Source organism: Paraglaciecola hydrolytica (assembly GCF_001565895.1).
Taxonomy (GTDB): Bacteria; Pseudomonadota; Gammaproteobacteria; order Enterobacterales; family Alteromonadaceae; genus Paraglaciecola; species Paraglaciecola hydrolytica.
On sequence record NZ_LSNE01000002.1, the window covers coordinates 95,823 to 210,363 of the forward strand.

The following is a 114,541-nucleotide window of genomic DNA, read 5'->3' on the forward strand; positions in this document are numbered from 1 at the left end:
TCCCTTTTGGCATTATTGGACGTGTGGTACCGCCGCGACGATCTTGAAAAAGAAATACAAAGACAAAATATAGCCGGTCACTTTGATACTATTTCGTGGCATTGTTTACTTGCCGGTTATGGCGCATTCCCACCTTTGGCCGCTAAACAACCAGGACAAGGTGACTTGTATGCAGAACAAAATATTCAGTCATTTTTGGCTGGTTGTGCCCTCAATTTTTCATCCCACCAAGACAATTTAGATCAGCTTAAATTCTAAAAAAATAGCTTAGTTAAATGACAGTAAATTGCTCATTTGGTGGCTATTTTCCCCTCGAGAATACCCTTCATAGTTAAACCTCACCAAGCACATTTAGCGTCATTTAGTCTTAATAGGGTACTTTATTTAACAAATAGACGGTAATTCGTTAATTAGTTGTTACTGAGTATGACTGAATACGTATGCATCATGTTGTGGTGCTTGTTAACTAAGCGTTAACATTCTGTTCGATAATAGGGCGAATTGCAGTTATCTAAAATAATTGACAATTCACTGACACAAACGGGAACGGGACACGTAAATGAGAACATTCAGACCCAGTTTAATTACAGCAGCCTTGGTTGCTAGTGGTATGGCAATGTGCAGCTTGCCACTCTATGCTCAGGACAGCGAGCTTGAAATACAAAATACGACAGCAGAAACAGCTGGTAACGATATTGAAAAAATCGAAGTCAGAGGTTTTGCCGTCAGCCTAATTAAGTCCCTCAACCAAAAACGTTTTGGCGATACCGTATCAGAGCAAATTTCAGCTGATGATTTAGGTGGTTTGCCAGATGTTTCTATGGCTGATGCATTGACACGTTTGCCTGGTATTTCGGCGGTGCGTACCGGTGGTCAGGCTGCTGAGATCAACATTCGTGGTTTGTCGGGGGATTTTGTATTTTCAACCTTAAACGGTCGTGAACAGGTTTCTACCAGTGGTTCGCGTTCGATTGAATTTGATCAATATCCTTCTGAATTAATTTCATCTGCCGCGGTGTATAAGTCTCCAAAAGCTTCTTTAATTGAAGGCGGTGTAGCCGGTACAGTGGAGTTGGAAACTGCGAGTCCCTTAAGCATAGATGGTGATTATAAATTTAGTGTTAATGCCCGTGGCATGTTTAACGACCGCGCTAAAGAAGTATCCGACGCCGAACAATTTGGTCATCGTTTGAGTGTGTCTTATCAAACCAAGTTTTTAGATGACACAGTGGGTATTGCCTTAGGTTATGCTCGCCTATTTCAGCCTAGTGTTTCAACGCAGTTTATTGGGATGGCCTATAACGCCGAAGCTGACGTTGACGGCGTGGTGGGTGACATAGATAACGTCAGTGCTACATGTTTAGCTACCGATCCTTGTGCTGGTTTTGAAAAAATCAGTGAAGGTCTTGAAATGCAGCATCAGGGTGGTAAAGAAACCCGTGATGGTTATATGGCGGCAATTGAATGGGCGCCTACTGATAACTTTACCCTTAAAACCGATTTGTTTTTATCTAAGTTTGATTCTGAAGAATTTGCCCGTGGTTTCAGAGTTAAATTTGGAGGCAATCAGGTTTCTATAACCAATCCTACTATTGTTAATAACCATGTTATTGGCGGCACTTTTAATCGAACTTCAGGCAGTACTACGCGGGTTGAGTTGGTCAACGACGATAATCAGGACTTTGACCAAGTATTTAGTGCTGGTATTAAAGCCGCGTGGCAAGCCACTGATGCACTGAGTATGACTTTTGACGTTAGTTTGTCGAAAGCGGAAAGTGATTTCCGTAATGGTTTATTGTGGAGTTTAGTTGGTGAAGATGCTAACGCCATTAATCCACAATTTGATAAAAATATTTCGATGTCTTATTTACTAAATGGCTTAGATTTACCGGATTTAGCCTTTAATCAAGCCGCTGCCTTTAGTGATATTGATCGGGTAATGGTCAGTAAATACGGTATATACCCTTTTGAAAACAAAGATGAACTTAAGGCTTACCGCTTTGATTTAAAGTATGAATTGGATAATCCCTTTCTTGCGTCTTTTGAGTTTGGACTACGTTATTCTGACCGCGAATACAGTAATGATCGTTCGGTATTCGAATATGGTAATGATTCAGCCTTTTCAGTTAGTCAACCGCCTTTACGTTTGACACCTGATATGGTCAACACCGTTGGCTGGAATGGTGAATTTGGCTATTTCCCAGATTATTTATCCATTGACCTCGATTCAGCTTTAAACGCTTGGTTCCCTGCGGGTATTCCGCAACCCGTGCAAACTTGGGGCGTTGGTCATCCCGGTGTTATAAATAGCCCCACAGGCAATGAAGGGCCTAATACGGCATGGTCGGTACAAGAAAGTGGCGACGTTTTTGAAGAGGTTACTGCAGCCTACATAATGGCTAATATTGATACCGAAATAGCGGGTTTACCGATTTCAGGTAATGTGGGTGTTCGTCGTATTGAATCTAAACAGAGTTCAACGACCCTGCAGGATGTGAGTACGACCTTCACAGTGTTTGATGAAAATGGGGAAGAGGTAGAAGTCACTGCTGGTGATCCTGCCAAAGGTGCACAATACATTACCGATGATGCTGGCTTAATTAATACATATTTCCGTCCGGCAGTTTTGGCAGATAAATATACCGATTATTTACCTTCGTTAAACCTGAATTTTAAAATTACCGAAAATCAGCAAATTCGTTTTGCTGCGGCCAAAGTCATGGGCCGAGCACCCATTAACCGCTTTGCTGCCAATACCACCACTACAGTGGAAACGGTAAGTGCCAGTCAAAACCCAGATACCGGTGAGATTACACTGTCTTCGCCAACGGCCAAAATTAACGGTAATAGCCGTAATAGTCCGTATTTACGACCTTTTTACGCCAACCAATATGATTTGTCGTATGAATACTATTTTACGGAGACTGAGGGGGCCTTTGTGGCCGCGCTGTTTTATAAAGACATTAAATCCTTTGTAGACGACATCACTTTAGAACCTTATGACTTTGCTGGTAATGGCTTTGTGGTACCTACCGAGGTTTCTGTACCGGTGTTTGTTGAGGCTGAAGCTCCTGGAGTTCCTGCCGTAAGAGCGACTGATGTTAATGGTGATCCACTATCTATAGTCGTACCTACGGAAGATGGCCGTTACGAGACAGCAGTTAACAATGCCAGCGGTGGTTACATTCGTGGTGTAGAGCTGACTTATACCCAAATCTACGACTTTTTACCCAGCCCTTTTTCAGGTTTAGGTATGAGTGCCAGTTATTCTTTTACCGAGAGTGAAATTACCCGTACTTTAACTGATTCGGTGTTTTCCATTCAATTACCTGGGTTATCAGAAAATGTCGCGCAAGCGACCGTGTTTTGGGAATACCAAGATTTTGAAACACGCTTAAGTGCCCGTTACCGCGACGCCTTTGTATCTAAACAAGTGGCAGTAAACGAGCAAACCGTTAACTTTGATTCTGAAATTGTGGTGGATTATCAAGCCTCTTACAGCATCAACGAAAATCTCGGTGTGGTGTTTCAAATCAACAACTTAACCGATGAGCCTACCCGCAGTTATTTTGGACAAGAAGACCTGACAGGCACCATTCAATTTTTTGGTACTCAGTACTTTCTTGGGGTGACGTATTCATTATGAAAACTCAACTAATCAAGTCAATCAGTACCGCCTGTGGCGGTTTAGTCAAATTAGGGCTGTCTCGCAGTAATCCCTTGCTAAACAAAAAATTAATGACATCGGAGCAACTACCTATGTTTAAGAAAACCAAAACATTAAGCTTAATAATGCTGATGTTTAGTGCCATTGTACTGGCGGGCTGCGGCGGTTCTGCCGTTGAATCTGGCTCTAATGAACTACTCACGTGTAATGTGCCTATGGTGCCCAATAGCACGGGTAGTATGTGTGTGGCTCCACCACCGTTTAATTGCGCGCCACCCACAGTGCCAAATGAAAGTAATGATGGCTGTATTGTGGGGGCTGACCCAACGGCGCCTACACCTAGTGTATCGCCGGGTGCTAATCAGGCGGTGTTGTATTACAACCGTGCGGCGGTAGGTGCAACAAACGCCTCTGGCGATCCTTCTTATGAAGGTTATCGTTTACACGCATGGAGCAACGATACCTGTAATGCCTACGCAGATCCTGATACCGATTGGGCCAATGGTAAAGTACACAATGGCGTAGATCCTAACTACGGCGCTTATTGGGTACTGAATCTAAAACCGGGTTATGCGGGTACGGCCGGAGCTTGTGGTAATTTCATTATCCATGATGGTGATGACAAAGAAATGGGCGGTGGTGATTTTCAAATGCCACTATCACAAGATGATCCTGTCTTTGCTCGCATGAATTTTGTATTTTCTGGGGTGGCTTCCATTTTTGAATTCCCTATCGTTTCTCTAGGTCCTCAACCAGTTAAAATTGATGGTCAAGCGGCTCATTGGTTAGATGCCAACACGTTATTGTGGGATGTAGATTTCAGCAAAGTAAGCTCGGTAAAACTGCATTATTCAGCGACTGCTGATTTGAAAGTAAATGTGGATACTGGCATGAACGGCACGGTACTTGAGCTAGAAGAAGTTAGCTTAAGTGAAGAGCAAATCGCGATAGCGCCACATTTAGCCAGTTTGCAGGCTTTTCAGGGCAATTGGTCGGCGGAAGATGCTAAAACCATGCTTAAATCTCAAGCGGTATTAGCCTCTTATGACAGTGATGGTGAGCTCAATGGTGCAACTGGCATTCAAATCGCCAATGCCATTGATCAACTGTACACCTTGGGTGAAGCCGATGCAGATGAAGCTCAGTTGGGGCCAATTTATGGCGAAGATGGCAGTATTACCGCCGCGTTGTGGGCACCTACGGCTAAGTCGGTTAAGTTAGTCCGTTACAACGACAATAAAACCTTGGCTTCTACCATTGATATGACACTGGATAACAATACGGGGATTTGGTCTTACAAAGGGACAAGTGAGTTAGACAGAACCTATTATCGTTTTGAAGTTACGGTATATCACCCTAAAGCCGAAGGTATGCAGGTGTTGTTGGTTACCGACCCTTATTCAGTGAGTTTGTCTACTAACAGTCGTTTTTCCCAGTTTGTTAACCTCAATGATGAAGATCTAAAACCGGAAGGTTGGGATAGTCAGACTATTCCGACTATCGCACATTTTGAAGATGCGGTGATCTATGAAGGCTCTATCCGTGACTTTAGCGTACGTGATGGTTCTACCTCAGCGGGTAACCGTGGCAAATATATGGCCTTTACTGAAATGGACAGTGCGCCGGTAATGCATTTGAAAAAGTTAGCTGAAAAAGGTTTAACGCATTTTCACATGTTGCCAGCCAATGATATAGCGTCGATTGAAGAAGACGTGAGTAAAACCGTCGATTTTTCGAGTACCTTAACAGCCTTATGTAAACTCAACACGACAGCGGCAATCTGTAAAGACGCGGCGCTAAACAAAACCATGACCTTAGGCGATTTGTTTGCCAGCTTTGATCCCATTTCTGAAGCGGGCAAAGCCCAAGATTTAGCAGAAGCCATGCGCGGTGTAGATCAGTTTAACTGGGGTTATGATCCCTTCCATTTTAATGTTCCAGAAGGCAGTTTTTCATCTAATCCAGAAGGTGTGACACGTATCAAAGAAATGCGTGCCATGAATATGGCTTTGCATGAGATGGGTCTACGTGTAGCACTTGATGTGGTGTACAACCATACCAATGCTTCAGAGCTAAACGGTAAGTCAGTACTGGACAAAGTAGTACCTGGTTATTATCACCGTTATGAAGTGGATACTGGCGCCATAGTGCGTGAAACCTGCTGTGATGATACCGAGCCACGTAATGCCATGATGGAAAAGCTGATGAAAGATTCACTTATTCAATGGGCTACTCAATATAAGTTTGATTCTTTCCGTTTTGACATTATGAGCCAGGCCACCAAAGCCACTATGGTAAGGCTGTTTGATGCGGTTAAAGCCGTAGATGAAGACATGTATTTTTACGGTGAAGGCTGGACTAAAGAAGACCGTGGTTATGAGCAAGCGAGCCAAGCCATCATGGCCGGTACTGAGATTGGTACCTATAACGATCGTATCCGTGAGGCTGTGCGTCAAGGCCATATGTTTAGCAAAGAGCCCAGTGATGCGGCGTTAGTGAATCAAGATAAAGTCAAAATGGGCTTGGCCGGTACTTTAAAAGATTACATCTTAAATACTTCCGGTGGCTCAGATACACAAACGGTAAACTTAGGCGGTTATGCGACTGATCCGGCTGACATCATTAACTACGTATCTAAACATGACAACGAAACCTTATGGGATCAATTTAATTATGTTTTGCCGCAGGATTTAACCCTTGCGCAACGAGTTAGGGCACAAAATATAGCTGCCACTGTCCCATTGATGGCACAAGGTATTCCCTTCCTACAAATTGGCGGAGACTTTTTACGCTCTAAATCTATGGACAGAAATAGCTACGACTCTGGTGACTGGTTTAGTTATGTCGATTTTACCATGGCAACAAACAACTGGAATGTGGGTTTACCTTTAAAGCAAGACAATGAAGCTCGTTGGGCTGAGATTGGTGAGTTTATGAATAGTCCAGAGCGTGCCGCGAGTATGTCTGAGATTGAGTTTGCCTCTGAAGTGTTTAATGAGTTACTTAGCATACGCAGTTCATCACCATTATTCCGTTTGACGACAGGTGCCGATGTTAAAGATCGCATTGGCTTCCATAATATTGGCAAACGTCAGACCCAGGGTTTGATTGTCATGAGCATAGATGATGGCATGTCTGCCGATGAAACTATGCCTCGTGCAGATTTAGATCCTATGGTTGACGCTCTTGTCGTAGTGGTTAACTCCAGTTATGCCGAGCAAAGTCATACCGTTGCAACTGCTGCAGCATTTACTTTGCATGCAACCCTTATGTCTTCTATCGATCCAACAGTACGTGGAGCTTATTTTACTGCGGGCGAAGGTGAGGGCACATTTACTGTACCAGCTCTAACGACAGCCGTGTTTGTAAAAGTTCAGAGCGGTGTGCAAGGCATTGGCTTATCCTCTTATGCCACCTCAGGTGCGCCTGATGTCGTACCTTTTGGTGATACTACCGTATTGGTGAGAGGCGGCATGAATGGTTGGGGTGAAGGTAACCCAATGACTTACGTTGGTAGTGGGGTTTATGAATCTGTGATTACCATTGCTGCCGGTGATTATGAATTTAAAGTTGCCTCGGCCGATTGGTCTAGCGTTGATTTTGGATCTAGCCAACAAGTTGTTACGTTAGGCGCAGAAAAAGTCTTAACTCGCAGTGGTTCAAATTTGCAGCTTACCTTAACAGCTGAGGCCACTCTTAAGTTCAGTCTGGATGCAAGTGATAACTCCGCACCTATATTGATAGTGGATTACGAAGAGCCGTTTTATCCCACGACAGTATTTATTCGTGGAGACATGAATGGTTGGGGGGAAGTTAATCCTATGAGTTACGCTGTTGGTGGCCAATACGCTGTCACTATGGATCTGGTTGCGGGCTCTTACGGCTTTAAAGTAGCCTCAGCTGATTGGTCAACAGTGGATTTCGGCTCGGCTGATGGCAATGGCGCTGTCACGGTCGGCAATGTAAAAGACCTTGCACCTAAAGGCAGTAATTTGTCTATCACCATTCCTAGTGATGGTAGTTATACCTTCTTATTTAATGTGGCTGACATTAATGCACCTACTATCTCGGTATTTAACGCCCTGATGTTTGGTGACACTACGGTATTTGTACGCGGCTCAATAAATGGTTGGGGCGAAGCGGATCCCTTGGTTTATATGGGTAACAGCACGTATTCCGCGGAGATTGACATCGATGCCGGTGATTATGAGTTTAAAATTGCCTCAGCAGATTGGTCTACAGTGGACTTTGGTAATTTGGCTGGTGAAGTTGACGTCGTACTCGGTGCTAGTAAAGCCTTGGGCAGGTCGGGAGCTAACTTTAAGTTGTCGATTACTGAGTCTGGTACTTACAAGTTTACAGTGAGTGGTCCTGATCCCAGTGCACCGAAAGTGACGGTAACTAAGGTTACTTCATAAGGGGTATTTCACTTAGATAAAAAGCCGCTCTTTCGAGCGGCTTTTTTATGCACAGTACGAGCAAAACATGTATTCTTAGGTAAATAAGGTTAAAAATTAAACAATAAAAGACAGAGCCGACTGAGCTGTCTATATGCTGTTTTTGTGGTATTAATTCTTGGAATAAAATGAAGTCTGAAATAAAAACTATTTTAGTATTATTTTGTGTAAGTGCGCTTATGTTAATTCTGCATAAAGTGGCATTGGATCGCATTTTTATTATTGAGATGGATGGCGATATACCCATACTTGCTTTAGACGACAAAAGTGCTGGTGGTTCAAGTAGTGCCATCACTTTTATGGATGGTGGTCGTCGCATCTTACAGTGTGAGTTATCTGCTTCTTATCAATATCCCTTTTGTGAACTTAATTTTCAGTTGGCTGATTTAAGCCAAGGGCAACCTGTTAAGGGGGGCGATTTTTCAAAGTATGACAGAGTTGGTTTGTGGCTTAGATATACAGCCCCTGTTGATGCCGGTATTCGTCTGCATTTACGTAATTTTAATCCTGACTATTCTGATTTAGCTGATGAAAACTCACTTAAATTTAACTCAATTGAATGGTTTGCAGTACAAGGTTCAACTCAGCCGATTTGGATCCCTTTAGATAATATGCAAGTTTCAACTTGGTGGCTAAGTGAAAATAAAGTCAGTTTAAAAAATAGCGGCCCAGAACTCACCAATATTACCACGCTTGAACTCTCTACTGGGACCATGGTTGTTGAAGGTAAATACGAACTGGAAGTCGAAAAAATCGAGTTCCGAGGCAAGTTTATTAGCAAAGAACAGCTTTATTTAATTTTGGTTAGCATGTGGATGATGTTTGCCTTTGTAAGGCTGGTTTATTCAAGTATTAAATTTAATAAAACCCTAAGGTTTTTTAAGTTTCGAGAACAAGAACTGACAACGATTAATCATTTGTTGGACAATAAAAGTCGTGAATTACAAGATCGAGTTGGCCGTGACGTATTGACCGGTGTTTTAAACCGACAAGGCTTGCAAGCCATCATATTTAATCAGGACGGCAGTATTAATCGGACTAAAGGTTTATCTATTGCATTTATTGATATTGATTATTTTAAACAAGTTAATGATAACTTTGGCCATAAAGTAGGTGATGACATCCTGATAGAATTTGCTCGTCTTATTGAAGACAATACTCGTCATTCCACAGAAATATTGGCGCGTTGGGGAGGCGAAGAATTTATATTAGCCTGTCCAAATTCTAATTTGCATGAAGTTGAGCTATTAGCTGAAAAAATCAGGGCTATCATTGCATCTCATCGATGGCCTCAAGGCATCAAGTTGACTTGTAGTATGGGCGTTGCTCAGATGAGCGAAGAGACGTTCGAAGATTTTATCCAGCGTGCCGATCTTGCTCTGTATCAAGCTAAAAAACGTGGTAGAAACAGAATAGTTAGTGCAGTCAAAAACTAATGAAAATACGACTTGTTAGGTAATCTTCAACAAATCGCCAATAATCTCATAGTTGTTAATTAGTGTATGTGACTCATCGTAGTTAATAGAGCCGTTTCTAACTTCATTAATGAACGATAGCGATAAGGCTCGATACGTTCAGATAATGCGTTTTTTAAAGACACAAAAAACGGTAGCTAGGCTACCGTTTTTGATAAAAAATTTATTTAAGCTTTAGCCCGTATAAACCGGCCCCATGCCCGCACTCCATAATATTACCGAAGCTGCCATTAAGATGGCCAATAGCACTAAACCACATGTCACTACTGAGCTGGCATAAATAAAGCCTTTTTCTTCTGGGATGTGCATCAAAATAGGCGTGCCAGAATAAAGCAAATAAATGGAATACGTTAAGCCGCCTAAGCCCACTAACATGACAAACCACAGTACGGGGTAAAAAGACGCAAATCCCACCATAAATAATGGTGTTGCAGTATAGGCTGCAAGTTCTAATGACTGAGTGTAGGTTGGAGTTGCATCAAAAGCTTTGGCCAATTCATGGATCAAAATCGCCAAGGCAACCACGCCCGTCATCAAACCAAAATACATGCCTATGCTCATGAGCATGGCACTTTGCTGAGTGAGTTTAATAATATCGCCTACGCCAATGCTCCAACCCAAATGGGCGGCGGAATAATAACTGGTGAGGGTAGGGATGAGAGAGATAATGGCTATGTGACTGAGGCTGTAAAAATAACTTTCGTGCTTTTTATCAATTAAGTGCCATTCTTCTTTAGGGTGGGCATACAGACCCCAGAGGTGATTTAATATCATTATTTTATTACTCCAACTACGACGACAATTATAAATAAACCAACAGCTTACAATTTATTTACAGTAAATTAACAATAGTTTGTTTTAGCTTGGCTAAGCAGTCAACAGTTTTGTTTAAAATACCTGCAAATAGTCGCTTAATTGACCCACTTTTCTACCGCTTAAAACTTATTTTCAAAATATGTTTTGCAATGTTGATAAAAAGCTTCGGTGAGTCTGTTCATTGGCGCATGAGCGGAGGTGATAAAAGCATACTCATGCACGATTTGAGGGGTAAAGGGGATTAAAACTAAACCTTCACTGGCGTATTGTTGAGCGAGCATTTCATTGACAATGGCAATACCAATATTGCGTTTAGCAAAGGTACAGGCAATGGCCACCGTATGGGTTTCTAAGCGCACTTGCATGGGGATTTTATCCCGTAAAAAAGCATTTTCAATCTGTAAACGAGAATTTCGGCCTTTGCCCAATAAAATGAGATCTTCATCACCTAAATCTTTACAGCTAAGGACTTTTTTAGTCGCGAGTTTGTGCGTACTTGATACGGCACAAACTGTATTGCTACTCACTAGATGGTGGCAAATTAAGCCCGGATGATTTTCTGGTAGTTGAATAAAACCACAATCTGCAGAGCGATGGACAACAATTTCACGTGCTCTGGTCGGTGAGTGAGTATCTAAACTAATTTTAACCCTTGGGTGTTTTTGCAAAAAATCAGTGACCACATCGGCCAGTGGCCCAGCGATAAAACTATTGGGGGCAACGAGCCTTAACTGGCCCAGATTGGAGTGAAAAATATTGTTGGCTAACAAGGCAATACGATCGACGCTCATTAGGGTCAACTCAACTTCTTTCACTAGTGTTAATGCTTCATCTGTAGGGATTAATCTGCCTTTTTCACGGTAAAATAGTTGAAAACCAATATATTCTTCAAGCAAAGCTAATAAGCGACTAATACCCGGTTGAGTCAATCCAAGTTGTTTTGCAGCCGCGGTCGCAGAGCCGGTTTTTATGATGGCATTAAAGGCTTCTAAACTCTTTAAACTAATGGTTTGATGGGCTGTGTTAATGGGTAATCCTATAACAAATTGTTATGTGGTAATGAGTTTTTTGCATAATATTGCATGGATAAATTTAACTTGTAAAGTAAGACTGAGATGTAAAAACACACAAAAAACAACCAACAGTGGACATAACCATGAAGACACACTCACATACATTATCAGTTATTGCTCTGGCCGTTTTAAGTTCTTGTTATGGCACTGCGGCACTTGCTCAAGAGGCTGAAACTCAAGAAGTAAAAGACAATGCAGAAGTTATCTCAATAACAGGTTCAAGAATTAAACGTCAAACTGAAACGCCGAGCCCAGTACAAGGTTTTGATTTTGATGACTTGAATCAAAACGGGTCTATTTCATTAGGTGATGTATTGCAGGAGCTACCGTCGGTGGGCTCGAGCTTAAATGGCAATGGGTCTGCCGGTACCAGCCACGGTTCAAGTAGTATTAACTTGCGTAACCTGGGTGATAACCGTTCTTTAGTGCTAGTTAATGGTCATCGCTGGGTAAACGGCGCAGGTACTCGAGGATTTCGTGATTTTGTGGATATGAACACCATTCCACAAGCCATCGTTAAACGTGTCGAAGTATTACAAGATGGCGCGACCGCCATTTATGGCGCAGACGCTATCGCTGGGGTGGTTAATATTTACACCTATTCTGATTTTGTGGGTACCAGTATTAAAGGCTATTACGGTCAGTCATCTGAAGGCGATAAAGAAACCGCTAATGTTGATGTATTGTGGGGCAGGGATGTGGGTGACAGTAACTTTATGGTGGCGGCAAGTTACTCGGACCAAAAGCCGATTTTTACTCAAGATCGTGAATTGACGGCAGTGCCTCTAAATGGTTTGTCCACTGGTTCACCAGAAGGTTTATTTCGAGAAAGCAGCTTAGCTGGTGTGGTTGATTTTACTGTACCTTCTGGCGGTATAACTCGTGATCCAGGCAGTAACGGTAGTGACATTGATAGTTGGCGCGCGGTGGACTCTGACGACAAATACAACCGTTATACCGATAACTATGTGGTTGGCCCAAGTGAGCGTTTTTCGTTGTACGCCCAAGGAGTGGTTCCGCTTGATTTTGCTACTTTAAAAATTGAAGCTTTATACAACAAACGTATCTCAGATCAGCAGTTTTCAGCCACCTTATCAGCCATCCAAGGTTCTAGAGGCTTTGTTATTCCTAACAATAGTGTGGTTAATCCCTTTGGTGTTGAATTTTCTGGTTCGGATTTTAGACATACTTCTTTTATCAATGAAAATGGTTTGCGGGTTAATGAACAAACCGTTGAAACAACGCGCCTTGGTATTGGTTTAGATGGCGATTTTGGCAACGATTGGAGTTGGGACGGCTTTTTATCTTGGGCACAAAACGAAGGTGAGTTTGTATCCACAAATCAAATGGATTTAGACAAGCTAGCTCTAGGATTAAGAGCTTGTGATGCCACGGGGGTTGCCGCAGGGGTAAGTGATCTACTGGCTGGTTGTGTGCCGGTGAATATATTTAATCCCTTAACCTCAGACATGGTGGACTACATTAATTATACCGCCCGTGACAAAAATAAAGCCCAACAATTAGATTTTACTTTTAACGTCACCGGTACCTTATTTGAACTGCCTGCGGGTGATGTGGCTGTGGCAGCCGGTATCGAATACCGTAAAGAAAAAGGTCTCGATGTTTCGGACAATTATGTTAATGCTGATCCACGAGTAAATAACTATCAAACTACCTCTTCAGCCCCTCGTTTAGGTACTAAAGGTGAATATGATTTAAGCGAAGCTTATGTTGAATTCAGCATTCCTTTATTAGCTGACCTTACGATGGTTAAAAACCTCGAATTAAGTTTAGCCAGTCGTTATTCCGACTACAGTACTTTTGGTAGTACCACTAATAGTAAGGCCGGTTTGGTATATAGCCCTATTGATGGTTTGTCATTCAGAGCAACATGGGCAGAAGGTTTTAGAGCGCCTTCCATATTAGAGTTGTTTGAAGGGCAGCGTGCTACCTTTATTGCGGTAGCGGATCCCTGTGCCACTCACTCTCAATTAGCGGGTTGTGCTGGTGTCCCAGCAGGCTATGTACAAGAAAATAGTAATATACCGATTACCACAGGTGGCAATATATTGTTGCAACCTGAAACCTCAGAAAATGTATCTTATGGTTTCGTTTATTTACCAGAGTTTTTAAATAACTTTAGTATTACGGCTGATTGGTATGATATCGAAATAAACGACACTATTAGCGTATTTGGCGCGCAAAACATTCTAGATTTATGTGCCTATAAAAACAAAAATTGTGGGGTAATTACCCGTAGTGCCTCCGGCGAGATTTTAGATCTGGTTGATGGGCCAGTAAACTTAAACAGAAGTACGGTTGCCGGTATGGACGTGGTCATGCACTACAGTATTGCGAGTGACATAGGAAAGTGGGATTTGAGTGCCAACTTTTCCAAGTTAAGAGAGTTTAGCGAAGTGTCTACCTTGTCTGACGGTTCAACTCAAGCAGTGGACAAAGTAGGTACGGCTGCCTCTCGAGAGTCTTATCCTGAATGGCGTAGTACTTTCAGTGCCCGTTGGAAACGTGATCAATGGTCTGCGGCTTACAGCGCCCGTTTTATTGGCGAAACAACTGAAACCTACAACAATGAAGCCTTACCTATTGACTCAATCACTTATCACAATGTATCGGTAGCCTATGATTTTAACAATGGCCTTAAAACCAAAGTAGGTGTAAACAACCTGACTGACAAACAACCACCCGTATCTTTAACAAATACCAATATCAATTTTGACCAAAATACCTACAACGCCATTGGTCGTTTTATGTATGTGCAGTTGAACTACGATTTTTAAAGGTAGGTCTTGCGTGTTAGTAGCTTGCTTGAGGGCAAGCTACTTTGTTTTATCTTTCGCGGAAGCTTAGAATGATTTTACCTTATACCCTTATTTCTCCATGTGACGAACAAGCTTTACCTTTGGTATTTGACTCGCCGCACAGTGGCGATGTTTTTCCTGCTGACTTTGTAAGTAAAGTCAGTAAACAGCAATTAAAAACGGGCTGGGATGCCTTTGTGGGTGAGTTATGGCGAGGTGTTGTAGACAATAATGCCTATTTACTACTCGCGACTATTTCTCGCATGTATATTGATTTAAATCGTGCTCCATATGACATCGATCCTGCTTTGCTTGATCAGACGTGGGATTTTTGCCAACCCACCAAATATAGTGACAGGGGCATGGGCTTGATCCGGCGCATGGCTTTACCAGGCGTGCCAATATATGACCAGACTTTAAGCCAGGTGCAAATACAAGCTCGCTTAGATCATTATTACCACCCTTACCATAATGTGTTGCAGCAAAAATTGGATAGCCTGCATCAAACCCATGGCGGAGTCTGGCATATTGATTGTCATTCGATGAAATCTCGTGGCAACGGCATGAATATAGATAGTGGTTTACTTAGGCCTGATATTATCTTAGGTGACAACGATGGCTGCAGTGCCAGTGCCGAATTTGTGAAGGTTGTCGAAGATGCCTTTATTGAAAGAGGTTATTACGTGGTACGCAATAAACCTTACAAAGGTGGTTATTTGGTGACGCATTACGCTGACGTAGCAAACAATCGCCATAGCTTGCAAATAGAGGTAAACCGCAGTTTATATATGAATGAAGAAAGCTTTAGGCCTAATCCGAACTATGAAAAATTTCAAACGGATTTAAATAGGGTGTCAGCTAAAATAGCAGACTACGTTGCGAGTCAAATTTAATGTCGCTTAAAAAAGATCAGTTCAGGGTGAGATAAACATGTCACAACATAGCGATAATCTTAAAGTCAGTGGTGATAAGCCGACGCCAGAGCATAAGACCATCAATCCCATCATTATTTTGTTGGGTATTTTGTTGTTTGCCATGTTACTAACCTATGTGGTTGACTCCGGAAGCTATCAACGGGACGGTAAACTAGTGGTGCCAAATAGTTACCAAACCCTCGAAAAAGACAGTTCTCCTTTAAATCTGTTTAATACTCAAATTATTGATGACAAAAATAGCGCACAACCTGTTAGCTTAATCGGCGTTTTGCTCACCATTCCAGAAGGCTTGGAACGTGGCGCAGGTTTGATTTTTATGGTGCTTATTATCGGCGGTTTGTTTGGTATTTTAACTAAGTCAGGGGCAATTGATGCGGGCTTAGAGCGTTTATTAAGTGTAGTCAACGGCAATATTTATTTGTTGGTTATTGTTTTAATGACGGTTTTCTCTGCAGGCAGTACTTTTTTGGGTTTAGCTTCTGAATATCTATTGGTGATCCCCATAATGGTGGCCATGGCTAATCGCCTCGGTATGTCGAATATGATTGGTTTTTCCATCGTGGCCGTTGCGGTTAAAGCGGGTTATTTGTCATCAGTGACTAACCCTTTACCTCTTACGATTGCTCAACCTTTGCTTGGTTTACAAATATTTAGCGGCGCCGATATTCGCTTTTATTTCTATTTGGTGTTTTTAGCCGTGGGCATCATGTTTGTCTTATTGATGGTACGCAAAAGTGGCTATGTTAAAGATGTGGCCATTCGTTTCAGTGCCCAAAAACTGTCTTTACGGCATAGCTTGATGTTGAGTATCTTAGGTTTAAGCATTGGCTTTTTAGTTTATGCCTCTAATCAGTGGCATTGGAAACATCATGCTTTGTCCGCTTATTACATCGCAACTTGTATCTTGTTGGCCATTGTCAGTGGCATGGGCGCTAATAATGCGGCTAACGCCTTCGTGAACGGCATGAAAAAAGTGTTGTTGGCGAGTTTTTTAATTGGCATAGCCTCAGCTGTTGCGGTTTGTTTAGAGCAGGGCAAAATTCTTGATTCTGTGGTCCACGGCTTGGTTTCAACTATTGGCGATAATAATCCAACTTTATCCGCAATAGGCATGTTTTTCTCGCAACTTACCTTAGACTTTTTAATCCCCTCAACGTCAGGACAGGCGGCGGTGAGTATGCCTATTATGGGGCCTATAGGGCAATTGTCTGGTGTGTCAGCACAAACAACTTTAAATGCATTTTTGTTTGGTAACGGCATCACCAATATATTAACGCCTACGTCAGGTACCTTATTAGCCTATTTAGCCACGGCCAAAATAGCCTGGTCAGATTGGGCTAAGTTTATCTTTCCTTTGTGGTTGGTTTATATCGGGATTGCGATTGCATTGTTAGCACTTTCAGTGTCTTTGGGTTATTAAACTTAAAAATGGCTAAACAATAGCGTTGCACTGAGCCCCACCTTATTGTTAAGTTTGGGAAGTGATGCATAGTGAGTAATTGGCATTATGGATTGCTATGAATTTTAATACGCGTATAAGTCACGTTAAAAAATGTTTTTTAACAGGTTAAGCTCGTTGTAGAGCTTATTTAATAGGTGATTGCTACATATTGGTAGTCACTCACATCAAGAACTTTAACCATTTTATGCAATTAAAAATCCGTCCCTGTGCCTATCCAAATCATGCCCACTTATGCAAGCGCTGCTAACTAAGCCTACTGTCACATCTAACCTTTAAATCCTTTATAAAATAACTAAAAGTGTAAGGGCTAGAAAAACACATTCTAATGAGCTACAGCTAATTATAATGTGTAAAATAGGCTGTATGTTTAAGCAGAACTATTAAAATATAAAAGGTAATATTTTTGGAAAGATTGTTAGAACCCATTAAAAAATTTTTACACTGCGCTACGCCTGATGAGTGGATATTTGAAGCAGTCAAACAAGAGAATCTAACAGTACTTCTTACCGATCATTTGATCTGTGAATTAAAGGCTGCACAAAGCGCTATGTTTTTGATCCGGCGTTATGCAGTGGATGCAGATAGTGCCAGCGCTCTGTTAGAGTGGCTTAAACCTTATGAAGATTTCACTTACCGCAAAATTGGCGATTGGCGTGAATTAGAAAAATTCAAACTTAACAAATCCATGATGGCTAAATCAGGTACACCTTATAGCCAAGAGCTTATTGATAAAATGGTGTTGTTGATCCGTGAGGAGTTACATCACTTTTATCAAGTACTTGAAATGATGCAGGATTATGGTATTGGTTATGAAAATATTAGTTCAAGTCGCTACGCTAAGGGCTTGTTGCGCCATGTTAAAACTCACGAACCTGATGCACTTATCGACAAACTTATTTGTGGCGCTTACATCGAAGCGCGCTCATGTGAACGTTTTGCCAAAATAGCGCCATTTTTAGATAAAAAATTAAGTGATTTTTATGTCTCTTTGCTACGCTCAGAAGCTCGTCATTATCAGGATTATCTAAGCTTAGCCACCGATATCGCCGGTAAAGATATTACTGCTCGTATCGCTTATTTTGGTGAAATAGAAGCCCAGTTAATATTAACGGTAGATGATGATTTTAAGTTTCATAGTGGCTTACCAATAGCCTAATCTGTTTTTTTATTATTCAGATACTTGTATTGCTGTGCCGAGGGAAATGTCATCCACGACAAGTGTGGGATTCCATTTGAGTAAATCGGCAACGCTCACAACATAACGTTTTGATAGTTGATAGAGCGTTTCGCCTTTTTTGATGAGATGGATTGTGGGTTTGGTAGACTGGTTTGAGGATATTGGTAAAGACTTAGTAACAACAGCCTCTGAGTCTTTTTTCTGGAAAGCCATCTTAGTCTTAGTAATAAGAGTGTAGTCACTAGCAGGAAATAATTGCTTAAGTTGTTGAGCTGTCTGCTCAGCTAAGTGCTTATTTTGTAAAGCCTCATAGACTATAAAAGAAGTCCACAATGTTTGTGCATCGATTTGGGTTTTGTTAGTTTCATATTTGTCGATCAACTGTTGGGCGGTTTTATACTGTTGCTGTTCAACGTTAAGTTGCGCCAAAGCGAGATAAACTGCAGGTTCAACAGGTTGAGTAAAATCAAGCTGATTCAACCAGTTATTAGCCTCTTGCCATTGTTGTGCGTGAAAAAAGCACAGCCCCAGAGTCGCTAATTGTTGATTTTTTATTAAGGTAGGCAGCGCACTATTGACCAGTCCTGAGGCGTAACCCTGAAGTATTTCCCATTTTTTTTGCTTACATAGGTAACCGAGTAACTCAGGTGTTACTTGTTGTCTGTTTAGTGTTGAATCATTCATCGCCAACATAAAAGCTTGTTGGGCTTCCAAATCATCACCTTGGGCTGCGCGCAATTCTGCCAAGGCCAACATGGCTTCAGGCATTAACTCAGGTTCACTAATAGTTTGAAAACGTTCTTCGGCTTTTGGATTATTGCCAATCATTAAATAGGCCTGAACATGTGACAGGGCGATTTTATTTAATTGAGTAGTATCAGAGCTTAATATTGGTTTTGGTTTGTCTGCTGATGCTGATGATGATGAAGTGGTACAGGCGGCTAATAGAGATAATCCACTTAAAAATAATACATATCGCAACATCGGTTTTCACCTGCTCAAAATAATGTCCTACCTTAACGATTTTATTACTATCTGGTCAATCCGTGGCTGGCAATAATATTGAACTGTTTATAAGTTGGGATTAAATGAAATTTTTAGTGTTATCAAACACTCTATATAAATAAGTGCTAATGATGGAGTGGTAATCACAATGCTTAGTTTGTATCAAAAGCTACATAGTTTGTTGGATAAAACCTTGTTTTTAGAAGGTATTGCGCCTTTGTTGTTGAGGTTATATTTAGCCCCGGTCTTACTTCAAGCGGGATACAATAAACTTTCTGCCTTTGAAAACACCGTAGATTGGTTTGCCAATGCCGAATATGGCTTGGGTTTACCTCTACCAGTATTGATGGCGTCGTTGGCCATAGCTGCTGAATTAGTGGGTGGTTTTTTGTTATTGATAGGTTTGGCTACTCGTTGGGTAACTATTCCACTAATGATTACCATGTTAGTGGCGATATTTACTGTGCATTGGCCCAATGGTTGGGCGGCAATTGCCGACGCTTCAAGTTGGTTATCCAATGGCACTTTGTGGCTCAATGAAGCCGTCATGAGTTCACCTGAAAAACTCGCTGCAGCGAAAAACTTACTGCAAGATCATGGCAATTACGATTGGCTCACTTCCAGTGGTAAGTTTGTGGTACTTAATGGTGGTATTGAATTTGCGGCGACGTATTTTATCATGCTGCTTTCGCTGTTTTTTAGTGGTGGTGGAAAATATACCAGTGCAGATTATATTCTAGCCCAGAAATTTCTCAGATAAAACAAGTCACATATTTCCCTTATCATTGGAATTACACGGCGGAGGCAAATGAACGAGGCCCCACGAGCTTAGTTTACTACGTGGCTCAAGTGAATAAGGGAATGAGTGCAGCGAATAAATGTGCAGTTTCAAGGGGGGAAGGTTATAAACGCAAGGGTTCTACTTAGCCTTCGATAAAGGATTAGGCTAGGCTCTTAAATTTTGCTATTTTTCATTTTCTCACGTTTTGTCATTGTTTTTTTCTTGGCTTGATTCAACCTCAAGCTCTGCCTCATCTTGGTACTTTCTTGGCTCTGCTTTAAGGTAATTACGCAGGGAATCACTGATCCGTTTTGAATTAAAGGGTTTAACAATAAAACCACTGGTGCCATTTTTAATGGCATCCATCACATTCGCGGATGAGTTTTCACCAGAGACCATGACGACTTTCACATGATTAAATTTTTCTTTTATCTTTTTCAGTACTTCAAGGCCACTGGTATCGGGCAGGTCTATGTCGAGATAAACCAAATCAATGTTGTTATGTTGGATATTGTTTAAAACATTTCGACCAGTGGATGTATGATAAAACTTGGGATCAAGGGGAAGCTCTAAGTCGTCAATGCAGGATCTGATCGCACTTCTGAGTAAATCACGAGTAAATTCAACATCTTCTACCATCAAAATATTAATTTTTTGAATCACAACTGCCCTCATCATTTAGAATCTTATCGATACATACTATCACTTTTGCAATCAAGGCAGGAGCTTCATCGAAGTGCTCTAACCTTAATGAAATTAGAGCATTGTTAGCAATGTCTGTTAAGTGCTTATAGCCAAAATTTCCCGCACTACCTTTAACAACATGTAAGATTTTAATAATTTGAGCATAATCACGTTGCTCAATATGTTCATTCAATTGCCCATATTGCGTGCGTAGTGTGGCTAAAAAGATAGGTTTTAATTCAGCAATTTTAGCGTTTAGTTTGGCAGATAATTCATTCTTAGCCGCGGCCTGAGGCTCAAGTGAGCTAAGATGGCGCTTGAATACCTCATTGAGCTTAGGTTGATCAAATTCAGCATCTAAAATACCTCTAAAACCTAAGTGCAAATATTCTTCTATGTTGTGTCGTGTGATAGTCGTCGTTAAGCCATAAACCGGCGTGTCAAAACCTAGTTGCAACAGCCCCTTGAGTAGCTCTTTAGCGTTCATAGTCGCCAAGTCAATATCTATCAACAGCAAGTCAAAATCCTTTGAAATAGCCAATTCAAAGGCTTGTGGAGCGTTTTCAGCTAAGGTCACACTGGCTCCCATTGTTGCTATGTACTCATTAAATGAGTGTTGATTATCGCTAGGGGCTTTAATTAATAGTACTTCTCCATTAATGCTCATCTTGTCTCCCTTTTATTAAAAACCTAATGTAGATTACAAAGTAATTAGCTCTAGTGTAGACAAAGTTTACAGAATAATTTTGTTGCTGATGCAGACAAAGGGGTTTTTTGTTTGCTCAATTTAAGCTAAGAACTCATACTTAATTATTCGTTAAGTAAGTTGGTTATTGAGTTGTTATGTTAGCTCTAGAATTATTATTAAGTCGAAGTTCTCAACCCCGTTTGCAAAAGCCTGCTCCTGCCGAGCAAGAATTGCAAAACATTATTCATGCAGCTATGCGTGTACCTGATCATGGGCATTTAACCCCTTGGAAGTTTATTGTCTGTCAGGAAAACGGTTTATCACGCTTGGGAGATATTTTTGAACAAGCGGCAATCGACGAGCAATTAACTGAAAAAGAAGTACAGCGGGCTCCCCAATTACCTCATCGTGCACCTATGGTCATTGTAGTGATTGCCAAATATCAACAAAACGACAAGGTTCCTTGGGTAGAGCAGGTGGCTTCGGCATCCTGTGCGGCCTATGCCATGCAACTCGCCGCTAAATCACAAGGTTATGATAATGTGTGGCGCACAGGCATATATACCCAAAGTAAAGTTGTCAAAGAGGCTTTTGCTTTGCAAGAACAGGATGAAATAGTAGGTTTTTTGTACATAGGTACAAGTGCCGCTGATTTTATCAGCAAGCCATCAAAAAGCAGTAATGAGTTTATTGAAATCTGGGAATAATGCTTTGCTCTGAAACAAGCAGCAAAAATCATTGATTAGCCTGGATACAGTTGGTTCAGGCTAATCAACTACCACTAATCTACTCTTCTTCGTCTTGTTCTATTTCAACAACATTCGCTCTAGGTTTACGTTTAAGTGGGATATGACCCGCATCAGTGCCTTGCATAGTATTAACCCGTTTTTTGACAGGTTTTGCTACATTATCAGTGCCTACTGATTTGGTTTTGCCGCTGGTTTGTTGATTGCCGGTGGCTGATTTAACACGTGCGGGTTTAGGACCGTTGAACTTGGCCACTAAGCCTTCTAGCTGGCTAAATTCTATGTTTTGTTGCATAAACTCTTTGATCGCCACATAACTTAACCAATCTTTGGGGCCAACAAAAGAGACTGCTTCACCTTTGTTACCGGCGCGCCCCGTACGACCAACACGGTGCACATATTCATCGGCAAGTTTAGGTAAATCAAAATTCACCACTAAAGAGACATTAAGTAAATCTAAACCCCGTGATGCCACATCTGTGGTCACCAATATATGCTGCTGGCCACGGCTAAATTCGTTCATGATATTGGAGCGCTGTGACTGACTTAAATCACCACTCAAGGCAATGCTGTGCATGCCTTGTTGATTTAATAAAGTTGACAGGCGTTCAGTATCGGCGCGGGTTGCAGTAAAGATAATAATTTGTCGATAGGTTTTTTGGGCTATCACTTTGGCCAGCATGGCTTCTTTATGAGTGACATGGTCAGCTAAATAAAAACGCTGCTCAATATCGGTATGTTCTTCACCAGAGGAGCCCACACTGACACGATGCGGTGCTTTGAGTAAGGTTTGTGTCAGGTAATGTAATTCGGCACTGTCGAGTGTGGCCGAAAACATCATAGTTTGACGTTTACGGTGATCCGCCGCTTTATCTATAAGCTTTAATTGAGGCGCAAAACCCAAGTCCAACATACGATCTGCTTCATCCATAATGAGCAATTCTAAGCCATTCAAATACAATGACTTACCCACTAAGTGGTCGGCGACACGGCCAGCCGTACCCACGATAAAATGTGGATAATGTTTCAAGGCTTTCACCTGATCATTAAAGTTTTCACCGCCTAACACTAATGCAGCACGTAATGATTGTTTACCTAATAAACCTTTAAGCTGCAAAAATACTTGTTTGGCCAATTCCCGAGTGGGAGCCAAAATCAATACGCGAGGATCACGACGACTTAATGCCGGTTTAGTTAATGCCCGATGGATAGCAGGCAATAAAAACGCCAGCGTTTTACCCGAGCCGGTTTTTGAAGAGGCAATTAAATCGCGCCCCATCAGTGCATGCGGGATAGCCAGTTTTTGGATCTCGGTAGGTTCGGTCAAGCCTTTAATGTCTAAAGCTTTAAGTAAAGTGTGATGCAGTGGTAAGTCAGTAAATTGCAAAAGCTGTGTCTCAATATCGGTTATGGGCTAATTATACTCAGCAAAGACGTTTTAGGGGGATTTAATTTTAAATTGCTGTAAGGCTTACGTTTTGTATAAGGGAAATGGCTGCCACTAGAGTGCTATTAAAGTATGTGGCAGTGAGTAGTTTATTTTTTGGCTTTAACTCCACCAGTAAGGGCAACACGCATAGCTTCTTCAACACTTATTTTGAGAGGAGTTACCTGACTACGATTAACATACAAAGTGTAGCCACCAATTTGATAGCTGAGTGGCACATAAACGCCAATTTTATCATCGCGCTCAAACAATTCTTTGCCGGTTTGCTCGCCGGTCACAAAACCGATCAAATGCATATCTGGCTGGATCTCAATGGATACCACGCCTTTGCTGTTGTTTTTATCTTTAATGCTAAACACAGTCATGATGTCATTAATGGCAGCAAAAATGGATTTAACTAAGGGTATTTTTTCAATTTGACGATTAAAAAAACTAACCAATCCGTTGATAAAATACAGATTCATCAATAAACCAGCAACCATGATAATACCACAGGCGAGTAAAATTCCTAAACCAGGGAAGTAGAGATGTTGTGGTACATAAGGTTGCAATAAGCTTTCGGTGCCTTCCATAAACCAATAAACAAAATAAAGGGTTAAGGTAAGCGGTAATACAGCCGCCAAACCCTTAAATGACAAGGTAATAATTTTATTCATGTAATACTCGTAACTATTGGTTTTTAACGTTATGGCTTGGGTTTGCTTTTTTCATTAGTGGGTGGGTGAGATGCAAGGCTGCTTGCATATTTTACACGAATTTTATTAGCGCCTAACATGCTGTCATTAAGGGATTTTACAGCTGCTTTGGCATCACCCGGTTTGGGCATTTCAACAAATCCAAAGCCCTTAGATAAACCATTGGTTTTTTCCCGTACTATGGCACAAGATTGCACCTTGCCAAAGGCGGAAAAAGCGCGATTAAGCTCGTCTTCTGTGGTTTCCCGATCTAAATTTCTGACAAGTATTTTCATTTTTATCCTTAGTTTTTGGGCGCATCACGCACTATCGTATAGCAGTCTAACAGCTTAGCCCCCATAGGATGAATGGTATTTTAAATTTGCACAAGATTAGCTGTTACTTTGGGTGAATACGTATGTAAGGCCCTATAACAGACAGGCGGCTGAGGTTATTATTTGTGACAAATATGTTAAAGCAACTTTCCCTCCGCTAATTGGTATTAGAGGGTTTATAAGAGTAAATACAATATGTGTTATAAAAATACAGAACAGTATAAAAAAGCAGAGCAGTTTAAAAAAACATGGTTTTACAAACAGATAAGCAGGCTTGGTTTTATCGGTCTTGTAACGGCTCTGACCTTAGCATGCCAGCCCAACAATCAGGACAAAGCGACTATGCCTGAAGCCACATCAGTTAATACTCAAACCATGTTACCCAACGAGCCTCAAGGTAAAGCTGTGGTATATCAGGTTTTTACTCGTTTGTTTGGTAATAAAAATCAGACCAATAAACCTTGGGGCACCCTTGAAGAAAATGGCGTGGGTAAATTCAGTGATTTTACCGATACCGCCCTAGAGGGCATTAAACAATTAGGTACTACGCATATTTGGTATACCGGTGTACCTCATCATGATGTGATAACCGACTATTCGGCTTTTGGCATTAGCAACGACGATCCCGATGTGGTCAAAGGCCGCGCTGGTTCGCCTTATGCTGTGAAAGATTATTATTCAGTGAACCCTGATTTGGCGGATGATCCCGTCCAGCGTTTAGCCGAGTTTGAAGCTTTAATCGAGCGTACGCATAAGCATGGAATGCAGGTGATTATTGATATCGTACCTAATCATGTGGCGCGTAATTATCACTCGCTTGCTAAGCCAGAGGGTATTGAAGATTTCGGTGAAAACGACAATCCCAGTGTTGAATATCAACGAGACAATAACTTTTATTATGTGGTGGGTGAAGACTTTAAAGTGCCTGAGTCGCTGCATGGTTATCGGCCTCTGGGGGGCGAACAACATCCCTTATCCGATGGGCTGTTTATTGAGTCACCCGCCAAATGGACAGGTAATGGCAGTCGTTTAGCCCAACCCCATGCTAACGATTGGTACGAAACCGTTAAGGTGAATTACGGGGTAAAACCCGATGGCTCTTATGACTTTCCGCGTTTGCCCGAGCAGTATTTAAAATTAGGTGTGGCCGATCATCAGGCTTTTTGGGCTGACAAAGAAGTGCCCAGCTCATGGATTAAATTTAGGGATATCACTTTCTATTGGCTGACCAAAGGAGTAGATGGTTTTCGTTATGACATGGCCGAAATGGTGCCAGTGGAATTTTGGAGTTATTTAAATTCGTCGATTAAAACCAAAAATCCTCAGGCTTTTTTGCTTGCAGAAGTTTATAACCCGGATTTGTACCGGGATTATATTCACATGGGCAAAATGGATTACTTGTACGATAAAGTGGATTTTTACGACAGTCTTAAAGCATTAATGCAAGGTAATGAGCAAGCCACAAAACTCCAGCATATTCAGCAGGGCATTGCCGATATCGATGAACATATGCTGCATTTTTTGGAAAACCACGATGAACAACGTATTGCCAGCGATGAATTTGCCGGTAGGGTTGGTGGTGCACAGATGGGCAAACCGGCTTTAGTGGTTTCGGCTCTCATCAGTCGTTCTCCCACTTTGATTTATTTTGGCCAAGAAGTGGGGGAGGATGGCAGTGAGGATATGGGCTTTGGTGATCCCAGTCGAACCAGTATTTTTGATTATGCTGGAGTGCCAGCCCATCAACGTTGGATGAATGACGGCAAGTTTGATGGTGGTCAACTCAGTAGGGAAGAAAAAGCGTTACGTGATTATTATGTCAAAGTACTCAATATTTCGGCTTACCATCCCGCCATGTTAGGTGAGTATCTGCCTATTTCTATTACACCAGACTATTTAAAAGTGACTGATGAAGTGAGTGGGGACAGTCAGGCTAGTTATGCAGATGCCAATAAAATTGTGGCCTTTATCCGCTATAGTGAGGCCGGACGTTTATTAGTACTTAGCCATTTTTCTACTGAGCAAACCGTGAAGCTGAGCTTACCATTGGGTAGACAGCAGTTAGAGGCCTTGACTCTTAATACCGGGCAGCACTCGGTCACAGATATGCTAAGTGGCAATACTTATGTATTGGAAGTGGCTGGGCAGCAAGCCATACTGCAGGTAAACTTAGCGCCCCTGCAGTCATTAGTTATTGCTCTATGAAACAAAATCCCTTTTTGCTGACACTGTTACTCACCGTATTGATGGGCTGCAGTGACGCCAATAAAGACGTCACCAAGGTGTCTACTGCCAGCGCCAATGTCAGCGTACTGCCTTTTGAGTTTTTAATGGAAGGATTAGACAGGCAGCGTACCGTGCGTTTGTACCTGCCACCGGATTATGAAAGTTCGGCACAATCCTATCCGGTTTTGTATATGCACGATGGGCAAAATGTATTTGACGATACTAGCTCTTACGCAGGTGAGTGGGGCGTAGATGAAAGCCTCAATCAATTGGCGGCCACTACAGGGTTAGGTCTAATTGTCGTGGCCATTGATAATGGCGCTGAGTTCCGCATGAATGAATTGTCGCCATGGGAAAATAAACGCTTTGGACCGGCGCAAGGCAAACAATATATGGATTTTATAGTGGATGTAGTAAAACCTTATATTGATAGCAATTATCGCACTAAACCTGAAGTGCAACATACCGCCATAATGGGCAGTTCAATGGGCGGTTTAATCTCTCACTATGCTATTCACGCCTATCCACAAGTGTTTGGTAAGGCAGGCATATTTTCGCCATCTTACTGGTATTCACCAGACGTTTTTGTTTTTACTCAGCAACATAAAGCCAATCTAAAGGCCAAACTTTATGTGATGTATGGCGATAAAGAGGGGGATGGTATGATAGCCGACACCGCTCGTATGCAACGCCAGCTTGAAGTACAGGGTCATCCGCGTATTAATACCTTGTTTAAACGAGTTGTGGGTGGAGAGCACAACGAAAAGTTATGGCGAGGTGAATTTACTGAGGCGATTCAATGGTTGTTTGCTGACTAAGTCGTCGGCTTAGGTTATCTTATAAGTGTATTTTTTTGATTTTTTAAAGCGCTTTTATGCAGTACATCGCCATCCGCTTGTCTCGGAGTCGTTGAGGACAATACTATGACATCTAGCTGTGCCGCGTTTTTCTCGTGTAATCCTACCATTTTAAAAGCCCCTCAAACTGCTCGCCGGTTTTTACGAGGTTTTAAGCTGGTATTACAAACAATGTTGTGGGTCTTGGTATGGTTGCCGTTAAGTCATGGCGCCGAATATCAAAGTTATCGATTGGATAACAATACCCTGCAGATCACCACCAATGAAGGTATCGTGCAAATAAGTGCCTATGGTGATTCGGCGTTTGAAACGTGGTATCAACCCACTGGTTTGCAGCAGCTGCCGTCATTTGCCATCAGCGAAACGGCCACAAACTCTGCATTAGTATTGGAAACCCATGAAGATTTTTTATCGCTTAATGCCGGTAAAATTAGCGCAGTGATCACTAAATCACCTTTTCAGATTAGCTATTATCGTGGCACTAAATTACTACTGGCAGAAGAAAGTGGTTTGGTTAATCTAGACGGTATCCGAGGGTTTCGTTTTCAATTGCAAGAGCACGAAAAGCTTATAGGTGGTGGTCAACGTATACTCGGTATGGACAGGCGAGGGCAGGCTTTTCCGCTGTATAACAAAGCTCATTATGGTTATACCACCGAGTCGTCACAAATGTATTTTGGCCTACCGGCAGTCATGTCGAGTCAGCATTACAGCTTAATCTTTGATAATAGCGCCAGTGGTTTTATGGATTTAGGTAAATCACTACCTGATGTCATGCAATTTGGTGCAGTGAGTGGGCGTACCGCTTACATCGTGGTGGCGGGTAATAATTATTCAGAACTGGTTAAAAACACCGCAGAGCTGACGGGCAAACAACCGCTACCTCCACGCTGGGCTTTGGGTAATTTTGCCTCACGTTTTGGTTATCACAGTGAGCAAGAAGTCAGGGATACTGCGCAAAAATTTATTGATGAAGGTTTTCCTTTGGATGCCATCGTGCTTGATCTTTATTGGTTTGGTAAAGACATCAAAGGTCATATGGGTAATTTGGAATGGGATAAAGAGGCGTTTCCAACACCTAAAAGTATGATTTCTGACCTACGCGACCAAGGGATTAAAACCATCTTAATCACAGAACCGTTTATTTTGTCCAACTCTAAACGTTGGAAAGAAGCTGTGCAAAATAATGTCTTGGCAAAAGATGTTGATGGCGCCCCAAAACAATTTGATTTCTATTTTGGTAATACCGGTCTCATTGATGTGTTTAACCAACAAGCCAGTCAGTGGTTTAGCGGTATTTACACTAATTTATATAAACAAGGTGTGGCTGGTTGGTGGGGAGATTTAGGCGAGCCTGAAGTGCATCCCTCCGACAGTTTTCATCAGTTTAATGATTTGGCTGTTTCAGCTGATGACATCCACAATGTTTATGGTCATATGTGGGCAAAACGAGTCTACGATAACCAGCGTATTATCGCCCCCAAACAACGCCCCTTTATCATGATGCGCAGTGGTTTTATGGGCTCCCAGCGTTATGGCATGATCCCATGGACTGGCGATGTGAGTCGTTCATGGGATGGCTTAAAACCACAGGTAGAGCTCTCGTTGCAAATGGGCTTATTAGGTTTGGGCTATACCCATTCTGACTTGGGTGGTTTTGCTGGTGGTGAGGTTTTTGATCAAGAATTGTTTTTACGATGGTTGCAATACGGGGTGTTTCAGCCGGTATTCAGACCTCATGGCCAAGAAGAAATCGCCCCAGAACCGATATTTCATGACGAACAAACCAAAGACATATTGCGTGAACACATCAAACTACGTTATGCCATGTTGCCCTATAATTATTCATTGGCTTATGAAAACAGTTTGACTGGTATGCCCTTAATGCGCCCGGTGTTTTTTGAAGACGAAGGCAAACCCCAGTTAATCGATATCAAAGACAGTTATTTTTGGGGCAAAGCCCTATTGGTTAAACCCATTACCGAGCCTGGCCTTGCGACGGTCACTGTGGATTTACCTGCGGGGCGTTGGTTTAACTTCTGGAGTGATGAAGATTTTGATGGTTTGCAAACCATCGAGCTTAAAAATGAGATAGATCGTATACCTGTGATGGTCAGAGCGGGTTCGTTTTTACCCATGGTGCAACCGGTGCAAAGCACAGATGATTATTCGACAAGACTATTGGATCTACATTATTATTCTGATGCTTCAGTAAAAAGTGCCAAAGCAGTAATGTACGAAGATGATGGGATCAACCCTGATGCAATTAAATTAGGTGAATATGAAACATTGTCGTTTAGTGCTAAACAGCAAAATAGTCAGTTGCAAATATCGCTTAATAGGCAGGGAAAATACAAAGGCATGCCGACCAAACGTGAGATGCGTTTGATAGTGCACAATTGGTTGAGAGCACCACTGCAAGCACAAAAAGAAATTAAAAAACTTAATCCTGATGCGCCCGATAACATTGCTGCCAGTGCTGCAGATCAAGCAATAAGCGAAAATGGTCAAGTGTCTGAGCAAACTGAAAGAGCGTTGGGATCTGGGCCTTTGATTGAAACGGCCACACCAGAAGAGGTTGCAGCAGCAGTTGAGTTAGCTAATACCACACAGAGCATTGAGCCAAGCGAAAATGGTGTCGCGGTTGATACACAAGAACCCACTACTAAGCGCACTTCACCAGCGCCGGTATCAGTGTCTTTGCCTGTCAATAAACCCGCGCCTATGGTGGTAGTAGGAACAGTGGAACAGTCTGAAAAACCTGCCCCTATCACTAATTCATTACCACTGTTAGCAGATTTACGTACCTTAGATCACAATAAAAATGGTATGTACTGGGAAGAAACCACTAATACTTTGTATCTTAAGTTTATTTGGCAGCACAATATCCAGTTAGTCGTCAAGCAGTCAGAGATACCACCGCCTGAACCTGAGCCAGAATCTGATACTGAGACAGAAACAGAAATTGAAGAAAAAACAGAAACTGACTAACTTAAGGCGCTAGATTAGGATGACGGTGGTTCGTCATTATTTACCCCAGAAGCGTCCTTAAGAGGGCGCTTTTTTTGTGAATAATTAACCACTCTGGCATGCACACCGCGGCTAAAGGTGCGAGTATGCTGCTCTAGTAAATCGACTCCCCACAGTATGGCTACCACTAATAAAGAAAGTTTGATGGCCGGTAATAGGTAGTCTGAAGCGATCATCACGCCAATGGCGGCGAGCACCCAAATGGTGGCGGCAGAGGTAACCCCGACCACTGCACCATTTTTTGCCAACATAACACCTGCACCTAAAAAACCTATGCCAGTAATAACCTGACCAATCACTCGGGTATGGTCAATTAAGTCACCTTGTACTAAAAATGAGGTGGCCAAAAATAAATAGGTACCTATGGTGATAATAGATGAAGTGCGGATACCAACAGGTTTACCTCGCAGTTGCCGCTCTAAACCGATTATTGCGCCACAAAACATCGCGGTACCAATGGATGCCCAAGAATAAGGTTCAACTGACAATAAGCTCGTAAAGTTCATATTTTTCTCAGATTAAGCATTAATGCTAAACAAAACAATGTGCTATCACTGCTGTGGGTAGGCCGCCATTGTTTAGGTAGGCGTACTCAGGTTAAGACATTAAATTACCTAAACCTTGCATCAACGTGTCCTTAACTTGTTTGCCTTCTTCGGTATCAAGATAAGCTTTTGCTACGTTGACATACTGCATGATCATTTCTGCATCTAGACCTAGGGCAGCAAATTGTTTTTTAACTTCATTGGCTGCTTTCAATGAGTCGTTGAAGCTAGCGGCTTTGTCCATTAACCCACCAAGACCACCTTCACTTGCCACATTGCCAGCATCTGGCACTTTGCTCAACAGCTCACTTAAGCCTGGCAATGACTCCGTTAAACCGCCAAATTGCTCACTGGACAGGTTACCTTTTGCGTAGTTAAAAATAGATGCAAGGCCACCAGCGGCCTGGGAATTGTTTACGCCTAGTTGGTCAGAAACGGCTGAAACCATGTCAGACATATTTAGCATTGCAGTGTTTGTTACTTCTGTTTCTTGTGCTTGGGCTTCAACTTCCATTCCCAAAGCACTTTTAATTGAATCAAGCCAACCAGCAGCATTGGAATTTGAGCTAAAAGCAATGGCAGCAAATATAAGGCTAAGGTGTTGTAGTTTCATCGGTATCTCCTGAATGATGAGTTGGTAGAAAATTGAGTTAAATGGTTGATGTATTACTGAACAAGTTGCACTAGATCGCCAATTTTTACTCGCCCATCGGCCAGTACGGTACAACAAACACCACCGCGCCAATTGGGCCTAAGGGCTTGTTGCAAACCTTGAAATTGACTGTCCATTTTGTGGCAAGGATCGGTTTCTCCGGTAATCAGCAAAATAAGCTGACCTATTCTAAGTTGTTTACCCACCATGTTGGCATCAAACTCAAGGCCCTCAACCAATAAGTTAGCGCGCCTGATTGTCCAGGACAGTGAGGCACTAAGCTCTTCGCAAACTAATTGCCATTGTTGCTGACTTAAGACCGTAACCTGACGTTTACCGGGTTTACCTTTTGCATCGCCATCTAGGCCAGCCACTTTGGTAACCATTACCTCTGTTATGGATTGCATCGGCGCTTTGGATTTTGGCCGCAAAGCAATGCCACATAGCGTTATCGGTGTATTCATGTTGTGCCTCAGTGTGCTGTTTCAGTATGTCGTAGTGGCTGAGACTGAATATATTTAAGGCGAAAACCCAATAATACCGCTGCACAACTCAAGCCACCAATAAAACCAATCCAAAAACCCGCTGCTGCCATTTTAGGTACTATCCAATCGGTTAGCGCGAGGATGCAACCAATCGACATACCTACTAACCAGTAGGAGATAAAACTTAAATAAAACATCCAGGCGGTATCTTTGTAACCACGCAGTGCTGTAGCGGCAATAACTTGGATCGCGTCAGAAAACTGAAACATCGCCGCGAGTAACAATAAACTTGAGGCCAGTTCGATCACTTCACTATCTATGCTGTATAAACGGGCAATGCTGGAACGTGCTAATACGGTAAATGTTGCGGTAAACAGTGCAATGCTAATACCAATAACAAAGGCGCAACGTGTGGCAAGTTTAGCTTGCTCGGGGCGGTTTTCACCTAACAAATACCCAACTCGGATGCTGGTGGCCATGCCTAAACTTAAGGGGATCATAAACATTAGCGCCGAAAAATTCAGTGCTACCTGATGTGACGCGACGATATTAGCCCCAAAAGGTGCAAGTAAAATGGCCACAGCGGCAAATAAGCTCACTTCAAATAAGATGGTCATGGCGATAGGTAAACCCAGCACTAAACACTCTTTAAGGGCCGCCACATCTGGCCAATAAACCTGTTTATACAATTGATAGGTTTGCAGTTTTTTAGCAAAGTAGCTGTAACACAAGGTAGCGATAAACATGGCAACAAATACCAGCGCTGTTGCCAAACCACAACCTGCACCACCCATTTGAGGTAAGCCAAATTTGCCGTAAATAAGAATGTAGTTAGCCGGAATATTAACTAACAAACCTATGCCCATAATCACCATGCTGGGTTTGGTGATAGATAGGCCTTCACAATAGTTACGTAATACCTGATACAAACCAAAAGCTGGCATGCTGAGCAAAATATAATGAACGTAATCTATGGTGATCAGGCGCAGAGCGTGTTCCATTTCAATAAAATAGAGTAGGGGGGTAAATACAAAACTAAAGGCCAGCGCCAAGAGTGATAAAGCCAGTGTGAGCCAGGCCATTTGCTGAGAATAATTAGCGATATTGGCGGTTTTTTTACTGCCATTTAAACGTGAAATTATCGGCGGTAAGGCTAGAGTCACACCCTGAATAAATACAATAACCGGTAAGGTAAAGCCAAAACCGATTGCAACGGCCGCCATATCGGTGGCTGAAAAACGCCCCGCCATTACGGTATCCGATACGCCCATCAAAATTTGTGTGATCTGCGCGATCAACAAGGGCCAAGCTAAATGTAAGATGGTTTTTAGCTCTTTTTTAAAGTCTGTTTTAAACGCCACGCAATTCTTCTTAGTCAGTGAAAAGGTTAGAAAAGGGTAATATTTTAATGTCTTGTGTTTGGTTTATATCGCCTTGCTCTTGGGCAAGCAACAAATAACAGTTAGCGTTAGTCAGCGAACTCATGACACCTGAGCTCTGATTACCTTGGGCTTTGACCCAAAGCTCATCATTGTCATCACGATAAAAATATCCACGCTGAAAATCCGCTCGCCCTGGGCGTTTGCGAATTAAGCTTGCGGCCTTGGCAACAAAATAAGGCTGTTGTTTGTCAGCATCATTTTGCCCACTGAGTTTACGTATCAGGGGTTTTACTAGGAGCTCAAAGGTCACAAAAGATGACACTGGATTACCGGGTAAACCACAAAACCAAGTTTTAGCTAAACGACCAAAAGCAAAGGGTTTTCCGGGTTTTATTGCCACCTTCCAAAAATTAATGTGTCCAGCTTCGGCCAGTATATCTTTGACAAAATCAGCCTCACCGACCGATACACCACCACAAGAAATGACTAGGTCACACTCGTTATCAGCCCTTGTAAACACGTTTCGTAGAGTATTGAGTTCATCTGCTACGATGCCGTAATTGATGACCTTAAGTTTTAGGTTTTCAAGCATGGCAGCAAGTGCATAACTGTTGCTTTCATAAATAGCACCGGTCTTTAGTGACTGCCCGGGAGTAGTCAGTTCATCTCCGGTAGCAATTAAACCGACGGTAAGTTGGCATGTTACTGTAACTGAGGCCTGCCCAATAGAAGCCAATAAAGCCAAATGAGCTGGACCAAGTAGAGTGCCTTTTTTAATAATAAGTTGGCCAGCAGCGATATCTTCACCCGCTTTGCGTACATTGTTACCGGCCTCATATTGCTGCATAAAACGCACTAACTTGTCGTTTGCTTGGGTGTTTTCTTGCATGACCACACAATCGGCCCCTTGGGGTATTACGCCACCAGTCATAATTCGCACACACTGGCCTGCAGCAACATTGCCGGTAAAAGGTGTTCCTGCCAGTGCGGTACCGATTAATTCAAGGCTATCGGTGGTCGCTAAATCTTGGCTGCGCAGGGCATAACCATCCATCGCTGAGTTATCGGCCGGTGGCACATTAATAGTTGAAATAATATCTATCGCCAGCACCCGTTTGTGGGCCTCATGCAAACTAATAGATTCAGTTGCATTAAGCGCCTCAATGGCATCTAAAATGGCATCAATGGCCGCTGACAGGGGCATTAAGCCCCCAAAGTCACAATGATCGACTGTGCTCAAAATTCAACCCTAATTGTTTGTTTTAGCGCAACAAAAAAATGACCTGTACTATGGCAAAAAAAGGGCTTTAACGATAGGTGGGAGTGGCATAAAACTTGGTTTTATTTGGTCGTAAAAGCAGTCGCGAGTAAATAGATGCTAGTTAAAGAATATCGCTGTACGACGGTGCATGGTTTGAGATCTTATTAACAACTGTAATTAATTCTAACTTTCACATCCACAATGATTTTTACATTCAGTATCGATACTACTTGCGGAAAACTGAATGGTGCAACACCTTAGTAACTTTTCCTTCAATAGCGACCTGCCTCGTTTTAAGCGGGATTTAACGGCTGGTAAGCTTAGGTTTTGATTTTCAGCTATGTCTTTTTGCGTAATATTTTCGATTTCACTTTCTAAAAGGATTGAGTTGAAATTAGCTGGGAGCTCTGAAATTAAAATACGGATGCAGTTTTCTATGCCTGATTTTTCTTGCTCTGGTAAATCAAGGTCAAACATGTCGAATTCGTCGATACTAACGGTAGTTATTTTTTTAGTCCGGTAATGGTCGATGATTTTATTTCTACAAATCTGGTAAAGCCATGATGACAGCTTGGTTTTATCGTCTAAACCGTCAATCTTATTGATGACCTGAATAAATACGTCTTGCAGTATGTCTTCAGCAATAGCGGTATTTCCTACTTTATTCATAATAAATGTTAGGAGTCGATGGTGGAATTCAGTCCAAATTTGTTCAATCATAATAATGCTCAAGTTGAGCTAGGGAGCAAGTTTGACCCCTAGCTCAAGTCCGTTAACAACAGAGGCGTTTATTGGTGTCACAATCGCAACATGTGCAACACTTTTGATCAGCGCAGCAGGTCGTTTCTACCGTGGCACATGTACAGCACTTTGTATCTGTGGTGCAACAAGTACAACTGCCAGTCTCACAATCACAGCATCCAGTATTGTCATTCTCGTTGGTTTTCATAACATAGTCTCCTAATTACATTGTGGGTTCATCTAGAGAGACGTAGAAACCATAAAAAGGATGCATATATTTTTGATTTGTTTAACTAAGCGACTAAAAATACATAATCTCTTTGTCACTCACTAGGTTTATACAAATATGTGTGCAAACGTTTTTGGGCAGTATTGTGTTTAAATTTACCATTGCATCGATACCCTTAATCTTTGAAACCGCTCCTTTGTTGGCTGCACTCACTCGCTTCAATCACTTAGTGAATTAAACTCATGGGGACTCAGTCATAGGTCGCCGCCGTGCAATTCCAATGATTTTAGGTATATAGTAAAAATTACGAGCAAATTGCATGGATATTGAAGGACGTTTTATGATTTTAACAGTAGAAGAAAAAAGTGCTATCAAGGAGTCTTTTGCTGTTTTACTGCGAGAAAATGCCAATGTGGCAGAATGTTTTTATAATAATTTGTTTGAGTTAGCTCCATTAATTAAACCTTTGTTTAAAAGTGGTCGTGAAAATATAGAAAATCATTTTCATGAACTGATTGGCACGGCGGTAAATAAAATTGATCACTTTAACGACTTGCGAGCTGATTTAATTGCACTTGGCAAAAGGCATAAAATCTATGGTGCACAACAGGCGCACTTTGCAGTTGTTAAAGCTGCGTTTATCTTATCTATTCAATATAAACTCAAAGGCCAATGTAGCCCATTCCTAGAAAATTCATGGGCTAAGTATATCGATAATATCTCTAGTGTAATGATAGAAGGGTTGGAAAGTTGATTGCTACGCAGACTTGCACTTCGTGCACAGTGCGTGAGCTGCGCAGTAATAATCTTGGTGGTCGCAGGCCAAGCCTGATAAGCACCGGGCATGCCCCGTCGCGCAGCGATAATCTTTCAGGCTTTTAAAATGTTCGTGGCTAAAGCCATTCCTACGAAAGCCGCTTGTATTGCGCACGCTTCTAACTTGCGCAGCAATTAACCTGCTGCGCGCAGTGTTTATCTTTTAAGCTTCTAAAAAATAATATTAAAGCTTTTCAACCTTGTACCCTTGCTCAGCAAGTTTTACGAGTACGCTATCAGGCCCTGCTAGGTGCATGGCGCCTACTAGAATATATTCCACTGGTTTGTCGTTTAACATTTTGATGATCTTTGGCATCCATAAGTTATTACGGCTGACCAACAAGTCTTGATAAATCTGCGGATAGTTGGCTTTGAATTCATCAATAGTGGCGGCTGCCAACGTTGCCATATCACCGGCTAACCAACTGCTGCGCATCACATTGATCATGTCTGGCATCTGGGCAACGTCTTTGATGGTGTAGTCAATCATTGCGCTTTCATCTTCTTTACCTAGACCGACGATAAACGCTAGTTGATCATCTGGCGTTTCAAACCACGTCTGGGGTTTACCTGCAGTAAGGGCTTTAGTGGAGTAAAACTGATCTACACCTTCGCTGGTAAATCCTAAGGCTTGCAGTTCCATTACACTTAAGGTCAAGGCGATTAAACTGGGTTTAAGTTGCAACATGGCTTCGATTGGCACATTGCGTGCGGCTAGATGCTGTTTAAGGTTGGCAAAGGTTTGTGGTTTTAATACTTTATCCAAAGTAGTGCCGTCAGCATAAACCAACTGCGACATCATTTTTTGTTGAAATTCGATGGAATTAACCGCTGCGATGTCGGTTTCAAAGACTAAGGTGTCGGCGGCTTCAAAGGCGCTGTCATATTCTTGGGGCAAGGGATAGTCATCTGGACTAAGCAAATGAATGGTGCCACCTATATACACTGTGTGTTGATCTGAACTGACTTTCCATACCGATGCGGCTTGTGTGTTTAAAGCCGTGACTACCAAGATGAGTAGACTACAGCGTTTTAATAATCTCATAGAGTAAGTATTTCCAATTCTGGGGCATAAAAGAGCGCGCAGCATAGCGTGTATTTCATCGAATTGGTATATGACTTATGGGTGCAAGCCTAAAGCAGGAGTGCTCTGCGCCAAATTGGAACGTTTGCACCATAAGATAACATCATTTGTAATTAACTTGTGGTTTTAATAACTTAACTTATTGAAAAATAACAAATAAAAAACTGGCACTGATCCTGAATAGTTGTTTGTAAGAAGCTGGAGCACAGGTTGTTATAGCTTACATTTTTAACTTATTTTGATCAGATACAGCAACAAGGTTGTGTTTGGTCCGGCAAAGACGCCCGTATCCTCTGAACTTATCAGATGCTGCGGGTTTTTTTTTGCTTTCAATTACCATAGAGGTGAAATATGTCCACGTCAGCACAAGCAACTAACTCACAACTCCGCATCGTCGTTGTCGGCAATGGTATGGTTGGTCATCATTTTGTTGATCAGCTCATTGAGCATAATACTTCTGTAGGCGCAGATAATAGTGCGCTGCATATATCGGTACTATCTGCCGAGCCGCGCCTTGCCTATGACAGAGTGCATTTGTCTGAGTTTTTTAGTGGCAAAAGTGCTGACGAGCTGGCTTTAACTACGCCTGAATATTACCAACAGCATAAAATTGATTACAAACTCAATGCGGCAGTGACTCATATTGATAAAGTCGCTAAAACCGTTACCACAGTGCAGGGTGAAGTACTGAGTTATAACAAGCTGATATTAGCCACAGGCTCCTATCCTTTTGTACCGCCTATTCCCGGTAACGATCAACCCCACTGTTTAGTGTATCGCACCATTGAAGACTTAGAAGCCATAAGTGCCTCGTCGAAAGTCAGTAAAATTGGTGTGGTCGTTGGTGGTGGTTTATTAGGATTAGAAGCCGCCAACGCATTAAAAGAAGCCGGCTTAGAAACCCACGTAGTCGAGTTTGCCCCGCAGTTAATGGCAGTGCAGGTAGATGGTGGTGGTGGTCGTTTATTACGCAGTAAAATTGAAGCGCTCGGCGTAAAAGTCCATACCCAAAAAGCCACTCAAACCATTGAAGCTGGTGATGTTTGTCGCTACAAAATGTGTTTTGCTGATGGTTCGTTTTTAGAAACCGACATGATCTTGTTCTCGGCCGGTATTCGTCCTCAAGATAAATTAGCTCGTGAGTTTGATATCGCCATAGGTGAACGTGGTGGCATAGTGGTGGATAACCACTGCCAAACCAATATCGACGATATTTATGCCATTGGTGAGTGTGCTTTATGGAATAACTTTATCTTTGGTTTAGTGGCACCGGGTTACACCATGGCGCGTGTTGCAGCAGCTCATATACTTGGCGGTGATCAGACTTTCTTAGGTGCCGACATGAGTACCAAGTTAAAACTGATGGGTGTTGAAGTAGGCTCAATCGGTGATGCCCATGCCAAAACCGCAGGTGCTTTGTGTTATACATACGAAAACCAAGCCTCTGCTGTTTACAAAAAAATGGTAGTGGATAGCAGTAAAAAGAAATTAATTGGTGCGGTATTAGTCGGTGATACCAGTGACTACGATACCTTATTGCAATACGCCCTTAACGGCATTGATTTACCCGAGCATCCTGAAGCTTTGATTTTACCTGCAAGTGGCGGAGCTAAACCGGGCTTGGGCGCTGATGCCTTACCTGCCACTGCGACCATTTGTAGCTGTCACAACGTATCTAAAGGCGACATTATTGCCGCCTTTGATGGTGGTGCTTGTAGTTTGTCTGACATTAAAAGTTGTACCAAAGCCAGCAGCGGCTGTGGTGGTTGTTCGGCTTTACTTAAGTCGGTATGTGATGCTGAGTTAAGTAAACGTGGCGTCGAAGTTAAAAAAGATATTTGTGAGCACTTTGCTTATTCCAGACAAGAGCTTTTCCACTTGGTTAAAGTGGGCAAGCTGCAAACTTTTGATGAGTTGCTGACGAAACACGGTAAAGGCTTGGGCTGTGAAGTCTGTAAACCTGCCGCCGCTAACATACTGGCCTCAGTGTGGAATGAGTTTATCTTGAAACCCGATCATGTGAGTTTGCAAGATACCAACGACACCTACTTGGGTAACATGCAAAAAGACGGTACCTATTCGATTATCCCGCGTATTGCTGGTGGCGAAATCACCCCTGACAAACTGATTGTATTGGGCCAGGTTGGCAAAAAGTACAACTTATATACCAAGATCACCGGTGGCCAACGTATCGACTTGTTTGGTGCCCGAGTTGATCAACTGCCTGAAATTTGGAAAATTCTGATTGATGCAGGTTTTGAAACTGGCCATGCCTATGCCAAATCTCTGCGTACGGTTAAGTCTTGTGTGGGTAGCACTTGGTGTCGTTACGGTGTGCAAGATTCAGTGGGGCAGGCTATCGAACTAGAAAACCGCTACAAAGGTTTACGTTCACCCCATAAATTAAAATTTGCAGTATCGGGTTGTACTCGTGAGTGTGCCGAAGCACAAAGCAAAGATATTGGCATTATCGCCACTGAAAACGGTTGGAACCTCTATGTCTGTGGTAACGGTGGTATGAAACCCCGCCACGCCGATTTGTTTGCCACAGACTTAGATACCGAGACCTTGGTTAAATATATCGACCGTGTATTGATGTTTTATGTGCGTACTGCTGACCGTTTACAACGAACCTCGGTATGGATGGAGAACCTCGAAGGCGGCCTAGAGTATCTCAAACAAGTAGTGATTGAAGACTCCCTTGGTTTAGGTGCTGAACTTGAAAGCCAGATGCAAGTGGTGGTTGATGCTTACCAATGTGAGTGGAAGACAGCTATCGAAAATGAAGAATCACGTAAACGTTTCCGTCAGTTTGTGAACAGCGACAAAGCCGATACCAATATTGTATTTGTTGAAGAAAGACAGCAAATTCGCCCGGCTACACCTGAAGAAAAAGCCAGTTTCACGCAGCAACAACAAGCCAAAAGAATAGCCGTAGAGCTGGTATAAGGAGACAAATATGACAAATTCTACAAACTGGATCACCGTATGTCAGGAAAGCGACTTAGTCGCTAACTCCGGAGTATGCGCCTTGATCAACGAACAGCAAATCGCCCTGTTTAAAGTTAAAAATGCGGGTCAAGAACAACTGTTTGCCATCAGCAACTGGGACCCAATTGGTGAGGCAAATGTACTGTATCGTGGTTTGTTATGTTCAGTGGGTGATACTGTTGCAGTGGCATCGCCTTTATACAAACAACGTTTTTGCTTAAGCAGCGGCACTTGTTTGGATTCTGATGACGTGACAATCAAGGTTTACCCCATACGCCTTGAAAACCAAGCCGTACAATTACAAGTTAGCCAGTAGAGAAACTATGCCAATAAGTGAACCCACAGTAACGAGTATTAATGGTCTCGCCAAACCACAGGCATCATTAGTTTCGACCACTTGCCCTTATTGTGGTGTGGGTTGCGGCATTGATGTGGTGGTTAAGCAAGGCGAGCAGGCCGAAAAACCAGGCAGCCTGCAACTTAGTCAATTAAGTGGCAGCAGTGATCATCCGGCTAATTTTGGACGTTTATGTGTTAAAGGCAGTAAGTTGCTTGAAACCAACAGTAATGTTGGGCGACTCGCCAACCCTAAAATCATGGGTAAAAACGCAGACTGGCCAAGCGCTATCAACAAAGTCGCCACGACTTTTAGCGATATCATTGCCAAACATGGCCCAGACGCCGTGGCGTTTTATGTCTCAGGTCAGTTGCTGACCGAAGACTATTATGTTGCCAATAAATTAATGAAGGGCTACATCGGCAGCGCCAATATTGATACCAATTCACGGCTGTGTATGTCGTCGGCGGTAGCCGCCTATAAACGCGCCTTTGGTGCTGATGCGGTACCTTGTTGTTATGAAGATCTCGAACTGTGTGATGTATTAGTGTTAGTCGGCTCAAATGCGGCTTGGACTCATCCTGTGCTCTTTCAGCGCATCGAACGAGCCAAGCAACGTAATCCAGAATTAAAAGTAATATCCATTGATCCCCGTATTACTGCCACGAGTGAATTAGCCGATTTACATCTAGCGATTAAACCCGGCACTGACGTCGCTTTGTTTAACGGTTTGTTGGCGTATTTAGCGGCTAATAATGGCTTAGACCAAAACTATATTACTCAGTTTACTCAAGGGTTTGAGCAAGCTCTCAGCCAAAGTCAGCAATGGACAATTAGTAATGTTGCAGAGCTATGTGATATTGAAACACAAGAGCTAAAGACTTTTTATCAAACCTTTTGCCAAGCAGACAAAGCAGTTACCGCGTATACCATGGGTGTTAACCAATCGACTCGTGGCGTCGACAAAGCAAATGCCATCATTAATTGCCATTTAGCCAGCGGTAAACTGGGCCGTGAAGGTTGTGGGCCCTTTTCCTTAACCGGACAGCCCAATGCGATGGGGGGCCGTGAAGTAGGCGGTTTGGCAAATATGCTGGCCAGCCACATGGATCTGGATAACCCGATTCATCGTGACATCGTACAAAACTACTGGCAGTCACCGACTATTGCCAATAAAGCCGGATTCAAAGCGGTGGATTTGTTTGATGAAATCAACAAGGGTAAGGTAAAAGCCGTGTGGATCATGGCCACCAACCCTGTAGTGAGCATGCCTAATCGTGACAAAATTATCAACGCACTCAAAAAATGTGAGTTGGTGGTGGTATCTGACTGTGTAGCCTCAAATGACACGATTGAGTTGGCCCATGTGGTTTTACCTGCCACAGGCTGGTCAGAAAAAGATGGCACAGTAACCAACTCTGAACGACGAATATCACGCCAACGTGGCATTCTTGAACCTTATGGCGAGTCAAAACACGATTGGCAAATACTCTGTGAAGTGGCTAACGCTATGGGCTTTGCCCAAGGTTTTAATTATTCGCAAGTCGATGAAATATTCCGCGAATATGCGGGGCTGAGCGGTGCCCAAAACAATGGTCAGCGCGACTTGGATTTGTCTGCTCTTGCAACATTAACAGTGCAGCAGTATCAACGTTTAAGTCCGCTACAATGGCCGGTTAATCAGCAAAATCCACAGGGCACTAAACGTTTGTTCACTGACGGACGGTTTTATACCCAAAGTGGTAAAGCCCAGTTTATCCCACTGACTTATCATGCACCTGAGCAGTTAACCACAGTGGATTATCCTTTTGTACTCAACTCTGGCCGTATTCGCGACCAGTGGCATACCATGACTCGTACCGGTAAAACTGCTGAATTAACCTCCCATATTAGTAAACCCTATGTCGCCATGCATCCACAGGATGCCACGCGTTTAAGTTTGCAAGAAGGCGCTTTGATTAAATTAAGCGCGAGTCATTCAAACGAGCAATCTGCGGTAGTGCTGATGGTGACTATCGATGATAAACAGCGTAAAGGTGAGTTGTTTGCCCCCATGCACTGGAGTGCTATGAATAGCTCCCATGGTGCGATCACTTCCTTGTTTACTGATGCTAACGATAAGATTTCAGGTCAACCAGAGCTTAAACATGCCGCGGTAGCCCTTGAACCGGTGAATTTTAATTTACAGGGTGAACTGTTTATTAAGCATCTACCGTCTATGACTGTGTTACGCCAGTGTTTTGAGTTTTTTGTTATTAGTCCCTTTGCTCAAGGGCATAAAGTGAGCTTTGCCACCAATAACAGCATTGCCGCGATTAAATATGATCTACAGCTTAATTTACCTCGTTATGATGAGTGGGTCAGTGCTTTAAACCCTCACCAAGAAAGTTTTAATGCCCGTAGTGATGGCAACTTTAGCCTCGCGCTGTTTGCAGCAAAACAGTCACCCGGAATAGACGACAGTTGGATCAGCCATTTGATGGAGCAAGTCGAACTAAAACCCGAAGAGCTTAATGCCTTGCTGGCGGGAGTACCTGATGCAGCCTTTAGTGCCGGGCCTTTAGTTTGTAGTTGTTTCAAAGTGGGTAAAAATACCATCAATGAAGCGATTGCTGGCGGTTGTAGTAGTGTGGAAGAACTCGGACTGAGCCTTAAATGTGGTACCAATTGTGGCTCGTGTAAGTCAGAGCTCAGTCAAATGATCAAACAGCATCAACTGATGCAGCCGAAAAAAAGCAAGACGTTGGTGGCAGAACAAGGCATTCCACTGGTGCAATTGGCTTAAAACCAGTGGTTAATCTTCAGAGCGTACAGTAAAAAAAACCAGCTGCTTGGGTAAAAATTAATCACTATATTGTTTGTGCTAAATAACAGGCCGTTTACCTTAAAGTAACGAGCTGCCTGTTATTGGTGCAAATGCACTATGCTGGCTCGTGAATTCCTTTTAAAACCAAAAAAAATGGATTGAGACCCTGAATTTCCTCATGGTTTGTGTTGGCTTGGGCTTTGCAACGTTGTAAGCATAAAAGCTTCGAACAGTTAGAATGAGTAATGTCAGGAAAATCTTTACCTTCGTCAACCACCACTTCCATGATTAATCGTGTCAGTGATGAATTGCGTATTCTGCTGATCGATGAAAATGTGCAACGGGCAGAATCTCTTAGCTCAGCGCTGAATAATTCACGCTACCGAATCAGTCATCTGGCAAGTCCAGGGGTGTCTTTACTTAGGCAGGTGGATGAGATCCAACCTGATATTATTGTGATGGATATTGAATCTCCCAGTCGCGACATTCTGGAAAGTTTGCAGGCTATTTCACACTTTAATCCAAAACCTGTGGTGATGTTTTCTGCCCAACAAGATACCAACACCATTAATCAATCGATCGAGTCAGGTGTGAGTGCCTATGTGGTGGGCGATATTGACCCACTGCGGGTCAAACCGATCCTCGATGCGGCGGTGGCACGTTTTCGTGAATTTCAAAAGCTCAAAAATGAATTAAGTGATACCAAACAACAGCTAGCTGCGCGCAAAACGATTGATCAAGCCAAACGTTTGTTGATGAAAAAGAAAAATATAACAGAAGATCAAGCGTTTCAAGCAATGCGCAAAACGGCCATGGATACCGGGCAAAAGCTCGATGATGTGGCAAAAACTTTAATTTCACTTTTAACCAGCTTCTGAGCTCTGGCTTACAAGCGGTACTATAGGCAACATTATGATTGAACCTGAGAAGAGCAAATTAACTCTGGGTTTTATTCCACTGACTGATTCGGCACCTTTAATTGTCGCCAAAGAATTGGGATTTTTTAGTCAGTGGGGCTTAGATGTCACCCTGCAAAAACAAAATTCTTGGGCAACGCTCAGAGACAAACTGCACGCTGGTTTGTTAGATGCTGCACAAATGTTAGCGCCCATGCCCTTAGCCAGTACGCTGGGTCTGGGTTGTGTGCCTACACCTGTGATTACCCCGCTAGTACTGAGTTTAAACGGTAATGCGATTACCTTGTCAGAAAAGTTGCATCAGGAAGTGGTACGCGAAAATAAAATTAATCACTTAACCTTGCCTATGGCCGCGTATTTATTGCAACAAGTGATCGAACGGCGCAAAGAACAGCTACGACCCAAATTACAATTTGCCACGGTGTTTCCCTATAGTTGTCATTTTTATCAGCTACGAGATTGGCTGGCTTCAGCCGGGGTCACCGATAAAGATGTAGATATTATTACGGTACCGCCGGTCAATATGGTGACATATTTACAAAGTGGCGAGATTGATGGCTGCTGTGTAGGTGGCCCCTGGAATGCCAAAGCGGTAAGGGCAGGTATAGGGTTAACTGCTTTAACCTCCTTTGATATCTGGCAGGATTCACCTGAAAAGGTCTTAGGTTTGTTAGAGAGCTGGTACAAGGTTAATCCTAATACGGTACTGGCATTAACCGCCGCCTTAAAACAAGCCTGTAACTGGCTCGAATCTATCCCTAATCGTTTTGAAGCGGCTCGATTGTTGTCTTCTGAACACTATCTGGATGCACCGGTAGATGTTATTGCCCCCTCGTTAATTGGCAGTTGCCTGACGCATATTCGCATGCCACCCCGTGCTATTCCTTCTTACAATCAGTTTTCGAAGTCACAAAATGGTTCAATTAACGTGCCTGAGCATGTCAGAGGCGAGTGGTTAATCAGCCAAATGACTAACGCGGGTCAATTGGTGGGAGTTGAAATACCGGCTAATTTGGTTAAACGCGTGTTTAGGCCGGATATCTATCAGCAGATGCGCTTAGCGCTGGAAGATCAGCAGGTGCAGTTTTTTAGGCGTTCGGGTTGACGCTAACACTGGGCGACAATAATTATGCTCTGCCGCGCACTAAGCATGGCCTGCGACCATTAAGCGTTACGCACTGCGCAAGCTCTTTCACAAAACAATAAGTGTAAGCACTGCGGCAGTGCAGGTGCACCACAAAAGTAAAATGCGGTGATGTCGAACTTACGATTAGATAATTAAGTCTTTTAAATTATCGTTTTAAGTTGTTGAATTAAATAGTAAAAATGTTTTTAAACTGAATTCGTAGATTTGGCACTCTACCTGCAAAACATACTTCGAATGTATGTCATTCAATAATAAAAAAAGAAGTATACCGTCAAATATAAGCTTACAGCGGACAACAAAGTCTGATGTAGGATTGGCAATGTTGCCCATACAAACTTTCCGTGTCCTGGGGTTTGTATGGGTTTTTTTTTGCCTGAATGGTTGGGGCTATGGGTTTTTATCTCTCCACTTGAGGCATAAAAAATTCAGGTCCCCTAATAAAGGAAATAGTGGTAATGAGCGCTGAAAAATTTAATTTGCTGTCCTTCACTGGAAAAATGAAAACCCTGCATCTGTCGTGGATGGCTTTTTTCATCACGTTTGTGGTGTGGTTCAATATGGCGCCGCTCAAAGGTGCGATAGTGGATGGCGTTGGTTTAACTCTAAGTGAATGGAAAACCCTGCTCATTATTAATGTGGCGCTGACGATCCCGGCCCGAGTTTTAATTGGTGCCTTAACGGATAAGTTTGGCCCACGTTTGGTTTATTCAAGTTTATTAGCCTTTTGTTCTATTCCTTGTTTTGCTTTTGCCTTAGCCGACAGCTTTGAACAATTGCTCATTGCCCGTTTTGCAATGGGCTGTATTGGTGCTGGTTTTGTGGTGGGTATTCGCATGGTTAGCGAGTGGTTTCCGCCCAAAGAGTTGGGCACTGCTGAAGGTATATATGGCGGTTGGGGTAACTTTGGGTCGGCCGCTGCGGCCTTTACCTTACCTACTTTAGCTTTACTTTTTGGTGGTGAAGATGGGTGGCGTTATGCGGTTGGACTAACCGGTTTAATGAGCTTGTTGTTTAGTGTGGTGTATTTCAAAAATACGACTGATACACCCAAAGGTGCAACCTACTTTCGACCTAAAAATTTGGGCGCACTAGAAGTCACCAGTAAAGGCGACTTCTATCTACTTTTAGTCATGAAAACCCCAATGTATTTAGCGCTGGCGCTGCTTAACTGGAAGTTGTCACCTGAAGGTGTGAGTTTGCTCAGTGAGCAAGTTGTTGTCATGATTTATATCGCCTTGGTGGCACTGTATATCTACGATGTGTTGGTCACTTATCGGGTTAATAAAGACATTTTTGTGAAGCCTGTACCACAAATCCATCGTTATGCGTTTAAACAGGTAGCGGTACTCAACATACTGTATTTTGCGACCTTTGGCTCTGAACTGGCGGTGATCTCCATGTTGCCCGCGTTTTTTGCAGAGACATTTACTCTATCCATGGCCACTGCCGGTTTGCTGGCCGGTTTATATGCCTTTATGAATCTGATGTCGCGTCCAGGAGGTGGATTTATTTCTGATCGTCTAGGCCGTAAAAAAACCTTGTTGTTTTTAACCGCTGGTTTAGCACTAGGTTATTTTTGCATGAGTTTAATTGATGCTAGTTGGCCAATTTGGTTAGCGGTATTAACGGTAATGGCCTGTTCGTTTTTTGTGCAGTCAGGTGAAGGTGCGGTGTTTGCTGTGGTGCCTTTGATCAAACGTCGATTAACCGGGCAAATTGCCGGTATGACGGGGGCTTATGGTAATGTTGGTGCTGTAGTGTATTTAACGGTTTACTCACTGGTAGATACCTCGACCTTCTTTTTAGTGATTGCTGGTACCGCAGTACTGGGTTTTGTGACGCTGTTATTTATGCAAGAGCCTAGTGGTACCATCACTGAAGTACGTGAAGACGGTAGCGTTGAATTGATTAGCGTTTCATAAGCGTTATATTAATCGTATAAACATGCATAAGGATCACTGAGTTGGAAAAGTTGCAGGTAGAATTTGGTGGCTTTTCCAGTCAAGGGATCAAAGACGAAAATCAGGATGCTTTTGCTGGATGGATGCCTGAAGGCGACATCATTAATAGCAAAGGTGCGGTGGCAGTGATTGCCGATGGTGTGAGTGCCTGTGCCAGAGGTCGAGAAGCTGCGGTAACTTGTGTTACTAGTTTTATTCGCGATTACAGCCAAACTGCAGATACATTAACGGTTAAACGTGCCGCTAGCAAAGTATTACAAAGCCTTAATCGCTGGTGTCACGGGCAGCACGAATACGATCAGGGTGGTCATAGTCAAATGATCACTACCTTAAGTTCGATTATCTTTAAATCCACCAGTGCGTTTATTTTTCATAGCGGCGATAGCCGGATCTACCGTTTGCAAAATGACTTGTTTGAGCAACTCACTACAGACCATCAGGCTAGATTAGGTAGCAACCGGGTTTTAACTCGCGCCATTGGCATTGAAGCCCATCTGGATGTGGATTTTTCCACTATAGAGTTGTGCCGTGGCGATCTGTTTATGTTAACTACCGATGGTTTACATGAATTTTTAAGCGCTAAAACTATTCAACAGAGCTTGATTGAGTGGCAGCAACTGAAAAACATCAGTTTGGAAACACTGGCTAAATCGCTGGTAGATGAGGCACTTGCGGCTGGTAGTGATGATAATGTCAGTTGTTTGTTGGTTGAGATACTTAGCTTGCCCGAAGCCGAGTTGAATGAATATCACCGGCAATTAACTCGCCTAGCCATGCCACCTGCCTTGGACGTTGGAATGAAACTCGAAGGTTTTCGAGTGATCGATGTGGTATTTAATGGTACTCGCAGCAGTTTGTATAAGGTGCTTGAAGAGGCTAGTGGCAAGATTTTTGGCATGAAAACCCCTTCGCAAAATTTTGCTGATGATCCTGTTTATTTAAGCGGTTTTTTGCGTGAAGAGTGGGTGGGTAAACGTATTAAACATCCTAGCGTCATGCAAATTTTTGCACGGCCCGACAACGCTAAATTTATGTACCACATCTGTGAATATATTGAGGGCCAGACCCTACGCCAATGGATGTTAGATAATCCCAAACCCTCAATATTACAAGTGCGTAGCATTGTAGGTCAGTTGATTAAAGCGCTTAGAGCTATGCAACGCCAAGACATGGTGCATCGTGATATCAAGCCTGAAAATATTATGATCACCCCCAAAGGCGAAGTGAAATTAATTGATTTTGGCGCAGTGTTGGCAGCGGCTTTAGCCGAAATTGACCCATTGGCAGAGGACACAACTCCTCTAGGCGCAGTGAACTACATTGCACCCGAATACCTATTAGCCCAGCAAAGCGATCACCGTAGCGATTTGTTTTCATTGGCTGTGGTTTGTTATGAAATGCTCAGTGGCCAATTACCTTTTGGCTCTGCAGTACAGCAAAATAACAGGGCTAAAAATATCTCAGATTGGGACTATATAAGCTTACGTAAACACCGCTCCGACTTACCTCAATGGTTAGATTTAGCCTTGGGTAAAGCCTTAAAAGCCAATCCTGAACATCGTTATCAAGCTTTTTCAGAATTTTTACTGGATATTTCCCAACCCAACTACAGCATGCTCAAAGCGGTGCAAAACCAACCTTTGATCGAACGGAATCCTTTATTGCTCTATCAAATTATCTGCCTGATCCAGTTTGTATTGATTACGGTTCTATTGAGCCTCTAGCAACGAGGGATTATCGCAGCGCGATAGGGCATGGCCTGCGGCCACAAAGATCATGTGCTGCGCACACTTATCGCTGCGCGACCGCAATCCATTGCGGGTATGACAGACCATCCTTGGTCAGCCAGTCACTTTTTTCCAACAGCCGCAAAAAGTAACCAAAAAAGCCCGCTCTCCAACCAACTTTCTTATCCGCTACAAGTCTCGGCTTTGATGTCAAAACGGCGAGATGCAACCTCCCTGTAAGCCTCGCCTTGTCCAAACGTCCTGTTTGGACATTTGACAAGCCGAAACTTCTATCGGGAAAGTTGGAGTCGAGAGAACATGGCCTGCGGCCACAAAAAATTAAGATAAAAGCACAGCTTCGCTGCTCAAGATGACGGCATTAATGCCGACAAGAAAACCTGCTCAGTTTTTCTTTTGATTGAGCTCGCAACTCGTCGCAAGAAACTCGCAGTTATTTTTTTGTAGGAGCTGCTTTAGCTGCGAAGCTTTTATAAAAATTCAAAGTGTTAAGGTTTATTCCCTCTTTTTGCGCAAAACCTAACTCTATTTAAACGGCAACAAAGTTAAACAAAATAACCGCTTCTCTTTAACCTAAAAGCTTGTATATTAAATAAAATTTAAACTTTAATCGTAAAAAATACTGTTCATGTTAATTCCGGATTTAACATGAATCTGACTAATAAACTTTTCTGTTCCTCACCGAGTAATCAGCTTCGGAGTTGTCTTGAAACTTTTATACAAATATATGTCAAACCCCGAGTACTTTTTGAAAGAAGGCTATATTAGAGCGACCCAGCTATCGGCACTGAATGATCCTTTTGAGGCTACCTATTGTAAAGAAGCGTTGTCTGAACTTTGTCCGCATTTTGAAATATTTGAATCGCCAAGCGACTTGATATCTTATATTGAGATAAATAAAAACAAAATCGGTGTAATCAGCTTAACTGAAGCTAAAGACAATTTATTAATGTGGTCTCATTATGCTAATGAGCATAAAGGTGCTGTCATTGGATTCTGGGCACAGTCAGCTTTTGATGGAAACATGTTTCTCCATTTACATAAACCACAACTTAACTCTACGAGCATGTTTAGTAATTTTGAAATGTTCCTTGGCGAATGTCTTCCCATAATGTATCGAAAGCAGCCTAGATATCGTGTTGATCAATTTGATTTTGACTACTCTAATATTTCTGCTGAAGGTGAAGATCGTATTCTATTTGAAATTTTTCAACAGAAAAGCGATGAATGGATATACGAAAAAGAGCACCGTGTGACACTTCGATTGGATCAAGCTGATAAAGTGGTGGTGTATGATATTAAACGCCTAGAAAACAAGCATGTTCTAAAAAGATTGTTGGAGATTGGAAGCGAAGATTGGGAAGGTCGATTTACTGTTTATCTAGATCAAATCACCGATAAAATAGAACGAGAAACGTATGCTAATAACCTTGTAGAGTTTAGTCTTGACCCTAGAAGTTTATACCTTTTTAAGGTAGGCGCTGTTAATTCAATTATCTACGGACTTAATGTTAGTGAAAGCATGATCGAAAGCTATCAGCACTATTTTGATAAATATAGAAATATCGAGCAATGGAAAGCGTCTATAAACCGAGATTATTACATCTTAAAATTTGATGAAATAAAACCTACATAACTAGCGCATCTTAGTGGACTGATTTTACGCAGCGCTCCAAACCAGCCGAAAATGAGAGCGTTCGAAGAACGTTTGCTTTTTCCTCTCGACTCCAACTTTCCCAATTTTGTCAGTGCCTTGTCAAATGTCCTCACAGGACGTGAGGGCAAGGCGTGGTGAGGGCAGGGATGCGCTCTCCACGCCGGTTTGAAAACATGGTGCTGATAAAATTGGATCAGTAAGTTGGTTGGAGAGCGGCCCTTCTTGGTTACTTCTTCTGGCTGTTGAGAAGAAGTGACTGGCTGACCATGGATGGTCAGTCATATCCCGCATGGATGCGGGTAAGCGTAGCGCATAGTCTGTGTCGCGCAGCGATAAGTGCGCGCAGCGCATATACTGTCGCGCAACGACATCTTAATGGCCGCAGGCCATGCTAGTTCAGCGCCGTGCACGCTTTTGCACTACAAATGCCCTCGTTCCCGTTTTTGCACACAGATGCACAAAACCTGCGCAGCACGGACTTAGTGCACATTGCACCGCGTTGATTGTTTACCCTACCTCAATAAAAATGCGAAATATCTAAGTTATTGAAATTTAAGCATAATAAATGTTGGCATCCATTCTGCAAAAGTTGAAGTAGATAAAAAATGTGCTGTAAACGCATTCTTTACTAAAAAAGCGTATTAAAACAATTTGAATTAATTATTGAACGCAGCGTGTTTACGCATGCATCAATAAGGCAATGTTGCCCACCCAAAACTTTCCGTGTCCTGGAGTTTTTGGGTGGGTTTTTTTTTGGCTAAAAATCGGAGTAAGAGATGAAAACTAATGCATTGGTAATAAAAGCAAAGCAAGACATCCAACACTTGCGAATTAGCGCGGTGGTATTTGGTTTGGCAGCATGTTTGACTTTAAGTAGTTTGGTTAACGCTGCTCCACTGGCCTTGCCAGAAAAAGAAGAATTGAAATTTGGCTTTATTAAACTTACCGATATGGCACCACTGGCGGTGGCCTATGAAAAGCGTTTTTTCGAGGATGAAGGTTTATATGTCACCCTTGAAGCTCAAGCTAATTGGAAGGTTTTACTCGATAGGGTTATCGATGGCCAGTTAGATGGTGCCCATATGTTAGCGGGGCAACCTCTCGGCGCCACCATAGGTTTTGGTACACAGGCGCACATTATTACTGCTTTTAGTATGGATTTAAACGGTAATGCAATTACGGTATCGAACGACATTTGGCAACAAATGAAACCCCATGTGCCTCATGAAAATGGCAAACCTGTTCATCCTATCAAAGCCGATTCGTTAAAGCCGGTAGTGGATGATTTTAAAGCTAAAGGCAAACCTTTCAAAATGGGCATGGTATTTCCGGTATCGACTCACAACTATGAACTTCGGTATTGGTTAGCGGCCGGTGGTATTCACCCTGGCTATTACGCTCCACAAAATGGTGATACCAGCGGGCAAATCAATGCCGATGCTTTGTTATCCGTCACGCCTCCACCACAAATGCCCGCCACTATGGAAGCAGGCACTATCTTTGGTTATTGCGTGGGAGAACCCTGGAACCAACAAGCGGTATTTAAAGGCATAGGTGTGCCTGTGATCACCGACTACGAAATCTGGAAAAACAACCCCGAAAAAGTCTTTGGAGTAAGTAAAGAGTGGGCTGATCAATATCCCATTACCCATATACGTGTGGTCAAAGCCATGATCCGCGCTGCCATGTGGTTAGATGCCAACAACAATGCTAATCGTGCTGAAGCGGTAAAAATACTGGCGAAAAGCCAATATGTTGGCGCCGATGCTGAGGTGATTGCTAACAGCATGACGGGCACGTTTGAATATGAAAAAGGCGATGTCCGTGAGGTGCCTGACTTCAACGTGTTTTTCCGTCATAACGCGACCTTTCCCTTTTACAGTGATGCCATTTGGTACTTAACACAGATGCGTCGTTGGGGGCAGATTGCCGAACATAAACCCGACTCTTGGTACAAAGATATCGCCAAAAAAGTCTATCGTCCGGATATCTATGCCCTAGCAGCTAAGGCCTTGATTACTGAAGGTAAAGCCACTGCCGCGGACTTTCCTGAGTTTGCTACTGAATCAGGTTTCAAAGCACCACAAACTGAGTTTATTGACAATATTGTGTATGACGGCTCACAACCTAATGCGTATTTAGAGCAGTTTAAAATTGGTTTAAAGCACGATTCGAAGTTGTAAAAACTTAATAAAAACAAGGTGCTTACGTCTAGGTAAGCCCTTGTATAGGAGGAATTAACATGTTTCGCACAGTAACATTACCGATGAATCTGTTGGCGGTTAAAAGTCTGAATCTACGAACCTTTGAGACTTGGTTAAGCCAGGCGGCACTGCCAATAATTGGCTTGGTATTGTTTCTTGGTTTGTGGAGTGTGGTAGCAAAAAATATCGATACTTCTCTTGGTAAGTTTCCCGGTCCTGCTGCGGTATGGGAACAGTCGTTGAATTTAGTTGATGAACATATCGCGCAGCAACAAAAAGTCGCTGATTTTTATCAACGTCAGGAGGAACGCAATGCAGAGCGTTTAGCCCAGGATCCAACTTATGTTGCTAAAATTCGTGATTTTACGGGGCCTCCGACGTTTTTAGCACAAATATGGACCAGCTTGTATACGGTGACTGTAGGCTTTTTGTTTGCTTCTTTTATCGCGGTGCCATTAGGGATTTTATGTGGATTGAGCAAAGTTGCATATAGCGCGATCAATCCATTGATCCAACTGTTTAAACCCGTATCACCTCTAGCCTGGTTACCGCTGGTTACTATGGTGGTGAGCGCGGTGTATGTCAGTACTGATCCGATGTTTTCCAAGTCGTTTATTACCTCGGCTGTAACGGTGTCTTTGTGTTGTTTATGGCCCACCTTAATCAATACGGCGGTAGGTGTGTCGAGCATTGACTCGGATCTGTTAAACGTCAGTAAGGTCTTGCGCTTAAGCCCTATGGCACATGTATTTAAGATTGTGATGCCATCGTCTATCCCGATGATCTTTACCGGTTTGCGTTTGTCCTTAGGCATAGGTTGGATGGTTTTGATCGCCGCAGAAATGTTGGCGCAAAACCCTGGCCTAGGTAAGTTTGTGTGGGATGAATTTCAAAATGGCAGTTCAGAATCACTGGCCAGGATCATGGTGGCGGTGCTGACTATTGGAGTGATCGGATTTGTATTGGACAGGTTGATGTTGTCTCTACAAAAAAGAGTCAGTTGGGATAAAACCGCGGTATTACGCTAAACGTATTTTGGAAATAGGTAAATATTATGACAACGAAACATCAACTAGAGTTAACTCAGGTAGGCATTGATTTTCCTACACCTAAGGGGCCTTTTACCGCTTTAAGAGATGTTAATCTGCGTATTAATAAAGGTGAGTTTATATCCTTAATTGGCCATTCAGGCTGCGGTAAATCAACGGTATTGAACATAGTGGCGGGTTTACATCAAGCCACCACGGGTGGGGTGATCTTGGATAATCAAGAAGTTAACGAACCTGGCCCCGAGCGCGCAGTAGTATTTCAAAATCATTCGTTATTGCCCTGGTTAACCGCTTATAAAAACGTGGAATTGGCGGTTAAACAAACCCGCAATGGACGCACTAAAAAAGAAATTAAAGAGTGGGTTGAACACAATCTTGAGCTGGTACACATGAGCCATGCAGCGGATAAATTACCCTCGGAAATTTCCGGCGGCATGAAACAACGAGTAGGCATTGCCCGTGCATTGGCGATGGAGCCAAAAGTCTTGTTGATGGATGAGCCTTTTGGTGCGTTGGATGCCTTAACCCGTGCTCACTTACAAGACTCGGTAATGGAAATTCATGCCGAATTAGGTAATACGGTGATCATGATCACCCATGATGTGGATGAAGCAGTGTTGTTGTCTGATCGTATAGTGATGATGACCAATGGCCCTGCTGCGACCATAGGCGAAATTTTGTCTATCGAGCTTGAGCGTCCACGTAATCGTATCGAGCTGGCAGATAACGCCCAGTACAACCATTACCGTCACGAAGTGTTGAAATTTTTGTATGAAAAACAACGCAAAGTGGAATCGGTCGCAGCACACCGACAAAAACAAAGTGCAGTCCCTAAGTTGGCAGAACTTAAATCTGACATAGCTTAAAACGACCTAATTTTAGAACGATGAAGCAAGGCTTTAGCCATAAGCTTGCCTACAAAACAGTCTAATTTACTTAAAATACTAGAGAGAACATAATGAAAAACACACATAAAACATTAAAAAACAAAACCTTATACCTTTCTGTTGCTCTAGCCTTAGGTACAGTGGGAAGCAGTCAAATCGCCATGGCTGATGATCTAACAAGCGCCTTGACCACGGGTAAAGCCAGTGCCGATTTTAACCTGCGTTATGAAAACGTCAGTCAGGATAATGCCTTAAAAGACGCCAGTGCTTTAACTTTACGCACGCTTTTGTCTTATACCACTGGCAAGGTCAATGGTTGGTCGGCGATGCTGGAAGTTGAGGATACTCGCATAGTGATGGGGCAGGGTGACTACAGCGTGCCACAAACCGGTTACAACAGCGGTATCTATTCGGTTATTGCTGATCCTGAGCATACCGAATTGGATCAGGCTTATATGCAATATTCCAGCGACACATTCACCGCTAAACTAGGCCGTCAGGTTATTGCTTGGGACGGCCAGCGTTTTATTGGCCACGTGGGCTGGCGTCAAGACCGTCAAACCTATGATGGCATTAGTGCCAAGTACAATCCCACCAAAGAACTCACTTTAAACTATGCCTATCTGACTCAGCGCAACCGTATTTTCGCTGAGGCCTTGGATCAAGACAGTAAAGATCATCTATTTAATGCAGCTTATAAAACCAGTGTGGGTACAGTTACGGCTTATGGTTATCTACTGGAGTTGGACAATAGCACTGACAACGCCCTAGATACTTATGGTGTGAGTTTTAGCGGCAGCAGCACGGCTGGTGAGGTTAAAGTACTGTATACGGCTGAATATGCTACTCAGTCTAGCGAGAGTGCCGCCAGTGATAAGGATGCCGACTACATGCTACTTGAAGGTGGTGTAGTGTTCAGCGGCATTACCGCTAAGTTAGGTTATGAGGTATTAGGCTCAGATGATGGGGCTTATGGTTTTGCTACGCCTTTAGCGACCTTACATAAATTTAATGGTTGGGCAGATACCTTTTTAAATACCCCTGCCCAAGGTTTAGTGGATACCTATGTCTCACTGGGTGGAAAAGCAGCCGGTGGTGCGTGGACGGTGATGTATCATGATTTTGCGGCCGATGAGGCCAGCGCTACTGTGGATGATTTGGGTAGCGAACTGGATCTGTCGTATGGGCGCAGTTACGGTGCCAATTATTCTGCTGGTATTAAATATTCCGCCTACTCGGGTGGCAGTGGTATCGCCGATACCGACAAATTATGGTTATGGGTCGGTGCTAAGTTTTAAGTTTTTTAATTAAAATCGAAGGGTAATTACCCTTCGATATTTTGAATGAGTAAAGTTAGAAGTTGTGGAGCAGTGGATGATTTTAGGTTTACTGCTTCTTAAGTCCATCACACACTACTTGCAATTGCTGGGTAAATGCGGCTTTTTCGCCAAGTGTGGCAACCAGAATACCCATGCCTTCGTCACAGTCTTGGTTAGCACGCTCTATTTCGCCTGCTGCTGCGAGTACGGTGGCACGGTTTACCAGTAAATCACCGTGATTAGCATGAACTTCGCCATAGCCGGCATCATAATGCAGTTTGGCTTCGTCAAAATGGGCTAGGGCGGCTGTAACGTCATGTTGATCGCCTGCAATTAAACCAAGATAGACCTCAGCAATACCACTCAAGTAATGCCGGCCACCATAGGCTTTGGTATAAATATCTACGGCTTGAGTCAACGCGCTTTTTGCCTCATCCAATCTACCCATGGCATGTAAAATTTGCCCTTGCATAGACAAGGCATCGGCTAGGGAGGGGTTATCATTTTCCAATATACCTTGCATGTTGGAAATGGCGGCTGCTATCTGCTCCAGTGCTGGTGTTAAGTTGCCACTTAAAAAGTTAACTTGGGCTTGCGCCAGTGAAATTTGACCTACACGAATACTCTTTTTACCAACACTATTCAATACAAGGCTCATTGCTCTTTCAAGATCCGCTGTGGCCTGCTCCAAATCACCTGCGTCAGATAGTAATAATGCACGATTTTGTAAGATGTTTGCTATTTCTACATAATCAGGTTTGGGCATGTTTTCTAACTCGTGTAATGCACGACCAAATGCTTGTAGTCCTTGCTCATGTCGGCCAAGTTGATAATTGATGATAGCTTGAATACGAGCGATCTCAGCACGTATTTTGGCAGAGTCGCGATCATACTTAATGAGTTTCTTTTGTTTAGAGAGTTCTTGTGCGTAATTGGCAACTGCCATTGATTTATCGAGCTCTCCCTTTCTCTGCAGCGCCTCAGCTTTTATCAAAAATGCCGCAGGGTTTTTTACCCCTGAATTTGTTGCAATATTATCCACAACCTCGATCGCCTGATCGAATAATCCCAAATTATTGTAGGCCAGGGCAATAGTGGCTGACAGGCGACTTTGCACTAAGGGTTGTTCTTGCAATTCAGTACTGATCTTAAGTGCTCCGCGATCCAGAATTGTCCTTGCGGTAATGGTATTTGGGTTGTCTTGGGCCGAATTAGCACTGGCAAAACTATTCACCAAAAAATCCGATACTGCACGGGCTGTGGCCGATTCTTGTTCGGCAATGGTCCGCTGTGCATCAGCTTCCAGTCGGCGGTCGTTGGCATAAAAGGCGAGCCCTACGGCAAAGACAGCCGCCAACAAAGAGACAATGCTTATTTGCACTAAAGTACGCATGCGTCTTGCGGCGTCGCGCTGTACTAAATCATCAAGGCGTAATCCAGTTAAACCACTAATAAGCTTAAGTTTTGCGAGGCGTTTACCATCAGCATTGCTACGTAAATCGGCCGCGATAGGTTCACTGGGTGTGGTAGTTAACTCACCACCTGCTGCGACCTTAAACTTCAAGGCGGGAGCAAAACATTCTTGTTCACTTTTATCCGGTGTTGCATTTGGTGTACCGTCGATAATAAGTGCCAGTACCTTGTCGGCACCATGTAGTAGTTTAAATTGACGTATTTCCTCGTTCACCCATTTAGAGCGAGCAGAGGAAGGAGAACAGATAACAATTAAAAACAGTGAACGAGCCAAGGCATTTTGCAGTTCTGCCCCTAAATTGCCACTGGCGGGCAGCTCGTCTTGGTCACGGAATATAGGCCTTAATTCCTTGGGTACAGGCCCTAAAGATGTTGAATTACCGATAAATTTTGCAGGTAAGCGATAGCGCTCCAGCTCTGTATGCAGCCAACGGGCAACCGTTTTATCGCTGTGACTATAACTAATAAATGCACGATAGTTTGTTTGGCCACCTGCCTGCTGTTTTTCTAACTCTGTCATTGTTGCTGTATTAACACTGGCATTTTCTGCGAATAGTAAAAAATAACAAACTCAGCATCAACAGAGCAAACGATGCTGGCTCAGGCACTGAATTACTTGGGGTAACGCCCGGACCACTAATAGCTTTAAAGCCGAGTTCGCCGTTTTCAAAGGTGGGTAAATTAAACTGATACAGCCCACTTTCAATGCCATTAATGGGGGAACTGGTTAAAGACTGGGCAGCTAAAAAACGACTGGTTAAATTTGTGTTCACAGGACCACCCGCACCACCCCGGCCAATAGGGTCACCAAAGGCGCCATAGGCAAGTGGGCAGGCAGTCCGCCCTGTGTCATAGCAAAAGGCGTTAGAGAAGGTGGTGACTTCGGTAATGTAGGTTAAATTGCCTATTTCACCAGGTGCAAGCATTAGCGATTCGGGAAACTCCACTAGAAAATCTGTCGCTTCCCAGTCGAAACTGATCTGCTGTTCACTTCCCACTGGGGAGGTTTGACGGAAGTTTTTTAGGAAAAATTCTATGTCAGAAAAGTCTTGTACTATGGTATTAGGGGCGCCGTTTTCGCCAAGAACGAGTGACAATCCGCCGCTCAGTTGAAACAAAATATCTTCACCTGAGACAACTTTGAAATCAAAACGAGTGCCCACGGCAGCCGTTCCAGCTAGGACCTCATTACCCACATCTTGCCAAGTATAGTCGCCATCATCACGCAAGCTGCACGACCGCATATTGAACCCGCTACAATTAGACACAAACATACCTAACCCTGCAGGGGTAATTTGTGAATTCAATGTTGGGCGTACTGTGGTATTGCCGGTGTTTTCAAAAGAAATATCGACCACAGTGCGAGAGGTTGATGTTACCTGTTCTCCGTATGATGCATTGCCGTTCTGGAATTCGACTACACCAACACCAACTCGAGAAGTGGTATCAAAAAAAGCCGAAGAACCAAAACCTGAGCCGCCATATTCTTCGCTGATTTGTGCACCTGAAAAATTAACGACTATCGGGTTGCCATCGACATCGTCTCTAAATGTGCCTGTCGCGGTAGATTCAGTTAATACACCAATGATATTGGCATGCACTGCGTTTTGCACCGATGTTAGCAAAAGTAATAGGGGGATGGATTTGAGAAATTTGCTCATAACTATAGAAGTCCATTTAATAAAGTTGTCTTTACAATAGCCGTATGAGTGGTGTTCTACAAGCCTAATATGTTTAAAAATCAATCAAATTGGTTGGTGTAGTCAGCTCTGTACTTTGGTAAAAATTCTGTAAGGGGGAGTTAATTTTTCCTATTGCATTAACAATATATTGAAACAGTACACCTAGGTTTTTGGTTAAATCAAAAAGAAGTAGGATATGTCTTTGCCACTTGTTAAGCTAAATTCGAAAAAATTTCAGAGAGATCTTTGTCATGACACAACATCATAAAATTAATTACATTGAAATTCCGGTTAAAGCCTTAGCGTCCAGTAAGGCGTTTTTTAAACAAGTCTTTGGTTGGAGTTTTGTGGATTACGGCGATGATTATGCAGCCATTACAGGGGCTGGCATTGACGGAGGTTTATATTCATCGGATAAACAGGTATCAACCAAAAAAGGCAGTGTACTTGTGGTGCTTTATAGTGATGATCTAGTACAAACCCAAAAAGCCATTGTCGCGGCAGGTGGTAGTATATTGGTACCTACCTTTGAGTTTCCTGGAGGTAAGCGTTTTCATTTTTGTGATGTAAACGACAATGAATATGCGGTGTGGAGTGATAAATAGATCTTTTAGCAGCGAGTAGCGAGCTCAGAACTCAGAGCGAAACAACGTGTGGCTGTTTATTAGCTTTTGCTCGAAGCTCGCCGCTCTAAGTTAGGGCATAAACCCTTTATCTTCTAATTGATTTTTACTTTCAGCACCCGCTCTGGCCAGTTGGTCACAGGCTTCGTTTTCGGGGTGGCCTGAATGACCTTTTACCCAATGCCAAGTAACTTTATGGCGATTGACTTGCTCATCTAAACGTTTCCATAAATCGACGTTTTTGACCGGTTTTTTGTCTGAGGTGCGCCAGCCATTTTTTTTCCAGTTGATGATCCACTGATTAATGCCGTTTTTAACATACTGACTGTCGGTGGTGAGGTTGACGCTGCAGGTCTCGGTTAAACAAGCTAACGCCTCAATAGGCGCAAGTAACTCCATGCGGTTATTGGTAGTGTGTTTAAAACCTTGGCTGAGTTCTTTACGATGATCGGCAAAAATCATCACAGCGCCGTATCCGCCCGGTCCAGGATTACCTAAACAAGACCCATCGGTAAAAATTTCAATTTGTTTCATGTATTTATGCAAAAAATATAATTTGTCGCAGTATAATGACCATGACTTGTAATGCTACAAAATTTTAAAAAGAGTATGAAATGCGTCAGATAGTACTAGATACCGAAACCACTGGTCTTGATCCTAAACAAGGCCATCGCATAGTCGAAATTGGCTGTGTAGAAATGATCAACCGCCGCCTGACAGGCAATACCTTTCATGTATATATCAATCCTCAGCGAATTGTTGAACAAGAGGCGATTGCGGTACACGGTATTACCAACGAGTTTTTAGCGGATAAACCCGTATTTAGTAGCATTGCCAAAGACTTTATCGAATTTATAAAAGGTGGCCAGTTAGTTATTCATAATGCGCCTTTTGATATCGGTTTTATGGACAGTGAGTTTGCCAAGATGATCAGTCTGGCAGGTCAGAAAACCGCGGATATTTGTACGGTATTAGATACCTTGGAAATGGCGCGCCAGTTGCACCCAGGTCAAAAAAATAATTTGGACGCCTTGTGTCGACGTTACGGCATCGATAACTCTCACCGCGAAAAGCACGGCGCGTTATTAGACTCGGAAATTTTAGCCGATGTTTATTTGATGATGACAGGTGGTCAAACTGACTTAAATTTGTCAGGTAAAGCCAATACAGAGGGGGGAGCGCAGGTAGAAACGATTCGACGTTTGCCTGCCGATAGAAAACCGTTAAAGATTGTCACTGCTACGGCCGATGAATTAGGACAACACGAACTGCGCCTTGATTTGGTGATGAAAAAAGGTGGTAGTTGTCTTTGGCGGCAATAATTAATGGACAGGCATGTTAAATAAGAACCGAATAAAAGCCTCAATATTCCCTTATGGCATGATGGCCGCTTATCTAAGCTGCCTCCTGATTGCTTTTAGCTGGGCGCAAAATACTCATGCTCAGCAACCGATAGTCGCAGCCAATAGCGTAAAAAAAATTCCGCAGTTTAATGAAAAAATTGCCTTGCCACTAAGTGCAAGTGTCGCTGCTGCTAGTGATAAATCAACCGATAACGATGTTACGGATAAAGAAAAATCTCCACTAAGTTTGCTGGGGTCTGCCTACCAAAATGGTATTCCTTTATTACAAAATCGCTTTCGTATTGATTTTACAGTAGACGAACTGACGATGATCTTTTTTCGTGAGTTTGGTAGTGCGCCAATTGTATTAGTGCAGCCTGATGGCACCAAAATTTTCCAGTCGCAGGCAGATGGGGACAATCTTTTTTGGTTTGATGCTGCCACTTACGACATGATCAGTATAAAAAAACCGACACCAGGCCCCTGGCAAGCTGTGGGACAAATCAGTCCAGGCAGTAGAGTGATGGTAATAAGTGATTTAGCGTTACACGCCGACCCGCTGCCCAGAATTATTTTTTCTGGTGAAATTCTCAAACAAACTTCTTACCTCACTAACCATGGTAAACCCATTGATTATTCGGCGTTTCGGGATGTAGTGGAACTAAGAATCGACTTTGTTAGTACCAATAATCCCAATTATAATAACTTTGGTTCTGAATCTCAGACCATAGCGACCTTTGAAGACAATGGTAAAGGCATGGATGAGAGGCCACTTGATGGTACTTTCACCGGTCAGTTTAATTTAGCCGTCGCTGATGGTGAATGGATGCCGGTGTTTTCAGTTTCAACTCCGATGTTTTCTCGCGAGCAGGTAGATCCTAATTTAATGTTGTACCCTAATCCTATCAAAATCTCCGTAGATATTGACGAGGGAGGCAAGGGCTTTCATAAGATTTTAATTGATGCAGAGCGTCAACATGTTGATATGTCTACCTTATTATTGGATGGAAAGGTACGTTTCCCTAGTGGTGATATTCAGAATTTTTCCATCACTGACATGTCATCTGCTGTGCGAGAGCATTTAATCGTTAACTACGAAACGGGTGTTTATCGGGTCAAACTTACCGCCTACGGCAATACCGTGGATGGTCGAGAGTTTATTTTGGATGTGCCCGAATATAGCTTTTTAACTGAAGAGCCTAAACCTATCACGACGAGCCCTGTTATTGATGGGGCTAATCCATCTGTGACCGGGTCTGAGTTAGATACAGCCAATATAGTGACAACTGATCCTGAAACGGTAACTCCTCCAGTATCTGCCGATCTAATTGCTGAGCCAAATCTTGATCAAAGCATAATGACTGAGCCCGAATCTAGTATGAGCAAAACCACTATGGTGCTCATAGTGGTGCTGCTTAATCTGTTTATTATTGGTTTTGGTGGTGCCGCCATTTGGTATTTTCTGCGTAAAAAAGCGTTGAAATAAATCAATTCGAATAGATCGCAGAGTATTCTTCAATAAAACCACGTTGCAATGCTTTTATATTGTTTGTTTTTTTAAGGCAACTTACTCTGAATTAGCTCTTTTTTTGCCCTTGTTCAGCAAAATCGGTTAATCCTCCAGCAATCAAACCGCATATCTGTAATTTGCTCTAAAAAGCAGTTGACTCACTAGTGCCTAACCCGTATTATCTGCGCCGCGGTTGACGAGGTGGATACTATATTTGTCACGTAACTGCTTGATAATGTTAAAGAATGTGGAGTGGTAGTTCAGTTGGTTAGAATACCGGCCTGTCACGCCGGGGGTCGCGGGTTCAAGTCCCGTCCACTCCGCCAACTTTAATTTTGTCAGTTTTTGTTTTGATTACGCTGGAGTGGTAGTTCAGTTGGTTAGAATACCGGCCTGTCACGCCGGGGGTCGCGGGTTCAAGTCCCGTCCACTCCGCCAACATCAAAACAAATAGTATTTAACAGCGGAGTGGTAGTTCAGTTGGTTAGAATACCGGCCTGTCACGCCGGGGGTCGCGGGTTCAAGTCCCGTCCACTCCGCCATTAAATACAAAGTTTCATCTTAATTCCAAACAATCCTCTGATACTTTTTTATTTCCTTGTAAATTCCCGTTTTTTATCACTATTTTTGAGCCTTTAGCTTTGTTCATCCACATTAATTGGTATGATAGGCGCATCTATTCGACTTAATACTAAATTCTTGTGCTTTTATACGGTAATTCATGCACTTAGACTTAGCATCATTGATATTGGGACTTGTTCTAGACCATGAGTGAATTACTCACCTGTACTAACTTAAATAAAGAATTTAACGAAGGGGCACACAAGCTCCAGGTCTTGAAAGATGTCAGTTTTACCATTGGTAAGGGTGAGCAAGTTGCCATTGTTGGTAGTTCGGGGTCCGGTAAAAGCACCTTATTACATTTGTTAGGCGCGCTGGATAAACCCTCTAGTGGTAAAGTGTATTTTGAACAACAAGACATCTTCCAATTTTCGGCTAACCAGCAAGCACAGTTTCGTAATCAGTCTCTCGGTTTTGTTTATCAGTTCCATCACTTGCTGCCAGAGTTTAGTGCGCTAGAAAATGTCGCTATGCCGCTGTTAATTGCTAAACAGCCAGTTAAACAGGCTGAACAAACAGCCCTCGCTATGCTGACAAAAGTGGGCTTGCAACATCGAGCGAGTCATAAACCTGCGGAATTGTCAGGTGGAGAGCGCCAACGGGTGGCCATTGCTAGAGCGCTAGTTAATCAGCCTAAGTTGGTACTTGCCGATGAACCTACGGGTAACCTTGATCAAAAAACCGGTGAGAGTATTTATCAATTGTTACGTGAATTACGTGAACAGTTGCAAACCAGTTTTGTGGTGGTTACTCATGATGTGGGTTTAGCCAATAAGCTGGATCGTTCTCTCAACTTAATTGATGGTGTATTGCAAGTTACAGCAGCAACGGAACTGACCTAATGTCATTGGTGTTTAAACTCGCTTGGCGCTTTCGCGCTAATAAACGTCAGAATGGCTTTATTTCATTTATCTCGGCATCTTCTACCGTAGGCATAGGGTTGGGCTGTTTTGTCTTGATCTTGCTGTTATCGGTGATGAACGGCTTTGAGCGTGAACTTAAAGATCGTTTATTGGCGATTATTCCCCATGGCGAATATACCGCAGTAGATATTGAGGGCTTAGCTAACTGGCCGGAAGAAATCGTTAAATTATCTCACGATCCCCGTATTACCTTTATCGAGCCCTTTGTTAAAGCCACAGGTATGTTGCAAAAGGGTAATTTGCTTAAAGCTGTCGAAATGTCGGCGGTAAGCCCTGACTTTGCTGAGCAAAACCAACAAGTTACTCAAGTATCCAACGAACAATGGCAGGCATTTATTCGAAGTGAAAATGGCGTGTTGTTGGGGCAGGGGATCATGCAACACCTTGATGTTAAAGTCGGTGATAGTGTGCAGCTTTTATTACCACAGATTTCTGCTGACCTTAGTTTACGAGCACCTAAATCGTTATGGTTAGAAGTGCTTGGTAGTTTAAATTTAGAAGGTGAACTGAGTAATCATATCGCTGTGATGCAGATGTCATTAGCAGCAGAAAGTTTAGGGGTTAAAAACGGTGCTCAAGGTATTCGCCTTCGTTTTGTTGATCCCTTTGCGGCACCCTCCATTGTGCCTGAATTGGGCTTTGCCATGGAGCCCGAAGTATATATGTCTGACTGGACTCGCACCGAGGGTAACCTTTATCAAGACATCCAACTTGTGCGCAGCGTGGTTTATATCGCGCTAATCTTAGTGATCGCCGTCGCCTGTTTTAATATTGTCTCGACCTTAGTCATGGCGGTTAACGAAAAACAAAGTGAAATTGCCATGTTAAAAAGCATGGGCGCCAAGGACTCATTGATTATCCAAACCTTTATGTTGCAAGGTTTGTTAAATGGATTAATTGGAACTGTATGGGGCGTGATATTGGGCGTGTTAATGGCCCTTAATTTAGCCGATGTGGCGCGGTTTGCTGAGAAACTATTAAATATTCAGTTTTTATCAGGCGATGTTTATTTTATCGACTTTTTACCCTCTGAATTACATTGGAATGAGGTGGCATTAACCGCCATTATCGCAGTAATTTTAAGTTTATTAGCTACCTTATATCCCGCCTTTAAAGCCGCTAAAATCAACCCTGCTCGGGTATTAGGACATTAGTTTATTGGTGTTTGTAAAAACAGAGCGTTGTATTAACGCTCTATTTTTGATTCTGTCGACCTATAAAATTTAAGGTAATTCTTCGTACTTGCTGCCTGCATTCGGATTGTTATAAACCGCAAGATCTATTTCATTTTCACTTTTTGCCACGATACAAGACACCACACAATCGCCGGTAACATTAACGGCTGTGCGGGTCATATCCAGCAAACGATCTACACCGATAATTAGAGCAATACCTTCGACGGGTAAGTTAACTTGTTGCAACACCATGGCTAGCATCAATAAACCGACACCGGGTACGCCTGCTGTGCCGATTGACGCGAGTGTGGCGGTGAGTATGACCATCAAAAAGTCAGTAACACTTAAATCAACATTGTACACCTGAGCGATAAATACCGTGGCGACACCTTGCATAATAGCCGTGCCATCCATATTAACCGTTGAGCCTAAGGAAAGAGTAAAAGAAGCAACAGAGTTTTTAACACCGAGTTTTTTGTTCGCTGTCTCAATCGTTACTGGAAGAGTTGCGCTGCTACTGGCCGTACTAAAGGCAAAAATGGCGGTATCACGCATTTTTTTCAGTAAGGTGATCGGGTTAAGGCCGCTAAATAATTTTAATATTATTGGGTAGGTAACTAAGGCGTGTATAAATAAAACAAACAATACTAAGAAAAAGTACTTAGTTAAACCCTGAAATACTTCGATATCAGTGGTGGCTGCTAGCTTCGCCATTAAGGCAAATACGCCATAAGGTGCTAGGTTCATTACGATAGTAACGATACGCATGATCACTTCATTTAAATCATCAAAAAACGTACGCAGACGAGAACCTGATTCACCCTTTACCATTGCCAACGCAATACCAAAAAATGCTGCAAATACAATGATTTGTAACATGTTTCCCTGAGCCATTGCATCCACCGGATTGGATGGCATCATATCAATGATAACTTGTGCTAAAGAGGGCGCTTGTTTGGCGGTATAGGTACTATCAGAGGCGAGATCAATACCACTGCCAGGTTGTACGATTAGCGCAAAAACTATCGCTAAACTGATGGCTATTGCCGTTGTACCTATATATAAACCGACAGCTTTGCCACCTAAACGCCCGAGTTTAGAGGGATCAGAAAGATTGGCGGTACCACAAACCAAAGACACAAATACCAAAGGCACAACTAGCATTTTTAGTGCTTTGATAAACAGGGTTCCTAGTATGGTAAATATACCCTCTACTAAAAAGGCATACGTAGAAAACTCGGTGTTAAATACACTAAACGAAAAATCTCCGCTATCATCAGATAACAATTGCAACAAGGTTCCTATGGCGATTCCGATAGCCATGCCGATAAAGATGCGAGCGGTTAGACCGAGTTTTTTGTGGGGAGTGAGATTGGCGGTTGTCATAACATTCCTGAATTTATTATTAGTATTGAATACGATCTAGTTTGACCGTTTAGCATAGACTAACAAGATTGTTGATTAAGCTGAACTAATAAAGTGTACAGCAACGTCACTTAACCATTATGTGTGCAAGGATTTTATATGATGTTACGTTTGAAAACTCTGATTGGGTGTTTGCTTCTTTCGAGCTTAGTGGCTTGTGGTGGCGGAAGTGGTGGCGGCCTTGAGCGAGAGCCTACAACTGGGGGCGGAACTGGCGGTGGTACTGAAACTACAACCGAACGTAGCATCGTTTTATCCTTAACTGATGCCAGTGGTACAGCGTCAAAAGAATTAAGCAGTGAAAACCCACTGACATTAACGGCAGTAGTAAAAGATGCTAATGGTAATGATCTTAACGACATATTGGTGACTTTTACCTTTGCTCCGACGGGATTAGCAAACTTTACAAATGATTCTGGTACAGCAACAACAGGTACCACAGGTATTGCAACTATTGGTTTAACGGTAGCGGAGAATTCAGGAGCCGGTGAAATAGTAGCAACTATAAGTAGTGGTGAATCCAAGACCATTACTTATAATTCTGCTGGCATAACCGAGCAAAATGAACAACCAGCTTCTTTAGACTTTTTTGCTAGTTCTTTTCAATTAGCCTCGAGTGGTTCAGATGAAATTGAACTTATCGCTTTAGTCAAAAATACCCAAAGTATTCTTGTTTCAGGTGTTCCTGTGTCTTTTTCAGCGGCGGTTGGAGATGATGCTACCATTCAGATAACTCAGGGTATTACCGGTCCTGACGGTACAGCAAGAGCCTTATTAACCACCCAAAACAAGCCCAGAAATCGCACCATCAAAGTAACTGCCAGTGCAGGCACTTTGACCCAAAACTTAAACATCCAGGTTGTGGGTACGCAGGTGATATTAAACTCCGATCCCTCTGTGGTGGTTGGTGGTTCTGCTGAAGTGACTATCTTATTAGCAGATTCTGATGGTAATGGCATACCTAACCAAAGCCTGAGTTTAACTTCGCAAAACGCGAATACCTTTAGTAATGCCAATCCTACTACTGATGAAACAGGCCAGGTATCGGTTATTTATAATGCAAATAATTCTGGAGTTGATGTTATTTCTGCTTCAGCGCTTAATGCTGTAGGGACACAAAATATCAGTATTCAGGAAGATAAATTTGAATTTAGTGCTGTACCTACCAAGGATATTCCTTTGGGAGAGTTGGCGACACTGGTTTTAGATTGGTCAAAAGATGGCAACGCTTTTGTCGGTGGAAATGTAAGTTTTAATACCACCAGAGGAACCTTGACGAGTGCCAATGGTGTCACAGATGCCAATGGTCAGGTGAGTGTGAGTATTAGTTCTAATAATGCAGGCCAAGCGACTATTTCTGCGCAAGGGGTAGATGCTAACGGCAATATAGTCAACACTCGTCAAGTAGTGGAGTTTATCGCCACAGATGTTGACAATATCATTATTTCTGCGAGTCCAAATGCGATTGGGCCAAATGGGCAAAAGAGCACTATAACGGCTGTGATCAGAAATCCACAAGGCAATTTAGTAAAAGGTAAAACCGTTAACTTTAGCGCTAATGATGTAAGTGGTGGCCGAATCTCACCTGCAACCTCTGTTACTGATAGCAATGGTATTGCTTCTACAGTTTATACCTCATCTGCGGTGACTACCGAAAATGGTGTAACGATTACCGCTACTGAAGTTGAGTCATCAATTGCCGCCAGTACCAAAATTACGGTCAATGGCCGAGCACAATTCATCTCAATAGGTACAGGTAATTCGATTCAGATCCCAGATGAAACCTCTTATCTGAAAACCTTTACCGTATTTGTCACCGATGCTAATTCAAATCCGGTTAAAAATATTAATTTGACGGTTACTGGTACTCCGGTTAAATCCAATGAGTTTTTAGATCCTCAGGCTCAGCTTGGTGATGCAAATTATCAATTAATCAAACCTGCATTTTATAAAGGTTATTGGCGAGCATATCCAGACCCCAACGCATTCGAGTATTGGGTTCCGGAGACTACAATAGGTTGTTCCAATGAGGATAAAGACGACGACGCAATTGAGGATCCTAATGAAGATACCAACGGTGACAATGAACTTACCCCAGGTAATATAGTGTCAATTGATGGTAACGTGACTACCGATGATAATGGTCAGGCATTAATTGAATTACGTTACGCGAAAACATACGCAGCATGGGGTGTGATTAAGATTACAGTGAGTACGCCGGTGGCGGGAAGTGAATCACAAGCGAGTCAATATTACAGATTAGCGGCCGCTACCAGTGATTTAGAAATAGAAACTACTCCACCTAATACCAACCCATTTGGTTCTGGCGTTAATATGGTTGAAGATCCAAATAATCCGGGTAATCTCTTTGACGATGGTGCAAACCGAACCTGTAGTAATACTCTCTAATAAATCAAGCCCAGACTCTGTTCTGGGCTTTTTTTTGGTCGAATCTAAATTAACTGAAACGGATAAACCGAACCGAGCTTAAGCAATTGAGTTAATTCATCTAAAGCAGTGCGTGATTCAAGTAATAGTTGAGGATCACGTAAATCGTCAATCAATAACTGGTCACGGTAGTGTGTATCTACCCAGTTGTTTAAGCGTTCAAACAAAGCATCGTTCATCAAAGTACTTTGATTAATGGCGGCGCATTCCTGCTCGGTCATTGCCACGCGTAAACGCAAACAAGCCGGACCACCGCCATTGCGCATACTCTGTTTTACGTCGAAAAATTTCACTTCCTTGATGGGCGTATTCAAACTCACTAATTTCTTAAGATAAGCTGCAACGGCTGGATTTTCTTCACATTCTGAAGGCGCAATGATCGCCATATTGCCATTAGGTAAGGTAATTATTTGGGTATTAAATAAATAGCTTTTTATGGCGTCTTGTACACTAACATCTTGGCTGTCGACTCGAATAAAATGTAGCTCTTTATCCCCAAACTTACGTTTTATCTCAGACAATGCCTGCTCAGTTTGATGGAAAGCCTGATCATGGTAAAACAGTACATTCTGATTACCCACTGAGATCACGTCGTTGTGGAATACACCCTGATCAATGACTTGTGGATTTTGCAATATATACACAACTTTGTCGTCATTTAAGCCATGCAAACGAGCCACCGCTTGGCTGGCTTCAAACGTTTGGCGTGCTGGAAACTTAGTTGGTGCAGGTTTGCTGTTATCAAAAGCGTGGCGACCATAAACAAAAATCTCGACACCTGCCTCACCATAGGCTGAACATAAACGAGTATGGTTGGCAGCACCTTCGTCCCCAAAATGTTCGTTGTCGGGTAAATGTTGGTGATGAGCAAAATGTTTTTGATCCTTAAAAATGGCTTTAAGGATATTGCCAGTCACTTGCGGCTCTAAGGAGCGATGAAATTTATTGGTTAAATTGGCCGGTGTGAAATGCACTTTTCCATCTTGTGTATCAGCGCTGGGTGAAACCGTGGCGGCATTGGCTGTCCACATACTGGATGCCGAACAACATGCCTGAAAAATTGCCGGTGCTTGTTTGGCGGCTTTATTTAATACTTCGCTATCGCTGCCAGAAAAACCTAAACGCCGCAATGCATACACGTCAGGTCGCTCCTGCGGTGCCAGCACGCCTTGAATCATGCCAAGGTCAGCCAAGGCCTTCATTTTTTTTAATCCCTGCTTAGCTGCCTGTTTAGGGCTGCTAGATGCACTCGCATTATTTAACGAAGCCACGTTTCCATAAGACAAACCTGCATAATTGTGAGTAGGGCCGACTAAACCATCAAAATTGACTTCAAACTGTTTCATTAAAACCTCTTTTTTGTTGTGCATGTAGGTCTAAAACACGTGTTTTTAACCGACATTATTATGTTTGAGTCGCCTAAGTAACAGGGGCAATAATAAGTGATAGGCGCGAATGGCTGGGCATTATACTGCTTTTGTTGATGCTGCCAACTTTGTGCCTGCATTATTTCGCTGCTTGAGTCGATGGAAAAAAAAGAATTTAGGATAAGTATGAAGAAGAACTTGTTTTCTATTCACTTTGTCGATATATGTTAAAAAGCAAATTTCAACGACAAACTACGTAATAGGTTTGTTTTTTGATTGAAAACCTAAAAAAATCAAAAGGTTAATACCAATATATGGCAAAGTCTCTAGTCATTGTCGAGTCTCCGGCAAAGGCAAAAACAATTAATAAATATCTCGGCAATAATTTTATTGTGACATCCAGTGTCGGTCACGTTCGAGACCTCCCAACTAAGGCTTTAGGTAAAGTAGCGCCTAAAAAACCAGCAAGTGCGTTAAAAACGTTATCAGAAAAAAAACGCAATGAGTATTTACGTCACTACGAATATCAAAAATTAGTTGATCGCATGGGTGTTGATCCCAAAGATAATTGGCATGCCCATTACGAGGTCATGACGGGTAAGGAAAAAGTGGTTAATGATTTGAAAAAATTAGCCAAAAATGCTGACACTATCTATCTCGCAACGGATTTGGATAGAGAAGGAGAAGCGATCGCTTGGCACTTACAAGAAATCATCAACGATCCGACAAAAGACTTTCAGCGAGTGGTATTTAACGAGATCACTAAAAATGCGATTCAGGATGCGTTTTCTCATCCAGGTAAAGTCAACATTGAACGAGTAAATGCCCAGCAAGCTAGGCGTTTTTTAGACCGCGTAGTGGGATTTATGGTATCCCCACTATTGTGGAAAAAAGTTGCCCGTGGTCTATCTGCAGGCCGAGTACAATCGGTGGCTGTGCGTTTGGTGGTAGAGCGTGAGCGTGAAATCAAAGCCTTTGTGCCAGAAGAGTTTTGGGACTTACACGCTGATTTATTAACCGCGAAACAAAACGATCTGCGTATGCAGGTGGTTAAATATAAAAATGACAATTTCAAACCACTGAATAAAACCCAAGCTGAAACTGCGCAAAATGCACTGCAAAATGCCAGTTATACGGTGGTTAGTCGTGAGTCAAAACCAACTCAAAGCAAGCCATCTGCGCCGTTTATTACCTCTACTTTGCAACAAGCTGCAAGTACTCGTTTAGGTTTTGGCGTGAAAAAAACCATGATGATGGCGCAGCGTTTGTACGAAGCTGGGCATATTACCTATATGCGTACCGATTCAACCAATCTTAGTGCTGAAGCAGTTGAAACTTGCCGTGCATACATCACGGACAATTTTGGTGCGAAATATCTACCGAATCAAGCGCTTACCTATGGCAGCAAAGAAGGCGCGCAAGAGGCTCATGAAGCCATTCGTCCATCAAGCGTAGCCGTTAAAGCCGAATCCTTAACTGAAATGGAGCGTGACGCCCAGCGTTTATATGATTTGATCTGGCGTCAGTTTGTAGCCTGTCAGATGGTTAACGCGCAATACGATGCCAGTACCATACGAGTAGAAGCCAAAAACTACGAATTAACCGCTAAAGGCCGAGTTTTGAAATTTGATGGCTGGACTCGTGTGCAAAATCAAGCACGTAAAAAAGGTGAAGAAGACTTAATGCTGCCTGATGTTAAAGAAGGCGAAGTACTTAAGTTAAAACAACTTGATCCTAAACAACACTTTACTAAACCGGTGGCACGTTTTAACGAAGCCTCATTGGTTAAAGAGCTTGAAAAACGTGGTATTGGCCGTCCATCTACTTACGCCAGTATTATCTCGACAATTCAAGATAGAGGTTATGTACGACTCGATAGTAAACGTTTTTATGCTGAAAAAATGGGCGAAATCGTTAACGATCGATTGATGGAAAATTTTGACGATCTGATCTCCTATGACTTCACCGCCAAAATGGAACAGCAACTGGATGATATCGCTAACGGTAAAGCATCGTGGAAGGGCGTATTAGATGAGTTTTACAGTGAATTTGAAGAAAAATTAGTACTCGCTGAAAAACCGGCTGAAGAAGGCGGTATGCGTTTGAATCAAGCGGTTCCTACTGAAATTGAGTGTAAAGTTTGTGCACGCCCAATGAATGTCAGAACGGCAAGTACTGGGGTGTTTTTAGGTTGTTCAGGTTACAATTTACCACCCAAAGAAAAATGCACAGGTACCATGAATTTGGTGGCTGGCGACGATGCGATAAAAGTTGAAGATGAAGACGAGTTAGAGACAGAATTACTCCGTGCTAAACGCCGCTGCGGTGTGTGTGGTACTGCCATGGACAGTTATTTGGTCGATGAAAATCGCAAATTGCATGTGTGTGGTAATACTCCAACCTGTGAAGGCGTGTATGTTGAAAACGGTACCTTTAAGTTAAAAGGTTATGAAGGCCCCTTGTTAGAATGCGATAAATGTGGCGCTAACATGGAGCTTAAAAACGGCCGGTTTGGTAAATATTTTGGCTGTAGTAGCGATGAATGTAAAAACACCCGTAAGTTGCTAAGAAATGGCGAAGCTGCGCCACCTAAAGAAGATCCGGTTGATTTGCCTGAGTTGGCATGTGAAAAGTCTGATGCTCACTTTGTTTTACGTGACGGGGCTGCTGGGGTGTTTTTAGCGGCGCATAATTTTCCTAAATCAAGGGAAACCAGAGCGCCTTTGGTTAAAGAGTTAGCGCGTTTCAGAGACAGGCTGTCGGAGAAATTTTACTATCTAGCCGATGCGCCAGCTAAAGATCCAGATGGTAATGCAACTTTGGTGCGTTTTAGCCGCAAAACAAAGCAGCAGTACGTGATGACTGAAAACGCTGAAGGCAAGGCTACTGGCTGGTCTTCTTGGTATGACGGTAAAAAGTGGAAAGCCGAAGACAAACGTAAAAAAACGACTTAAGCTGCCACAAAAAATAAGTGCTCGGTGATATCCTCACCGAGCTTTTTAGTATTAATACTCAAAATCATTGGAATTGCACGGCGGCGGCAGAAGAATGAGACCCAAGAGCTTAGTTCATTAAGTGATTGGGGCGAATGAATGCCGCCAACAAACGTGCGGTTTCAAGGATGATGGGTGTATCAAATGGTTTTCTTAATATGGCCCTATCACTTCAAGAACAACTCCTTAAAGCTGGTTTAACCGATAAAAAAAAGGTTAAACAAGTTAAGCAACAAAAACATAAACAAGCTAAAGAACAGCAACGACATAAAGTGGTAGAAACCAACGAGGCCAAAGAGGCCGCTGCCGCTGCAATTGAAGCTAAAAAAAATAAAGATCGTGAGCTTAACCAGCAAACTAAAATTGAAGCGGAGAAAAAAGCGGTTGTCGCCCAGATAAAGCAGTTGATCGAAGTGAATAAACAGCCACGAGGTAAGGGAGACATTGTCTGTAACTTTACTGATGGCACTTTGATCAAACGTATGTATGTTAATGCGGCGACACAGAAAGATATTTCACAAGGCAAACTCGCCATTGTGAAATATGAACAAGGTTATGAGTTAGTACCTATGCCAGTGGCCGATAAGATTGCAGAACGCGACTCGCAATTGGTCGTTTATCGAGTGGATAATCTTAGCAAAGAAGACAAAGCCAGCAGTGAACAAGACGATTGGTATGCCGATTATCAAATACCCGATGATTTGAGTTGGTAACGGTTATTGCTGCGCGACTGAGTATGCGTTGCACTTACAATGCATCGCTTCGCGACACAGCATGCGCTGTCGCTTACCGCAATCTCGATAACTGCTCCCTGCGTTATTCTACCTTCCAACATCCATGTTGGTCGCATGCGGGTATGACATGTCGTCCCTGACACGCCAGTCACTTTGTCCCTAAAGCCGCAAAAAGTAACCACAAATTCATCTGGAATGAATTTGAACATCCGAAGGATGGCCCGAAGGGTGAAATATAGGGACATATTTCATAAAAAGGCCCACTCTCCAACCAACTTACTGCTCCAATTTTATCAGCACCTTGTTGATCAAACCGGTGTGAGTCTGCGTCCCTATGCACTACACGCCTTGTCCAGACGTCCCTGTCTGGACATTTGACAAGGCACTAATGAAATTGGGTAAGTTGGAGTCGAGAGGAAAATCAAAAGCATCGGCTTCGCCGACAATGATTAACGGTGTGCGCTGCACATAATCTTGGTCGCGAAGCGTTAAGTAAGTGAAGCGCAGGCCCTGTCGCGTAGCGATAATTCATCGCTGCGCAGCATAATAAAACCTAGTCTTCGTCACACTCTGTTAAACATTCGCCGTAGAGATACAAGCTGTGGTGGGTGAGTTTAATATTGTGGCGCTTAGCGACTTCGTCTTGACGTCTTTCTATCACTTCGTCTTCAAACTCAATCACTTTACCGCACTTTAAACACACTAAATGGTCGTGATGTTTTTTATGACTAATTTCAAAAACTGATTTACCGCCTTCAAAGTGGTGGCGGTTTAAGATCCCAGCATCATCAAATTGGTTAAGCACTCGATATACCGTGGCAAGGCCGATTTCTTCACCATGTTCGATTAATAATTTATACACATCTTCAGCACTGATGTGTTGATTGGCGGGTTCTTGAAGGATTTCCAGTATCTTCAAACGTGGCAGGGTGATTTTTAATCCTGCTTTTTTTAGTTCTTTATTTTGGTCCATTTGCTTACTGATAAATAAGTGGTGGGGTCATTATAAGGTACTCGGTACGATTTGAAAGACAAACGAGCAGAATTGCCATTTAAGTTTTAGATTTAAGCTAAAAAGTTAGCAGGCTGACTTAGATAATTAGCTATTGCTTGGTAGTTTGTCATATTTAACGACAGATGCAGGGCTAAACAATTAATCTAAGGTACGTTTATAACGCAAGATTGCTAGCAGACCAACGGCAAGGGTAAAAAGCACAATAGCTAACAATTCTTGCGCCACAGTATAAAAATCAGCATTTTTTAACATGACTCCTCGAACTATGCGCAAAAAATGCGTTAGGGGTAATACTTCTCCTAGCCACTGAGCCCAAATTGGCATACCACGAAATGGAAACATAAAACCCGATAGTAATAAGGAAGGTAAAAAGAAAAAGAAGGTTAACTGCATGGCCTGCATCTGGGATTTTGCCAAGGTTGAAAACGTAAAACCTAGGGCTAGGTTAGCAATAATAAACAAGCCTACGGAGGCCAGCAGTAAGGTTAATGATCCGGCAAAGGGCACTGCAAATAAATAATAAGCGGCCAATAATATCACTGCGGTTTGCACTGCGCCCACACCCACGTAAGGCATTATTTTGCCAAGCATCACCTCAAGAGGTTTGGCTGGCATGGCTAATAGGTTTTCGATAGTGCCTTGCTCTACTTCGCGGGTCATGGCCATGCCGGTGATCATCACCATAGTCATGGTAATTATTACTCCAAGTAGACCGGGAACAATATTATATTGGGTTAAACCTTGCGGATTGTAGCGTCGGTGAATGATCAGTTCGACTGGCGATAAACCGGGATTTAAGTCTGCCAATGGACCTTTTAATTCATGGGTTAAGGCGCTGTCGATAATGGTTTGCGCGCGGCTGATGGCGTTGGATGATGCTGAAGGATCGCTCGCATCAGCTTCTATTAATAATTGCGGACGCTCTCCCTTAATCAGACGACGAGTAAAACCACTTGGAAAGGTCACTACAAAAGATACATCGCCCTTGGCCAGTAATGTATCGGCTGCAGCTGGGTCTTGTAAGTTATATTTAAGGTGGTAATAACCCGAGTTTTGTAGACCATTTAACAAGGTTCTGATAATGGGACTTTGTTCTTCTGCCACCACTGCGGTGGGAAGTTGTTTGGGGTCGGTATTGATCGCGTAGCCAAATAACACCAGTTGCATCATGGGGATCCCCAGCATCATGGCAAAGGTCATACGGTCGCGACGCATTTGGATTAGCTCTTTATTAGCGATGGCCAGTAAACGTGCAAGGCTAGCCATCAATCCTGTTGGTAGTAAGCTCATTGATAACTCCGTTTATCCTGACCGGCTTTATCCATCAGTGCGATAAAGACATCTTCGAGACTGGGTTCGACGGCTTGCCAGTCAACGTCGGGCGCGACCTGCTGGATTGCCTGTAGTAGCTCAGCTTTATGATAGCCACTGACATGTAAGGCTGCTCCAAAATAAGAGGCATGAGCGATGGCCTCGTGAGCTCGCAGTTTTTCAGTGATTAAACGCACACCTTCACCTTGAGCTCGATAGGTAAAGAGTTTGGCGTTATGGATGATGTCTGGCACAGTGCCTTGGGTGATCAACTCACCATTGGCCAAATAGACGATTTTGTCACAGCGCTCAGCTTCGTCCATGTAATGGGTGGAAACCAAAACTGTCAATCCTTGGCTTGATAAGTGATGAATCTCATCCCAAAAATCACGACGGGCTTGGGGATCAACCCCTGCTGTCGGTTCGTCTAGCAAGAGTAATTTAGGCTGGTGCATGGTCACGGCGGCAAGGGCTAAACGCTGTTTCCAGCCACCAGAAAGTTCTCCTGCCAGTTGTTTTTGGCGATGGTGCAGACCTAATTTTTCTAAGGTTTGTTGCACGTAGGCTTTGCGCCCCGGGAGTTGATATAAACGAGCCACAAAATCGAGGTTTTCGTGAATGGTCAAATCATTCCAAAAGGAAAACTTCTGGGTCATGTAACCTGTCAAACGGCGAATTTGTTCTGCTTGTGTGAGTACATTAAAACCAAGGCATTGGCCACTGCCTTTATCGATTTTAAGTAAACCGCAGATCATGCGAATGGTGGTGGTTTTACCCGAACCATTTGGCCCTAAAAATCCCCATACTTCGCCTTTGGGTAGTTGCAGATCAACACCGTTGACCGCCACTTTGTCACCAAAGCGTTTGACTAAACCTTGCACATCAATGGCTAACTCAGTCATTAAAGCTGCACTGTAACGGGCAAACCCGGACGAAGTTGGCTCGAGTCATCGTCATTATTTTTTAAACGTGCTTCGAGCATAAACAGCAGTTTTTGCCGTGTTTGCTGGTCGTAAATTACCGGCGGGGTAAATTCGGCAGTTCGGTTGATATGAAAAAGTGTCGCAGCGATAGGACCATCAATACCATCAGCAGTGATCTGAATGGTTTGTCCAACAGAGAACTGACTTAATTGCGCCTCTGCCACAAAAAAGCGCACCACTAAAGCATGCTTAGGTAAAATTGCCACGACGGGTTTGCCCGCGGCGACAAATTCCCCAGAGCGATAAAATACCTCTTCAATCTGCCCGCTAACCGTACTTTTGGTTTGGCGCTGAGCTAACTGCCAGTTGGCTTGCTCTACTACCGCTTGTGCCGCATGCTGGGCTGCATCGGCGCTGTTAATTAACTCTTGTCTAGCACCAAGTCTAGCGACTTCAATACTGGCATTAATACTATGTAACTTGGCTACACTGCTGGCGTAATCGGCGTTAACCTTAGTGGCAGTTGCTTCTGGTGCCAAGCCTTGAGCAACTATTTTATTCCAACGAGCTTGTTCACTTTTCGCCAAATCTACCGCCACCTGAGCCGCGCGTTGTTGGGCTGTCAGTTCGTCTAGTTCTTCCTGTCTGGCACCGGTTAAACTATTACGTTCTTGAGCTTTGGCCTGAGCAAGGCGTGCTTGTGCTTCTTTTACTTGAGCTTCTTGCTGTAATTGCTCTAACTGAAATAGCACTTGGCCTGCTGCTATTTTTTCTCCGGCCTGCACTGGACTGTCGGTAATCCAACCAGATTGAGGTGCGGCGATATACAACAACTCTGCTTCCACATAACCGACAAATTCATTTGATTGTTCTGGGCTTGAACAGGCTAACAGACTGCTAGTTATGCTAATAATAAGCAGTCTGTGTAATTGACTGATAGTGGATTTAGGCATGCGTAGACTCCGTTTTTAAACTCAATACACGGTTTAACTTCTGACACTGTAACTTAAATAACGCATCAATATTTAATTGAGCTTGGACGTATTTTTCAAATAGAGCATATATTTCAAATCTTATACTGCAAATTACTGAATGTTCAGAAAAAAATGTCATATAGTTCGGAGATGCGTAGTCTAGACAAGGACTGAGCGCCTTGACTTTTAGTGTAACCAGCAGAGTAAAAAGTTACCGAAGTTATGATTGAACTTATCTATCGAATTGAAATTAAACCTGAGTATAATCGCGACTGATTTTGAGTAGTAAGCATTAGTGGGAGTGCTTCAATAAAATGTCTCAAATCCTTTCCCAATGACTAGCTAGAAGAGAATACATGCTGAAGTTGTTACTAAGTTCGATGTTTATGTTTTTTATTTCTATAGGGGTTAGTGGAAAAACTGTTACTGATGTCATTGAGCAAGTCCACAGTGGCTATCTTACAAGCCCAGAATACGAGGCATTGTTTTTAGAGCTTGAGAGAGGGATGCCTTACGCTGATGTTTTGGATAATGTCCAAGTGCAGGTTCTAAAATGTTGGTTTGCTTCGCCCCACACAGACCTTGAGTTGTCTTTGTTTAAATCCTATTTGCAACAAGCTTATGCCGCAGTGTTGGCTGCTCATTCTGAGAAGCTTAAATTCGAACTGCAAATTTGTGAGGCTTTTATTACCCACCTAAATGGTGACTCTAATCAAGCACTCGAAGCACTTAATTCAGTATTAATCCACACAGATAATGTGCCGGCATTGATAGAAGAACGAGCACTAGCAAACCTCATTCTTAGCCGAATATATATGCAACAAAGACAGTATGAAAATGCTGTAGAAACGACTACTCAGGCTTACAAATTGTTTGAATTATCCGGTAATGACTATCAAAAGGCACTTGCTCTGAGAGATATTGCGCTTATTCATGCAGAGCTTAAAAATTTCTCATTAGCGATTGAGCAAATGGAAAGAGCAATTGTTGAACTGAAAGTATTTAACGAACAAGAGTGGTACATGGCGACCAATGATTTAGCAGAAGTTTATGAACTCGCTGGACAATCAGAGCAAGCGCTGGAGCTGTACCAAAATATAAAAGACATGGTCTTGCGATACGAAGATGACAATGGACAATCTTATGTTTTATTGAAAATAGCTCAACTGCATATTAAGTCTGGTGATGTTGATAGTGCCCAACTATTACTGGATCAAGTTCGAACTCTGCAATTGTCAGATGAGCGGAAGAAATCAATGCTGTTACTGACCGAGACCGAATGGGCACTTGCTACAGGGGATATTCTGCAAGCTGAAAAATATTATAAGTTGCTTGACCATTTGGATAAGGATAATTGGTCGGTCAATCGCATTGAACGATTTGTGCAAATTAAAAATATGTTAGCGGTAAAATTAAATGATTCGGTACTTGAGGCTGAGGCGCTAAGGGAATTATTGGATCTATCTGAAAAACGTTTGCCGGACATCGCAAACAGTAAGTTGCTTTCGCAGCGACTGACGTTTGATTTAGAGCAACGAGGAAAAGAAATAATAAAGCTTCGGGAGCTTAATGAGGTAAAAGAACGATTATTAGCCGAGGCTGACGCAAAAGTATTTTGGCAACTTTTTTCCTTAGTATTTGTAATAGTTCTGTTAATTTCTATGGGGATATTAGCTTACAAGCAAACCGTCCATAAGCAGCGTTTCCGTACCCTTGCCCTAAAAGATGAGTTGACAGGTGTTGCAAATCGAAGAGCAATTCTGAAATTCAAACAGGAGGTGTTGGAGCAGAGTAAAAAGTTACAACGTAATTGTGCGTTAATTTCGATTGATATCGATTTTTTTAAATTTGTGAATGATACCTATGGGCATGATGTGGGTGATGAGTTAATAGTATCCATAGTGAATATTGTTTCTGAAAAAATCCGCAAGAGTGACTGTGTAGGGCGATTAGGGGGTGAAGAATTTTTGATAGTGTTACCCCAAACTATTATTGAAGAAGCAAGTGAGATCGCTGAACGTATTCGAAGTGCTATTGACTCAACAACACATACAAATAAGAAAATTAAAGCAACTGTCAGTATGGGAGTCATTCAAGTGGCTATGGATGAAACGTTCAAAAGTGCAGGTCAACGAGTTGATCAAAACCTATATTTAGCTAAAAACGACGGCAAAAATAAGGTTGTTGCAGTTTAAAAATGTTGTGACACCTTTATCTAGTGGATATTTTTAATCATGTATTCGCAAAACAACCTAGCTCAGCTCTTTTTATCTAGATAGGGTTTATCATGAAAAGTATAAACCCACTGTGGTTTGTAGATGATAAGTAAAGTGATGGTCATACCGTTAAACATAGCTTCGGGGAAGGCCAGTAGGGTGGTTAACATTAAGTAATTATCCATAATGTGCTGCCAACTATAAGGACCATCCAGATAAAAGTAGCCACTTAATAACAGCATTTTCAGGCCTATTGTTAGGGCACCTGGTATAAAGGCGCAGAGAAAAATGTAAACAAAGACATTTTTGGGCAATTTGTGAAACGTCAGGCTGTAAACGGCATAAGTCAAAGCGATAGGCGCTAAACAGCCAAGCAAAAAATTAACCCCCAGCATCTCATAAGATTCAACGCCCAGTAGGGTTAAAGCCAACAAAGCGATTAAGGTGCTAAAAATGGCCCATCTAAACCCTAATACTAAAGGCAGAGATGATAACCATAAAAAATGCACAGTAGGGCTGCCGGCTATGCCAGTTTGAAACATCCACAATAAAAACAGGCAGACGGTGCTGGCAAATACCAGATGTTGAGATTGTTTGTCTTTGCTTAGTTGTTTAAAGGGCAGTTTTTGGCCAATTAAAAAACATAACAACACACTGATCAGACAGGCTGCACTTTGTATATCAGTCATGTATAAAAACTCAATTAAACAAGGTTAAACACAGACCAAATTGGCGCGTGATCCGAGGGTTTTTCGATGCCACGTAACTCATAATCCACCCCTGCGTCTGCCAAAGTGGCGTGTAACCCCTTGGACGCTAAGATTAAATCAATACGCAGGCCGCGATTAGCATCAAAACCTTTAGAACGGTAATCAAACCAACTAAAGACTTCTTTTTCGTTTGGATTAATCGCCCTAAAACCATCCACAAAACCCCAGTTGATTAGGGTATTGAGCCATTCACGCTCTTCGGGTAAAAAGCTGCATTTACCGGTTTTTAGCCAACGTTTACGACTGTCTTCACCGATGCCGATGTCGTGATCAGTATGGGAAATATTCACATCTCCCATCACGATAATATTGTCGTCTGGTGAATGTGAGCCGCTTAAATAACCCATTAAGTCTTGATAATACTTACGTTTGGCGGGGTATTTGGTTTCGTGAGTATTACTTTCTCCTTGCGGAAAATAGCCATTCAGAATGCGCACGCTTTTACCATTTGGTAGGGGATAATCCACCATGATCATGCGCCGCTGGGCGTCTTCTGCATCGCTCGGAAAACCATATTGCACCGCAATCGCAGGCTGTTTACATAACATGGCCACGCCGTAGTGACCTTTTTGCCCATGAAAATATACCTGATAACCCATGGCTTCCACATCGGCGATAGGAAAATGTGGGTTATCCACTTTTATTTCTTGTAAACCAATGATGTCAGGTTGATGTTTATCGATTAGGGCTTGTAATTGATGTAAACGCGCGCGAATACCATTGATGTTAAAGGAGATGACTTTCATTAAGGTGGTGTCCACAAAAGATAGAAAATGTTAACAAAGTGAGCAATAATTTCGCTGTGATATAGAGCTATGGTAGCAAGAAGCGTAGACAACCTAAAACAAAAATCTAGCCTAAAGCCTATTTTAAGTTTAAACGAGAAAACCGGGGAGGGTGATTATTTAACGGATGATGATGGGTTTAGAATACAAATATTAATATCAGGGAGCTACTCTGCTTTTCTCTATTTTTTACTTATAAATCAAAATATTAACTATGAATAAATAAAAAGCCTCTCAAACGAGAGGCTCCAAAAATAAGGTTACTTAAGCCTTTTTGCGTCGAGATGCAAAAAATCCTGCTAGTGCTAAACCAAACAAAGCAATAGACCCTGGTTCAGATACGTTTTGAACTGTGTTCAATAATAATTTTGCTGTGGCACCTGCTACAAACTCTGTATCAATCAAATTGAAAGTAATACTATCCGTGCCAAAAGAAATATCGCTGAAGTCAAATCCAGTGATTCCGGATACATTGACTAAATTATCACTCGTAATTGAAGTGAATAAAGACGATTCAAAACCGCTCAAAACGATAATGGTTGATCCTAATGAACCGTTAAGTAAAAAATCGAGATCAATTGAAAAGTCATTTATGTCAATTGATATATAACTAAAAGAGTTACCTACTAGAAATTCTGATCCGGGATCAATCACTGTAGACGTTGCAATATTACAAGAAAAGTTGCTGCCTCCACCCGTTTGCGCGCAATCGATGTTACTTCCGATTAGACTTGCGTTTGCTATACCTGAGAACAATAAACTCACAATGCATATAATTTTTTTCACGATACTACCTTTTTAAATTTTGATGAACCTTTTAACTTCTATGCATTTATTGTGCCAATAGTTATAATGTTGTTTTTTATGGTTTTTTATTGATTTTGTTTATTTATTTGTAAAGTTAATTGACACTTTGTTTGGTTTTGTCAGCAATTGAAGTCACTTTTTAGGTTATTTCAAACATATTGATGCAAGGCTAAATAGAGATGTTTTTTTATTTGGAATTTTTCATTTTCGATAAATATTCGTTAAAAAATAATTTTAAAATCAAAGTCTTTGTTAAACTAGCCAGATGTAAACGTAGGCAATTTTTAATTCATGTTACATCTGGTGCAGTCAAATAAAATGGAGAGTCTGGCTGACAGTTTAATCGACTGTTTGAGTAGCCATTCCGCCAGTTCTGCAAGCTTATTTAGCCCTGATACCATTTTGGTCCAAAGTCCGGGCATGTCTCAGTGGTTAAAAATCCAAATTGCCGAAAAACTGGGTATAGCGGCCAATCTTGATTTCCCATTACCCTCAAGTTTTATCTGGGAACTATACCGTCAGCACATCGATAATCTGCCAGAGCAATCGGCTTTTACCAAGCCCAATATGACCTGGAAATTAATGAGTTTGCTGCCCACTATGCTGGGGCAAACTGAGTTTAGTGCCATTAATGCCTATCTAAACCAAGCGCCGATGTTAAAGCTGTACCAATTGGCCCATAAAATTGCCGATATTTACGATCAATATTTAGTCTACCGGCCCGAATGGATCTTAGCATGGGAAAACAATGCAGCTCTTGACAATACTGCCCTTGATAAAAAGAGCGGGCCTGATGAATCTTTACATCCTTGGCAAGGTATATTGTGGCGGGCATTATGTGAATACAGCCAAAGCTTAGGTGAGTCGGTTTATCACCGGGCTAACTTGCATCAAAACTTATTAAATCAGCTACGTCAGCAAGATCAGCATTTAGCAGCAAAACCCTTGTATGTCTTTGGTATATCGGCCATTCCCCAACAACAGCTTGAAGTACTCAGTGCCTTGGCTGAGCACCGTGAGGTGTTTATCTTTTGGTTTAACCCCAGCGAGCATTATTGGGGCGATATTGTTGATGGCAAAACCATGGCCAGAGCCAACTTAAAACAGCTTGTGCAAGCTCAAGGCCAAGCGCTTGAACCTGACTATTTGCAATCGGGTAACCCCTTGTTAGCCTCGTGGGGCAAACTGGGCAGAGACTATCAAGATATGTTGCTGACCTTTGATTATCAGCAACATGATTATTTTGTCGAAACCCAACCACGCTCTATGCTGGAGCATATTCAGTCTGAGGTATTTAATCTGCAGTTTAGGCACAGTTTTGAGCCTTTAGCCCCAGAAGAATTATTAAGCAATGGTAATGAATTTCCCAAAATTGAAGTTTCTCCCAGTGATCGTTCTATCCAGCTGCATGCCTGTCATTCACGGGTGCGTGAGCTCGAAGTATTACACGATCAGTTATTAGCTTGGTTTGCGCAAAGTGCCGCTAACCAGCCAGGTGACGTTGTGGTGATGATGCCCGATGTGGCCAGCTATGCGCCCTTTATTGAGGGCGTATTTGGTGCCGCTACTAGCCAAACTTATATTCCCTTTGGCATTTCAGACCGTAACTTAAGCGAAGAATCACCGCTGTTAAGCAGTTTTGTGCAGTTAATGAAACTCGAGCAAAGCCGCCTAACCTTAAGTGAAGTCATAACCTGGTTGGCCGTGCCAGCAGTAATGCGTAAGTTTGCCATTAATGAGCAAGAATACAGCTTGTTACAGCATTGGCTGGCTGATGCCGGTGTACGCTGGGGCTGGGATCAAAAAGATAAAACCCGCTGGGGCTTGCCTGAACAAGGGCAAAATACCTGGCTGTTTGGTTTGCAACGTTTATTGGCCGGTTATGCCATGGATGGAAGCCAGTTGTTTAACTATCAACAGAGCCAGATCTCGCCTTACGGCGACATCGAAGGCCAGCAAACTATCGCCTTGGGTAAATTTTATTTATTCGCCCAAGAGTTATTAGCTGTCATGGAATTTTGCCAACAGCGCGCCAATCTTGCCGCTAAAGTGAGTCATGCCTTAGATTTTATCAAGCGCTTGTATGAGGCCGATGAACAGGAACTGCAAGACCTAAGTCAATTACGCTCGGCCCTTGAGCAAATGAGTGTGCATCAAACTCAATGTATAGAGCCCATAGAACAAAGCGTGTTTGTCGCCGAATTAGAGCAACAACTCAATGAAAAAGGCGTAGGCCAGCGGTTTTTAGCCGGTTATGTGAATTTTTGTACATTAATGCCCATGCGCAGCATTCCCTTTAAGATGGTGTGTTTGTTGGGGATGAACGATGCTGACTACCCACGCCAAAGTGTGCCAGTGGGTTTTGATTTAATGCGTTTTTCGCCAGCCAAACGCGGGGATCGCTCACGGCGCTTGGATGACAGATATTTGTTTATGGAAGCCTTGTTATCTGCCAGAGAATGTTTGTATATCAGTTATATAGGCATTAACCAAAAAGACAGTGGCAAACTCAGTCCGTCGATTTTAGTCAGTGAATTGCTTGAATACTGCGAGCAAGGTTACGCCTTAAGTGGTGAGTTGGTGTTAGCGCCCAAAATAAGCTGTCAAAACTTACGTCAGCATTTGACCACTAAACATGCTTTGCAGCCGTTTTCTTCCCAGTATTTTACAAACGCTGAGTCTTACCCCAGTTACAACGAGCAAGCCCTGCAAGTGGCTATTTCCCAGCAACACGCCATAGTGCCACATAACTTTAGCCATGATGTTTTGCCTACTTTGTTTTCTATTCAGCACAACACCTTGTTATTGGATGGCCTGCCAGTCGAACTGGCACTGGATGAATTGATAGGTTTTTTTATGAATCCGGCCAAAGCATTTTTTATGCAGCGCTGGCAATGCCGGTTTGCCGGTTTAGGGGATGAACTGGTAGATGAAGAGCCCTTTGGCTTTGGTGGACTGGATAAATACCAATTAAACGACCGCTTGATGGCGCAATTGCTGACAGTGCAAGCCAGCGAGTTTAGCGAAACCAGAGACAACCCTGTTGCTTACCAAGCCTTATGTGAGGAATTTGCCAAACAATTACGTGCCGAAGGTAAATTACCTATTGGTTATTCAGGTGATGTGGCTTTGCAGACTATTGCCAACCAGAGTCAGGCCTTAGCCGCCGTGGTGAGTGAGGAATGTGCTCAGCACAAAGCTCGTTTATGCAACATAGAATTGCTACTTCCTTGTGAGTTGAGTGTCGGAACAAGTCCAACAGAGCGTGTTGAGCTCAAACTCGTTGGCCAAATAAATTCGCTTTACGGCAACAAGTTAATTCTTTGGCGACCGGGTCATCTGCGTGGTAAAGATTGCCTGCAGTTGTATATGACTTGGTTGGCCTTGTGCGCGCAACCTGCGGCACAAAGTGCAGATGAAGCGGTGTTTGTCTACATCGACAGACAAAGTAAAAAAATCAAAACCTGGCGTTTAGCCAAACTGCCTGCCAGCGAAGCCCTGAGTCGCTTAGCCGAATTAACTCAGCTGTTTATTCAAGGGCAACAACAAGTGCTGAATTTTTATCCTGAAGCAGGCTGGACGTGGATCAACAGTCAGGACAAAAACGCGGTATTAACCGCCTTTGCAGGCTCCGACAGTCAGTTTAGTTTTCCGGAAAATGACGAGCCCCATATTCGCCGCGTTTGCCCGGATCTCAATAGGGTGTTTGCTGAGCTCTGTCAGCTAAGTGAACAGATAATGCAGCCCATGTACGACTTGAGTAATACCTGATGCAGCCACTTGATAGTCTGACCTTTCCCTTACAAGGCGCGTCGTTAATCGAGGCCAGTGCCGGTACGGGTAAAACCTATACCATAGTGAATTTATATTTACGTCAATTGCTTGGCCATAATTGTACTGCACTTAACGTCGATCAAATCTTGGTGGTGACCTTTACCAATGCGGCTACCGCTGAATTAAAAGAGCGTATTCGCCAGCGTTTACAGTCGGCCTATTTAGATTTTTATCGGGGCAGCAGTGACGAAGCCTTTATCCAAGACTTGTATGCACAAACTGAAAACAAGGCCTTGGCGACTCAGCGTTTGGCCTTGGCCAGTAAACAAATGGACGAAGCGGCGATTTTCACCATACATGGTTTTTGCCAACGGGCCTTGACCGAGCATGCCTTTGAAAGTGGCGCCATGTATGAGCAAGAGTTTATTTTAGATGAAAGTGAATGGTTAAAACTGGCTGTCGCCGACTATTGGCGCAGTGTTATTGTGACTCAGCCAGCGGATATTCAGGCCATGCTGTTGGGTATCTGGTCAAACCCAGAGCAGCTACGCCAAGCCATCCAACCTCTGCTTAATCGAAAGGTGACGAGCTACCATAATATCGACATTGCTAGCGCAGTTAATCTGCACCAGCGTTATATAACCGAGGTTGCCAGCATGAAACGCTGGTGGCTGGATGAGCAACTTGCACAGCAAATTCAACAAGCGGGTTTTAGTGGCAGCAGCAAAGTAGGCAAGGCAGATAATCTGACTACCATGCAGGCTTTTTGTCACAGTCATGCTTTAAAACCTGACTTGAGTGATGGTTGGAGTTTGTATGCCCCAGCTAATATAGAAAAAGGCAAAAAGAAAGGCACCGTCATACCTGATGTGGATTTTGGCCGTTTTGAACGCATCGCCGAGCTAGAGCAAAAAGCCCTTAATGGTATAAAAGCGGCCTTTAGTCAGGATGCGATGACACAAGTGGCTCACAATCTGAGCAGCCAAAAAAGCCGTTTACAGTTATTGTCACCCGACGACTTACTCAGCCAGCTAGGTAATGCCTTAACAGCTAACAATGACAGTCCGCAAACCCACAGTAGTGGTAATAGACTGCTGGCCAGTGCCTTACGTGAGCGATATCCCAGCGTATTAATTGATGAATTTCAGGATACGGATCCTCTGCAATACCGTATTTTTTCGGCTATTTATGGGCAAGATCTAGGCGCAGTCAATCTAGGTTCTGTAAATCTAAACATTGAAAATCAACCCACTGATTCGCCAACTCACAAGCCGCCTTGCTGGATCATGATTGGCGATCCCAAACAGGCCATTTATGGTTTTCGTGGCGCTGATATCTTTACTTACATCATGGCAAAACAGCAGGTAGACCCAGCTCAGCAATTTACCCTGGATACCAATTGGCGCTCAACTCCCCAGTTGGTTGCAGCGGTTAATACGCTGTTCATCAACAATCAGCAAACAGCAGAGCAACAACAAAGCTTGTCATTTCACCCCGTTAAAGCGGGTAAAGATGAAGAGGGTTTAAAACTAAAGGGTAAACTCAGTCACAGTCTGGATTTTTGGCACTTAGGCTCTGTGGAAGATAAACCCATTGCTAAAGGTCTGGCTCAGCAGGCCTTAGCCCAAATTTGTGCGGCAAAAATACAAACCCTGCTCCATGCTCAAAGTACTGTGGCGGGCAGAGTGTTGCAAGCCGGTGATTGCTGTGTGCTGGTGCGCGATCGCAATGAAGCTCAATTACTTAAAAATGCCTTAGGCGAGCAGGGCGTGGCCAGTGTGTTTTTAGTGCGTAAAAGCGTATTTGCTAGCCAGACGGCGCTGGATTGTTATCGTTTAATGTGTGCCTTAAGTCATCCCGGCGATGACAGGCAAGTGAAAACCGCTTTACTCACCGAACTCTTTGCGATGCAGGCCAGTGAGTTGGATGCTCTGTTTAATAATGACAAAGACTGGCAAGACATTATTGCCTTGTTTCACCAATGGCATCAGGACTGGCAGAAACACGGTTTAATGATGGCACTGAATAAAGTGATCATTCATTTTAGGCTGGAGCAAAAAGCCATTAAGGTTTTTGCCGACGGTTTACGCCGGGTGACCGACTTACGCCATGTCTTGGAATTATTGCAGCAGCGCAGTTTGCAGGTGCAGGGCCAAGGCCAATTAATGCATTGGTTTAGCCAGTGTTTACAAGAGCCTGATCACAGTAGTGATAATCAGCAATTACGCCTCGAAACCGATGCCAATTTAGTGCAGATTTGTACCTTACATGCTTCCAAGGGCTTGCAATATCCGCTGGTATTTATGCCCTTTGGTAATAGTTACAGATCGGCACGGGATGCGGTATTTCATGGTGACTCAGGGGCCTTGCAGGTGGACTTTTTAGGCTCAGAAAAATTTATGGCTGAGGCTGAACAGGAACGATTGGCAGAAGACATTCGTTTACTCTACGTGGCGTTAACCCGCGCCCAGTATTATTGCGCGGTTGGGGTGTGGCACAATATTAGCGATGATAAACGCCGCCAATCAGCGTTTTTAAGCTCTGCTTTAGGTGCTTTATTGTTGCCAGCAGGTATAAAAGTAAGCGAGCAACAAATTGGCGAGCAAATTATAAAACTGGGCGAGCAGGCCAATATTGCTTACAGCTATTTTGATGGGCCAGCAGTGGAAGAAATTACCACACTGCCAGTCGAGTCAAATTTGCATGCGGTTAAGGATGCAGCCAATTTAGTTGCCTTACACTTGGACAAACCCATAGAGCGGCAATGGCGATTAACCAGTTATTCGGCCTTAAGCCAACAACAAATGCACCTTGAAGTGATTATGCCAGGCATGGATGAAGGACAAGATCGTCCATCACAGGACTATGACGATAGTGTATTGCCTGATAACAGTATGAGTGCTTTTAGCTTTGAAAAAGGCGCCAATGCGGGCTCGTTTTTACATGGTGTACTAGAAAACATCGACTTTAGCCAAGCCGATAGCTTAGCACCAGCCATTGCCCAGCAAAGTTCGAAGTTTGCCATTGATGAGCAGTGGCATGCTCTGCTAAACGACTGGCTGAGAGACGTATTGCTAACGCCGTTTAATCCTCACTCTGATGGCTCTTCTAAGCTAACAGCACAAGCGCCTATCTTGACCTTAGCCCACTTAGATAAGCAGCAAATTAAAGTCGAAATGGAATTTTATATGCCACTTAAACGTGTGCAGGTTCAGGCCTTTAATCAGCTCATTAATCACTATATGCCCCACTATGTTAGGCATTATGAATTTGCCCAACTTAACGGCATGCTCAAGGGTTTTATCGATTTAACCTTTGCTTTTAACGGTAAATATTATGTGGCTGATTATAAATCTAATCATTTGGGCAACGATTACGCTGACTACCAATTGGCCTCTCTGGAACGTGCCATGCACGAACACGACTACCATCTGCAAGCCATTCTTTATACCTTAGCCTTACACCGCTGGTTAAAACACCAACTACCTAATTACCAGTATCAACAGCATGTTGGCGGGGCTTATTATTTGTTTTTACGGGGTATGCACAGTACCGAAGCGGCGAGCGGGGTGTATCACTATTTAGCGGATGAAGCTTTTATCCTAGCTTTAGACAGTTTATTCAGTGGTGAACAGATAGCAGAATTAAGTACTACACCGTCAGCGACCAAGAATTCTGACTCGGCTAATAACAATGATGAAGAAGGCCAACTCAGTTTATGGTAACTCAATCGCCCATGGCGCAACCTTTGAATACCTTGCCCAGCATATTAGAGCAATTGCAAACACAGGGCCTGATCCGCCCTTTGGACAAAGCTTTTGCCTTATTTATCGCCGATGGATTAGGTGAGCAACAAAACACGGCAATACTGAATATCAGTTTATTAGCCGCCTATCTCAGTGCCAGTTTGGGCGAGCAACATAGCTGTATTGAGCTGACTGAATTAAACCAACCTTTTGCCCCCTGGTTTGAGTTTGTTGAGCACCCCAGCTTGATGACTTATTTGCAGCAATCCACGCTGGTGGAAGTGATCAAGCTGCCTTTGGCTGAGGCAAAGTTAAGCTGCAATAAACCCATAGTGGTTGAGGGTTCACGCCTATATTTACAGCGTTATTGGTTATACGAAGGTGAGCTGGCAAGTCAGATATTGGCCAGAGCAAGCCAGCAAAAAGACGTCGACCAACAAAGTGCCATTGCCTTGTTAAATAGCTTATTTAGTGGTGACAGCACAGAAAGTATCGACTGGCAAAAAGTGGCAGTATGTGTCGCTGCACGCCAGATGATTAGCTTTATCACCGGCGGGCCGGGCACAGGTAAAACCACCACAGTGACTAAATTGTTGGCTTTATTGCAAGGTTTAGCCCGCGAGCAAGGTAAAGTACTCAACATTAAGCTGGTGGCACCTACCGGCAAGGCGGCCGCAAGACTAACCGAATCTATTAGCGCCGCACGGCAAAAACTACCTGCCCAGTTGCAACAAGATTTACCCGAGCAATGCCAAACCATACATAGATTATTAGGTGCAAAACCACTCAGCCCTTATTTTAATGCTAATAGCGCTCAGCCTTTGCACTTGGATGTATTGGTGGTGGACGAAGCATCCATGGTTGATTTGCCGCTAATGAGTAAATTATTTGCTGCCTTACCTACTCATGCCCAAGTGATATTGTTGGGTGATAAAGACCAATTAGCCTCAGTTGAAGCGGGCAGTGTTTTGTCAGATATTTGTGCCGCCGTGTTAGTCGATGATAAACAAGTGGCGAGCTTAGCCAGCTATAGCGAGCCAATGCAGCAACAATTACACAGCTGGCTACAACTGTCGGCCCAGCAAATAAGCCAAGATGCCAATGCGCCTCACACAGCCTATCAAAGCCAGATAAAAGATAATTTGGTGATGTTGCAAAAAAGCCATCGTTTTAGCGCCGACAGCGGTATTGGCCAGTTAGCCCAGTTGATCAATCAAGGTCAGATAACACAAAGCATGCAGTTATTAACTAAAAAAATGACTCAGCAAAGCTTAGCTGATATTGAATGGACAGTACCTCAAGCCCTTACTCGTCAAGGAGTCATCGATGAGCAGTTACAAAGCCTGATACTCAAGTTGATGTTTGGATATCGCGCTTATTTTAGCGCCGTTAAACAAGGTGATTTAGCTGCAGCATTCACTAGTTTGGGCCAGCAACAAGTACTCTGTGCTCAGCGCAGTGGCGCGTGGGGCATCACTCAGTTAAATGACGTTATTGAACAAGAGCTTAATGCTCAGGGATTGATCCAACGCAGCCAAGACTTTTATGCCGGACGGCCATTGATCCTGACCCGTAACGATCACAATCTTAAACTGTTTAATGGCGATATAGGTATTGTGATGGCCGACCCACAAGAACCGAGTTTAACAAAAGTGTGGTTTAACATGGCCGATGGCAGCATTCGTGGTTTTTTACCTAATCGAATACCACCTCACGATACCCTGTACGCCATGACCATTCATAAAAGCCAAGGCTCTGAATTTGCTGCAGTGCATTTATGTCTGCCACTGATTAATCAAATATCTAAGGGCAGGGGACTGAGCCGTGAATTACTCTATACCGGCTTAACCCGCGCCAAACAGCACTTTAGTTTGTATGCCCAGCAACAAGCCTTACAAATTTGCCTAAAACAACAATGTGTCAGGGGCAGTGGTTTGGCGCAACGTTTGGCTTAACAGCAGTAACTAGAATCTAAAAACTAGTAAATAGAGGCTAGCAAATAAAGGCTAGTGAAAAGCTAAAGGCAAAAGAGAGTTAACATAACGATTTGCTTAAGATTATTTATCGATTTTTCAATAAGATAGCTATTTGATGAAAGTTACAGACTATAGCTTAAGGGGAAATTCATGACAGCAAAACGCATATTATTCACGGGCGGTTCCGGCAAGGCAGGTAAGTATGTGATAAAGCACCTTATTGAGCAGGGACATCGTGTATTAAATGTCGATTTGCAGCCTTTGGATTGTGCTGGGGTAGATAATCTCATTGCTGATATTACGGATTCTGGGCAAATGTTTAATGCCATGAGTGCCTATGCTTGGTTTGATGAGATGGAGCACGGCACTGGTGTACCTAAATTTGATGCAGTGGTTCATTTTGCGGCTATATCGCGTATTTTAATTAATCCTGATAATGAAACCTTTAGGGTTAATACCATTGGCACCTACAACGTAATTGAGGCGGCGGTAAAACTGGGCATCAAAAAGGTGGTTATTGCGTCGTCAGAAACCACCTACGGCATCTGTTTTTCTGATGGTAAAACCAATCCTCACTCTCTACCACTAGAAGAGGATTATGATGTTGACCCCATGGACAGTTATGGTCTGTCGAAGGTAGTAAATGAAAAAACTGCCCGTAGTTTTCAGCGTCGTTCAGGCATAGATATGTATGCGCTGCGCATCGGTAATGTGATTGAACCCCATGAATATGTTGAACTCTTCCCTAAGTTTTTTGCACAACCAGAAGGCCGCCGACGCAATGCATTTTGTTATATAGATGCACGAGATCTAGGGCAGATTGTTGAGCTGTGTTTAACAACTGACGGTCTGGGTTATCAAGTATTTAATGCCGGAAATGACACCAATGGGGCGATCATTCCCAGTAAAAAACTGTGTGAACGCTTCTTTCCAGGTGTGCCAATTACTCGTGAAATGGGCGAACATGAAGCGCTTTTTTCCAACCGTAAAATCCGTGAAGTACTTGGATTTAAAGAACAACATGATTGGCGGAAATACGTTAAGCCAACAAAAAGCTAAACGTGCATGTGACTAGCCTAATGGCAAAGATAGTTAAGCTAGTACACCTGAACACTATTGTTAATATCGTTTGTTTCAAATGATTGAGGTCGTTGATGGCAAGGAAAAGGTTTCATTTGGTGCGAGGTGTTCTTGCACTATGTTGTGTGTTTAAGTTAACAGCATGTGCCACCGGGGTGGATGTGGCTCCACCCCAAGCCAACTCATCGGCAGAGTGGATGAATGTTTGTACCGATTGGGATGAGTGGGACAAAGCGGGTCCTGCTTTTCGGGTATTTGGTAATACCTATTATGTTGGCACCTGCGGCATAAGCGCCATTCTAATAACCAGTAATGACGGCCATATATTGATAGATGGTGGCACCGAAGCTGGGGCGGACCTTATCATCAATAACATTGAGGCTCTGGGTTTTTCACTTAGTGATGTAAAACTGCTACTGCATAGTCATGAACATTTCGACCACGTTGCAGGCTTAGCTAAGTTACAACAACGCAGTGGAGCCAAATTACTTGCGTCACCTGAGGCTGCACCTGTGTTACGCACTGGGACAGTGGCTGACAATGATCCCCAAGCGGGAATGCATGCCGACTTTCCGGCCACGCGGGTAGATGGAATTATACAGGCGGGTGAAATCGTTAAGCTTGGAGGTCTTGCACTTACCCCCATAGCCACACCGGGCCATACTCATGGTGCACTGAGTTGGCAATGGCAGTCGTGCGAAAATAATCGCTGTGTCTCTATGGTGTATGCCGACAGCTTATCGCCAGTGAGTAGTGATAGTTATCACTTCAGTGATCACTCTGACTATGTAGATGCGTATCAGCAAGGTTTGAAGAAATTGGCTGCATTGGACTGCCAGTTACTTATGACGCCTCACCCTTCTGCCAGCAAAATGCGCGAGCGCCTTGCGCAAGTTGAAGGATTGATTGATCCAAAAGGCTGTAAGGTCTATGCGGCAGATGTAGTAAATAGATTGAACAAACGTTTGGATAAAGAAAAATTTAAGCAATAAAAAAGCTTGAAAAACAATAGTGTTACAACGAGCAAATCATTTTGCCTTGACAAGTTTTGCCACCATGAATGGCAATAAATTTAACCTGCACAAGGAGTTAGAGGCTATGCTAAAAGCGACTGATATAGAGCTTAGGTTAAATAACTGTGCTTTGTAAAAAACTTTTTTCTAGCATATTGATGATCTTATATGTCTCGTTGGGCTCAGTCCTGGCCAATGATAGAGTGCTCCAAGATGCCTTTAAACATCATAAAAGTAACATACAAGTTAAAGGCGCTGGCAGTGTTATTAAACTGTTGGCTGATGACAATCAAGGCAGTCGTCATCAACGGTTTTTGCTGCGATTAGGCACGGGGCAGACAATACTTATTGCTCACAACATTGATCTTGCTGCCAAGATAAGCAATCTTGAGATAAGTGATGTTGTTGAATTTTATGGCGAATATGAGTGGAATACAAAAGGTGGGGTAATTCATTGGACCCATAGGGATCCGAATAATCGACATGTCCACGGATGGTTGAAACACAAAGGCACAAGCTATCAATAAAATTAGTTAAGGACAATTCCATGTCTAGCTTCACCCAAAAAATAAGTCCATTTGTGCAACATGAAATTGCCCTAGCCAATGAAAGTCGCAATAAGGGTGAGCTTAATGCTGAGTTTAGTCATTTAGAGAATGCTCATGTACTAGGCCAAGAGTCCACTTATCATCATGTTAAGGTGCATTATTTGATGTTGTTATGGGGCTTCAGACAAAAACGCTTAGCTGAAGTAATGGGGCAAATGTTTAGGATCTTTGGCGCTTTAACCAAAACTATGCTGGGTTTTGTGCCAGCAGGTAATACGGGTGGCAGTAATATCAGCCCGTTTAAACGCCTGCCCATTAAACCTGAATTGGCCAATATTATTCAACAAGCTAAAAACAATGTTTAGAACCTCAATTCTACTTACTATTTTCACCTACTGTGGTCTGCACATATTGTGGTGCTAGCTGATGGAAAAATATCTTTAATTATTCGCCACCAAGAGATAAAAGAAACAAAATGACACTAATCAGACCCGTGCGGCACGGTGATGCTGAGGCTATCACCTCTATTTATAATTATTTTATTGAGCATACGGTGATCACTTTTGAAGAACTGAAGGTGAGTGCAGGGGACATGGCGCAACGTTTCAAAACTACACAAAAGAATGAGCTGCCATGGTTGGTAGCAGAACAGGACTCAGTTGTTGTGGGTTATGCATATGCCTCTAAATGGAAAGAACGCAGTGCTTATAGGCATTCGGTTGAAGTAACAGTTTATGTGGCTCAAACCGCTACTAGGCAAGGTATAGGTAGGCGGTTATATAATTGCTTATTTAAGGAGCTTGTCGCCAGAAATGTGAATGCAGTAATGGCTGGTATTGCCTTGCCAAACCCGGCCAGTATTGCTTTACACGAGAGTTTTGGCATGGAAAAAGTGGCGCATTTTAAACAAGTAGGTTGTAAGTTTGGTCAGTGGGTTGATGTGGCCTACTGGCAAAAACTGCTCAATCCCTGAGGAGTAATGAGCTTGTCCTGTTATAAAATCGATTTAGGTGATGCCATGTTAGCGGAGCAAAGACTGGCTGAGCTCAAACAAGTTTTAACTGATATTTTTATTGGGGCACATAAACCTCAGGCCATGTGGGCATGTTATCGCCATGAAACTGTGGGTATGCATTGCCACTTAATGCTTTATTTAAGTGTCGAGTTACAAGCTAAGGCAGGTTTAGATAAGGTGTTGCTTTGTACTAGACCAACTTTGTTAGATGCCTGTTATTTTCTGGGTGAGCAAGATAATGTCAGCTAAGTGTTTGCTGAGAACCCCATTCTGTTGTTGTGGTTGAGTCGGGAACTTTGCTGCCCATTAGGTCTAAGCACACAAACACCCCTATGATCAGTGTCTATCAAGACATGTGGCAAAGAGCTTGGCCGCTTATCAGCGACAATCAAATCAGCCTCGATCCATTTTTAAGTGGCAAAACGGATACACGTCGGGGTATCACCTTATTGGCGCGGATTAAATCGCCGGTGAGTGAGTCAATCTATGCATTTTTGCAGCAAATGCAACAACGTGAACCGGAGCAATATTATTATCCCTTAAGCGACCTGCACGTCACTGTGATGTCAGTGTTATCCTGCCAGCCTGATTATCAATTGTCGGCGGCAGACCAAGCCAAGTATGTGGACTTAATTCAAAATATTGTGCGCAAAACACCGGCTTTTAATATTGAATTTAAAGGGATAACCTTGGCGGATAGTGGCGTCATGGTATGTGGTTATGTGACCGACGACTCGTTGGTGGCTCTTCGTGCCGAGTTACGGACGCAAGTTGGCGCCAGTAATTTGCTCCATAGCATGGATAAACGTTATACCTTGATTACTGCTCATAGCACTGTTGCAAGGTTTCGTAGTAGTTTGCAACAGCCTGGTGCCTTAGGCGCATTTTTGCAGGCTAATCGAAACACTTATTTTGGCAAGCTGCCAGTCACAGAGTTAGAGTTGGTGGTAAATGATTGGTATCAAAGCAAAGCCAATACCCAGCTGCTAGCCAACATAAACTTGTTAAAACGCTAAACCTTAAAATCCTAGAGCACTCATCACTTGTGGCCTAAAAATAAAAAATACGGCGCCTAATAAACACAATCCGGCCCAGACAAAATCTAAGCGAAAAGGCTCTTTCATATAAATCAAAGCAAAAGGCACAAAGACAGTGAGGGTGATCACTTCTTGCAGAACTTTTAGCTGACCAAGATTAAGCACGGTAAAGCCGATACGATTGGCCGGCACTTGAAATAAATACTCTAATAACGCAATACCCCAACTCACTAATGCCGCCACTATCCAAGGTTTATGACTTAAGTCTCGCAAATGTGCATACCAAGCAAAGGTCATAAAAACATTGCTAATAAGCAATAAAACTACAGTGATGAAAACGGGATGCAATCCAAACATGGAAGGAGCTTGTTGGCTAAGTTAACAAGGTCGTTATTGTGGTGTTTAGAACTAGTGTAAAGCAATAGATACAACAAAATATAATCAGGGCAACAGTGCGGTTACCCTGAGCTTAAACGAGTTTTCTTATGGGAGTTGACTCAATGTTGTAAGCGTTTATTGAGTTGATAATGATATAACGAAGGGACTTTAGGAAACGTCGTATTGAGACCTTCGATGTAAGCTGCTGGGCCATATTCAATATCAATAGGTAAATTTGCAGTGATCCCCACTAGTCGAGCCAAAGGGCCGTCTGTCATACCGTTTAGTAGCACTGGTTGTTGGCGTTCATGACCATTCGAAAACGTGATCTGAATATTCCATAATGTATTGTAGGCACCGTGAGATGGTTTCCAGTATTTAGCGCCTCCTCCAGCAAATAAGGGATAAGAAGACGCACCGTCTTTTAAGGTGGCAAAGACTCGAATATTGTCAAACAGGTTTTGCTGATTCACACCACTGTGTTGATCCAAAGAGGGGTGTTGGGCTATTTCACAATTTAAATAAACATTGCGGCTTGAAAAGGTATTAAAGCTCAAAGAGTGCACCACTGGGTTTAGTACTTTTAAGCCCTCAACCAATACATTATGCACCCCGCCGATTTGCACCGAATAATGGGCGAGTTTTTCACCATTGGTCAGCACATTTTTGATGCTGACATTGGCAATTTCTTCGGTCAAGATGCCGCTGTCGGCGTTGGTGATTTGTACATCATCTATCCAACTGTTATACACCCGAGTGAGATAGATACCGTTGGCTCCTTGTTCAACATGGTGAGCAATGTAACTGGCAAAGGCGAAATTAAATCGCATATGTTCAAAGCCCACGTCTTTTAAATGCTGCCATGGCACCAGACTAACTGAACCATCGGTACTGATATTGTGTAATAAGGGGGTCTTGATGTTGATCTTGTTACCGTTAATAGCCGTGATCTCCACTTGCTGACGGGCTAGCGCTAAATTAGTAAATTGCCAGTGATGTGAACCAATATTAGTGACTTTGTCATGGTATAACTCCTTGAGTAAGGGGCCATCTTTACCATGAATGTTATGCCACTGGATCTCAACAATCTGACCACGCTTAAGTTGACTGCTGTCTTTAACTTGTAACTCAAAAGCCCCTTGTTTGCCTTGAGTGGCTTTGCTCAGTGCTTCAATAGTTTGATCATATTCTTCGAGATAACTTTTAACTCGTTGTGCTGGTACCTTGGTCCAAAAAAAACCACCTGACCAAGACCATTCGGTGTAAGGCAGTAAAATATTATTGGCTTTTTCTTTTTGCACCTTATTCAGTTTAACCAAGTATTCACGCAGTTCGGCGAGTTCTTCTGTGGGCTGGGTATAGATCAATGGCCGTGGAAAATAGAATTCGGTGCCGCTATCACCGCTGCCTGCACCACGCAGCACAATATTGCTACGCTCAATAAAAATGATGGAACTAATGATGTATCGACCAGAGTTAAACTGCAGGACGACAGGAGTATTTTGTGTTTTTAGTTCTGCAAGTAGGGCAATTAGCGCTTGGCTGTCATCTAATTCATCATCGGCAAATATGCCATGGTCAATAACATTAATAACTTGAAAGGCGCTGGTATCAGGTTGACGTTCCCCATTAGCATAACCCGCATAGGAAAAATCTGGCAGATAGTTTTGTGCCTGAACTTTTTTGTCTGACAACAGCAAGGGTAAATCGGCGTTTTGTATTGCACTGCTTGCCGAGCGACTCATCAAGCTAAGTAACAAACAACATGTTATAGCTGCAGAGCGTGTAAACCTCGTATTCGTTAACATAAAATAACGCTCCTCAGTAGAGACACAGTTCGGGCTTGTCACTACTTTGTGGGTGAAAAGCTAATGAAAAATTAAACAATAACGCACATTGTTGAGCTTGTTGCAGGGTGGTTTGATCAAACATCAGCAAAGTGTGTAAAAATTCATCTTTTTTAAGTTGTTGATTCATTATCATGGCAACACCAACCAGTTTATCCAATGGCAATTGCTGTTCTTGTTTACCCGGCCACAAACTTTTGTTGTCTTGGTTTTTTTGAATAAATTGATAAGCCTGATATATACGTTGATCTTGCACCGTGGGATAGTTCCATAAATTCAACTTGGTTTTTTCTGCCAGTCTGGCCATTTGGCTAAAAGCGAGCAAATTAAACACCGAATAATGAAAGGGTTTGGTACGTGCGAGTTCATGCTGTTGTGCGCCATCTAAGGCTAACTGGCTGAGGATACGTTGTTGCGTTTGTTTAATCACCCCTTGAGCTACTTCATCCATATCCAAATATAGGGCTAAGCTTGTGATAATCACATCATAATAAGTGCCATGGTTATTATGCATAGCAGCTTCGTCTTGGCCATTTTTACTCTCAATTAACCAGCCGAGAAAGATGCTTAACCATTCATCCATGGCTTGTTGAAATTCTGCTGTTTGTTGGCTGTGTAATAAGGTCAGGCTATCTAGTAAATGGGGCAAGCCTCGCCAGTCGATAATGCCAATGCCACGGCCATGAGTGCGGCCAGGAATACTTTGGGCGTAGTTAAGGTGAGGATTCATTTTCGTTTTTTCTGCAATAAACCAGGTTTGCAACATGGCGATGGCTTTAGCGGCATAAACCTCTTGCTCACTAAAATAATAGGCTAAGGATAAAACCTGTACTGAGTGAAGCAGTTGTTGAAACAGTCGAGTATCTGAGTTGCTACCGCGGAACAGTGGATTAGCTTGGCCATCTTTATTGATCCAAGGTAAACCATCTTTTTTACTTGGATCAGGCCACCAATAGGGGCCAACACTAAAGTAGTCATGGGGATTGCCACTGACCGCATGGGGAGTATTTTGGGTAACGCTGATGAGCTCGTTTTGCACGGCCGCATCAGCCATACGGTAAATGTCATTCACGGCGCTTTGATATCCCACATTGTCAGAGAGTGACATTTTGCTGCTGGCAAGTTGCTCTTGAGTTAACAAGAGCAAGCGGGTGGTACGCAGTGGTTCATTGTGTGTGAGTGGTGGTGGCTCGGCATAACATAGCGTGGCAAATAGACTCACTGCACAGCAAACTGCCAGTGGCCTATTCAATAAGGTATTAAGTTTTAGCATATCGAAACACTATTGCTCAGATGCTAATAATAACTTGATCTCGGCGGCGGCCAGTAATAAGGCGCCACTGCCATAGAGTTGAGTATCATCGTACGTGGCGCTACCTGGCGCAAATGCCACTTGCTGTACATAACCTACTTTACCATCGGGGTGCACATTGGCGACGATCGACTGCCAAGCACGAGTGAGTGGTGCTAAGTATTTATCTCGCTCAAGCAAGCCATGATTAATACCCCAGGCTAAACCATAAGCAATCAAAGCCGTTGCACTGGTTTCTGGATGTTGTTCATCGCTGTTTTCTAATAAGGAAGAAGGCCAGCTCCCATCCGTTTTTTGATATTTAAGTAGCGCGGCTGATATTGAGCTAAACAGTTCGGTATATTGTGGTTTGTTGGCAAAACTATCCGGTAAATAATTGATAGTTCGTGCTAAACCAGCCAAGATCCAGCCATTACCACGTCCCCAAAAAATCGGTAAACCGGCTTCATCTTTACGTTCAAAATAGCGACTGTCACGCAGATAAAGTTGATAGTTTTTATCAAATAAATAGTCGGTCATTTGCCAAAACTCTTTATCCATGTAGTCCAAATAAGCCGGATCACCTGTGGTTTTGGCTAAATGGGCAAAAACCGGCGGCGCCATAAATACGGCGTCAGCCCAACACCAGCGCACAGTGCAATTTGGATCAACAAAGGTGCGCAGGGCAAACTCATGGGTGTCTTTGTCGGTATCGGTAAATTCAAGGCTGTGTTGACTGGGAGTTTGTATTTGTTGTGTCAACATCGTTTGGGTAGCTTGTATACGTCTTTCATTGCCAAACTTTTCATACAGGCTGATGTATACATCACCGATCGCTTGATCATCTGCATGAGTGGCTCGTGGCCCTAATTGATAATCATTGAGTTGTGCCAAATTAAGTGTCGCTTGGCGAAATGCCGCCGAATCACTGGATTCAGCCCAATGCCATAAACCCACCATAAGTGTGGCGTACATCCATCCACTGGGTAAACCACTAGGGCGCATTTCAGTACGCATTTGGTTTGAACGGATATCAAATTGAGCCAATTGCCAGTCGGCAACGTGATTAGCGACTTGGGTAATCGCCGGTAAATTAAACTCACTTGAAAGAACAAGCTCTGAGGTAGTGGGGGCTTGATAAGGTACAAGTTTATGCTCGAGGTTTAATGCTTGGCTGATGGCCTGCACACTGCCAACTGTCACGTTGGTATCCTGAACTTGTGTACTACAACCGTTGCTCAACATCAGACCTAGTCCACATAACATTAATTTTTGTTTCGCTCGCATTTGCACTGGCATCCTACATCTCCAAAATCTGAGTATTACTTAGGTTTAAACTTAAAAATAGCTTAATCATTAGCTTGCTAATTGGCATTACCAATGTGCGCATTCTATCGTGATAATATTTACTGTCTATTGTGAATTTACAAAAAGCTAACAAGTTGAAGTCGTCATTTCTCATTAGTTATGATGATTGTAAAGTAAGTTTAAGCTTAATGTTGCTAGCTAAATTGCTTTTGTTGCATTTACTGGTTATGCAGCAATTGCTGAGGTGGGATGTATGTAAGTTGTTGTAATCATTGTGTTTAATATCTTCTTTGAATAATTTAATCTTTATTTTAAATTTGTAAACTTGCTAGTTGTTGAACATTTTTTGCCAGAATTTTATTCAGTAGTTTTAACTTAAATAGTAACTGGGCCTAATTTAGCAAATGTTCATATTTAAACTTTATTATTAATAATGAGCGTTTATTAGTCATTATTGGTAAGGCCGCTTGACTTAAATTATCACGATCTAGATTATCCGCCGCTGAGCAGATTGTTAAAAACATAAAAACAATTCAACACCTTGTTTACAACAATATTTGGAGAAACTAGATGTATCGTTTAAATCAAAATAGATCACTTATGTCACATTCATCACATCGTCCGCGCTTTAAAATATTGACTGCCGCGGTATTGGCAGCAATGTCTATCACTTCAACTTTAGCTGTTGCCCAAGATGCAGTTGATTCTGAGGCTGAAGTCATAGAAGTACGCGGGATTGCAGAATCTTACCGTAATGCCATTTCTGAAAAACGCAATGCTGCCACCATAGTTGACGCTTTGTCGTCTGCTGACATTGGTGCTTTACCTGATTTATCAGTGGCCGAAACCCTAGAGCGTATTACCGGTGTGACCGGTGACAGATTTAAGGGTAATGCTAGTGAGATTTCTATTCGCGGCTTAGGACCATTTTTGGGTTTTGCCACGGTGAATGGTCGGGCTATTTCCTCTGGTAGTGGTAACCGTTCAGTGGCTTTCAGTCAGTTTCCATCTGAATTGGTTAATGGTGTCGTAGTCTACAAAGCGCAAAAAGCTGACTTACTTGAAGGTGGTGTGTCGGGTTTAATCGATTTAAAAACCATCAAACCCGTTGATTATGGCAAGGAGCGTTTTTCGGCTGAAATAAAAGGTAATTACAATCCTTATCAAAGTAAGTTTGAGGACGATAATGGCATAGGTGTGCGCACGTCTACCTCATATACCAATTCATTTGAGTTAGATAATGGCGGAAAATTTGGTTTTGCTTTGGGTTATGCAGGCGCGAATATCTCGTCACCGGAAGAAAGTTACAATACCAGCTCAACAATGCGCAACTGTAATTCGAACTATGCGGTTGATGGTGGTAATGATTGTAGCTTTAGCGATCAACGTGCGGCGGCTAATGGAGGTAATGCAGAAAACGGCGATTATTACTTTATTTCTAACTCGTTTTATTATCGCCAAATGGAATCTAAAGAGAAACGTGATGCAGTGATTGGCGCTATCCAATGGCAACCAAATCAGGATCTCGATATTAACTTAGACGGCCAATGGTCAAACCGTTATTACTTTGAAGATCGTCACGATTTATTGTGGGACGACGGTCGTCGCCGTTTAGCTAACTGGACCACCAATGAAGAAGGTGCACCTGAAACAATCACTGGAGAGTCACGCATTAGTTCGTATGGCGAATATCGTGTTCGTGAAGAAGATTATAAAGGTCTAGGTTTAAATATTGACTGGCAAGCGACGTCAGAATTTAGGGTTGAATTTGATGCCGCTTACTCAGGCACGGAGCGCTATCAAACTCGTGAATATTCGCGTTTCAGAGGGCAAAGAACGTACTACGATTGGGTTAATTCTGATGGTCAGGATTTTCCTGATATCAGCGCTGTGTATACGAATTTTAATGATCCAGCGGGAAGTGCAATTGACTGGAAATCAGACATTCAAGATTTGGCCTATTTTAATGCCGACAGTGAGGCGCGTTATTACCGTTTTGATATTAAAGATACTATCGGCAGTTACCGCTTAGACTTGGACTATGCCTTAGACGGTAAGTTTTTCACCAATCTTAATGGTGGATTGGCTTTTTCTAGCCATAAACACGATAACTTTGAAGAAGAAAATAAAGCCCTAGCAACCCCTTCTGGTGATAGAGCATCAAAGCTAGCTTCGGTTGCGAGTAATTGCTCGATTCCTTGGCCGCAAAGTGATTTTGGTGATGATGCCAATTCTCCTGTGAATTCATGGGCTACCTATGATACTCGTTGTGGCTACAACACTTTAGTAGGCAGCGATGACCTGAGTGTTGATCCTACTACACCATCTGCAGGAGACGTACGTTTAACCGAAGATGTCACTTCAGTTTATGCAATGGCAGAGTTTTCAACCGAATGGGGCGATATGCCACTCGATGGCAACGTTGGTGTGCGTTATGTACAAACAGACGTTGAATCTCAAGGTGTGCGCACGTCTTATTCCGTTTTAAGTGATCCCAATGGTTTTATTAGTTTTGAAACTAAGCCAGGTTCGGTTGAAATGAGCACTTTAACCAACGATTACAGTAATCTACTGCCGAGTGTTAACCTAAGTTTAGGTATCAGTGATGAACTGCAATTACGTTTTGCCGCCTATGCGGGTTTATCCCGTCCTGATATGTGGTTTTTTGGTGCTGCACGGAATATTGGCTCAGTCACCGCGGATGAAGAGTTCACCACAGTAGCTGCGGCACTGGATGGCAACGTCACTGCCAGCGGTAATCCCTATCTAGAAGCCTTAGAATCCAATAACTACGATCTAAACCTAAGCTATTTTATAAATACTGACACTATGTTGTCGGCCGCGGTGTATTACAAAACCTTTAATGCCGCCTTTGAATCAGCGGTAGATAAAGAAGATGTAGTGGTTGATGGGCAAAGCTACAACGTAGAAGTGCAGGGGCGTCCAACCATAGTAGACGATAGCTCATCTATTGTGGGATATGAGCTGAGCGCGCTACATCGTTTTACTACTTTACCTGCGCCTTTTGATGGTTTGGGTGTATCGATTAACTACAACTATGCTGATTCTGATTTTGAAACACCAGAAGCTGCAGCTGACATCAGCCCAGAAGTCCGTGCCCAAATCATGCCGAGTACAATTGCAGGTTTAAGTAAACACAACTTTAGTAGTCAAGTTTATTGGGAGAACGATGATTTTTCCGCTCGTTTGTCTTACAAATTCCGTTCGGAATATCTCAAACCCTTTGGTGCAAGTTTGGCGCAATCTAATCGTATAGTGGATGACACGGCATCGGTTGATTTGGATTTGGCCTATGAGATCAATAAAAACTTCAAAGTGAAGTTTCAGGCGATCAACTTAACCAACGAACCTTATGTAGAGCAACGTGTGGCCCATGACTTCTATAATAGAATTGAATATTCAGGTGCCAGATATTTTGTTGGTTTACAATATCGTATGTAATGAAATAGGGTGCCTTAATTAAAAGTCATCGACCGTTTTTTTGATTTTATCACTAAGAGCTAATGTTATTAGCTCTTAGTATTTGGCCGCTGGAAGTACGTACAAAGGCCAAAAAGATATCGTCATATTAGTTTATGACCTCTATCGATAACTTATCAAATGGGATGTTTGCTGCGATTATTCGTAATACATTTACTATTTAAAGTTAATGTATTTACATGTTATATTGGTAATGTGGTATTACCAATATATTGATGCATAGTTTTACACAGCAATTCAGTAGAAATATTTATCTTTTTTGTATTTAAAAGCAGAGGCGAAGTTAAATGATTGAGACGTGGCGTTGGTTTGGACCAAGTGATTCAATAAGTCTACAAAAAATCCGCCAGGCTGGCGCGACAGGGATTGTTACTTCATTACATGAAGTTAAAACCGGCGACGTTTGGACGATAGAAGCAATTAGCAAACATAAAAAGTTAATCGAAGATGCAGGTTTGCAGTGGACGGTAATCGAAAGTATTCCGGTACATAATGATATCAAAACCCGCACTGGCAACTATTTACAGCTGATCGAAAACTATAAAGAATCAGTAAAAAATGCGGCTGCTTGTGGCGTTTACACCATTTGTTATAACTTTATGCCGGTGGTCGATTGGACCCGTACAAACTTAATGTATCGCCTACCTAATAACAGCCATGCACTACGTTTTGAAATGACAGACTTTGCCGCCTATGACATGTACATGTTGGAGCGTAAAGGTGCAGAAGAAAGCTATGAGCCCATGGTTAAAGAAAAAGCCCTTGAGCGTTTTTCAAAGATGAATGAGCTAGAACGTCAAGAGCTTGAAAAAAATATCATCGCGGGTTTGCCGGGCGGTGAGGGCTCTTATACCCGCGATAGTATTCGTGCAGCTATTCAGCAGTTTATCGAATTAGGTACGGAAGGATTTAGGCAAAATCTGTTTTTGTTTTTACAAGCCATTATTCCCGATGCTGAAGCTGCGGGTGCCAAGATGTGTATTCACCCGGATGATCCGCCTTTTTCGCTGTTTGGTTTACCGCGTGTTGTTTCAACCGCTTCTGACGCGCAAGCGCTGCTTGATGCTTGCCCAAGTCCCGCCAATGGTTTAACCATGTGCGCAGGCTCTTATGGTGCCAGAGGCGATAATAACTTAGTGCAAATGGCCAGAGACTTTGGCTCGCGAATCTATTTTGTACATTTACGAAATGTTATCCGTGAAGCTGATGGTTCGTTTTATGAGTCAGATCACTTAGCCGGTGATAACGATATGGTTGGCTTGGTGGAGGCTTTGTTAAGCGAAGAAAAACGACGCAGCCAAGAGGCAGATGGTAAACCTTATTTGTCTATACCAATGCGCCCAGATCACGGTCATTTGCTCGAAGATGAATTGAATCAACCAGGGGTTAAACCGGGTTATAGCTATGTTGGTCGTTTAAAAGGTTTAGCAGAGTTACGCGGAGTAATACATACAGTGGGTAATTTTGTTAATCGCCAGTAACTAAGCTGCCTTAACTTTTATTCACTGCTAAAAGGCTAATAATATTAGCCTTTTTTATTTGTTGAAATGGGCCGCTGCGTTAGTGGTGGCATTTTCAATGTGGATCTTCATGGCGGTGCGGGCTTTTTCAGGGTTACGTTGTTCTAAGGCTTGTAAAATTTTGCGATGTTCGCTTATGGAAGGATGCACCCCTTCTTCACGAATACGTTGTAAAAAGGCGGTACTCAATTGTGATTCATTACGTAAGTCCCACAGCCATTCTACCACCGATGCTATGGCACTGTTTTGGCAGGCTTGAGCAATAATCGAATGGAATTTTTGGTCGGCTTTTTCTGAAGCGTCAGGCTTCTTTTCCTCTTCTTCCATTTCATCGACGACTTTGCGTAATTCCTCAATCTGTTCATTAGTAATTCTCGCCGCGGCTAGAGCACAGGCTTCGGATTCTATGATGTAACGAATTTCCAATATTTCAAAAGGGCCCACTCCCTTATCATTCAGTTCTGGCTCACGTTTACGTGGTTGTTTAGTAACGTAGATCCCAGAACCTGTGCGTATTTCTATGACGCCAGAAAGCTCAAGAGCAATCATCGCTTCTCGAATAGTAGGGCGGCTGACGCCTAATTGTTCGGCTAACTCACGCTCTGAGGGAAAACGCTGACCGGGTTTGATCGCCCCATCGTCAATCAACTTATTTAACTGTTCCGCTACCTTTAAATACAAACGGTCACTTTTGATTATTTGTAATTGCAGACCTTTTAGTTCGTTTGGCAAAGACATGTTGCGTACTCAGTAATAATGCTGAAAGTTAAGAGTAAGTATGTATCCAATTTGATTGGAGCATATTGGTCGTACATCATAGCCAATTAAACGAAACCATTGAAGGCTTTGTAAGACAAATAATTAATTTAATTTAAAAACACGCTAATTTTATTTCATAAATTAGAAAATTTTATGTGTTCAGAGTTAGAGGTAAAGCCAATATTTAAGCAGATACCCCTTATCATTAGAATTGCACTGTTGCATCCAATGAATGAGGTTATATATGGATACTACTAAAGTGACTGGGGCACCTGAGTAAACATGCACTCGAATGATGAAGAGTAGAGTTAGTTGTTCTAATCTGTGTCTCTGGAAATAGTTTAGAAAACGTTTTTCTTTAAATTTTGTAGTCGATTTACGTTTTTATATAAACTTGCTATAAAACGCTGGTTTTGGTAGTGAAAACTGCAAACTAAAATAAAAACAAAAATACTTCAATTTAATTAACAAAAAATCAATAAATTTAAGCATTTAGTTAGCTGAAAACGATTTACATGTTAATCTATGTTTAAGTATAAATATGCAGAGCAATGTTTGTGGCAACAGTTGGCATTAAAGATATCGCAACCCTAGCAAAGGTGTCGCCTGCGACGGTATCCAGAGTACTAAGCTCACCAGAATTGGTATCGAAAAAGACCTTAAATAAGGTTAAAAAGATCATTGATGAAATGGGGTATCGCCCTAATCGCATCGGTGCCAGTTTGCGTACCCGTAAAAGTGGCAATATTGTTGCCATCATTCCTGATATTACCAATCCTGTAAATGCCGGTATTATACGTGCAATTGAACAAGGTGCACAAAGTGCCGGTTACTCGATATTGTTAGGCGATACTCAAGGTTTAGTTGAACGGGAACGCCACTATGCCGATTTAGTGACATCTGGGCAAGCTGACGGGGTGTTATTATTTTGCTCACGTATGCCATTTAGAATCGATCCCACTTTGCCATTAAGTGGACAAATTCCACCTATGGTAAATGCAAATGAAAACATGGGTAACGATGAAATTGTACAAGTTGCGGTTGATAATGTCGCTGCGGCAAAAGCCGCTGTAGACTATTTAGTTGCACAAGGCCATAAACGTATTGCAGCGATTACCGGACCTGATGATATTCCCAGTTCAAATGAGCGTCTGCAAGGGTATTTTGCAGCACTTGAAGAAGCTGGTTTAGTGCTTGATCCAGATTTGCAAATTGCTGGTACTTACACAGTGGATTCGGGTGTGAACTGCGCCGAAAAGTTATTGTTATTACGTAAACGACCAACCGCAATTTTTTGTTTCAATGACGAAATGGCCATTGGGGTGATGAAGTTGCTGAAAAAGCAGGGCTTTTTGATCCCCGAAGATGTCTCTGTGATGGGTTTTGATGATATTCATTACGCTGAATATGTGACACCCGCTTTGAGCACAGTACACCAACCCTTAAAAGAAATTGGTACTGCATGTATCAATTTATTGCTTGAGCAATTGCGTGGAAATCATGTTCCACCTGGCAGACAATTTTTACCTTTTGAACTAAAGCTCAGAGCCAGTACTGGTCCAGCACCTCATTTTTAAGCAAAAAAAAGCGCCAGATGGTAATACTTCAGGCGCTGTGTTCTCGAACTTTCTTATCTAAAATCAATTAGTACATTACAAGCAGTTAGTTGTTTAGCTTTAACAGTTGCTGTTTAAAAAAGGCACCTTGCTCAGTGGGGGTAAATTGCCAATCGCTGATCATAGTCGGTGACCAGTTAGGATCAAACACCCATACCACCCACGAAATATTGCGCTGCTCCATAAACTCCACGATTTGTGGACCATAACTGCCGTCATTTTTCACGGGTATATGAGCGCCGTACCCATCAGCTTGCACCCAACCTAACTCGGTAACTATGACAGGATAATCACTGGCTGCAAAACCCCAATCACGTTGCCAAAGTGTAAAATTGTTATCTTTGTTACTGTTCAAGTCTTGTGAGGTTTTTTGTGGGTATGGATGTGATGTATAAGCTATGCCAGCTCTTTCGATGGGATGCTCAGCGATAGGGCGTAGATCATAAGCCCAGTTAAATCCCGCCACTAATGGAATAACATTCTTATCTTGTGCATAAATGATATCAATCAATTGTTCGTTGACATTTTTCCAGTCTAGCCAATTAGCTTTACCGGCTTTTTGACCTAAATCTGTAGGCTCATTAAACAATTCGTAAACCGCGATAGTGGGAACATTTTTATAACGCTGGGCAATAATATGCCAAAACTCTTTAGTTTCTTCTAAAGTGGTGTCATACATCTTGTCTTGGTAGGTATTGCTAGGCAGATAACCAATGGAATGCCAGTCGATGATGAGATACAAACTCAGACTGTTAGCCCAGCTCACAGCTTCATCCAAGAGGGCTAAATAGTTATCTTTATCTGCTGTGCGCCAAGCTGATGGATGCACTGGCAAGCGTATTACATTAACTCCCCAAGCTTTTAGCTCAGTGAATAAACTCAATGACCATTGCTGCTGTTTAAATATTTTGGCAGGGTCAGCAATATTCACTCCTCGTAATATCACCTGCTTACCTGACTCATCTAGCAGTTTATTGCCACTGACTCGAATTAGTGATTGAGGCTGACTGAGTTTACTGCGATCAAAGCTTGTTAGAGCAGGGGACTTTGCATCAGCATAGGCCCCCAAACAGCAAAACATGAGTAGCAAGCCCATCACAAGGTTTGAACTGTTTAATTTCGCCATGTTAACTCTCCTGTTGTTACAACATTATTCAGGCGATGATCTCGGCCACAATATGGTGTTTACCAGCATAATGTTTTGCTTCGATCAAGTTACCGGCTATTTTAACCCCATCAATACTTAGCTGCACTTTGCCTTTACTTAGTCCGGATGGATTGCGCAGTTCAATTTGGTAATTGGCACCTCTAAACTCCCGAGTAATAGAAACCGACTTCCAGCTTGGCAAAATACATGGATCGATCAGCAAACCATCGTAGTCAGGACGTATGCCTAGTATGTACTGCGTGGCTGCGTAATAGTTCCAGGCTGCCGTACCAGTTAGCCACGAGTTTTTGGCCTCACCAGGGTTGGCTGAGTCTTTACCAGCTATCATTTGGCTATAAACGTAAGGCTCGGTTTTGTGCAGAGTCTGCACATCCTGTAAAAACGCTGGGGTAATTTTGCTGTAATATTCAAAAGCTTTTTCGCCTCTGCCTAACATCGCTTCGGCAATGGTGATCCAAGGGTTGTTATGACAGAAAATACCGGCATTTTCTTTGTAGCCTGGCGGATAAGAGCTGATTTCACCCATGTACTTGCTGTAACGAGTAAAGGCAGGTTGGTTAAGCATAATGCCAAAGTCGGTGGCTAGATGCTTTTCTACCGCGTTCATGGCGTGTAAATTTAGGCCTTTGTCTTTACCAATTTCTGCCATGGCGCAAAAGCCTTGAGACTCGATAAAGATTTTGCCTTCATCGTTATCTTTACTACCAATTTTGAGGCCCCTAGCATCATAGGCACGTAAATACCACTCACCATCCCAACCATGTTGTTCTACGGTTTGACGCATGGTTTCTACATGTTTTTGACACTGTGCTGCCAACTCGTGTTTGCCAGTACGTTGACAAATTTCTACAAATTCTTGGCCGTAGAGTACAAACTGTCCAGCAATCATCACTGATTCGGCTACGTCTGATGCACCACGTTGAGTGGTCTGGTAAGACTCATTAGGATCTTCAGAAAAACAGTTTAAATTCAAACAGTCGTTCCAATCCGCACGGCCGATTAAAGGTAATCCATGAGGGCCAAGGTTATTAACAACGTGATTAAACGCGCGTTCTAGATGATCAAAATGGTTGTGAGTCGCCGTTTCTTGTTCATCATAAATAACCATCTCATCGAGAATACTGTAATCACCGGTTTCTTTAATGTAATTGGCCGTTGAAAGCACCATCCACATAGGATCATCATTAAAGTTACCACCGATATTGGCATTGCCTTTTTTGGTTAAAGGTTGGTATTGATGGTAAGCCGAACCGTCAGATTTTTGCGTGGCTGAAAGGTCTAAAATACGCTCCTTGACTTTTTCCGGCACCATGTGGGCAAAACCGATAGTATCTTGATTCGAGTCTCTGAAACCCATACCACGACCAATGCCTGATTCATAAAACGAGGCGCTGCGTGACAAGTTAAAGGTCACCATATTCTGGTATTGATTCCAGATGTTAAGCGCGCGGTTAAAACGCTCGTCCGGTGATTTAACGGTAAATTTACCTAATAACTTTTGCCAGTAGAGGCGCAGTTTTTCGAGTTCTGCAGCCACTTTTTCGCTGCTATCAAATTGGCTTTGTAAGGTCTTAGCTGCGGTTTTATTGATCACATTAGGCGCTTGCCATTTGTCTTGTGGATCAACTTCGCAATAACCTAAGACAAATACAAAAGTCTTAGTTTCACCCGGTGCTAGTTCGCATTTAATATGGTGAGAAGCAATAGGAGACCAACCACGAGCGACGGAGTTTGCGGTTTGACCACGCTCAACCGCGATAGGATTTTCAAAACCACGATAAGGACCTAAAAAGGTTTCACGGTCAGTTTCGAAGCCATCAATTGGCTGGTTAACCGAATAAAAAGCATAGTGATTACGACGTTCACGATATTCGGTTTTATGGTAAATAGTACTGTCTTCCACTTCGACTTCGCCAGTGGACAAGTTACGTTGAAAATTAGCACCATCATCTTCAGCATTCCATAAACACCATTCAATGAATGAAAAAAGGTCAACGGTTTTAGCGCTGTCACTGGTATTGCTCAATTCGAGTTGATGCACTTCCGCCTTGGTATCCAAAGGAATAAAGCTAGTTACTTGGGAGGCGATGGCATTTTTACGTACTTTAAAACGACTATAACCCATGCCATGGTGACAAGCGTATTCATCTAACGCGGTATGGACTGGACGGCCTGTAGCCGACCATGTTTGACCATCACATTTTAAATAGAAATAACGGCCACCGTTATCAACCGGAACACTGTTATAGCGATAACGGGTTAAACGACGAAACTTGGGATCACGATAAAAGCAATATCCACCACCCGTATTTGAAATCAATCCATAAAAACCATCATTACCCAGGTAATTGATCCACGGGGTAGGGGTATGTGGTGAGGTAATGACGTATTCACATTGCTCGTCGTCGAAAAAACCAAATTGTTGTTCAGAATTAGGGTGTTGCTTATGCATGACTAGGGGTCTCTTGTGGAAGCTTGTCGTACCAATTACGTTTTAGTATCCAGGCACAAATGATGAAAATAGTGAGGGTCCAAAGGCTTGACCAACCTTCTTTGATAACCATAAAGATGGGTAGGGCAACCAAACAGGTTTGCGCTATGACACCAATTACAATATTGAACATATCCCGTTTGAAATCGCCATTGGCGGCAAACGCTGGATCTTCGTCAATAACGGCTTGACGAATGGGGCCCCAAAATCCCCAAGGATTAACATTTTTATAAAAACGCTTAAGTAGGGCTTCGTCTTCAGGTGGAGTCAGTAAACTTACGCCAATACAGACTGCGCCAGTGATCAATAAAATCAACGGGAAGGCGTACAAAGCCACCATTTCACGAGGGATATCAAAGGCTGAATCAGGGATAAAGGCGATAACGATAAAACACACTAAACCGGCTAGCATGCTAGTAAAGTAGCCATAACCGTTTAAGCGCCACCAGTGCCATTTAAGCACGTTGGCAATGGCATAACCGGCCCACAAACCTGACACCAACAATTGCAGAATGCTGTTGATACTTTCTATGTAGAGGCCAATAACTGTACTTAATATCACCACCAAAATCGACACAATATAACTGGTGTGGATCAGTGTTTTGGTGTCGGCCAGCGGGTTGATATAACGCTTGTATACGTCATTGACCAAATAAGCTGGTACCGCGTTGACTGTAGAGGCAAATGTCGACATAAAAGCGGCAATCAAACCTGCCAATACCAAACCCATTATGCCCACCGGCGCAAATTCAAGAATGGCGCTGGGTAAGATGTTTTCAAAATCTA

82 protein-coding genes, 3 tRNA genes and 1 pseudogene are annotated in these 114,541 nt (G+C 42.7%); 51 read left to right on the forward strand and 35 right to left on the reverse strand.

What is annotated here, in order from left to right; all coding sequences use genetic code 11:
- From AX660_RS01310 to AX660_RS01325, 4 genes and pseudogenes are all read left to right on the forward strand, one after another.
- A pseudogene (locus AX660_RS01310) lies at positions 1-258 on the forward strand (tryptophan 7-halogenase); the annotation flags it as partial.
- Between the two features lie 301 nt (positions 259-559).
- Positions 560-3,646, forward strand: a complete 3,087-nt coding sequence (locus AX660_RS01315) for a TonB-dependent receptor (protein ID WP_068371389.1) — start codon at positions 560-562, stop codon at positions 3,644-3,646.
- A 113-nt stretch (positions 3,647-3,759) separates the two neighbouring features.
- Complete coding sequence (locus AX660_RS01320) at positions 3,760-8,085, forward strand: alpha-1,6-glucosidase domain-containing protein (RefSeq protein WP_068372028.1); 4,326 nt, start codon at positions 3,760-3,762, stop codon at positions 8,083-8,085.
- A gap of 218 nt (positions 8,086-8,303) precedes the next feature.
- A complete protein-coding gene (locus AX660_RS01325) occupies positions 8,304-9,560 on the forward strand; it encodes a GGDEF domain-containing protein (protein ID WP_157884293.1) in 1,257 nt (418 codons plus the stop codon).
- A gap of 213 nt (positions 9,561-9,773) precedes the next feature.
- Here AX660_RS01325 and AX660_RS01330 read toward each other — a convergent pair whose 3' ends face one another.
- Both AX660_RS01330 and AX660_RS01335 read right to left on the reverse strand, forming a co-directional pair.
- Positions 9,774-10,373 carry a Yip1 family protein gene (locus AX660_RS01330; RefSeq protein WP_068371396.1) on the reverse strand — a complete coding sequence of 200 codons (600 nt, stop codon included), beginning with the start codon at positions 10,371-10,373 and terminating at the stop codon, positions 9,774-9,776.
- 161 nt (positions 10,374-10,534) lie between these two features.
- Positions 10,535-11,455, reverse strand: a complete 921-nt coding sequence (locus tag AX660_RS01335) for a LysR family transcriptional regulator (RefSeq protein ID WP_327082838.1) — start codon at positions 11,453-11,455, stop codon at positions 10,535-10,537.
- A 116-nt stretch (positions 11,456-11,571) separates the two neighbouring features.
- Here AX660_RS01335 and AX660_RS01340 point away from each other — a divergent pair, with 116 nt between their 5' ends.
- The 4 genes from AX660_RS01340 to miaE all read left to right on the forward strand — a co-directional run bounded on the left by AX660_RS01340 (position 11,572) and on the right by miaE (position 17,860).
- Positions 11,572-14,286 (forward strand): TonB-dependent receptor, encoded by a 2,715-nt coding sequence (locus tag AX660_RS01340; protein ID WP_068371404.1) that lies wholly within the window; start codon positions 11,572-11,574, stop codon positions 14,284-14,286.
- Positions 14,287-14,357: 71 nt separating this feature from the next.
- On the forward strand, positions 14,358-15,200 hold the full coding sequence (locus tag AX660_RS01345; RefSeq protein WP_068371406.1) for an N-formylglutamate amidohydrolase: 843 nt from the start codon (positions 14,358-14,360) through the stop codon (positions 15,198-15,200).
- Positions 15,201-15,237: 37 nt separating this feature from the next.
- Complete coding sequence (locus tag AX660_RS01350) at positions 15,238-16,662, forward strand: YfcC family protein (protein WP_068371408.1); 1,425 nt, start codon at positions 15,238-15,240, stop codon at positions 16,660-16,662.
- A gap of 445 nt (positions 16,663-17,107) precedes the next feature.
- Positions 17,108-17,860, forward strand: coding sequence for a tRNA isopentenyl-2-thiomethyl-A-37 hydroxylase MiaE (gene miaE, locus AX660_RS01355; protein ID WP_068371411.1), 753 nt, complete (start codon positions 17,108-17,110; stop codon positions 17,858-17,860).
- A 12-nt stretch (positions 17,861-17,872) separates the two neighbouring features.
- On the opposite strand, the gene AX660_RS22720 is transcribed toward miaE, so the two are convergent.
- Positions 17,873-18,865 carry a LysM peptidoglycan-binding domain-containing protein gene (locus tag AX660_RS22720; protein ID WP_082768688.1) on the reverse strand — a complete coding sequence of 331 codons (993 nt, stop codon included), beginning with the start codon at positions 18,863-18,865 and terminating at the stop codon, positions 17,873-17,875.
- 169 nt (positions 18,866-19,034) lie between these two features.
- Here AX660_RS22720 and AX660_RS01365 point away from each other — a divergent pair, with 169 nt between their 5' ends.
- Complete coding sequence (locus AX660_RS01365) at positions 19,035-19,646, forward strand: HvfX family Cu-binding RiPP maturation protein (RefSeq protein WP_106404019.1); 612 nt, start codon at positions 19,035-19,037, stop codon at positions 19,644-19,646.
- A 219-nt stretch (positions 19,647-19,865) separates the two neighbouring features.
- Here AX660_RS01365 and AX660_RS01370 read toward each other — a convergent pair whose 3' ends face one another.
- Together AX660_RS01370 and AX660_RS01375 are read right to left on the reverse strand one after the other, a co-directional pair.
- The gene (locus AX660_RS01370) at positions 19,866-20,330 is read right to left on the reverse strand and encodes a response regulator (RefSeq protein WP_068371414.1); all 465 of its coding nucleotides are present in this window, start codon (positions 20,328-20,330) and stop codon (positions 19,866-19,868) included.
- Positions 20,314-21,018, reverse strand: coding sequence for an Hpt domain-containing response regulator (locus AX660_RS01375; protein ID WP_068371417.1), 705 nt, complete (start codon positions 21,016-21,018; stop codon positions 20,314-20,316). Before AX660_RS01375 ends, AX660_RS01370 begins: the two co-directional genes overlap by 17 nt.
- 176 nt (positions 21,019-21,194) lie before the next feature.
- Here AX660_RS01375 and AX660_RS01380 point away from each other — a divergent pair, with 176 nt between their 5' ends.
- Positions 21,195-21,746: an NAD(P)H nitroreductase gene (locus AX660_RS01380; protein ID WP_068371420.1), complete on the forward strand. Its 552-nt coding sequence runs from the start codon at positions 21,195-21,197 to the stop codon at positions 21,744-21,746.
- 79 nt (positions 21,747-21,825) lie between these two features.
- Here the strand turns inward: AX660_RS01380 and AX660_RS01385 are convergent, their stop codons facing one another.
- The 3 genes from AX660_RS01385 to AX660_RS01395 all read right to left on the reverse strand — a co-directional run bounded on the left by AX660_RS01385 (position 21,826) and on the right by AX660_RS01395 (position 24,202).
- On the reverse strand, positions 21,826-23,172 hold the full coding sequence (locus AX660_RS01385) for a DEAD/DEAH box helicase (RefSeq protein ID WP_068371423.1): 1,347 nt from the start codon (positions 23,170-23,172) through the stop codon (positions 21,826-21,828).
- A gap of 149 nt (positions 23,173-23,321) precedes the next feature.
- The gene (locus tag AX660_RS01390) at positions 23,322-23,888 is read right to left on the reverse strand and encodes a DUF502 domain-containing protein (protein ID WP_068371426.1); all 567 of its coding nucleotides are present in this window, start codon (positions 23,886-23,888) and stop codon (positions 23,322-23,324) included.
- A 29-nt stretch (positions 23,889-23,917) separates the two neighbouring features.
- Positions 23,918-24,202, reverse strand: coding sequence for an RNA recognition motif domain-containing protein (locus tag AX660_RS01395; RefSeq protein ID WP_068371428.1), 285 nt, complete (start codon positions 24,200-24,202; stop codon positions 23,918-23,920).
- Between the two features lie 381 nt (positions 24,203-24,583).
- Here AX660_RS01395 and AX660_RS01400 point away from each other — a divergent pair, with 381 nt between their 5' ends.
- From AX660_RS01400 to AX660_RS01410, 3 genes are all read left to right on the forward strand, one after another.
- Positions 24,584-26,446, forward strand: coding sequence for an alpha-amylase family glycosyl hydrolase (locus tag AX660_RS01400; protein ID WP_106404022.1), 1,863 nt, complete (start codon positions 24,584-24,586; stop codon positions 26,444-26,446).
- Positions 26,443-27,285, forward strand: coding sequence for an alpha/beta hydrolase (locus tag AX660_RS01405; RefSeq protein ID WP_068371430.1), 843 nt, complete (start codon positions 26,443-26,445; stop codon positions 27,283-27,285). Before AX660_RS01400 ends, AX660_RS01405 begins: the two co-directional genes overlap by 4 nt.
- Positions 27,286-27,390: 105 nt before the next feature.
- Positions 27,391-30,315 carry a glycoside hydrolase family 31 protein gene (locus AX660_RS01410; protein ID WP_068371432.1) on the forward strand — a complete coding sequence of 975 codons (2,925 nt, stop codon included), beginning with the start codon at positions 27,391-27,393 and terminating at the stop codon, positions 30,313-30,315.
- 14 nt (positions 30,316-30,329) lie between these two features.
- Here AX660_RS01410 and AX660_RS01415 read toward each other — a convergent pair whose 3' ends face one another.
- The 6 genes from AX660_RS01415 to AX660_RS01440 form a co-directional block, all read right to left on the reverse strand.
- Positions 30,330-30,860 (reverse strand): MgtC/SapB family protein, encoded by a 531-nt coding sequence (locus AX660_RS01415; RefSeq protein WP_068371435.1) that lies wholly within the window; start codon positions 30,858-30,860, stop codon positions 30,330-30,332.
- Between the two features lie 91 nt (positions 30,861-30,951).
- Entirely contained in the window at positions 30,952-31,512 is a 561-nt protein-coding gene (locus tag AX660_RS01420; RefSeq protein ID WP_068371440.1) for a DUF2780 domain-containing protein, read from the reverse strand.
- A gap of 53 nt (positions 31,513-31,565) precedes the next feature.
- A complete protein-coding gene (locus AX660_RS01425; protein ID WP_235594628.1) occupies positions 31,566-32,015 on the reverse strand; it encodes an MOSC domain-containing protein in 450 nt (149 codons plus the stop codon).
- Between the two features lie 8 nt (positions 32,016-32,023).
- Complete coding sequence (locus AX660_RS01430) at positions 32,024-33,397, reverse strand: MATE family efflux transporter (protein ID WP_068371441.1); 1,374 nt, start codon at positions 33,395-33,397, stop codon at positions 32,024-32,026.
- Between the two features lie 10 nt (positions 33,398-33,407).
- Entirely contained in the window at positions 33,408-34,658 is a 1,251-nt protein-coding gene (gene moeA, locus AX660_RS01435) for a molybdopterin molybdotransferase MoeA (RefSeq protein WP_327082837.1), read from the reverse strand.
- A gap of 204 nt (positions 34,659-34,862) precedes the next feature.
- Positions 34,863-35,399, reverse strand: a complete 537-nt coding sequence (locus AX660_RS01440) for a sigma-70 family RNA polymerase sigma factor (protein ID WP_068371446.1) — start codon at positions 35,397-35,399, stop codon at positions 34,863-34,865.
- Between the two features lie 569 nt (positions 35,400-35,968).
- Here AX660_RS01440 and AX660_RS01445 point away from each other — a divergent pair.
- Positions 35,969-36,403, forward strand: coding sequence for a globin domain-containing protein (locus AX660_RS01445; RefSeq protein WP_068371448.1), 435 nt, complete (start codon positions 35,969-35,971; stop codon positions 36,401-36,403).
- Positions 36,404-36,649: 246 nt separating this feature from the next.
- Here the strand turns inward: AX660_RS01445 and AX660_RS01450 are convergent, their stop codons facing one another.
- Positions 36,650-37,510 carry a TraB/GumN family protein gene (locus AX660_RS01450; protein ID WP_068371451.1) on the reverse strand — a complete coding sequence of 287 codons (861 nt, stop codon included), beginning with the start codon at positions 37,508-37,510 and terminating at the stop codon, positions 36,650-36,652.
- A 390-nt stretch (positions 37,511-37,900) separates the two neighbouring features.
- On the opposite strand from AX660_RS01450, the gene nirB reads away from it, so the two are divergent.
- From nirB to AX660_RS01515, 12 genes are all read left to right on the forward strand, one after another.
- On the forward strand, positions 37,901-40,498 hold the full coding sequence (nirB, locus tag AX660_RS01455) for a nitrite reductase large subunit NirB (RefSeq protein WP_068371454.1): 2,598 nt from the start codon (positions 37,901-37,903) through the stop codon (positions 40,496-40,498).
- 10 nt (positions 40,499-40,508) lie between these two features.
- Entirely contained in the window at positions 40,509-40,856 is a 348-nt protein-coding gene (gene nirD, locus AX660_RS01460) for a nitrite reductase small subunit NirD (RefSeq protein ID WP_068371458.1), read from the forward strand.
- Between the two features lie 7 nt (positions 40,857-40,863).
- Positions 40,864-43,662: a nitrate reductase gene (locus AX660_RS01465; RefSeq protein WP_068371461.1), complete on the forward strand. Its 2,799-nt coding sequence runs from the start codon at positions 40,864-40,866 to the stop codon at positions 43,660-43,662.
- A 266-nt stretch (positions 43,663-43,928) separates the two neighbouring features.
- Positions 43,929-44,561, forward strand: coding sequence for an ANTAR domain-containing response regulator (locus AX660_RS01470; protein WP_068371464.1), 633 nt, complete (start codon positions 43,929-43,931; stop codon positions 44,559-44,561).
- A gap of 34 nt (positions 44,562-44,595) precedes the next feature.
- Positions 44,596-45,705, forward strand: a complete 1,110-nt coding sequence (locus AX660_RS01475; RefSeq protein WP_068371467.1) for a CmpA/NrtA family ABC transporter substrate-binding protein — start codon at positions 44,596-44,598, stop codon at positions 45,703-45,705.
- Between the two features lie 497 nt (positions 45,706-46,202).
- Entirely contained in the window at positions 46,203-47,669 is a 1,467-nt protein-coding gene (locus AX660_RS01480; protein ID WP_068371470.1) for a NarK family nitrate/nitrite MFS transporter, read from the forward strand.
- Between the two features lie 41 nt (positions 47,670-47,710).
- The gene (locus AX660_RS01485; RefSeq protein ID WP_068371474.1) at positions 47,711-49,432 is read left to right on the forward strand and encodes a bifunctional protein-serine/threonine kinase/phosphatase; all 1,722 of its coding nucleotides are present in this window, start codon (positions 47,711-47,713) and stop codon (positions 49,430-49,432) included.
- Positions 49,433-50,159: 727 nt separating this feature from the next.
- Positions 50,160-51,089: a DUF2971 domain-containing protein gene (locus AX660_RS01495; protein WP_068371480.1), complete on the forward strand. Its 930-nt coding sequence runs from the start codon at positions 50,160-50,162 to the stop codon at positions 51,087-51,089.
- 797 nt (positions 51,090-51,886) lie between these two features.
- Complete coding sequence (locus tag AX660_RS01500) at positions 51,887-53,293, forward strand: CmpA/NrtA family ABC transporter substrate-binding protein (RefSeq protein ID WP_068371484.1); 1,407 nt, start codon at positions 51,887-51,889, stop codon at positions 53,291-53,293.
- A gap of 83 nt (positions 53,294-53,376) precedes the next feature.
- Positions 53,377-54,342 (forward strand): ABC transporter permease, encoded by a 966-nt coding sequence (locus AX660_RS01505; protein WP_235594636.1) that lies wholly within the window; start codon positions 53,377-53,379, stop codon positions 54,340-54,342.
- A gap of 26 nt (positions 54,343-54,368) precedes the next feature.
- Positions 54,369-55,229: an ABC transporter ATP-binding protein gene (locus tag AX660_RS01510; RefSeq protein WP_068371492.1), complete on the forward strand. Its 861-nt coding sequence runs from the start codon at positions 54,369-54,371 to the stop codon at positions 55,227-55,229.
- A gap of 92 nt (positions 55,230-55,321) precedes the next feature.
- A complete protein-coding gene (locus AX660_RS01515; RefSeq protein WP_068371495.1) occupies positions 55,322-56,548 on the forward strand; it encodes an alginate export family protein in 1,227 nt (408 codons plus the stop codon).
- An 88-nt stretch (positions 56,549-56,636) separates the two neighbouring features.
- Here the strand turns inward: AX660_RS01515 and AX660_RS01520 are convergent, their stop codons facing one another.
- Together AX660_RS01520 and AX660_RS01525 are read right to left on the reverse strand one after the other, a co-directional pair.
- Complete coding sequence (locus tag AX660_RS01520; RefSeq protein WP_068371497.1) at positions 56,637-58,562, reverse strand: tetratricopeptide repeat protein; 1,926 nt, start codon at positions 58,560-58,562, stop codon at positions 56,637-56,639.
- Positions 58,563-58,572: 10 nt separating this feature from the next.
- Positions 58,573-59,703, reverse strand: a complete 1,131-nt coding sequence (locus tag AX660_RS01525; RefSeq protein ID WP_068371499.1) for a PEP-CTERM sorting domain-containing protein — start codon at positions 59,701-59,703, stop codon at positions 58,573-58,575.
- Between the two features lie 272 nt (positions 59,704-59,975).
- Between AX660_RS01525 and AX660_RS01530 the strand changes: the two genes are divergently transcribed.
- Entirely contained in the window at positions 59,976-60,329 is a 354-nt protein-coding gene (locus AX660_RS01530; protein WP_068371502.1) for a VOC family protein, read from the forward strand.
- 90 nt (positions 60,330-60,419) lie between these two features.
- On the opposite strand, the gene rnhA is transcribed toward AX660_RS01530, so the two are convergent.
- Positions 60,420-60,881: a ribonuclease HI gene (rnhA, locus tag AX660_RS01535; protein WP_068371505.1), complete on the reverse strand. Its 462-nt coding sequence runs from the start codon at positions 60,879-60,881 to the stop codon at positions 60,420-60,422.
- Between the two features lie 80 nt (positions 60,882-60,961).
- Between rnhA and dnaQ the strand changes: the two genes are divergently transcribed.
- The 7 genes from dnaQ to lolE all read left to right on the forward strand — a co-directional run bounded on the left by dnaQ (position 60,962) and on the right by lolE (position 65,898).
- Complete coding sequence (dnaQ, locus tag AX660_RS01540) at positions 60,962-61,669, forward strand: DNA polymerase III subunit epsilon (protein WP_068371509.1); 708 nt, start codon at positions 60,962-60,964, stop codon at positions 61,667-61,669.
- A gap of 13 nt (positions 61,670-61,682) precedes the next feature.
- Positions 61,683-63,176: a TIGR03503 family protein gene (locus AX660_RS01545; RefSeq protein ID WP_235594629.1), complete on the forward strand. Its 1,494-nt coding sequence runs from the start codon at positions 61,683-61,685 to the stop codon at positions 63,174-63,176.
- A gap of 273 nt (positions 63,177-63,449) precedes the next feature.
- Positions 63,450-63,526 (forward strand) — tRNA-Asp (locus AX660_RS01550).
- 35 nt (positions 63,527-63,561) lie between these two features.
- Positions 63,562-63,638: transfer RNA gene (locus AX660_RS01555), tRNA-Asp, on the forward strand.
- Positions 63,639-63,665: 27 nt separating this feature from the next.
- A tRNA-Asp gene (locus tag AX660_RS01560) sits at positions 63,666-63,742 on the forward strand.
- Positions 63,743-63,967: 225 nt separating this feature from the next.
- Entirely contained in the window at positions 63,968-64,663 is a 696-nt protein-coding gene (gene lolD / locus AX660_RS01565) for a lipoprotein-releasing ABC transporter ATP-binding protein LolD (protein WP_068371512.1), read from the forward strand.
- A complete protein-coding gene (gene lolE / locus AX660_RS01570) occupies positions 64,663-65,898 on the forward strand; it encodes a lipoprotein-releasing ABC transporter permease subunit LolE (RefSeq protein WP_068371516.1) in 1,236 nt (411 codons plus the stop codon). The genes lolD and lolE overlap by 1 nt, the downstream gene beginning before the upstream one ends.
- Positions 65,899-65,967: 69 nt before the next feature.
- Here lolE and AX660_RS01575 read toward each other — a convergent pair whose 3' ends face one another.
- Complete coding sequence (locus AX660_RS01575; protein WP_068371519.1) at positions 65,968-67,305, reverse strand: dicarboxylate/amino acid:cation symporter; 1,338 nt, start codon at positions 67,303-67,305, stop codon at positions 65,968-65,970.
- A gap of 138 nt (positions 67,306-67,443) precedes the next feature.
- Between AX660_RS01575 and AX660_RS01580 the strand changes: the two genes are divergently transcribed.
- Positions 67,444-69,753 (forward strand): Ig-like domain-containing protein, encoded by a 2,310-nt coding sequence (locus AX660_RS01580; protein WP_068371522.1) that lies wholly within the window; start codon positions 67,444-67,446, stop codon positions 69,751-69,753.
- Between the two features lie 44 nt (positions 69,754-69,797).
- Here AX660_RS01580 and astB read toward each other — a convergent pair whose 3' ends face one another.
- Positions 69,798-71,138, reverse strand: coding sequence for an N-succinylarginine dihydrolase (gene astB, locus AX660_RS01585; RefSeq protein WP_068371529.1), 1,341 nt, complete (start codon positions 71,136-71,138; stop codon positions 69,798-69,800).
- Between the two features lie 335 nt (positions 71,139-71,473).
- Between astB and topA the strand changes: the two genes are divergently transcribed.
- Together topA and AX660_RS01595 are read left to right on the forward strand one after the other, a co-directional pair.
- On the forward strand, positions 71,474-74,113 hold the full coding sequence (gene topA / locus AX660_RS01590) for a type I DNA topoisomerase (protein ID WP_068371532.1): 2,640 nt from the start codon (positions 71,474-71,476) through the stop codon (positions 74,111-74,113).
- 197 nt (positions 74,114-74,310) lie between these two features.
- Positions 74,311-74,865, forward strand: a complete 555-nt coding sequence (locus tag AX660_RS01595; RefSeq protein WP_068372042.1) for a DUF2058 domain-containing protein — start codon at positions 74,311-74,313, stop codon at positions 74,863-74,865.
- 574 nt (positions 74,866-75,439) lie between these two features.
- Here AX660_RS01595 and fur read toward each other — a convergent pair.
- The 4 genes from fur to AX660_RS01615 form a co-directional block, all read right to left on the reverse strand.
- Positions 75,440-75,859 carry a ferric iron uptake transcriptional regulator gene (gene fur / locus AX660_RS01600; RefSeq protein WP_068371534.1) on the reverse strand — a complete coding sequence of 140 codons (420 nt, stop codon included), beginning with the start codon at positions 75,857-75,859 and terminating at the stop codon, positions 75,440-75,442.
- A 180-nt stretch (positions 75,860-76,039) separates the two neighbouring features.
- The gene (locus tag AX660_RS01605) at positions 76,040-77,191 is read right to left on the reverse strand and encodes an ABC transporter permease (RefSeq protein WP_201027382.1); all 1,152 of its coding nucleotides are present in this window, start codon (positions 77,189-77,191) and stop codon (positions 76,040-76,042) included.
- Positions 77,188-78,114, reverse strand: a complete 927-nt coding sequence (locus AX660_RS01610; RefSeq protein ID WP_068371537.1) for an ABC transporter ATP-binding protein — start codon at positions 78,112-78,114, stop codon at positions 77,188-77,190. The genes AX660_RS01605 and AX660_RS01610 overlap by 4 nt, the downstream gene beginning before the upstream one ends.
- A complete protein-coding gene (locus tag AX660_RS01615; RefSeq protein ID WP_068371540.1) occupies positions 78,114-79,088 on the reverse strand; it encodes an HlyD family secretion protein in 975 nt (324 codons plus the stop codon). Before AX660_RS01615 ends, AX660_RS01610 begins: the two co-directional genes overlap by 1 nt.
- A 377-nt stretch (positions 79,089-79,465) precedes the next feature.
- Here AX660_RS01615 and AX660_RS01620 point away from each other — a divergent pair, with 377 nt between their 5' ends.
- Positions 79,466-81,304: a diguanylate cyclase gene (locus tag AX660_RS01620; RefSeq protein ID WP_068371544.1), complete on the forward strand. Its 1,839-nt coding sequence runs from the start codon at positions 79,466-79,468 to the stop codon at positions 81,302-81,304.
- Between the two features lie 62 nt (positions 81,305-81,366).
- On the opposite strand, the gene AX660_RS01625 is transcribed toward AX660_RS01620, so the two are convergent.
- From AX660_RS01625 to AX660_RS01640, 3 genes are all read right to left on the reverse strand, one after another.
- Entirely contained in the window at positions 81,367-82,014 is a 648-nt protein-coding gene (locus AX660_RS01625; protein ID WP_068371546.1) for an energy-coupling factor ABC transporter permease, read from the reverse strand.
- Positions 82,015-82,028: 14 nt separating this feature from the next.
- Positions 82,029-82,841 (reverse strand): exodeoxyribonuclease III, encoded by an 813-nt coding sequence (gene xthA, locus AX660_RS01630; RefSeq protein WP_068371548.1) that lies wholly within the window; start codon positions 82,839-82,841, stop codon positions 82,029-82,031.
- A 303-nt stretch (positions 82,842-83,144) separates the two neighbouring features.
- Positions 83,145-83,666 carry a PEP-CTERM sorting domain-containing protein gene (locus AX660_RS01640; protein ID WP_068371553.1) on the reverse strand — a complete coding sequence of 174 codons (522 nt, stop codon included), beginning with the start codon at positions 83,664-83,666 and terminating at the stop codon, positions 83,145-83,147.
- A 312-nt stretch (positions 83,667-83,978) separates the two neighbouring features.
- Between AX660_RS01640 and recC the strand changes: the two genes are divergently transcribed.
- The 10 genes from recC (at position 83,979) to AX660_RS01690 (ending at position 97,855) form a co-directional block, all read left to right on the forward strand.
- Positions 83,979-87,458, forward strand: a complete 3,480-nt coding sequence (recC, locus tag AX660_RS01645) for an exodeoxyribonuclease V subunit gamma (RefSeq protein WP_082768693.1) — start codon at positions 83,979-83,981, stop codon at positions 87,456-87,458.
- Positions 87,458-91,186 (forward strand): exodeoxyribonuclease V subunit beta, encoded by a 3,729-nt coding sequence (gene recB, locus AX660_RS01650; protein ID WP_068371554.1) that lies wholly within the window; start codon positions 87,458-87,460, stop codon positions 91,184-91,186. Before recC ends, recB begins: the two co-directional genes overlap by 1 nt.
- Entirely contained in the window at positions 91,180-93,162 is a 1,983-nt protein-coding gene (gene recD, locus AX660_RS01655; protein WP_068371561.1) for an exodeoxyribonuclease V subunit alpha, read from the forward strand. Before recB ends, recD begins: the two co-directional genes overlap by 7 nt.
- Positions 93,163-93,333: 171 nt before the next feature.
- Complete coding sequence (locus AX660_RS01660) at positions 93,334-94,242, forward strand: NAD-dependent epimerase/dehydratase family protein (protein ID WP_068371563.1); 909 nt, start codon at positions 93,334-93,336, stop codon at positions 94,240-94,242.
- 146 nt (positions 94,243-94,388) lie between these two features.
- Complete coding sequence (bla, locus tag AX660_RS01665; RefSeq protein WP_201027383.1) at positions 94,389-95,255, forward strand: subclass B3 metallo-beta-lactamase; 867 nt, start codon at positions 94,389-94,391, stop codon at positions 95,253-95,255.
- A gap of 179 nt (positions 95,256-95,434) precedes the next feature.
- Positions 95,435-95,803, forward strand: coding sequence for a DUF3465 domain-containing protein (locus AX660_RS01670; RefSeq protein ID WP_068371567.1), 369 nt, complete (start codon positions 95,435-95,437; stop codon positions 95,801-95,803).
- Positions 95,804-95,823: 20 nt separating this feature from the next.
- The gene (locus tag AX660_RS01675) at positions 95,824-96,189 is read left to right on the forward strand and encodes a DUF3703 domain-containing protein (RefSeq protein ID WP_068371568.1); all 366 of its coding nucleotides are present in this window, start codon (positions 95,824-95,826) and stop codon (positions 96,187-96,189) included.
- Between the two features lie 110 nt (positions 96,190-96,299).
- Positions 96,300-96,797, forward strand: a complete 498-nt coding sequence (locus tag AX660_RS01680) for an arsinothricin resistance N-acetyltransferase ArsN1 family B (RefSeq protein ID WP_068371570.1) — start codon at positions 96,300-96,302, stop codon at positions 96,795-96,797.
- Positions 96,798-96,809: 12 nt separating this feature from the next.
- Positions 96,810-97,088 carry a hypothetical protein gene (locus AX660_RS01685; protein ID WP_131811745.1) on the forward strand — a complete coding sequence of 93 codons (279 nt, stop codon included), beginning with the start codon at positions 96,810-96,812 and terminating at the stop codon, positions 97,086-97,088.
- 83 nt (positions 97,089-97,171) lie between these two features.
- Positions 97,172-97,855 carry a 2'-5' RNA ligase family protein gene (locus AX660_RS01690; RefSeq protein WP_068371573.1) on the forward strand — a complete coding sequence of 228 codons (684 nt, stop codon included), beginning with the start codon at positions 97,172-97,174 and terminating at the stop codon, positions 97,853-97,855.
- Positions 97,856-97,858: 3 nt separating this feature from the next.
- Here AX660_RS01690 and AX660_RS01695 read toward each other — a convergent pair whose 3' ends face one another.
- From AX660_RS01695 to AX660_RS01710, 4 genes are all read right to left on the reverse strand, one after another.
- Entirely contained in the window at positions 97,859-98,224 is a 366-nt protein-coding gene (locus AX660_RS01695; protein WP_201027393.1) for a DMT family protein, read from the reverse strand.
- A 149-nt stretch (positions 98,225-98,373) separates the two neighbouring features.
- Positions 98,374-100,062 (reverse strand): glycosyl hydrolase family 28-related protein, encoded by a 1,689-nt coding sequence (locus tag AX660_RS01700; RefSeq protein WP_201027384.1) that lies wholly within the window; start codon positions 100,060-100,062, stop codon positions 98,374-98,376.
- A 13-nt stretch (positions 100,063-100,075) separates the two neighbouring features.
- Positions 100,076-101,374: an alginate lyase family protein gene (locus AX660_RS01705; protein WP_068371580.1), complete on the reverse strand. Its 1,299-nt coding sequence runs from the start codon at positions 101,372-101,374 to the stop codon at positions 100,076-100,078.
- Between the two features lie 9 nt (positions 101,375-101,383).
- Entirely contained in the window at positions 101,384-102,679 is a 1,296-nt protein-coding gene (locus AX660_RS01710; RefSeq protein WP_157884294.1) for a glycoside hydrolase family 88/105 protein, read from the reverse strand.
- A gap of 621 nt (positions 102,680-103,300) precedes the next feature.
- On the opposite strand from AX660_RS01710, the gene AX660_RS01715 reads away from it, so the two are divergent.
- Both AX660_RS01715 and uxuA read left to right on the forward strand, forming a co-directional pair.
- Complete coding sequence (locus AX660_RS01715) at positions 103,301-106,162, forward strand: TonB-dependent receptor (RefSeq protein ID WP_068372051.1); 2,862 nt, start codon at positions 103,301-103,303, stop codon at positions 106,160-106,162.
- 326 nt (positions 106,163-106,488) lie between these two features.
- Complete coding sequence (gene uxuA, locus AX660_RS01720) at positions 106,489-107,682, forward strand: mannonate dehydratase (RefSeq protein WP_068371585.1); 1,194 nt, start codon at positions 106,489-106,491, stop codon at positions 107,680-107,682.
- Between the two features lie 54 nt (positions 107,683-107,736).
- Here the strand turns inward: uxuA and AX660_RS01725 are convergent, their stop codons facing one another.
- Positions 107,737-108,459 carry a FadR/GntR family transcriptional regulator gene (locus AX660_RS01725; protein ID WP_235594630.1) on the reverse strand — a complete coding sequence of 241 codons (723 nt, stop codon included), beginning with the start codon at positions 108,457-108,459 and terminating at the stop codon, positions 107,737-107,739.
- 572 nt (positions 108,460-109,031) lie between these two features.
- Between AX660_RS01725 and AX660_RS01730 the strand changes: the two genes are divergently transcribed.
- Positions 109,032-110,057, forward strand: a complete 1,026-nt coding sequence (locus tag AX660_RS01730; RefSeq protein WP_235594631.1) for a LacI family DNA-binding transcriptional regulator — start codon at positions 109,032-109,034, stop codon at positions 110,055-110,057.
- An 85-nt stretch (positions 110,058-110,142) separates the two neighbouring features.
- Here the strand turns inward: AX660_RS01730 and AX660_RS01735 are convergent, their stop codons facing one another.
- The 3 genes from AX660_RS01735 to AX660_RS01745 form a co-directional block, all read right to left on the reverse strand.
- Positions 110,143-111,222, reverse strand: a complete 1,080-nt coding sequence (locus AX660_RS01735; RefSeq protein WP_068371589.1) for a glycoside hydrolase family 5 protein — start codon at positions 111,220-111,222, stop codon at positions 110,143-110,145.
- 28 nt (positions 111,223-111,250) lie between these two features.
- Entirely contained in the window at positions 111,251-113,716 is a 2,466-nt protein-coding gene (locus AX660_RS01740) for a GH36-type glycosyl hydrolase domain-containing protein (RefSeq protein ID WP_068371592.1), read from the reverse strand.
- The coding region (locus AX660_RS01745) for a sodium:solute symporter family transporter (RefSeq protein WP_407669330.1) at positions 113,709-114,541 on the reverse strand (833 nt) is incomplete at its 5' end. The genes AX660_RS01740 and AX660_RS01745, both read right to left, overlap by 8 nt.

What these genes read in the sequence shown, in the direction of transcription:
- AX660_RS01315 (WP_068371389.1), top strand. Translation starts at nt 560, where the DNA reads ATGAGAACATTCAGACCCAGTTTAATTACAGCAGCCTTGGTTGCTAGT.
- AX660_RS01320 (WP_068372028.1), top strand. Translation starts at nt 3,760, where the DNA reads ATGTTTAAGAAAACCAAAACATTAAGCTTAATAATGCTGATGTTTAGT.
- AX660_RS01325 (WP_157884293.1), top strand. Translation starts at nt 8,304, where the DNA reads ATGTTAATTCTGCATAAAGTGGCATTGGATCGCATTTTTATTATTGAG.
- AX660_RS01330 (WP_068371396.1), bottom strand. Translation starts at nt 10,373, where the DNA reads ATGATATTAAATCACCTCTGGGGTCTGTATGCCCACCCTAAAGAAGAA.
- AX660_RS01340 (WP_068371404.1), top strand. Translation starts at nt 11,572, where the DNA reads ATGAAGACACACTCACATACATTATCAGTTATTGCTCTGGCCGTTTTA.
- AX660_RS01345 (WP_068371406.1), top strand. Translation starts at nt 14,358, where the DNA reads ATGATTTTACCTTATACCCTTATTTCTCCATGTGACGAACAAGCTTTA.
- AX660_RS01350 (WP_068371408.1), top strand. Translation starts at nt 15,238, where the DNA reads ATGTCACAACATAGCGATAATCTTAAAGTCAGTGGTGATAAGCCGACG.
- AX660_RS22720 (WP_082768688.1), bottom strand. Translation starts at nt 18,865, where the DNA reads ATGTTGCGATATGTATTATTTTTAAGTGGATTATCTCTATTAGCCGCC.
- AX660_RS01365 (WP_106404019.1), top strand. Translation starts at nt 19,035, where the DNA reads ATGCTTAGTTTGTATCAAAAGCTACATAGTTTGTTGGATAAAACCTTG.
- AX660_RS01375 (WP_068371417.1), bottom strand. Translation starts at nt 21,018, where the DNA reads ATGAGCATTAATGGAGAAGTACTATTAATTAAAGCCCCTAGCGATAAT.
- AX660_RS01380 (WP_068371420.1), top strand. Translation starts at nt 21,195, where the DNA reads ATGTTAGCTCTAGAATTATTATTAAGTCGAAGTTCTCAACCCCGTTTG.
- AX660_RS01390 (WP_068371426.1), bottom strand. Translation starts at nt 23,888, where the DNA reads ATGAATAAAATTATTACCTTGTCATTTAAGGGTTTGGCGGCTGTATTA.
- AX660_RS01395 (WP_068371428.1), bottom strand. Translation starts at nt 24,202, where the DNA reads ATGAAAATACTTGTCAGAAATTTAGATCGGGAAACCACAGAAGACGAG.
- AX660_RS01400 (WP_106404022.1), top strand. Translation starts at nt 24,584, where the DNA reads ATGCCTGAAGCCACATCAGTTAATACTCAAACCATGTTACCCAACGAG.
- AX660_RS01405 (WP_068371430.1), top strand. Translation starts at nt 26,443, where the DNA reads ATGAAACAAAATCCCTTTTTGCTGACACTGTTACTCACCGTATTGATG.
- AX660_RS01410 (WP_068371432.1), top strand. Translation starts at nt 27,391, where the DNA reads ATGACATCTAGCTGTGCCGCGTTTTTCTCGTGTAATCCTACCATTTTA.
- AX660_RS01415 (WP_068371435.1), bottom strand. Translation starts at nt 30,860, where the DNA reads ATGAACTTTACGAGCTTATTGTCAGTTGAACCTTATTCTTGGGCATCC.
- AX660_RS01420 (WP_068371440.1), bottom strand. Translation starts at nt 31,512, where the DNA reads ATGAAACTACAACACCTTAGCCTTATATTTGCTGCCATTGCTTTTAGC.
- AX660_RS01425 (WP_235594628.1), bottom strand. Translation starts at nt 32,015, where the DNA reads ATGAATACACCGATAACGCTATGTGGCATTGCTTTGCGGCCAAAATCC.
- AX660_RS01440 (WP_068371446.1), bottom strand. Translation starts at nt 35,399, where the DNA reads ATGATTGAACAAATTTGGACTGAATTCCACCATCGACTCCTAACATTT.
- AX660_RS01445 (WP_068371448.1), top strand. Translation starts at nt 35,969, where the DNA reads ATGGATATTGAAGGACGTTTTATGATTTTAACAGTAGAAGAAAAAAGT.
- AX660_RS01450 (WP_068371451.1), bottom strand. Translation starts at nt 37,510, where the DNA reads ATGAGATTATTAAAACGCTGTAGTCTACTCATCTTGGTAGTCACGGCT.
- nirB (WP_068371454.1), top strand. Translation starts at nt 37,901, where the DNA reads ATGTCCACGTCAGCACAAGCAACTAACTCACAACTCCGCATCGTCGTT.
- nirD (WP_068371458.1), top strand. Translation starts at nt 40,509, where the DNA reads ATGACAAATTCTACAAACTGGATCACCGTATGTCAGGAAAGCGACTTA.
- AX660_RS01465 (WP_068371461.1), top strand. Translation starts at nt 40,864, where the DNA reads ATGCCAATAAGTGAACCCACAGTAACGAGTATTAATGGTCTCGCCAAA.
- AX660_RS01470 (WP_068371464.1), top strand. Translation starts at nt 43,929, where the DNA reads ATGTCAGGAAAATCTTTACCTTCGTCAACCACCACTTCCATGATTAAT.
- AX660_RS01475 (WP_068371467.1), top strand. Translation starts at nt 44,596, where the DNA reads ATGATTGAACCTGAGAAGAGCAAATTAACTCTGGGTTTTATTCCACTG.
- AX660_RS01480 (WP_068371470.1), top strand. Translation starts at nt 46,203, where the DNA reads ATGAGCGCTGAAAAATTTAATTTGCTGTCCTTCACTGGAAAAATGAAA.
- AX660_RS01500 (WP_068371484.1), top strand. Translation starts at nt 51,887, where the DNA reads ATGAAAACTAATGCATTGGTAATAAAAGCAAAGCAAGACATCCAACAC.
- AX660_RS01505 (WP_235594636.1), top strand. Translation starts at nt 53,377, where the DNA reads ATGAATCTGTTGGCGGTTAAAAGTCTGAATCTACGAACCTTTGAGACT.
- AX660_RS01510 (WP_068371492.1), top strand. Translation starts at nt 54,369, where the DNA reads ATGACAACGAAACATCAACTAGAGTTAACTCAGGTAGGCATTGATTTT.
- AX660_RS01515 (WP_068371495.1), top strand. Translation starts at nt 55,322, where the DNA reads ATGAAAAACACACATAAAACATTAAAAAACAAAACCTTATACCTTTCT.
- AX660_RS01520 (WP_068371497.1), bottom strand. Translation starts at nt 58,562, where the DNA reads ATGACAGAGTTAGAAAAACAGCAGGCAGGTGGCCAAACAAACTATCGT.
- AX660_RS01525 (WP_068371499.1), bottom strand. Translation starts at nt 59,703, where the DNA reads ATGAGCAAATTTCTCAAATCCATCCCCCTATTACTTTTGCTAACATCG.
- AX660_RS01530 (WP_068371502.1), top strand. Translation starts at nt 59,976, where the DNA reads ATGACACAACATCATAAAATTAATTACATTGAAATTCCGGTTAAAGCC.
- rnhA (WP_068371505.1), bottom strand. Translation starts at nt 60,881, where the DNA reads ATGAAACAAATTGAAATTTTTACCGATGGGTCTTGTTTAGGTAATCCT.
- dnaQ (WP_068371509.1), top strand. Translation starts at nt 60,962, where the DNA reads ATGCGTCAGATAGTACTAGATACCGAAACCACTGGTCTTGATCCTAAA.
- AX660_RS01545 (WP_235594629.1), top strand. Translation starts at nt 61,683, where the DNA reads ATGTTAAATAAGAACCGAATAAAAGCCTCAATATTCCCTTATGGCATG.
- lolD (WP_068371512.1), top strand. Translation starts at nt 63,968, where the DNA reads ATGAGTGAATTACTCACCTGTACTAACTTAAATAAAGAATTTAACGAA.
- lolE (WP_068371516.1), top strand. Translation starts at nt 64,663, where the DNA reads ATGTCATTGGTGTTTAAACTCGCTTGGCGCTTTCGCGCTAATAAACGT.
- AX660_RS01575 (WP_068371519.1), bottom strand. Translation starts at nt 67,305, where the DNA reads ATGACAACCGCCAATCTCACTCCCCACAAAAAACTCGGTCTAACCGCT.
- AX660_RS01580 (WP_068371522.1), top strand. Translation starts at nt 67,444, where the DNA reads ATGATGTTACGTTTGAAAACTCTGATTGGGTGTTTGCTTCTTTCGAGC.
- astB (WP_068371529.1), bottom strand. Translation starts at nt 71,138, where the DNA reads ATGAAACAGTTTGAAGTCAATTTTGATGGTTTAGTCGGCCCTACTCAC.
- topA (WP_068371532.1), top strand. Translation starts at nt 71,474, where the DNA reads ATGGCAAAGTCTCTAGTCATTGTCGAGTCTCCGGCAAAGGCAAAAACA.
- AX660_RS01595 (WP_068372042.1), top strand. Translation starts at nt 74,311, where the DNA reads ATGGCCCTATCACTTCAAGAACAACTCCTTAAAGCTGGTTTAACCGAT.
- fur (WP_068371534.1), bottom strand. Translation starts at nt 75,859, where the DNA reads ATGGACCAAAATAAAGAACTAAAAAAAGCAGGATTAAAAATCACCCTG.
- AX660_RS01605 (WP_201027382.1), bottom strand. Translation starts at nt 77,191, where the DNA reads ATGAGCTTACTACCAACAGGATTGATGGCTAGCCTTGCACGTTTACTG.
- AX660_RS01610 (WP_068371537.1), bottom strand. Translation starts at nt 78,114, where the DNA reads ATGACTGAGTTAGCCATTGATGTGCAAGGTTTAGTCAAACGCTTTGGT.
- AX660_RS01615 (WP_068371540.1), bottom strand. Translation starts at nt 79,088, where the DNA reads ATGCCTAAATCCACTATCAGTCAATTACACAGACTGCTTATTATTAGC.
- AX660_RS01620 (WP_068371544.1), top strand. Translation starts at nt 79,466, where the DNA reads ATGCTGAAGTTGTTACTAAGTTCGATGTTTATGTTTTTTATTTCTATA.
- AX660_RS01625 (WP_068371546.1), bottom strand. Translation starts at nt 82,014, where the DNA reads ATGACTGATATACAAAGTGCAGCCTGTCTGATCAGTGTGTTGTTATGT.
- xthA (WP_068371548.1), bottom strand. Translation starts at nt 82,841, where the DNA reads ATGAAAGTCATCTCCTTTAACATCAATGGTATTCGCGCGCGTTTACAT.
- recC (WP_082768693.1), top strand. Translation starts at nt 83,979, where the DNA reads ATGTTACATCTGGTGCAGTCAAATAAAATGGAGAGTCTGGCTGACAGT.
- recB (WP_068371554.1), top strand. Translation starts at nt 87,458, where the DNA reads ATGCAGCCACTTGATAGTCTGACCTTTCCCTTACAAGGCGCGTCGTTA.
- recD (WP_068371561.1), top strand. Translation starts at nt 91,180, where the DNA reads ATGGTAACTCAATCGCCCATGGCGCAACCTTTGAATACCTTGCCCAGC.
- AX660_RS01660 (WP_068371563.1), top strand. Translation starts at nt 93,334, where the DNA reads ATGACAGCAAAACGCATATTATTCACGGGCGGTTCCGGCAAGGCAGGT.
- AX660_RS01670 (WP_068371567.1), top strand. Translation starts at nt 95,435, where the DNA reads ATGATCTTATATGTCTCGTTGGGCTCAGTCCTGGCCAATGATAGAGTG.
- AX660_RS01675 (WP_068371568.1), top strand. Translation starts at nt 95,824, where the DNA reads ATGTCTAGCTTCACCCAAAAAATAAGTCCATTTGTGCAACATGAAATT.
- AX660_RS01680 (WP_068371570.1), top strand. Translation starts at nt 96,300, where the DNA reads ATGACACTAATCAGACCCGTGCGGCACGGTGATGCTGAGGCTATCACC.
- AX660_RS01690 (WP_068371573.1), top strand. Translation starts at nt 97,172, where the DNA reads ATGATCAGTGTCTATCAAGACATGTGGCAAAGAGCTTGGCCGCTTATC.
- AX660_RS01700 (WP_201027384.1), bottom strand. Translation starts at nt 100,062, where the DNA reads ATGTTAACGAATACGAGGTTTACACGCTCTGCAGCTATAACATGTTGT.
- AX660_RS01705 (WP_068371580.1), bottom strand. Translation starts at nt 101,374, where the DNA reads ATGCTAAAACTTAATACCTTATTGAATAGGCCACTGGCAGTTTGCTGT.
- AX660_RS01710 (WP_157884294.1), bottom strand. Translation starts at nt 102,679, where the DNA reads ATGCGAGCGAAACAAAAATTAATGTTATGTGGACTAGGTCTGATGTTG.
- AX660_RS01715 (WP_068372051.1), top strand. Translation starts at nt 103,301, where the DNA reads ATGTCACATTCATCACATCGTCCGCGCTTTAAAATATTGACTGCCGCG.
- uxuA (WP_068371585.1), top strand. Translation starts at nt 106,489, where the DNA reads ATGATTGAGACGTGGCGTTGGTTTGGACCAAGTGATTCAATAAGTCTA.
- AX660_RS01725 (WP_235594630.1), bottom strand. Translation starts at nt 108,459, where the DNA reads ATGTCTTTGCCAAACGAACTAAAAGGTCTGCAATTACAAATAATCAAA.
- AX660_RS01730 (WP_235594631.1), top strand. Translation starts at nt 109,032, where the DNA reads ATGTTTGTGGCAACAGTTGGCATTAAAGATATCGCAACCCTAGCAAAG.
- AX660_RS01735 (WP_068371589.1), bottom strand. Translation starts at nt 111,222, where the DNA reads ATGGCGAAATTAAACAGTTCAAACCTTGTGATGGGCTTGCTACTCATG.
- AX660_RS01740 (WP_068371592.1), bottom strand. Translation starts at nt 113,716, where the DNA reads ATGCATAAGCAACACCCTAATTCTGAACAACAATTTGGTTTTTTCGAC.